Origin of the sequence: Candidatus Marimicrobium litorale (genome assembly GCF_026262645.1) — a bacterium.
Lineage (GTDB): Bacteria > Pseudomonadota > Gammaproteobacteria > Pseudomonadales > Halieaceae > Marimicrobium > Marimicrobium litorale.
In genome coordinates, this window is the sequence record NZ_SHNO01000001.1 from 343,328 (window position 1) to 458,670 (window position 115,343).

General features: G+C 55.1%; 100 protein-coding genes, 1 pseudogene and 1 riboswitch (2 of these 102 running past the window's edge). Of the genes and pseudogenes, 61 read left to right on the top strand and 40 right to left on the bottom strand.

Annotated elements, in window-relative coordinates; all coding sequences use genetic code 11:
* The 8 genes in view from cobU to bluB are tightly spaced (at most 42 nt apart) and all read left to right on the top strand, a layout consistent with a single transcriptional unit that may run on beyond the window.
* On the top strand, nt 1-442 hold the 3' portion of the coding sequence (cobU, locus tag EYC82_RS01585) for a bifunctional adenosylcobinamide kinase/adenosylcobinamide-phosphate guanylyltransferase (protein ID WP_279247800.1). It extends 104 nt beyond the left edge of the window; the window shows 442 of its 546 coding nt (coding positions 105-546); its start codon lies off the left edge, out of view; its stop codon occupies nt 440-442.
* Entirely contained in the window at nt 439-1,482 is a 1,044-nt protein-coding gene (cobT, locus tag EYC82_RS01590; RefSeq protein WP_279247801.1) for a nicotinate-nucleotide--dimethylbenzimidazole phosphoribosyltransferase, read from the top strand. Before cobU ends, cobT begins: the two co-directional genes overlap by 4 nt.
* Nucleotides 1,479-2,102 carry a histidine phosphatase family protein gene (locus EYC82_RS01595; RefSeq protein ID WP_279247802.1) on the top strand — a complete coding sequence of 208 codons (624 nt, stop codon included), beginning with the start codon at nt 1,479-1,481 and terminating at the stop codon, nt 2,100-2,102. Before cobT ends, EYC82_RS01595 begins: the two co-directional genes overlap by 4 nt.
* Nucleotides 2,102-2,866, top strand: coding sequence for an adenosylcobinamide-GDP ribazoletransferase (cobS, locus tag EYC82_RS01600; protein WP_279247803.1), 765 nt, complete (start codon nt 2,102-2,104; stop codon nt 2,864-2,866). The genes EYC82_RS01595 and cobS overlap by 1 nt, the downstream gene beginning before the upstream one ends.
* A gap of 7 nt (nt 2,867-2,873) precedes the next feature.
* Entirely contained in the window at nt 2,874-3,779 is a 906-nt protein-coding gene (gene cbiB / locus EYC82_RS01605; RefSeq protein ID WP_279247804.1) for an adenosylcobinamide-phosphate synthase CbiB, read from the top strand.
* On the top strand, nt 3,776-4,813 hold the full coding sequence (gene cobD / locus EYC82_RS01610; protein ID WP_279247805.1) for a threonine-phosphate decarboxylase CobD: 1,038 nt from the start codon (nt 3,776-3,778) through the stop codon (nt 4,811-4,813). Before cbiB ends, cobD begins: the two co-directional genes overlap by 4 nt.
* On the top strand, nt 4,798-5,688 hold the full coding sequence (locus EYC82_RS01615; protein WP_279247806.1) for a cobalamin-binding protein: 891 nt from the start codon (nt 4,798-4,800) through the stop codon (nt 5,686-5,688). Before cobD ends, EYC82_RS01615 begins: the two co-directional genes overlap by 16 nt.
* A 42-nt stretch (nt 5,689-5,730) precedes the next feature.
* Nucleotides 5,731-6,465 (top strand): 5,6-dimethylbenzimidazole synthase, encoded by a 735-nt coding sequence (gene bluB / locus EYC82_RS01620; protein ID WP_279247807.1) that lies wholly within the window; start codon nt 5,731-5,733, stop codon nt 6,463-6,465.
* Between the two features lie 104 nt (nt 6,466-6,569).
* Here bluB and cobO read toward each other — a convergent pair whose 3' ends face one another.
* Both cobO and EYC82_RS01630 read right to left on the bottom strand, forming a co-directional pair.
* Nucleotides 6,570-7,193: a cob(I)yrinic acid a,c-diamide adenosyltransferase gene (gene cobO, locus EYC82_RS01625; protein ID WP_279247808.1), complete on the bottom strand. Its 624-nt coding sequence runs from the start codon at nt 7,191-7,193 to the stop codon at nt 6,570-6,572.
* A gap of 24 nt (nt 7,194-7,217) precedes the next feature.
* On the bottom strand, nt 7,218-9,107 hold the full coding sequence (locus EYC82_RS01630; protein WP_279247809.1) for a TonB-dependent receptor plug domain-containing protein: 1,890 nt from the start codon (nt 9,105-9,107) through the stop codon (nt 7,218-7,220).
* 106 nt (nt 9,108-9,213) lie between these two features.
* A riboswitch (cobalamin riboswitch) is annotated at nt 9,214-9,372 on the bottom strand.
* Between the two features lie 116 nt (nt 9,373-9,488).
* Between EYC82_RS01630 and EYC82_RS01635 the strand changes: the two genes are divergently transcribed.
* From EYC82_RS01635 to EYC82_RS01645, 3 genes are all read left to right on the top strand, one after another.
* Nucleotides 9,489-9,998, top strand: a complete 510-nt coding sequence (locus EYC82_RS01635; protein WP_279247810.1) for a DUF501 domain-containing protein — start codon at nt 9,489-9,491, stop codon at nt 9,996-9,998.
* 50 nt (nt 9,999-10,048) lie between these two features.
* On the top strand, nt 10,049-11,104 hold the full coding sequence (locus EYC82_RS01640; protein ID WP_279247811.1) for a 3-deoxy-7-phosphoheptulonate synthase: 1,056 nt from the start codon (nt 10,049-10,051) through the stop codon (nt 11,102-11,104).
* A gap of 133 nt (nt 11,105-11,237) precedes the next feature.
* Entirely contained in the window at nt 11,238-12,095 is an 858-nt protein-coding gene (locus tag EYC82_RS01645) for a TIGR03619 family F420-dependent LLM class oxidoreductase (RefSeq protein WP_279247812.1), read from the top strand.
* Nucleotides 12,096-12,119: 24 nt separating this feature from the next.
* On the opposite strand, the gene EYC82_RS01650 is transcribed toward EYC82_RS01645, so the two are convergent.
* The 8 genes from EYC82_RS01650 to EYC82_RS01680 form a co-directional block, all read right to left on the bottom strand.
* The gene (locus EYC82_RS01650; protein ID WP_279247813.1) at nt 12,120-12,440 is read right to left on the bottom strand and encodes a hypothetical protein; all 321 of its coding nucleotides are present in this window, start codon (nt 12,438-12,440) and stop codon (nt 12,120-12,122) included.
* Nucleotides 12,441-12,540: 100 nt separating this feature from the next.
* Entirely contained in the window at nt 12,541-13,800 is a 1,260-nt protein-coding gene (locus EYC82_RS01655; RefSeq protein WP_279247814.1) for a Glu/Leu/Phe/Val family dehydrogenase, read from the bottom strand.
* A gap of 80 nt (nt 13,801-13,880) precedes the next feature.
* A complete protein-coding gene (locus EYC82_RS01660) occupies nt 13,881-14,972 on the bottom strand; it encodes an AI-2E family transporter (RefSeq protein WP_279247815.1) in 1,092 nt (363 codons plus the stop codon).
* Between the two features lie 29 nt (nt 14,973-15,001).
* Nucleotides 15,002-15,658 (bottom strand): potassium channel family protein, encoded by a 657-nt coding sequence (locus EYC82_RS01665; RefSeq protein ID WP_279247816.1) that lies wholly within the window; start codon nt 15,656-15,658, stop codon nt 15,002-15,004.
* 24 nt (nt 15,659-15,682) lie between these two features.
* Nucleotides 15,683-16,567, bottom strand: a complete 885-nt coding sequence (locus EYC82_RS01670; RefSeq protein ID WP_279247817.1) for an HlyD family secretion protein — start codon at nt 16,565-16,567, stop codon at nt 15,683-15,685.
* A gap of 12 nt (nt 16,568-16,579) precedes the next feature.
* Nucleotides 16,580-16,792: a DUF1656 domain-containing protein gene (locus EYC82_RS18125; protein WP_423243893.1), complete on the bottom strand. Its 213-nt coding sequence runs from the start codon at nt 16,790-16,792 to the stop codon at nt 16,580-16,582.
* Nucleotides 16,773-18,215 (bottom strand): TolC family protein, encoded by a 1,443-nt coding sequence (locus tag EYC82_RS01675; protein WP_279247818.1) that lies wholly within the window; start codon nt 18,213-18,215, stop codon nt 16,773-16,775. Before EYC82_RS01675 ends, EYC82_RS18125 begins: the two co-directional genes overlap by 20 nt.
* 173 nt (nt 18,216-18,388) lie before the next feature.
* On the bottom strand, nt 18,389-20,536 hold the full coding sequence (locus EYC82_RS01680) for an FUSC family protein (protein ID WP_279247819.1): 2,148 nt from the start codon (nt 20,534-20,536) through the stop codon (nt 18,389-18,391).
* 124 nt (nt 20,537-20,660) lie between these two features.
* Here EYC82_RS01680 and EYC82_RS01685 point away from each other — a divergent pair, with 124 nt between their 5' ends.
* The 7 genes from EYC82_RS01685 to EYC82_RS01715 all read left to right on the top strand — a co-directional run bounded on the left by EYC82_RS01685 (nt 20,661) and on the right by EYC82_RS01715 (nt 26,219).
* Entirely contained in the window at nt 20,661-21,017 is a 357-nt protein-coding gene (locus tag EYC82_RS01685) for a hypothetical protein (protein ID WP_279247820.1), read from the top strand.
* Nucleotides 21,018-21,127: 110 nt separating this feature from the next.
* Nucleotides 21,128-21,394 (top strand): DUF4212 domain-containing protein, encoded by a 267-nt coding sequence (locus EYC82_RS01690; protein ID WP_279247821.1) that lies wholly within the window; start codon nt 21,128-21,130, stop codon nt 21,392-21,394.
* 9 nt (nt 21,395-21,403) lie between these two features.
* The gene (locus EYC82_RS01695) at nt 21,404-23,140 is read left to right on the top strand and encodes a sodium:solute symporter family protein (RefSeq protein ID WP_279247822.1); all 1,737 of its coding nucleotides are present in this window, start codon (nt 21,404-21,406) and stop codon (nt 23,138-23,140) included.
* Nucleotides 23,141-23,174: 34 nt separating this feature from the next.
* The gene (locus EYC82_RS01700; protein WP_279247823.1) at nt 23,175-23,672 is read left to right on the top strand and encodes a hypothetical protein; all 498 of its coding nucleotides are present in this window, start codon (nt 23,175-23,177) and stop codon (nt 23,670-23,672) included.
* Nucleotides 23,673-23,753: 81 nt separating this feature from the next.
* Nucleotides 23,754-24,305, top strand: a complete 552-nt coding sequence (locus tag EYC82_RS01705) for a PadR family transcriptional regulator (RefSeq protein WP_279247824.1) — start codon at nt 23,754-23,756, stop codon at nt 24,303-24,305.
* Between the two features lie 229 nt (nt 24,306-24,534).
* Nucleotides 24,535-24,840, top strand: a complete 306-nt coding sequence (locus tag EYC82_RS01710; RefSeq protein ID WP_279247825.1) for a DUF4124 domain-containing protein — start codon at nt 24,535-24,537, stop codon at nt 24,838-24,840.
* A 422-nt stretch (nt 24,841-25,262) separates the two neighbouring features.
* Nucleotides 25,263-26,219: an alpha/beta hydrolase gene (locus EYC82_RS01715; RefSeq protein WP_279247826.1), complete on the top strand. Its 957-nt coding sequence runs from the start codon at nt 25,263-25,265 to the stop codon at nt 26,217-26,219.
* Between the two features lie 158 nt (nt 26,220-26,377).
* Here EYC82_RS01715 and EYC82_RS01720 read toward each other — a convergent pair whose 3' ends face one another.
* Complete coding sequence (locus tag EYC82_RS01720) at nt 26,378-27,562, bottom strand: hydroxymethylglutaryl-CoA reductase (protein ID WP_279247827.1); 1,185 nt, start codon at nt 27,560-27,562, stop codon at nt 26,378-26,380.
* A 108-nt stretch (nt 27,563-27,670) separates the two neighbouring features.
* On the opposite strand from EYC82_RS01720, the gene EYC82_RS01725 reads away from it, so the two are divergent.
* The 4 genes from EYC82_RS01725 (at nt 27,671) to EYC82_RS01740 (ending at nt 31,908) form a co-directional block, all read left to right on the top strand.
* The gene (locus EYC82_RS01725) at nt 27,671-28,300 is read left to right on the top strand and encodes a TetR/AcrR family transcriptional regulator (protein ID WP_279247828.1); all 630 of its coding nucleotides are present in this window, start codon (nt 27,671-27,673) and stop codon (nt 28,298-28,300) included.
* An 88-nt stretch (nt 28,301-28,388) separates the two neighbouring features.
* Entirely contained in the window at nt 28,389-29,207 is an 819-nt protein-coding gene (locus EYC82_RS01730; protein ID WP_279247829.1) for a dienelactone hydrolase family protein, read from the top strand.
* A gap of 102 nt (nt 29,208-29,309) precedes the next feature.
* Nucleotides 29,310-31,013, top strand: coding sequence for an ExeA family protein (locus EYC82_RS01735; protein WP_279247830.1), 1,704 nt, complete (start codon nt 29,310-29,312; stop codon nt 31,011-31,013).
* A 31-nt stretch (nt 31,014-31,044) separates the two neighbouring features.
* On the top strand, nt 31,045-31,908 hold the full coding sequence (locus EYC82_RS01740) for a general secretion pathway protein GspB (RefSeq protein ID WP_279247831.1): 864 nt from the start codon (nt 31,045-31,047) through the stop codon (nt 31,906-31,908).
* 17 nt (nt 31,909-31,925) lie between these two features.
* Here EYC82_RS01740 and EYC82_RS01745 read toward each other — a convergent pair whose 3' ends face one another.
* On the bottom strand, nt 31,926-33,317 hold the full coding sequence (locus EYC82_RS01745) for an alkaline phosphatase (RefSeq protein ID WP_279247832.1): 1,392 nt from the start codon (nt 33,315-33,317) through the stop codon (nt 31,926-31,928).
* A gap of 320 nt (nt 33,318-33,637) precedes the next feature.
* Between EYC82_RS01745 and EYC82_RS01750 the strand changes: the two genes are divergently transcribed.
* The 3 genes from EYC82_RS01750 to EYC82_RS01760 all read left to right on the top strand — a co-directional run bounded on the left by EYC82_RS01750 (nt 33,638) and on the right by EYC82_RS01760 (nt 36,367).
* Nucleotides 33,638-33,976, top strand: a complete 339-nt coding sequence (locus EYC82_RS01750) for a P-II family nitrogen regulator (RefSeq protein ID WP_279247833.1) — start codon at nt 33,638-33,640, stop codon at nt 33,974-33,976.
* Between the two features lie 2 nt (nt 33,977-33,978).
* A complete protein-coding gene (locus tag EYC82_RS01755) occupies nt 33,979-35,295 on the top strand; it encodes an ammonium transporter (protein WP_279247834.1) in 1,317 nt (438 codons plus the stop codon).
* A 64-nt stretch (nt 35,296-35,359) separates the two neighbouring features.
* Nucleotides 35,360-36,367: an alpha/beta fold hydrolase gene (locus EYC82_RS01760; protein ID WP_279247835.1), complete on the top strand. Its 1,008-nt coding sequence runs from the start codon at nt 35,360-35,362 to the stop codon at nt 36,365-36,367.
* Here EYC82_RS01760 and EYC82_RS01765 read toward each other — a convergent pair.
* Entirely contained in the window at nt 36,338-38,389 is a 2,052-nt protein-coding gene (locus EYC82_RS01765; RefSeq protein WP_279247836.1) for a DUF3604 domain-containing protein, read from the bottom strand. The two genes, EYC82_RS01760 and EYC82_RS01765, sit on opposite strands and share 30 nt — an antisense overlap.
* Before the next feature lie 394 nt (nt 38,390-38,783).
* Between EYC82_RS01765 and EYC82_RS01770 the strand changes: the two genes are divergently transcribed.
* Nucleotides 38,784-39,332, top strand: coding sequence for a glycine zipper 2TM domain-containing protein (locus tag EYC82_RS01770; RefSeq protein WP_279247837.1), 549 nt, complete (start codon nt 38,784-38,786; stop codon nt 39,330-39,332).
* 45 nt (nt 39,333-39,377) lie between these two features.
* Here the strand turns inward: EYC82_RS01770 and EYC82_RS01775 are convergent, their stop codons facing one another.
* On the bottom strand, nt 39,378-40,895 hold the full coding sequence (locus EYC82_RS01775; RefSeq protein ID WP_279247838.1) for an acetyl-CoA acetyltransferase: 1,518 nt from the start codon (nt 40,893-40,895) through the stop codon (nt 39,378-39,380).
* Between the two features lie 178 nt (nt 40,896-41,073).
* On the opposite strand from EYC82_RS01775, the gene EYC82_RS01780 reads away from it, so the two are divergent.
* Nucleotides 41,074-42,156 carry an AI-2E family transporter gene (locus EYC82_RS01780; RefSeq protein ID WP_279247839.1) on the top strand — a complete coding sequence of 361 codons (1,083 nt, stop codon included), beginning with the start codon at nt 41,074-41,076 and terminating at the stop codon, nt 42,154-42,156.
* 31 nt (nt 42,157-42,187) lie between these two features.
* Here the strand turns inward: EYC82_RS01780 and EYC82_RS01785 are convergent, their stop codons facing one another.
* The 8 genes from EYC82_RS01785 to EYC82_RS01820 form a co-directional block, all read right to left on the bottom strand.
* A complete protein-coding gene (locus tag EYC82_RS01785; protein ID WP_279247840.1) occupies nt 42,188-43,729 on the bottom strand; it encodes an AMP-binding protein in 1,542 nt (513 codons plus the stop codon).
* 141 nt (nt 43,730-43,870) lie between these two features.
* Complete coding sequence (alr, locus tag EYC82_RS01790) at nt 43,871-44,944, bottom strand: alanine racemase (RefSeq protein ID WP_279247841.1); 1,074 nt, start codon at nt 44,942-44,944, stop codon at nt 43,871-43,873.
* Nucleotides 44,944-45,801 carry an aminotransferase class IV gene (locus tag EYC82_RS01795; protein WP_279247842.1) on the bottom strand — a complete coding sequence of 286 codons (858 nt, stop codon included), beginning with the start codon at nt 45,799-45,801 and terminating at the stop codon, nt 44,944-44,946. The genes alr and EYC82_RS01795 overlap by 1 nt, the downstream gene beginning before the upstream one ends.
* Nucleotides 45,802-45,846: 45 nt before the next feature.
* Nucleotides 45,847-46,680, bottom strand: coding sequence for a glutamate cyclase domain-containing protein (locus tag EYC82_RS01800; protein WP_279247843.1), 834 nt, complete (start codon nt 46,678-46,680; stop codon nt 45,847-45,849).
* Entirely contained in the window at nt 46,677-47,615 is a 939-nt protein-coding gene (locus EYC82_RS01805; protein ID WP_279247844.1) for a 5-oxoprolinase subunit C family protein, read from the bottom strand. The genes EYC82_RS01800 and EYC82_RS01805 overlap by 4 nt, the downstream gene beginning before the upstream one ends.
* Complete coding sequence (gene pxpB / locus EYC82_RS01810; protein ID WP_279247845.1) at nt 47,612-48,292, bottom strand: 5-oxoprolinase subunit PxpB; 681 nt, start codon at nt 48,290-48,292, stop codon at nt 47,612-47,614. The genes EYC82_RS01805 and pxpB overlap by 4 nt, the downstream gene beginning before the upstream one ends.
* A 7-nt stretch (nt 48,293-48,299) precedes the next feature.
* Nucleotides 48,300-49,031: a 5-oxoprolinase subunit PxpA gene (locus tag EYC82_RS01815; protein WP_279247846.1), complete on the bottom strand. Its 732-nt coding sequence runs from the start codon at nt 49,029-49,031 to the stop codon at nt 48,300-48,302.
* Nucleotides 49,032-49,044: 13 nt separating this feature from the next.
* Nucleotides 49,045-49,827, bottom strand: a complete 783-nt coding sequence (locus EYC82_RS01820) for a putative hydro-lyase (protein ID WP_279247847.1) — start codon at nt 49,825-49,827, stop codon at nt 49,045-49,047.
* Between the two features lie 156 nt (nt 49,828-49,983).
* Here EYC82_RS01820 and EYC82_RS01825 point away from each other — a divergent pair, with 156 nt between their 5' ends.
* Together EYC82_RS01825 and EYC82_RS01830 are read left to right on the top strand one after the other, a co-directional pair.
* The gene (locus EYC82_RS01825) at nt 49,984-50,823 is read left to right on the top strand and encodes an acyl-CoA thioesterase (RefSeq protein ID WP_279247848.1); all 840 of its coding nucleotides are present in this window, start codon (nt 49,984-49,986) and stop codon (nt 50,821-50,823) included.
* Nucleotides 50,824-50,919: 96 nt separating this feature from the next.
* Complete coding sequence (locus tag EYC82_RS01830; protein ID WP_279247849.1) at nt 50,920-52,470, top strand: acyl-CoA synthetase; 1,551 nt, start codon at nt 50,920-50,922, stop codon at nt 52,468-52,470.
* Nucleotides 52,471-52,482: 12 nt separating this feature from the next.
* Here EYC82_RS01830 and EYC82_RS01835 read toward each other — a convergent pair whose 3' ends face one another.
* The 3 genes from EYC82_RS01835 to EYC82_RS01845 form a co-directional block, all read right to left on the bottom strand.
* Nucleotides 52,483-53,685, bottom strand: a complete 1,203-nt coding sequence (locus EYC82_RS01835; RefSeq protein ID WP_279247850.1) for an iron-containing alcohol dehydrogenase — start codon at nt 53,683-53,685, stop codon at nt 52,483-52,485.
* A 78-nt stretch (nt 53,686-53,763) separates the two neighbouring features.
* The gene (locus tag EYC82_RS01840; protein ID WP_279247851.1) at nt 53,764-56,829 is read right to left on the bottom strand and encodes an efflux RND transporter permease subunit; all 3,066 of its coding nucleotides are present in this window, start codon (nt 56,827-56,829) and stop codon (nt 53,764-53,766) included.
* The gene (locus EYC82_RS01845) at nt 56,829-57,896 is read right to left on the bottom strand and encodes an efflux RND transporter periplasmic adaptor subunit (RefSeq protein ID WP_279247852.1); all 1,068 of its coding nucleotides are present in this window, start codon (nt 57,894-57,896) and stop codon (nt 56,829-56,831) included. Before EYC82_RS01845 ends, EYC82_RS01840 begins: the two co-directional genes overlap by 1 nt.
* 254 nt (nt 57,897-58,150) lie before the next feature.
* Between EYC82_RS01845 and EYC82_RS01850 the strand changes: the two genes are divergently transcribed.
* A complete protein-coding gene (locus EYC82_RS01850; RefSeq protein ID WP_279247853.1) occupies nt 58,151-59,788 on the top strand; it encodes a DUF3336 domain-containing protein in 1,638 nt (545 codons plus the stop codon).
* Between the two features lie 17 nt (nt 59,789-59,805).
* Here the strand turns inward: EYC82_RS01850 and EYC82_RS01855 are convergent, their stop codons facing one another.
* Nucleotides 59,806-60,723, bottom strand: coding sequence for a sterol desaturase family protein (locus tag EYC82_RS01855; protein WP_279247854.1), 918 nt, complete (start codon nt 60,721-60,723; stop codon nt 59,806-59,808).
* A 111-nt stretch (nt 60,724-60,834) separates the two neighbouring features.
* Between EYC82_RS01855 and EYC82_RS01860 the strand changes: the two genes are divergently transcribed.
* On the top strand, nt 60,835-61,872 hold the full coding sequence (locus EYC82_RS01860; protein ID WP_279247855.1) for an SGNH/GDSL hydrolase family protein: 1,038 nt from the start codon (nt 60,835-60,837) through the stop codon (nt 61,870-61,872).
* A gap of 8 nt (nt 61,873-61,880) precedes the next feature.
* Here EYC82_RS01860 and EYC82_RS01865 read toward each other — a convergent pair whose 3' ends face one another.
* From EYC82_RS01865 to EYC82_RS01880, 4 genes are all read right to left on the bottom strand, one after another.
* Entirely contained in the window at nt 61,881-63,104 is a 1,224-nt protein-coding gene (locus tag EYC82_RS01865; RefSeq protein WP_279247856.1) for an acyl-CoA dehydrogenase family protein, read from the bottom strand.
* 199 nt (nt 63,105-63,303) lie between these two features.
* On the bottom strand, nt 63,304-64,539 hold the full coding sequence (locus EYC82_RS01870; RefSeq protein WP_279247857.1) for an acetyl-CoA C-acetyltransferase: 1,236 nt from the start codon (nt 64,537-64,539) through the stop codon (nt 63,304-63,306).
* Between the two features lie 25 nt (nt 64,540-64,564).
* Nucleotides 64,565-65,329, bottom strand: a complete 765-nt coding sequence (locus EYC82_RS01875) for a crotonase/enoyl-CoA hydratase family protein (RefSeq protein ID WP_279247858.1) — start codon at nt 65,327-65,329, stop codon at nt 64,565-64,567.
* A gap of 62 nt (nt 65,330-65,391) precedes the next feature.
* Nucleotides 65,392-66,414 carry a phosphotransferase family protein gene (locus EYC82_RS01880; protein WP_279247859.1) on the bottom strand — a complete coding sequence of 341 codons (1,023 nt, stop codon included), beginning with the start codon at nt 66,412-66,414 and terminating at the stop codon, nt 65,392-65,394.
* A gap of 322 nt (nt 66,415-66,736) precedes the next feature.
* Here EYC82_RS01880 and EYC82_RS01885 point away from each other — a divergent pair, with 322 nt between their 5' ends.
* Both EYC82_RS01885 and EYC82_RS01890 read left to right on the top strand, forming a co-directional pair.
* Complete coding sequence (locus EYC82_RS01885; protein ID WP_279247860.1) at nt 66,737-69,238, top strand: monooxygenase; 2,502 nt, start codon at nt 66,737-66,739, stop codon at nt 69,236-69,238.
* Nucleotides 69,239-69,274: 36 nt separating this feature from the next.
* Nucleotides 69,275-69,790, top strand: a complete 516-nt coding sequence (locus tag EYC82_RS01890) for a SprT family zinc-dependent metalloprotease (protein ID WP_279247861.1) — start codon at nt 69,275-69,277, stop codon at nt 69,788-69,790.
* Nucleotides 69,791-69,850: 60 nt separating this feature from the next.
* On the opposite strand, the pseudogene EYC82_RS01895 reads toward EYC82_RS01890, so the two are convergent.
* The 3 genes and pseudogenes from EYC82_RS01895 to EYC82_RS01905 all read right to left on the bottom strand — a co-directional run.
* Nucleotides 69,851-72,847, bottom strand: a pseudogene (locus EYC82_RS01895) (DUF748 domain-containing protein); the annotation flags it as partial.
* Nucleotides 72,848-73,015: 168 nt separating this feature from the next.
* Nucleotides 73,016-74,017 carry an AraC family transcriptional regulator gene (locus EYC82_RS01900; protein WP_279247863.1) on the bottom strand — a complete coding sequence of 334 codons (1,002 nt, stop codon included), beginning with the start codon at nt 74,015-74,017 and terminating at the stop codon, nt 73,016-73,018.
* A 7-nt stretch (nt 74,018-74,024) separates the two neighbouring features.
* Nucleotides 74,025-75,197 (bottom strand): GGDEF domain-containing protein, encoded by a 1,173-nt coding sequence (locus tag EYC82_RS01905; protein WP_279247864.1) that lies wholly within the window; start codon nt 75,195-75,197, stop codon nt 74,025-74,027.
* A 135-nt stretch (nt 75,198-75,332) separates the two neighbouring features.
* Between EYC82_RS01905 and EYC82_RS01910 the strand changes: the two genes are divergently transcribed.
* The 15 genes from EYC82_RS01910 to EYC82_RS01980 all read left to right on the top strand — a co-directional run bounded on the left by EYC82_RS01910 (nt 75,333) and on the right by EYC82_RS01980 (nt 95,032).
* Nucleotides 75,333-76,508, top strand: coding sequence for an acyl-CoA dehydrogenase family protein (locus EYC82_RS01910; protein ID WP_279247865.1), 1,176 nt, complete (start codon nt 75,333-75,335; stop codon nt 76,506-76,508).
* 46 nt (nt 76,509-76,554) lie between these two features.
* Nucleotides 76,555-77,346 carry an SDR family NAD(P)-dependent oxidoreductase gene (locus EYC82_RS01915; protein WP_279247866.1) on the top strand — a complete coding sequence of 264 codons (792 nt, stop codon included), beginning with the start codon at nt 76,555-76,557 and terminating at the stop codon, nt 77,344-77,346.
* A gap of 263 nt (nt 77,347-77,609) precedes the next feature.
* Nucleotides 77,610-78,743: a CaiB/BaiF CoA transferase family protein gene (locus EYC82_RS01920; RefSeq protein ID WP_279247867.1), complete on the top strand. Its 1,134-nt coding sequence runs from the start codon at nt 77,610-77,612 to the stop codon at nt 78,741-78,743.
* A 25-nt stretch (nt 78,744-78,768) separates the two neighbouring features.
* Nucleotides 78,769-79,557 carry an enoyl-CoA hydratase/isomerase family protein gene (locus tag EYC82_RS01925; RefSeq protein WP_279247868.1) on the top strand — a complete coding sequence of 263 codons (789 nt, stop codon included), beginning with the start codon at nt 78,769-78,771 and terminating at the stop codon, nt 79,555-79,557.
* Between the two features lie 19 nt (nt 79,558-79,576).
* Entirely contained in the window at nt 79,577-80,356 is a 780-nt protein-coding gene (locus EYC82_RS01930; RefSeq protein WP_279247869.1) for an enoyl-CoA hydratase, read from the top strand.
* A gap of 39 nt (nt 80,357-80,395) precedes the next feature.
* On the top strand, nt 80,396-81,928 hold the full coding sequence (locus EYC82_RS01935; protein WP_279247870.1) for an acyl-CoA carboxylase subunit beta: 1,533 nt from the start codon (nt 80,396-80,398) through the stop codon (nt 81,926-81,928).
* A gap of 516 nt (nt 81,929-82,444) precedes the next feature.
* Nucleotides 82,445-83,215: an SDR family oxidoreductase gene (locus tag EYC82_RS01940; RefSeq protein WP_279247871.1), complete on the top strand. Its 771-nt coding sequence runs from the start codon at nt 82,445-82,447 to the stop codon at nt 83,213-83,215.
* 28 nt (nt 83,216-83,243) lie between these two features.
* On the top strand, nt 83,244-85,109 hold the full coding sequence (locus EYC82_RS01945) for a DUF389 domain-containing protein (RefSeq protein WP_279247872.1): 1,866 nt from the start codon (nt 83,244-83,246) through the stop codon (nt 85,107-85,109).
* Nucleotides 85,110-85,156: 47 nt separating this feature from the next.
* The gene (locus tag EYC82_RS01950) at nt 85,157-86,101 is read left to right on the top strand and encodes an MBL fold metallo-hydrolase (RefSeq protein ID WP_279247873.1); all 945 of its coding nucleotides are present in this window, start codon (nt 85,157-85,159) and stop codon (nt 86,099-86,101) included.
* 341 nt (nt 86,102-86,442) lie between these two features.
* Nucleotides 86,443-87,942, top strand: a complete 1,500-nt coding sequence (locus EYC82_RS01955) for a B12-binding domain-containing radical SAM protein (RefSeq protein WP_279247874.1) — start codon at nt 86,443-86,445, stop codon at nt 87,940-87,942.
* Nucleotides 87,943-88,264: 322 nt separating this feature from the next.
* Nucleotides 88,265-89,368, top strand: coding sequence for an OmpA family protein (locus tag EYC82_RS01960; RefSeq protein WP_279247875.1), 1,104 nt, complete (start codon nt 88,265-88,267; stop codon nt 89,366-89,368).
* 271 nt (nt 89,369-89,639) lie between these two features.
* Nucleotides 89,640-91,091 (top strand): flavin-containing monooxygenase, encoded by a 1,452-nt coding sequence (locus tag EYC82_RS01965; RefSeq protein WP_279247876.1) that lies wholly within the window; start codon nt 89,640-89,642, stop codon nt 91,089-91,091.
* Between the two features lie 151 nt (nt 91,092-91,242).
* Nucleotides 91,243-91,881 carry a glutathione S-transferase family protein gene (locus EYC82_RS01970; protein WP_279250637.1) on the top strand — a complete coding sequence of 213 codons (639 nt, stop codon included), beginning with the start codon at nt 91,243-91,245 and terminating at the stop codon, nt 91,879-91,881.
* Between the two features lie 51 nt (nt 91,882-91,932).
* Complete coding sequence (locus EYC82_RS01975) at nt 91,933-94,302, top strand: PEP/pyruvate-binding domain-containing protein (protein WP_279247877.1); 2,370 nt, start codon at nt 91,933-91,935, stop codon at nt 94,300-94,302.
* A 34-nt stretch (nt 94,303-94,336) separates the two neighbouring features.
* Nucleotides 94,337-95,032 (top strand): SDR family NAD(P)-dependent oxidoreductase, encoded by a 696-nt coding sequence (locus EYC82_RS01980; RefSeq protein WP_279247878.1) that lies wholly within the window; start codon nt 94,337-94,339, stop codon nt 95,030-95,032.
* A 62-nt stretch (nt 95,033-95,094) separates the two neighbouring features.
* Here EYC82_RS01980 and EYC82_RS01985 read toward each other — a convergent pair whose 3' ends face one another.
* Nucleotides 95,095-95,667, bottom strand: coding sequence for a YSC84-related protein (locus tag EYC82_RS01985; RefSeq protein ID WP_279247879.1), 573 nt, complete (start codon nt 95,665-95,667; stop codon nt 95,095-95,097).
* 189 nt (nt 95,668-95,856) lie between these two features.
* Here EYC82_RS01985 and EYC82_RS01990 point away from each other — a divergent pair, with 189 nt between their 5' ends.
* Nucleotides 95,857-96,606 carry a transporter substrate-binding domain-containing protein gene (locus tag EYC82_RS01990; RefSeq protein ID WP_279247880.1) on the top strand — a complete coding sequence of 250 codons (750 nt, stop codon included), beginning with the start codon at nt 95,857-95,859 and terminating at the stop codon, nt 96,604-96,606.
* A 29-nt stretch (nt 96,607-96,635) separates the two neighbouring features.
* Nucleotides 96,636-97,685, top strand: a complete 1,050-nt coding sequence (locus EYC82_RS01995; protein WP_279247881.1) for a phosphotransferase — start codon at nt 96,636-96,638, stop codon at nt 97,683-97,685.
* Between the two features lie 70 nt (nt 97,686-97,755).
* On the opposite strand, the gene EYC82_RS02000 is transcribed toward EYC82_RS01995, so the two are convergent.
* The gene (locus tag EYC82_RS02000) at nt 97,756-98,655 is read right to left on the bottom strand and encodes a VOC family protein (RefSeq protein WP_279247882.1); all 900 of its coding nucleotides are present in this window, start codon (nt 98,653-98,655) and stop codon (nt 97,756-97,758) included.
* A 278-nt stretch (nt 98,656-98,933) separates the two neighbouring features.
* On the opposite strand from EYC82_RS02000, the gene EYC82_RS02005 reads away from it, so the two are divergent.
* From EYC82_RS02005 to EYC82_RS02045, 9 genes are all read left to right on the top strand, one after another.
* Entirely contained in the window at nt 98,934-99,374 is a 441-nt protein-coding gene (locus tag EYC82_RS02005; RefSeq protein ID WP_279247883.1) for a Zn-ribbon domain-containing OB-fold protein, read from the top strand.
* Nucleotides 99,375-99,386: 12 nt separating this feature from the next.
* Nucleotides 99,387-99,902, top strand: coding sequence for a Zn-ribbon domain-containing OB-fold protein (locus EYC82_RS02010; protein ID WP_279247884.1), 516 nt, complete (start codon nt 99,387-99,389; stop codon nt 99,900-99,902).
* Nucleotides 99,903-99,905: 3 nt separating this feature from the next.
* Complete coding sequence (locus tag EYC82_RS02015) at nt 99,906-100,973, top strand: lipid-transfer protein (RefSeq protein WP_279247885.1); 1,068 nt, start codon at nt 99,906-99,908, stop codon at nt 100,971-100,973.
* A complete protein-coding gene (locus tag EYC82_RS02020; protein ID WP_279247886.1) occupies nt 100,973-102,136 on the top strand; it encodes a thiolase domain-containing protein in 1,164 nt (387 codons plus the stop codon). The genes EYC82_RS02015 and EYC82_RS02020 overlap by 1 nt, the downstream gene beginning before the upstream one ends.
* Before the next feature lie 163 nt (nt 102,137-102,299).
* The gene (locus tag EYC82_RS02025) at nt 102,300-103,934 is read left to right on the top strand and encodes an acyl-CoA synthetase (RefSeq protein WP_279247887.1); all 1,635 of its coding nucleotides are present in this window, start codon (nt 102,300-102,302) and stop codon (nt 103,932-103,934) included.
* A 58-nt stretch (nt 103,935-103,992) separates the two neighbouring features.
* Nucleotides 103,993-104,811, top strand: a complete 819-nt coding sequence (locus EYC82_RS02030; RefSeq protein WP_279247888.1) for a crotonase/enoyl-CoA hydratase family protein — start codon at nt 103,993-103,995, stop codon at nt 104,809-104,811.
* A gap of 67 nt (nt 104,812-104,878) precedes the next feature.
* Nucleotides 104,879-105,553, top strand: a complete 675-nt coding sequence (locus EYC82_RS02035; protein ID WP_279247889.1) for a nitroreductase — start codon at nt 104,879-104,881, stop codon at nt 105,551-105,553.
* Between the two features lie 21 nt (nt 105,554-105,574).
* Entirely contained in the window at nt 105,575-106,339 is a 765-nt protein-coding gene (locus EYC82_RS02040; protein ID WP_279247890.1) for an enoyl-CoA hydratase-related protein, read from the top strand.
* Nucleotides 106,340-106,466: 127 nt separating this feature from the next.
* Entirely contained in the window at nt 106,467-107,798 is a 1,332-nt protein-coding gene (locus EYC82_RS02045) for an oxygenase MpaB family protein (protein ID WP_279247891.1), read from the top strand.
* Between the two features lie 84 nt (nt 107,799-107,882).
* On the opposite strand, the gene EYC82_RS02050 is transcribed toward EYC82_RS02045, so the two are convergent.
* From EYC82_RS02050 to EYC82_RS02070, 5 genes are all read right to left on the bottom strand, one after another.
* Nucleotides 107,883-109,106: an alkaline phosphatase PhoX gene (locus tag EYC82_RS02050; protein WP_279247892.1), complete on the bottom strand. Its 1,224-nt coding sequence runs from the start codon at nt 109,104-109,106 to the stop codon at nt 107,883-107,885.
* 73 nt (nt 109,107-109,179) lie between these two features.
* Entirely contained in the window at nt 109,180-109,548 is a 369-nt protein-coding gene (locus EYC82_RS02055) for an EthD domain-containing protein (RefSeq protein WP_279247893.1), read from the bottom strand.
* Nucleotides 109,545-110,675, bottom strand: a complete 1,131-nt coding sequence (gene ribB / locus EYC82_RS02060; protein WP_279247894.1) for a 3,4-dihydroxy-2-butanone-4-phosphate synthase — start codon at nt 110,673-110,675, stop codon at nt 109,545-109,547. The genes EYC82_RS02055 and ribB overlap by 4 nt, the downstream gene beginning before the upstream one ends.
* A 45-nt stretch (nt 110,676-110,720) precedes the next feature.
* Complete coding sequence (locus EYC82_RS02065) at nt 110,721-111,902, bottom strand: thiolase family protein (protein WP_279247895.1); 1,182 nt, start codon at nt 111,900-111,902, stop codon at nt 110,721-110,723.
* 84 nt (nt 111,903-111,986) lie between these two features.
* Complete coding sequence (locus EYC82_RS02070) at nt 111,987-112,997, bottom strand: GlxA family transcriptional regulator (RefSeq protein WP_279247896.1); 1,011 nt, start codon at nt 112,995-112,997, stop codon at nt 111,987-111,989.
* A gap of 128 nt (nt 112,998-113,125) precedes the next feature.
* Between EYC82_RS02070 and EYC82_RS02075 the strand changes: the two genes are divergently transcribed.
* Nucleotides 113,126-114,976 (top strand): beta-ketoacyl synthase, encoded by a 1,851-nt coding sequence (locus tag EYC82_RS02075; protein WP_279247897.1) that lies wholly within the window; start codon nt 113,126-113,128, stop codon nt 114,974-114,976.
* A gap of 19 nt (nt 114,977-114,995) precedes the next feature.
* A protein-coding gene (locus EYC82_RS02080; RefSeq protein ID WP_279247898.1) for an FkbM family methyltransferase crosses the window boundary here: on the top strand, nt 114,996-115,343 show its 5' end (the start). 453 nt of this gene lie beyond the right edge of the window; 348 of the gene's 801 nt are visible here — the first part of the coding sequence; its start codon is at nt 114,996-114,998; its stop codon lies off the right edge, out of view.

Below are 115,343 nucleotides of genomic sequence, written 5' to 3' on the forward strand. Positions count from 1 at the left end.
GGACATGGTCTACCTCGCTACTGCAACAGCGGGCGACAAAGAGATGTCATCCCGTATTGCTCATCATCGGCAGCGACGTGGAACCGATTGGCACCTTGTGGAGGAACCTGTTGCCCTGGCCGCTGCGTTGCGCTCACACCAAGGGGAGGAACGTTGCGTTGTGGTTGATTGCCTTACCTTGTGGCTGAGCAATTGTCTGCACGAGGAGTGTTGGGAGTCCGAGAGTGTGGCATTGCTGGATACGCTGCCGGAATTGTCAGGCCATGTGATTCTGGTTAGCAATGAGACCGGCCTCGGCGTGGTTCCAATGGGTGAGCTGACGCGTCGTTTCGTGGATGAATCAGGTTTTCTGCATCAGCGCACGGCACAACTCTGCCAGCAGGTCACGCTCACGGTGGCGGGTCTGCCGGTGAGCTTGAAATCATCGGAGACACCCAGGTGAGCCAGTGGCGGACGACCGTACCTGCCCCGTCGGTGCGTTCCCGAAAAGCTGCGCAAGTGCATCAACAGCGGTTGACCAAGCCTCCGGGTTCGCTTGGTCGGCTTGAGCAGATTGCTGTCGACTTTGCTGGCTGGCAGGACCGCGTGATGCCGCGTGTTGAGAAGGTATCTGTTTGCGTGTTCGCGGGAGATCACGGGGTGGTGGAGGAGGCCGTATCGGCATTTCCCCAGACAGTGACGGGCCAGATGATCCTGAACTTTGCCGCCGGCGGGGCCGCTATTGCGGTTCTTGCGCGCCTTGCGGACGCCGACTTCAGTGTGGTGAATCTGGGGACCGCGACGCCCGTGCCAGAGACCCGTGGCGTGATCAATGCGCAGCTCGCACCGGGATCTGCAAATTTTTGCAAACGCGCAGCGATGAGTCCTGCGCTAATGAACCGGGCGTTACAGTGCGGTGCGGATGCTGCACCCACTGCGGCGGATATTTTTATCGGCGGAGAAATGGGCATTGGCAACAGCACAGCGGCGGCGGCGCTGGTCAGTGCCCTGTTGGATCTGCCGCCCGAGGCCACCGTGGGCCGAGGCACGGGTATTGACGATGCAGCGCTGGCGGTGAAGCGAGCGGTGGTGCAGCGCGGGCTGGATCTGCACCAAGGTGCGGCTTCCGATGCCCTCGATATGTTGCGCCGTCTTGGTGGACTGGAAATCGCCGCGCTCACCGGCGCGTATATCGCCTGCGCCCAGAGGCGCATTCCTTCGTTGGTCGACGGCTATATCTGTAGCGCTGCAGCACTGGTGGCGTGTCGTGTAAATCCCGGGGTTCGTGACTGGTTGCTGTTTGCGCACCGCTCTGAAGAACCGGGCCACCGTCACTTGCTGAAAGCCCTGAGTGCAGACCCCCTGCTCGACCTGGGGATGCGTCTTGGAGAAGGTAGCGGCGCCGCGACCGCATTGCCGTTGCTGCGATCGGCCTGTGCCCTGCACGCGGAAATGGCGACCTTTGCAGAAGCGGGTGTTGCCGATAGAGAGGCCCCGACTTGAGCGATGCCGACGAAAGTGTGACCACTGTCGACTTGCTGCGTCACGGCCGCTGTGAGGGAGGCGATATTTACCGTGGCACAACAGACGTAATGCTCAACGGCGAGGGGTGGCAACAAATGGAGCAGGCGATTACGCCTCCCTCGGACTGGACTCGCATTGTTACTTCGCCGTTGCTTCGGTGTCAGGCTTTCGCTGAGCACCAATCGATGAAACTTGATTTACCTTTATCTGTCGAGCCTGACCTGCGTGAGCTTGATTTTGGTGATTGGGAAGGCCGCCTTGTCAAAGATGTCTGGGATGAGAATCCGCAAGGCGTTTCGCGCTATTACGCAAACCCTGCCGCGTTCACTCCGCCGGGCGGTGAAGCGACGCAGGAGGCGCAGACTCGTGTCGCATCCCGTTGGAGACGCCTGATGAATGAGCACCGCGGAGGCAGTTTATTGCTGGTGTCTCATGGCGGTGTTATCCGTTTATTGCTCAGCCATTTATTGCTCTTTCCCGTGTCTTCGATAGCGCGGCTGCATGTGCCTTACGGTGCGCTGTCCCGGGTGCGGGTTTATCATCGGGAAGAGGGAGATTTTCCTGTACTGCTGTCTCTCAACGCGAGGACCGGATACTGATGAAATCTGTCATTCAGCGACAGGGGCGAGCGCTACTGGTCGCGTTACAGTTCCTCACTGTCCTGCCAGTGCCGCGACATATTCGCGACAGTGAAAACCTGACCGGCGCGTCCCTGCTGTGGTATCCGGCGGTCGGACTGTTGTTGGGCCTCCTCCTGACACTCGCCAGTGATATGTGGACTTTGCCCTTTTACCTGCAGGCAGGTTTGCTGCTCGCCCTGTGGGTCGCGCTGTCGGGCGGGTTGCACCTTGATGGTTTTGCCGATTGTGTCGATGCATGGGCAGGTGGATTTGGTGATCGCCAGCGCACTCTGCAACTGCTATCCGATCCGCTTTGCGGAAGTATGGCCGTGATTGCGTTGATCATCCTGTTGTTACTCAAATTCCTCGCTCTGGCGGCGCTGGTGCAGCAAGGTGGTCTGGTTTGGTTGTGGGCGGTGCCCCTGCTGTCCCGCTCAGCCTTGCTGCTCTTGTTCATGTACACGAACTACGTGCGCCCCCAGGGTTTGGGAGCGCTGATCGTGCAACAGTTCTCGTCGCATGACGCGCGGTGGGTACTTGCCGGAGTTGCGCTGACCACACTCGCTTTGCTGCCTGTGTCTATTTGGATCGTTCTGACGGCCACCACAGTAGCGGTATTCCTTCTGGCGCGCCGCGCTGCTCTGCAGCGACTCGGTGGTTTTACCGGTGACGTTGCCGGGGCGCTGGTCGAACTGGTCGAACTTTGCCTGTTACTTGTCCTTTCGTTTTACGCTGTGGGTTAAGCTGATAATGCTTGTGACATTAATTCTTGCCCTGCTTCTGGATCGTCTCGTCGGTGAGGTGTCTCGTGGTCACCCGTTGGTGGCTTATGGTGATATTGCAACATGGGTTGAAGCCCAGGCGAGAGAGCGTTTTGCTACGCCGGCTCAGGGGGGGGGTGTCGCCTGGGTGATTCTGGTTGCGCTTCCGGCTCTGCTGCTGATGCAGTTCCTGAGCTGGTTCCCCGGTTGGCTCACTGTGTTGGCAGACATTGCCGTACTGTATTTCTGTATAGGCATGCGGAGCCTGGAAGAACACGCCAGAGCTATTCAGCAGCCGCTGCTGACAGGTGAAATGGATGTTGCGCGCGATAAACTTGCGCTCATCGTCAGCCGAGATACGGCCCACCTTGACGCGCAATCGGTGGCTGCAGGGGCGGTGGAGTCGGTATTGGAGAACGGCAGCGATGCGGTTATCGCACCGATTTTCTGGTTTGTAGTAGCAGGTGCGCCGGGTGCGCTGGCCTACCGTTTGGCCAATACCCTGGATGCCATGTGGGGCTATCGCAATCAGTCCTACCTGCATTTCGGCCGCAGCGCGGCGTTGCTGGATGATGTCCTGAACTGGATACCGGCCCGTCTTTGTGCGTTTTTTTATGCGCTGGCGGGGCAGTATCACCGGGCAAGGCATTGTTGGTCGACGCAGGCGCCCCTGTGGGATAGCCCCAATGCGGGTCCGGTGATGGCGGCGGGGGCAGGTGCTCTCGGTATTCGCCTGGGCGGACCGGCTGCCTACGGCGGTATCGTGCGTGAGCGTCCCGTTCTTGGTGAAGGAGCGCCGGCTGAGGCGCGTGATATCGAGGCAGCTTTGCAGTTGCTGCGGCGGGCGGTAGGCGTGGGGCTGCTGTTTGTGTTCGCGGGAGTGATTCTGCTGTGAACCTCGAACACGGTGGCAGGCTGGAGCTCGCCGTTTGTGAATATGCGATACCCCGGGAGGCATGGATAGACCTGTCGACGGGGATCAGCCCCTCGAGCTGGCCAGTGCCCACTGTGCCGGGGAGAGTGTGGCAACGGCTGCCCGAGGAGGATGGTGCGTTGGAGTCGGCAGCAGCGGCTTACTATGCTTGTGAGGTGACAGCCTTGCTGCCCGTGCCGGGTTCTCAGTATGCGCTGCAGTATGCTCCCGGCCTGTTGCCGGCCGGCCGGGTGGCGATGCCGCAGCGTGGTTACACCGAGCACCGGCGCGCGTGGGCGGCTGCTGGCCACAGAGTGGTCGAGTACACGGATTGGACAGCATTACAGGCACTGGTCAGGGAGGAAGCGGTCGACCACGTGCTGTTGATCAACCCCAATAACCCCAGCGCCGAGCAGGTTTCGCGCGCGCACCTGGAATTATTGCATCGGCGACTGCAAGCTGCTGGTGGTTTCCTCGTTGTCGATGAGGCCTTCGCGGATGTGAGGCCTGAAGTGAGCCTGGCACCTCTGTGTCCGGCACCGGGCCTGATAGTGTATCGTTCCCTGGGGAAGTTTTTTGGGCTTGCCGGTATCCGTCTGGGGTTTTTGCTGGCGGAAGCCCCGTTGTGTCAAAAGCTACAGGCTCAAATGCCTCCGTGGTCGTTGTCGCACCCAGCCCGCTGGATCGGTGAGGCCGCTCTGGCAGACCGACGCTGGCAACTGGATCAGCGTAGTCATCTGGTGCGAACAAGTCAGGCGTGGGTCGCTTTGTTGCGGGGTGCCATCCCCGATCTGGAGTTCAAAGCGACTGCATTATTTGCTACCGGCGCTGGCGACTGGGAGTACTGTGATCGCCTGTATCGTGCGCTTGCGCGGCGAGCGGTTCTGGCGCGGGTATTCGAGGATATCGCGGGGCAGGGCATGTTGCGTCTCGGATTGCCGCCGCGGGCGCGATGGCAAGAAACTGCTTGTTCTATTCATGAGGCGGTGAGGGAGTGCGGATGCGCTATTGTTTGATTGCCTTATTGTGGGTGCTACTCACGCCCGCTGGATCAGCTCAAATTACTGTGCGGGACGCCATGGACCGGACGCTGGTGCTGGAAAAACCGGCAACCCGGGTGATCAGTCTTGCGCCCCACATCACTGAAGTCGTTTATGCGGCGGGCGCGGGTGAGCAGTTGGTGGGTGCCGTGTCCTACAGTGATTACCCGGAGGCGGCGAGGGCGATACCCCGGGTTGGCAGTTACGATAGCGTTAGCTATGAGACCTTGCTGACCCTGAAACCAGATCTTGTACTGGCCTGGCACGAGGGTAATGGCGAGGACGTGGTAACGCGACTGCAGTCCTTGGGTCTAAACGTTTACGTCGGTGAACCTCGCGCATTGGAAGATGTGGCGGAATCCTTGCGGGTGATCGGAGTCTTGACGGGCAATGAGCAGGTGGCCGACGCGGCGGCCAGTCGTTTCATGCAGCAACTGCACGCCCTGCGGGAGACGTATAGCTCGCGAGAGCCTGTCACCGTGTATTACCAGATCTGGAACGAGCCTCTTCTCACGCTGAATGGGGATCATCTCATTTCCGATGTGGTGCGCCTGTGTGGTGGTCGGAACGTATTTGCCGATGCGATGCCGCTGGTTTCGCGCATTAGTGTGGAGTCGGTGTTGCGGGCGAATCCTCAGGTCATCATAGCCAGCGGTATGGACAAGGCGCGACCCGAGTGGCTGGACGATTGGAGAGAATGGAGCGCCATGACTGCAGTAAGAAATGACCAGCTCTATTTTATCCCCCCGGATATATTGCAGCGACATACTCCAAGAATTATCGAGGGTGCCACTCTGATGTGTGAGAAACTGCAGCAAGCGAGGGAGCATTATGCAATGTATGCGCCTTAATGGCTTCCGCCATAATCTGTCTGTCTATAGTGAAGAGTACTGATGCAAAATTCTCGCTCCGGCGATCAAGGCTTCTATGAGACACTGTTTGGGCGGCGCGATGTGCGCAGCGAGTTCATCGGGACACCCGTACCTGAGGATGTGCTGGCGCGTATCATTATTTCTGCACATCATGCGCCATCAGTAGGGCTTTCTCAGCCCTGGAATTTCATTGTGATCGAGGGGCGAGATACCCGGGAACGGATATACCGGGCGTTCTGCGAGGCAAACGAAGAAGCGGCGGAGCAGTTCGAGGGAAAGCGTCGAGACCACTACAGGCAGTTAAAATTGCAGGGCATTCTTGATGCACCGGTAAACCTGTGCGTCACCTGTGATCGGGGGCGTGGTGGTGATGCAGTGCTCGGGCGAACCCATCAGTCCGAGATGGACATTTATAGTACGGTGTGCGCTGTGCAGAACCTTTGGCTGGCCGCACGTGCAGAGGGAGTCGGTGTGGGGTGGGTCTCTATTATTTCTTCTCAAAATCTGAGGCATATCCTCAATTTGCCTGAACAAGTTGTTCCCATTGCCTATCTTTGCCTCGGTTACGTAGAGTATTTTCGCGATAAGCCGGAGCTGGAAGACAGGGGCTGGGGACATCGCCTGTCAGCAGAGGAACTGGTATTTCACGAGCGGTGGGGGGAGCGGGCGGAAGCACATCCGCTTAACAGCGCTATGGCTATGCAGCGGGATTGGCCGGCGCGGGTGATGGGCAAAAACCCAAAAGAAAAAGAGTAGGCGTTGCCCTCCGTCTGCATCGGCATCGGAGCATCAGGCATGCGCGCCGTTTCAGTGTATCGGTCGCGCACGAGGGTGGGCGGTCTATTGCGCCCAGTGCCTGCCTAGTAATCTACACCCTTGCGTGCCTTGATGCCTGCCTTGTAGGCGTGTTTTACGTCTTTAACTTCGGAAACGGTGTCCATTATCTCCTGTAGCTCGGAGCCACCACCGCGACCCGTTACAACGACGCTCTGGCTCTCTGGCCGATTGGCGAGAACCTGCAATACCTCCGCATCGTTCAGGTACTTATAACCTATCATGTACGTCAGCTCATCCAGTACGACGAGATCATAGCTAGCGTCCGCCAGCATGGGTTTGGCGACGTCCCATGTGTCTTGCGCTGCTTTAATATCCGAACTCATGTCCTGGGTATTCCAGGTGAACCCGGTACCCATCTGGTAAAAATGCACCTGCGGACAGTGATCCCGTAGATAAAGTTCTTCACCGGAAAGCTGCTCGCCCTTGATAAACTGCACGACGCCGACTTTCTGGCCGTAGCCCAGTGCGCGCATGACCATACCAAAAGCGGAGCTGGACTTTCCCTTGCCATTGCCCGTCAGGAGAACCGCAACGCCGCGTTCGGTGTCAGCCGCTTCAATTGAAGCGTCCACCTTGGCTTTTTTTTTCTCCATGGCCGCTTTGTGTTTTGCTTCTTTGCGATCCTTGTCCTGTCCATCAGTGGTCATGGGATTTCTCCTGTTGCTGCAAGTCTAGAAACTATAGCGAATGCCGGCGTATCCTGCAGCTCCCGGCGTGTTGTACCCGGAAACTTCCTCATAGTCTTCGTCCAGCGCGTTTTCCACCCGGCCCTGAATACTCAGGGCATCGGTCAGGTTGTATGTGACGCTGATATCGAGGATTTCGTAGTCTTTCATGTCTTCGCCAAATCGGTTAATGCGGTCCCGCACCATGCGGTAATTAATGTTGGCGATGAGTCGTCCTTCCCAGGGAGTCACTCGCAGCCCCAGATTTGCCAGGCCTTCGGGTGCTTTTGCGCGCTGCGCACCATCGAAATCCTTGGTATTGGTGTAGGTATAGTTACCGGTGACTGTAATCATCTCACCCACGGGCACTTCGGTGATGAACTCAACGCCGTCTGAGGACGTGTCCCCGTTCCCTTGCAGGTAACCATAGGAGCCGCCGTCTGCCGGGGGAGGGATATCAAAAGAGGAGAAATCGAAGTAAATTTCATCATTGATCTCCTGATCAAAATACACCAGATCGACGTACCACCCCGCCGTCGCGTAATAAGCCACGCCCAGGTCGTAGCCGGTGCTCTCTTCCGCTTCCAGCGTCTGGTTGGCCGGTACGATTGCCTGCGAGCCAGCGTTAAAGGCAATCTCATCCAGCGTGGGCGCACGAAATCCGGTGCCATATGTGCCTTTCAACTTGAGTTCCCCTTCGCCTGCTTCTACGAGGTAGGTGATTCCTGTGCGGTAGGTGGTCTTGGAGCCAAAGTCATCGTTGTCAGTATAGCGGGCGCCGGCCGATACATAGAGGCTGTCTGCAAATCCGCCCTGATATTCAACAAAGTAACCTTGCTGATCGCGATCGCTGTCAGATTGCTCGTTACCGAAGCTGAACACATCGATAGAGTCCTTTTGTAGTTCCGCGCCATACACCAGCGTTAAGGGGTCTGAGTGGCTCCAGTTGCCAAGATAGCCCAGCACTTCCACAGTGCCTTCGGCCCGAAAAGAAAGAATGCCATCGTCTTTGAATTTGCGGTCGGTCTTGTTGCTGTTGTAGGAGAGTGTGTTGCCGAAAGCCTCCCCTTGATGAGTGAGTGCGACGCGCCAGGCATCCTGGCTATAGTCAGTGTTGCAATTATCAGAAGGATCGAAGTTTGGAGGAACGAAGCAGTCGTCGTAGTCGTTTTCTCCTTCAACAGTGCGTCCGACGACGTCTGCTCTTAGCTTGTCCGTGACATTCCACCCGGCACGGCCGTGGAAGGTGGTATTTTCGTAGCCGTCGTCGTCTCTGTCATTGGTATCCAATGCATTAAATCCATCGGTTTTAAACCGTTCTGCGGAAATGACGCCGTCGACCGTTTCGTTGCCGCCTGCGACATGCCCTAGATATTGTTGGGTACCATAGCGGCCACCCTCCGCTTCAAGGCTTCCGGTGAAACCGGATTGAGGCGCTGCTGTCGACATATTGATGACGCCGCCCGCATCCGCGCCATAGGCAAGGCCCTCAGGGCCCCGTAAAATTTCGACGCGGTCTATTGCGCCCGAGAGCAGGTTGGAGAAATTTGGCCCGCCGCCAATCGCCGACGGATCTGCTATATCGATACCGTCGATGTAGGCCTTGGTGCGGAAGCCCTGTTCTCCTCGAATCCTGACGTTAGTGGCTTTGCCTACGCCACCGGAGCTGTCAACCGCAATCGATGGCTCATAGCGCAGGGTTTCTGCGACTGTGCTGAACCCGCGGATCTGGATATCTTCTCTTGTGACAACAGAAATTGAGGTTGCGACTTCGCGCAGCGGCATTTCTATGCGTGACGATGTAACGACCATTTCTTCTAGTTTGTTGCTTGCATGTGCAGAAAGAAGACTGCCGCTGGCGACCGTCAGTAGCACGGCATGTGTAAGGTTTTTCATCAAGTATTCCCAATAGCCTTGTATAAATCATTATGTGGCGATTGAGAGAGGGAATCGGGGAACGCAATGCAAGCATTGAGCAACCGTGCATGAAGCCCTCCGCTCCATCGTTGCAATGTTCCAGGCAGGTGTCGGACTAACAGTCAGTGACTGTATACCGTTGCGGGGGCAGCGGTGAACAGAATACGCCATTCACACTTCCCATTTAACCCACCCAGCGTTGTCTAGCGACAATGCGGTAGGCACCTAGTAACGAGCGCAAGACTAGAGTTTCGGGAGCATCCTGTCAACCTTGAGGCTCGAGCGGGGACAGATCGGTGTGTGAATCGATTGTCGCTCACGTAGAATAGGACGCTTACACTTGCGGCAGGATGTAATCATTTGGGTGTTGAAGCGGAAAAGATCCAGCGTGTCGCCAGCCTGCTCGGCAGGCAGCCTAGAGGCCTGGAGGAAATCCCCGTTGCGGCGGGCAATGGCGACCCTGTGGTGATTCGTGTCGCCTCTCTTGTAGATGACAAGCCCTTCCCCACGCTCTACTGGCTGGTGGATCCCGTCTTGTGCTATCGCATCGACCAACTGGAGGCGGCCGGCATGATCAAGACATTCCAGCAACGGTTTGATGCTGATGCAACGCTACAGGCGCGCATGCGTGAGGATCATCAGATCTACATCGCCTTGCGGCGCGGATTTATGTCCCCGACGGTGAAGGCGCGACTGTGCGAATTGGGATTTGAAGAGACCCTTGAGAAGAGGGGCATTGGCGGGATCGCCGATTTCAGTCGTATACGGTGTTTCCACACCTGGTATGGCGCCCACCTGGTGCAATCCAATGTTGTGGGTGAGATGCTCGATGACTGGTGGCGCGGAAGCCCGCAGTCCGTCGTTGGGTAGTGCATTGTGCTATATTATTTGGTCCTTCAAACACGCGTATGGAGCGGTGCATGACCGCAAAAATAGACGACGTACGAATCCGTCAGATCGATGAACTGATCTCCCCGGAAAGTCTTATTGGCGACATCGGGCTTACGGACGCAGCCAGTCAAACGGTTGCCAACGCCAGGAGTGCGATACACAACATACTTAACCGGGAGGATGATCGCCTGCTTGTCATTGTGGGGCCGTGTTCAATACACGATCCTGCGGGCGCACTGGATTATGCCGGTCGTTTGCAGAAGACGGCGGCGGAGTTGAGCGAAGATCTGTTCGTTGTCATGCGCGTGTACTTTGAGAAGCCTCGCACTACGGTAGGCTGGAAGGGCTTGATTAACGATCCGGATCTCGATAACAGTTTCAATATCAACAAGGGCCTGCATCTGGCGAGGCAGCTTTTGCTGGACCTCGCAGAGATGGGCTTGCCTGCTGGAACAGAATACCTGGATTTGATTAGTCCCCAGTACTATGCGGATCTCGTGTCGTGGGGTGCAATCGGCGCCCGTACCACTGAGAGCCAGACCCATCGTGAACTGACGTCCGGTCTGTCATGCCCGGTTGGCTTTAAAAATGCCACAGACGGTGATATGCAGGTGGCTGTTGATGCGATCAATTCCGCCTCGCAACCGCACCATTTTTTGTCTGTAACAAAGCAGGGGCGCTCAGCAATCTTTCAGACGGCGGGCAATGAGGATTGTCATATCATTTTGAGGGGCGGCAAGCAGCCCAATTACGATATGTTTTCTGTCGAAGATGCAGAGCGCATGCTCAGCTCCGCTGGCCTGCCCGCGCGAATCATGATTGATGCAAGTCATGCCAATAGTCGTAAACTGCCCGCGCGGCAGGTCGATGTCACGCGTGATATTGCAACTCAAATAAGCCGTGGTAACCACAGCATTGTCGGCCTTATGCTGGAAAGTAATTTGGAAGAAGGGCGCCAAAACGTGGTGGCGGGACAGCCTTTAAATTACGGGCAAAGCATTACCGACGCCTGCATGGGCTGGGAGGACACCGCCCACCTGTTGCAGGAATTGGCTGTGGCGGCGCGAATGCGTCGCTCTGGCTGAGGTTCTCGGCCAGATGTATATCAATCTGAACCGCAGAGGCGCTTGTAGTTACAGCGCTGGAGCGCGACGGATTTCAACGCTACTGTAAGCACTACAATGACTCTGTTTGATACGACCGCGTGAGGTAATGAGTATGCATCTTGGATTCAGCTCCATGAATACGGCGGATGATCCCGCCCCCCATCATCTGGCTCAGACGCTGGAAGAAGCGGGGTTTGAATCACTGTGGTATGGGGAGCATAGCCATATACCTGTTTCGCGCCTGACTCCCTATCCGCCAGGTGGAGAATTGCCAGAACCTTACAAAAAGATGATGGACCCTTATGTCTCGCTCATGGCGGCAGCGCAAGCCACCAGTCGGTTGAAACTCGGTACCGGTATCGCCCTGCTGATGGAGCGGGAGTTGATGTCCCAGACCAAGACCATTGCGACTCTTGATCGCTTGTCCAACGGTCGTCTGCTAATCGGCTGTGGAGTGGGTTGGAATCGTGAAGAATTTGAAAATGCCACCGAGCTACCTTTCGATAGGCGTTACCTTGGAATGAAAGAAACCGTGCTTGCTCAGCGCAAGCTGCTCACTGATCCGGAGCCTGAGTTTCACGGAGAGTTGATCGATTTCGATCCCGTTTGGTTTGAGCCCAAGGCAATCCGCCCAGGTGGGCCAGCCGTGATATTCGGCGCCATGGGGCCGCTGGGTCTCAAGCATGCTGCCCAATGGGCGGATGGCTGGATGCCCGTGGACGTGGCGTTGCCTGATATTGAGAATGACGTGAAGAATTTTCGGCAGCTGGTAGCTGACAATGGGCGCGACCCCGCATCCGTGGAGATCACTCTGGTCGTGATGGCGCCGGTGACGGCTGACCTGCTCAAGTCCTATCGGGATATCGGAATAGACCGCTGTAACATTGGAGTTGGAATGGAGAACTGGGACAGGCCAGAAATCGTTATTCCGATGATCGAGAAATTTTCAAAGCTTATTCCTGAGCTTTGATCTGGCCTGCCTGACGCGGTTGCGCTAGCGCTTTATCTCGTCGTATCGATTAGTCGGCGGCGGCGGTGCTGGCGTGTAGTCAGGTTGTGCTTTCGAATCTTCTAACACCTGGCGAATGACTTGTCGCCTGCGTTCTGTGCGGCTCATCTCGCCAGCGTCGTCCCCAGAGTTGTCACTCACTTGAGTATAGGTTGACTCTGAGGCTGCAGGAGGTTCTGACAGCGGAGCTGAGGACGTCTCAGGAGCATCTTCGGGGTTGCCGGGAAGTGCAGAGTCAGCAATTTGGGCAAACACAGGGAAGGATATGAGGACTAGGCTTCCCAGAACAGCGCGGCGGAATTTCATTGGTGTGCTCCCTTCGATAAGATTCTCGTCCTCGAGAGAACGACTGTTTCACTAGTATAGCCGAAACGAATGATCTTTTCGTTTTGCCAGGTATTTTTGTCTATTCCAGCAAGCTTGCGGGCAATAGGTGACTCACCGCGCGCCTCAGGGTCGTGGTGCGTGCGACCCGCTTTATCGCCAGCACAAAGGCGGCGGTGCGCAGGTCTATATCGTCGCGCAGCGCCAAATCGGCTACGTTGCGATAGGCTCGCCGCATGACTTTCTCAAGTTCTTCTACGACGCGTGATTCATCCCAGCGGAATTGCTGGATGTTCTGTGACCACTCGAAATAGCTAGCGGTAACGCCGCCGGCATTGGCCAAGATGTCGGGCACAACCGTTACCCCTTGTTGAACGAGCATATCGTGCGCCTTGCAGGTAACCGGGCCGTTGGCTGCTTCGATCACGATTGTTGCCTGCACCCGGCCAGCGTTTTCCGTGGTGATAGCTTCCTCCAGTGCGGCCGGGATGAGTACATCCGCCTTGTAGACAATTATCTCGTTGCCGTCGATTGCATGTGCTCCAGGGAAGTTCTGTACGCTGCCGTTGCTGTTCACCCAGTCAATCAGTGCGGGAACATCAAGACCGTCGTTATTGGCTATGCCACCTTGAATATCTGAAATGGCAACGATCTTGCCGCCGCGCTGCGCGATAAGGCGAGCAGCATTACTGCCCACGTTGCCGAACCCCTGTATTGCTACGCTGACGTCCTCCAGCTTTCTATTCTGGTCTTTCAGGCATTCTTCCAAGGCATACATTACCCCACGGCCGGTAGCTTCCTCACGGCCCAGGGAGCCGAAAAGGTCCACCGGCTTTCCGGTGACGACGCCGGGACTGAAGCCGTAGAATTTGCTGTACTCGTCCATTATCCAGCCCATAACGGTAGCGTTGGTGTTCACGTCCGGTGCAGGGATATCAATAGTGGGGCCGATGACTTCCTTAATGAGTTCAACAAAGGTGGTAGTGATTCGGTAGAGCTCAGTTTCACTCAGTTTACTTGGATCGCAGTTGATTCCGCCTTTGGCTCCACCGTAAGGAATGTCTACCACTGCGGTCTTCCAGGTCATAAGGCTAGCGAGACTGGCAGCATGTTCTTCATCCATGCTCGGATGATAGCGAAGCCCCCCCTTCATGGGCCCCCTGGCTGAACTGTGCTGCACACGAAAGCCGAGATGGTGCATCAGATCGCCACTGTCACTTTCGGTGACAATTTCAACCCGTACTACGCGATTCGGCGTTAGAAGTATTGTGCGAAGTTTTTCGTCAAGCCCGAGGTGGTCTGCCGCCCGGTTGAAGAAAAAACTTACATTGTCCAACATCATGATGGAATAACTCCCGCGTTGCGTGCCTGCCGTTTGAAACGTTTTATTGGTTTAATAAATGAATTCATGGCAGAGTCCAGTCAGTCAATATCCTCTCCGGCCCGTTGCTCCAGCCACAAGATCAGAAGTTTGTAGAAAATAGAAAGGATAACAGCGCCGGAAAACAAGCCTACGATACCAGACATAATCATCCCTCCGATTGCGCCGACCAGTATGACAGGCATAGGAATGTCCAGGCCTCGCCCCATCAGCATTGGCTTGAGGGCGCTGTCACTGGCACCCGCGACAAGTTGATAAACAGTAAAGATTATGGCGCTTGTTGTATCCGCAGTAGAAAAGACATAAATCATAATCGGCGCGAGTACGATTAATGGAGGCAATTGCGCTATCGCCAGCACGAGGATCAATGCTGTCCATAGAGATGCCCCCGGCACACCCATCACGAACAGGCCGATCGCGATCAGGATGGTTTGGATGATGGCGACGCCGATGACGCCCTGTAAAACACTGCGAACTGTCGCCACGGTCAGGGACGCCCATTCGCCCCCCGGTCGCAAGCCGCCCACCCTGACAAAAAAGCGGTGTGCCGCCGCGCCACAGGGTTCCGCATAGGTCATAAATCCACCGGCGATCACCAGAGAAACGAGAAACATCAGCACACCTATCAGGCTCCCACCGATGCGCGTCAACAATTTGCCGGCCAGTTCTCGCAGTTGCTCCGCGTTGGCTTGTGCAAACGCTTCCAGGTCGTTACTCGCTGCACTCCAGGCATGGTGTAGTCGCTCACCGACCAGAGGCCAATCCTGTACCTTTTCAGCGGGAGGAGGCACTTTGATTTCTCCAGCATCTAGCGCCGTACTCGCTCTCTTTAGTCCGCCAACGGTAGCTTCCATTACGCTCCAGGAGGGAATGGCAAGTGCCAGGATGAAAAAAAGCGTGACCAGTGTTGCGGCAAGGCCCCGGCGACCGCCGATTTTAGCTTCAAGCCATTTTACAAGTGGAAACGCAGCTATTGCGATTATCGCGCCCCAGATCAGGGGTGTCGTGAAGGGTTTGATAATGTCATAGGCTACTATTAACAGTGCAAATAACAAAGACAGCCGCAGGGCTGACTCGATCATGTTACGCACGAACTGTGGGTCGAAGCTGGTATTATTATTGTTGTCGTCCATTGTGGGCGTCCTTGTAATTGGGGTGGTGTCTATTTTGATTTGCTGATGAAAGAACCTACTAGGCTGGCAACCACGACCGCCATGTAGAAAGATCCGGCGACGGCTTGTAAGTAGGCCAGGGTCCTGAAAATCGGAACTGTCGGCGTAATATCACCGTAGCCAAGGGTCGTCATTGTGACGAAGCTGAAATACAGCATCGACGATAAATTGTCATGCCAGTCCCGGTATTCGATACCGTCCAAACCGTTTGGCCAAATTTCCATCACCGCGAGGTACAACAGGCTCCAGATGATTCCCAGCATGAGATAAATGGCGATCGTCCCGACTATTGTGTTGAGTTCGGTTTTTCCAGAAGAGAACACTTGTCTGCAGCCTATATACGCCATGCCAATGTAGAAGGTCATACTCGCAGCAAGGCTTACACGTGAGCTAAACTGAAATACGGCATTTTCTCGGAATAGGGCGGTGGTTAAATTGAATATCACCATGACCATAACGAACTTGCGCCACCGACTCGACAGACTGAGGCTCAGATAAGCGACGAGTTCGGTAGCCAGGATCACTGCCTGCAGCAAGAGATGGTCTTCACCATCCGGGGTACTGCCGACGAATCCTGAAACCAATAGAAGGAAAACAAGACTTGCGGTGAAAAACAGGAAATTATTATGTGAATCGATTTTTTGCATGATCTAGCCTCCTTCTAGTGTGGCTCAAGTTCCGTCCGACATGATCATCACCGAGGCTGTAAGTCCATAACGTAAATGCACTGCCTCCGGCACGGGGTCTAACTTTATACGAACGGGTATGCGTTGGGCCAGACGTATCCACTGAAAAACCGGTTTGATGCTGGGTAAAAGTTTTACACCGGCGTTTCCATCGGAGGGTGCGATTCCCCAGCCCAATGATTCGACGTGGCCTTGTAAAGGCGAATCAGGATAAGCCATTAGCGTGACGCGTGCGAGGTCACCGATCTTGAATTTATCGATCTGGCTTTCGCGGAAATAGCCAAACACCCAAAAGCTGTTAACGTCTACCAGAGCCAAAATGGGAGTATTAGCAATGGTCTGTGTGCCGATCTGAAAATCGACATTGGAGACATATCCATCTAATGATGCGCGGATTTCGGTATAGCTCAGGTTAAGTTTCGCTCCACGCAGATCCTCTTTGGCGACATCAATCTTACTCAATGATTCAAGATAATTCGCTTCTCGGCGATTTAGGTCTTTCTGTGATACGGCGCCGGGGTCCTTGTTAAAAATGTCTTGTAATCGGTCGTATTCGATTTTTGAAGCGCGAGAACTGATGCGTGACCTCTTGAGGTTGGCATTGGCTTGAGCAACCGCGATCTCAAAGGGTTCCTTATCCAGTTCAAACAGCAGCTCGCCCTGATTTACAAACTGGTTATCAATAATCGGGATATGGGTGACCATGCCCGAAACACGGGGTGCGACCTGTATGACTTGTCCGCGTACCTGCCCGTCTCTGGTCCACGGGTTGTTCACGTATTCCTCAAACGTCTGCCAGGCAAACCAGGCAATTACAGCGATAACCGCAAGATTTAATACTCCTAGACCAAGCTTTTTAGCTAGTCCCATTTCTCGTCGCTCCTAAATCTGAATCCAGAAGATATCTATCAGCACTATATACAAAACCATCAACGCAATGAATGTTGTAGAGGGGAATACGATGTAGCGACTAAGTCTAAGCCTGTTAAGTAGTGCGGTTGTGCCCCAAGCTCCTAGCAGCGCGATACTAAATACGGGAACCAGAGGCGAAAGGTAAACATCTCCTACAGCAAGTTCATGGGGCAGTTGATTCATGCCTGTCCTCCCCGATGACGGTGTTCTCCTGGAGATAGCTTCCCCAATCCGTTCGCTGTTTCATCTGCTCTGCGATACCTGGCTTTACAACAGGTTGGTCTTTGAAAGGTTGCCAGCCTCCGCCGAGAGCCTTGTACAAAGCAATTACCTGATTTGCAATGTTGCCGCGAGTTTGTGCGTAGACATCTTCGCGCAACGTCATGGTTTCAACCGTGCTGAGTAAGCGCTGGTAGCTTACCAGGCCGTTATTGTATTGATTGAATGAGATACTAAAGGCCCGTATTGAGGATTCTACTGCGCTCAAATCATACAAGCTTTTCTCTACATAATTATCATAGCTATCCAGCGCGTTACTCACCTCGCGAACAGCCTCCAGCACAGTCTGATTGTAGTTAGCCAGGCTTTCTTGAAACAGTGCATCTTCAATACGCACAGCATTTTTTATTCGGCCGTACTGGAATATATTCCAGCTGAGACCGGGGCCAATATTTGCTGTGATAGCATCGCTGAGGTCAAAACTGCGACCAGAATTTACGGTTTGGCTTACTCCGACCGAGCCAAACAGAAAAAACTGTGGATACAAGTCGGCTTCTGTTAGTCCGATACGTGCACTTTGGGCTTGAGATAACATTTGCGCCACCTGCAGGTCGGGGCGGCGAAGCACCAGTTTCGCATCAATGTCTCGGGAGAGGGCCGGAGCGCGAGGAATAACCGAATACTCTCCATAGCTTCGTGCTGACACCTGCATTTCTTTGGATTCACTAGTGCGTTCTTCAAGCGGATTAACGCTATACCTCTGCGGCGCAGAGAGAGTGCTTTCTATTTTTTGCGGTATTGTTCCGAGAAGAACCGCGATCGCGTTACGAGCCTGTAAGCGCTGGATATTTAGTCCTGGAAGTGAGGACTGGGTAGCGAATAATTGCGCTTTCGCTTGCTGTACATCGAGCTCCGAAACATTACCCGCGTCAAACTGGACTTGAGTCATATCTACGACACGCTGCTGGATAGCGATATTCTGCCGGGAAAGATAAATTCTTTCTTGCGCCGTCCTGTAGTTGATGTAATTGCGAGCTATTTCTGCGGTGATACTTACCAGTACATCGTGATAGGAGGCGATGGATGCATAGAGCTTGGCTTCACTAGACTCTATGCCGCGGGCGTACTTGCCCCAAATATCCATCTCCCAGCCCACATCCAGCCCAGCATTGGCTGAATTGAACCAGTCTTCATTACGGTATAAAGCGCTGAAGTTGGCCTCTACCTGCTGTTGCTGTGGAAAAATCAAGGCATCGCTTATACCGAGAGCAGCCCGCGCCTGCACAATGCGAAGCCCCGCTGATTCAATAGTCAAATTTTGTCGTGCGCCGCGATCGATCAGCTTGTTCAGCGCAGGGTCACTGAATAGCTCCCACCACTTGCCCACGGCGTGAGTTTCCTGTGCGGATTTTGTGTTATTCCAACTGGTTGGGAGTTCTACAGGCTTCGGCTTGCTATAGTCCGGCCCGATAGTTGTGCAGGCCGCGAGCACGCAAGCCAGAGCTATCGCGCCGCCGCAATTAAAAACCATGAGCCGCTGCCCGATTTTTTCCTGAATACTTAGAATCGGTTCTCTCCCAGTCTGTTCCAGTCTACCGACTGCTGCGCCTGCCTGCAGGCTTCGATACTGCTCGCGATAGAGACCTGCAGGTTGAGATAAATATAAAATAGGGCGATCTCTTCCGGCCTGTAACGCTCGAGATAATCATCTTCCAGTCTGTGATCCAGCTCTGATTCGATATTTGCTACGCGATTGCGCAGCGGCTTTAATTCCTCTTTTTTGTCAAAGTGTGCGAGACAGTGACACATTTTGGCCAGAATGTTTTCTTCAGTCTCTCGCTTGACCGCTTTGATCAATCGGTTTTGCATAAATTCGTTGCGGCGATGCGCGACTATTTGCAACTGGCCTAGCAAAATCTCGCAAGCATTGTTAAGACTGAGAAGTGATTGGCGGTCTTCATGCTCGAGGGAGGTAGAATTTATACGGGCTGCCCATATCTGCATCTTCTCCAAAAGAGGCGCGCCGTTACCCAAACACGCTATGACCACGCTATCACTGAATTTGGCAGTGCCGTCGACGAGCCTGAGACTCTTTGCGCAGTACTGAAAGAAGCGATAGCGTAAGCTGCGGTAAAGCGTTTCAGGTTTGCTGCTAAATGGCACATTGACAGACAGGATCAGCACCGCACACACAAGATAGAACATGAAAACTTTAAGGAGGAGTACATCAAAGTTGTAATACATGGTGTTTTGTATTCCCAGTGTGAACAATCCAAGCAGAAAAAAAATGGAAACCGGACCCTGAAATACGAAAAATCCTAAAAAAGCGTATGCGAACACAAATATTCCAAGCGCCAGCCAGTGTGTCATGAGGGGCAGGAGGAATACGTAGGAAGGAACTGCAAACAGAAAACCCAGAGAGAAAAGTATGAATAATAGCTTCGGTGTAACGGGGGTGAAGGATGCTAATGGGATTAGCACCGTACAGAGTGTGACGAACATAAAGCCACCGGGTGGATTAACGGTTATCCAGATTGCGCTTGCTATCCAAAAAGTAAAAAATGCTCTCAGTGCCGTTTTAAGATTTTCTTGGTCCAACCAGACGACGGCCGGCACTCGATTCTGGTCTGTCTTTCGATCGAAGCGTGGGCCATCGTAAAATAGACTATCCAATGCACGAAGAATATCCGACAGCATGTGTGATAATTGTTGCAGTAGTTCTATCTGGCTGATGACCGCAGCGGCATCAAGATGTCCAGCCTCGCGCAGTGCATGAGTATTTAGGGAAATGGAGAGTGTCTCACCGTCAGAAGGCCGTTGTTCACCGCGCCACGCCATCTCCATCATCTCGAACTGGGCTTCAAGCCGGGTGAGCATCGCCTCGTAGTCATGTATAAAATTAGCGTACTCAACTTTCCGGTTGGAGATCTGTTTCAGGGCAGGTAGCAGTAGGCATTCTATTTCCCGATATCCGGCTGCCACGCAGCGCCACTCTGGAAGGTAGTTGACGACACCGTCCGCGTGGTTCTTAACAGATGAGAAATGCGTGTCGAACGCGTTGCCCTCAGTTAGCAGCTCGGCCAGGAAATCGTCCCGCGATTGTTCCTGATGCTCCTCGTTGTGTACGAGTCTTTCAAAACCCTCGCGATACCGCGTTCCGAGACTGCCTGCCATGCTGCGTGTATTGTCTGCTAGTCGAATGGGCCATAGCATGCTGGCTACCACGGTGTAGACAATAACTCCAAAAGCGGTCATGAAGGCGCGATCAATACCGTAAATAAAGGCACCCTCTGCGTCGCCACCGTTAAACACCATCAACGTGACTACGGCGGTTAGCATGAAGGCAGTGCTGTCTCCCTGAAATGCGTTATACAGATAAATGATGAGCGCGACGATGCAGGATACGGCGAGTAGGTAGAGCATTCTGTCCTGTGGAAGTAATGCGATTAGAGAAAGCCCGATAATGGCTCCGGCCACTGTGCCGACTACCCGAAGGACGCCTTTCTGCAAAGATTCGGAGATCATCCCTGTCGCGGCAATCAGCATCACAGTTGTGGCTGCAGTCTGGGGTTGCGGCCAGCCCAGCGCCATGGGTATCAGATAGGCGAGGGCCAGGCTAAGCGCCGTTTTAGTCGCGTGTTGTAATCGCACATTGGATACTACGGCGGTTGTTGTATGGGTATTCGTCTCAGCTTGCGATGCTGCCATGCGTCTTTTTTTCCGTAAAATGTCCGGATTATTTTTCCGGTTCTTCGGCCAGTCTAGCTGATAGGGAGTTGTCGAGCGAATTGTGCTAGATTATTTCATCATTTTGCGGTCTGCGGAAAAAGTTATGTTGCTTTCAGATAAAGGTTATGACCGTCGTTTCCCCCTTCAACTGCTGTTTGCCTTGCTTATAGTAGCGCCGACAGTTAAGGCGCTGGGCGACAAGGAAGTCGCAGAACTGGGTGAAAAGTGTGAAGCGGCCAGAGAGATTGCCCTTACGCCTATACGGGACCAGCGCACTCAAGCTTGTATCGAACAAAAGCTGCGCCAGCCAGACCATTGCAGGCGGTATTACAAGACCTACGGCAATGTGACTGTGCGCGGCGGTGTTACGCCGGTTATGGGCTATTTCTATGATCTACCTGAATGTGTTGAATGGATTGATGCGCGGGAGGCGCTGCGGGTCAGTCGCTCCAGGAACTAGTGGTATCTGTTCTGATTCGGGCTGTTCATGAATCAGTGCAGGGTCGCCCCAGTGATTGTTATCATTCATGAGAAAAATAAAAAAACACTAGCAATACAGGGAGTAATCAATTGCCCCAATTAACGAAGGAACAGGCAAGCGCATATTGGCGTCGCAATATCACGCTGGTCATTAAACTGCTGATTGTTTGGTTCATAGTGAGCTATGGCTGCGGAATCTTGCTGGTTGATACTTTGAATCAGTTCCAGGTTGGCGGCTTTAAGCTTGGCTTCTGGTTTGCGCAACAGGGCTCTATATACGTGTTCATCGCACTGGTTTTTTATTACGCCAGAAAAATGGCTGCGCTGGACCGAGAGTTTGACCCGGATCAGAACTAGGCGCTGCAGATGGATCTACAACAGCTCAGTTACTTGGTGGTTGGACTCACGTTTGCACTTTATCTGGGCATAGCTGTCTGGGCGCGTGCGGGCTCAACCCGAGAATTCTATGTCGCTGGTGCCCATGTGCATCCGATTGCCAATGGTATGGCGACAGCTGCAGATTGGATGTCCGCAGCCTCGTTCATCTCCATGGCCGGAATGATCGCTTTTATGGGCTACGGTGGCAGTGTCTTTCTGATGGGTTGGACAGGCGGTTACGTTATCCTCGCCATGCTGGTGGCGCCGTATTTGCGCAAGTACGGTAAGTTCACGGTGCCTGAGTTTATTGGCGACCGCTACTACTCTCAGGCTGCCCGTGCGGTAGCGGTAGTCTGTTTAATAATCTGTTCTGTAACTTATGTGATTGGACAGATGAAGGGCGTGGGCGTTGCGTTTTCGCGCTTTCTTGAGGTGGACTACGACACGGGTTTGCAAGTCGGTATGTTGATCGTGCTTTTTTATGCGGTGCTCGGGGGCATGAAGGGAATCACTTACACGCAGATCGCTCAGTACTGTGTGTTAATACTGGCGTATACCATTCCTGCAATTTTTATCAGTCTGCAACTGACGAGCAATCCTATACCGCAGTTAGGATTGGGTAGTACTCTTGTAGGCTCAGACGTATTTCTGCTCGATAAACTGGATCAGGTCGTGACGGAGCTGGGCTTTCGGGAGTACACCACGGATGTCAGGCTCAGCGGTCTGAATATGTTCGCTTTTACACTGTCGCTGATGATTGGTACAGCCGGTCTACCTCATGTGATCATTCGTTTCTTTACTGTGCCTTCCGTGCAGGCGGCGCGTTATTCTGCGGGTTGGGCACTGGTTTTTATAGCGATTCTTTACACTACCGCGCCAGCGGTTGCAGGCATGGCTCGTCTTAACTTTGCGCAGACTCTGGAAGCAGCGCCCGGTAAGTACTTGTCGATTGATGAACGACCGCAATGGTTCCGAAATTGGGAAACGACCGGTCTGTTGGCGTTTGAAGATAGCAACGGGGATGGGTATATACGCTACCACGCAGATCCAGCACTAAACGAGATGACTGTTGTAGACAGGGATATCATGGTGCTGGCGAACCCCGAAATCGCGCGTTTGCCTAATTGGGTGATCGCATTGGTGGCCGCTGGCGGCCTGGCCGCGGCCCTTTCGACGGCCGCGGGCCTGCTGCTAGCGATCTCGTCGGCTATTTCTCATGATCTTCTAAAGGGCATTTTTCTGCCTCGTATTACTGAAAGACAGGAATTGCTGGCCAGTAGACTTGCAATGGCTGCAGCGGTGCTGGGCGCGGGCTACCTTGGCCTGCATCCGCCCGGTTTTGCCGCTGGCACTGTTGCGCTTGCGTTTGGTTTGGCGGCCTCGTCAATTTTTCCCGCCCTGATGATGGGTATTTTCTCTCGTAGGGTAACCAGGGAAGGAGCGATTGCAGGCATGATAAGTGGGATCGGAGTCACGCTTTTTTACGTATTTCAGCACAAGGGTATTATGTTTATTCCAGGCACTGACTTCTTGGGCAATAGCCCTGCCAATTGGTTTTTCGGCATTGAGCCTAATGCCTTTGGTGTTGTGGGAGCATTGGTAAATTTTTCGGTGAGTTTCCTCGTATCGCGATTTTCTGCGGCACCGCCGCGTGAGGTGCAGGAGATGATAGAAAATATTCGTCTGCCTGCCGGCTCCAGCATCGCGTCTATGCGAGATAGCTGATTGAACATGTGGTTCCGAATTCAAAGAACTTGTTTTGGAGCGGACAGCGTCCATTAGCCTGATGGGTAGCCGACACCTTGTAATCGCACTAATGGTTGCGCCTCTTTTGGCCGTGGCGGGCTGGTGGGCCAGTGGTCTGCTTTACAGTCAAGAACCGGGTCCGGCGCAAAAGGGGGGTGTTTACCCACTGCTGGAAAAAAGTAATTGTCGCTATGCAAGTGGTCAGTGTTTGCTGGAAAACGTCGATTTTACGATAGCGCTGACATATGTCTCGGGGTTAGACGGGCACTTTCTGCTCGCTAGAGCCTCGCACCCGCTGAGTGACATTTTGCTGGCTGTGGGTGAGAACGAGCAGTCGGCGCCGCGGTCGATGGATCGGCGAGGTACAAGCAGTCGGGAGTGGAGGCTGGCACTGGATGGCAGGCCGGGCGCGGCGGCGCGTATTCGGCTGGTGGCGCGCAGCGCTGATGTCATCTGGTATGGCGATGCCGCCACGCACTTTATTAAAGCCCCGGTACCGGGTGTGCAGTGAACGTGTTACTGTTTAAAAAAATCAAAAAAATAGACTACCGACGGCTGCCATGTCTGACCGTCGTAGTGAGGAAGGAAGAGTATGGCGCTCGCGCATGCAATCATGACCGCCCTGATTGATGACGATCTTTCCGGCTACGAGTTGTCGCGCGATTTCGAGGCTTCCATGGGTTTCTTCTGGCACGCATCTCACCAGCAAATATATCAGGAACTGCACAAACTAGCGGAAAAATCGTTTCTGAATAACCGGGAGGTGAGCCAGAGTGGCAAACCTAACAAGATTGTATACGGTCTAACCAAGGCCGGCAGAGACGCACTGGCGGAGTGGGTTTATGACACCACTAAAAACCAGAACGCGAAGGACGAATTGGTGATCAAGCTATACAACTTGAGTGAAGAGAATGCATCTCACCTGGCAGCCGAGATTGATGCGCGACGGCAGGATATGATGCAGCGTCTCTACACCTTCGAAAAGTTACGCGTAAAGCATTACAACGAGCCACAACTGCTGCCCACGCGCAGCAAAGGGGTGTATCTGGCGTTGATTCGGGGCCTGGGCCAGGGCCAGCAGTTCCTTGCCTGGTGCGATGAAGCATTGGAACTGATCGCCACTGTCAGTGGCAAATCGAAATAATTAAGTGGCTATAAACGGCGTCGCGACGACCGCCTGAACACCAAACAAGCCCTGCTGGTGCGATCTGCACACCTCAACCGACTGACCCGGTCAGGGCCGCGCCTTATGGCGTTAACACACTGAAAAACATCGAAAATATTTTTTCTAGAAATGCGACGTGCTTCCTCGTACGCACGGCGGGAGGAGGAGTATAGTTCCAGATATAGCTATATAGAATGGAATTCGTAAAATGAAACAATTAATGGTTATTTTGGTGCTGGCGACGCTGCCTCTGGCGGTCCGTGCTGACATGTATATGTGCGTGGACCCACAGACTGGCGCTACCAGTTTCACCGATAAGGCCTGCAAGGGGGCGGCATCTCAGCAAGAGATCAAGGTTAACGCGATTAATCCCGGCGGGGTGCGGCAGGCGAGTCAGCCTCGCACGCGAGACAAGGCGTGGCGAAGTCAGGTGGATGCGCGCAAGACGGGTACAGATTTCAACTCAGAACGCCGAGCTATTTACCGGGGCAAATCATTGACTGCGGCTAACTGATTTGCTCGTTGGCTGTTTTGCCGTTTTTATCGACGGCGTCGCACACCGTGTAGGATGGCATCGGTTCAGCCATCATTCCGCCGACCGTATTTTTCCACGATAATAATTTATAAGCTGATGCTGCAACAGCCCGTTCAGCGGCCGGACGATTAGTGCGGTTGCGCGCTGCCCGTCGGCGCAATAATGATGGAGTGGCGGCGGGTATTTTGAGAGAACCAGGTCTTCGCGTGTATCGCGGATCTGCCAAGCGGCATAACAAGTACCGTAAGCGCCATGGTTTGGTGGGCCTCTGTGCATGCGGGCTATAAAGGTACTATCACCACCTATCACCGCAGTACTCGTTATAATAGGACAGGTATTCGGCGCAGTGTCCGCAGCGGTGGCGCCCCGGACCATCCATGTATCCCGCTGTCTGGAGAAAAATGATGAAGTGGTTTTTGCTGTTTCTCGGTCTGTTCGCTGGCCTCATTGTCTTTCGTAAGTGGTTGGCGGGTAAGACATGGGTGCCGCAGCCTGCTGAAACGTTCGAGGGGAGACTGTTGCAGTTGGGCGAGAACCTTGTCGCGTTGCCGGATCGCTCACACCTGCCTACAGAAGTGGTCAGTAATACCACACTCATTTGTTTCCCCGGCTTTCTCGAGGACATGCGATATTTTTTAGAGGTGCACTACAACACGCCAGCGCGCTTGGTGCTTATCGGCAATGCAAACTATCAGAATCCCTTCGCTGCTGTGCCGGAGGAAACACCGGTCTGGTACGGCGATAACCCTCACTTGGTAGGCACGATCGCCCACGATGCATGGAGCCTTAATCGCGTGCTGGAGTGTATGACAGGCCCCGAGCGCGTGGTATTACACGGCCATTCGAGGGGTGGGGCCGTAATTCTGGAGGCCGGCCGTCAAAACCCCGCGATGGCTGCACGGTTGGAGGCGATCCTTGAAGCGGCCGTGGTGCCTAAGGGGCGATTGGCGGGCCGTGATGAGAAACGGTTGAATCCTTTAGGTTTTTATCTTTACCCATTTGTTTTTTCGCTGCTGCGGCTTTTTCCGCAGAGAGTACTGAAATCGCCGATGATGTGGGTGACGAATGCGACCAAGGACCGTCTCGTCGCCTCAATACCATATGCACCGCGGCAGTACGCTACCGCTGTGGTCAATATCCGAGACATCATCGATTGGCAGGCGCGCACGGATCACAGCTACTACAATAGTTTTAAGCGGGCGACTCTGTATGTCGGTGAGCGCGATGGCGTTTTGTGGCGCAAGGCGATGCTCGAAAGTGCTGCCCAGTCGGAGGCGGTTGAGGTAATAAGGACTGAAGGTACAGATCATTTCATCAGCCTGGAGAGTCCTGATACGATCAGGGCATATTTTCAGTAGCGCGCAAATCCCAAAAGCAGTTTCGGCTGAGTGCTTGCGGCAGTGGGTGCACAGTACCTGCAGCTTAGCCATGTGTGAAACAGGTCTTCTCTTTAACCCGTGACTCGTGACGCAGTGCAACGATGCGATTGGCAATAATATTATTGCCGGGGCTTTTCTCAGCGATTGCGTCCAAGTTTTTCGTGTGCGTCTACCCACTCGTTAGCGCCAGTCTCCTTGTCCCGCTGCGCTGCCGCAACCAGGGATAACTCTCCGGCAACTGTCAGGCCCGCGGCAATTTCCAGCAGCTTGTAGGCCTTGTCCTGGCCGTAGCAACCCATAAGTTCCAGGCATTCCCGCTGCGTTGACAGGCTGGTGCCGCCACCGTAGGTGGCCATGATAAGGGCAGGGAGGGTGATGGAGTAGTAGAGATCGCCGTCGCTGGTTACGTAGTTATAAACAGAGCACTGGTTGGCTTCGCCGATATTCGCCATGTCCTGGCCGGTTGCCATAAATAAAGCGGCGAGCCCGTTGGCAGGATGAGCGGCGTTGTTGGAGGCGCCCGTGAGAAAAGCCGCCAGCGTACTCACGTTGTAGCTTATATGCATGTGTTCCGGACTGACCCGCAGCACATCCTGTAATACCTGCCGAGGGATAGTGATTTCTGCAGTGACTTTGCGGCCACGGCCTTTGAGGGAGTTAACAAATGAGGTTCTCTTTTCCGTGTCCATTCCACCTGAAAGGCCATAACTGCGCAGAGCGGGACATTGCGTGCGGATCCATTCGCAGGCGGCATAGGTCGCCTTACCCGTCATGTTTTGCCCCGCGGCATCACCCGTGCTGTAATCGAAACGAGTGTAGACCATGTTATGCACGCAGTATTGTTCGATCTCCAGCAGCTTTCCTACAGACGTTGTTGCCTCTGCCTGAGCTTTGATAGCAGCAAAATTGGCGGTGAGCCAGTGGCCGAAATCCCGGGCGTCCCTTGCATTGCGGAAAAGGAATACCGGCGCTCGCTGCATGGCCTCACCGACTACAGTGGTGGTTACACCGCCACTTTCGCGAATCACTCGCATACCTCGATTATAGCTTGCAACCAATGTGCCTTCGATGGTCGCCATGGGGACGTAAAATTCTCCCTGCGCGTGCTCGCCGTTTACCAATAAAGGACCTGCTACGCCGATAGGAAGCTGGGCGACACCGAACAGGTGTTCGCAGTTGCCCTCCATGGACTCAGGATCAAAAGAAAACGATTTGGTGTGGGACAATGTTGCGCCGGTTTTTTCTTCAAGGAATCCCTGTCGCTGCGAAATGATCGCACTGCTGTAATCGTTTTTGTTATCACGCGGAATTTTGTTTGTCATGAGCTGCCCTTAAACTAGACGATGTCAAGATAAGCGTGCTAAATTAACGACCGTCTCCTACAGTGTCAAGATAAATTGGATAGGCGTGACGGCAAGGTGACAACACTCATGGCAAATACACGTGCCTCATACGGCAGCTCTTACCATCATGGCGACCTCAAGGCGGTATTGTTGGATGAAACCGCTCGAATCGTTAGGGAAGAGGGTGAGGAGGCTTTGTCCCTCAGGCGCCTAGCGGCCACCGTAGGGGTTTCCCGGACGGCGCCATACCATCACTTTAAAAATAAGCAGAGCCTTCTTTGCGCTGTTGCAGAGGAGGGATTCGTGCGCTTCAATCAGGCTATGAAACTCGCGATGCGCAAGTCTCGTGCACAAGGCGATCGAGAAATCATGCGCGACTATGCTCGCGCCTATGTCAAATTCGCGGTCAACAACCGGGAGTATTACGATCTTATGTACGGAGCCAAGACCTGGCGCTCCGACGTGCTTGCGAAATCGTTGGCTAAGTCTGCCCGGGCTACCCTGCGAGGCAATATTGAGCGCCTACAGTCCTGGCAGGCCAGAGGTGGGATTGACGCCTCAATAGATGTTCCAGCGTTTGCGCAGGTGGCCTGGGGAACACTGCACGGTATCAGTCGCCTTTTGATCGATGGTATTTACACTGATTCCGCCTCTGTTCGTCGTATTTGTGATAACGCGGCTGATATGCTTTGGCATCGTTTGGCGCAGGACAGGTAGAGATGTTTCCGAGCACTGTATGCTTGTGCAACGGATTAATACAGATGCGCTGCGGTAATTTGAGACTCAATGAAAGTGCGAGGCGTCTATGAGGTTTGCCAAGCCGTTTCTGACGGTGTTTGTTGCAGTGGTGCTTGTGATTGTGGGGGTTGGCTACACCCGCTTTTATGAGGCGTTGCATATTACGCCGCTAAACTTTGCTGCTGCACGGGATCAGGTTGTGCCCCATATACAGGTTGTGTGGCCAAGGGGTGAGGGACCGCACCCTGCGGTGCTGATGTTCCACGGCTGCGGAGGCGTCAAACCGGCTCTTTTAACACGCGCTAACGAATTCGCGAACCGGGGGTATGCCGCCGTTGTAATTGATAGCTTCAAGGGACGCAATATCGACTGGCAGAGGGTCTGCGATGGAGAAATCCTGTTCGGTGATCAGCGCGCAGTCGACGTGCTGGTGGGCCTGGACTTTGTTCGTCGCGACGCGCGTTTTGACCCCGGTCACCTGTTTCTGGCGGGATATTCCCACGGCGGTTGGACCGTGCTCGAAAGCGTGTTCTATAACGGAGAGCTGCCCAGAGGTTTGTTGGATGCGCCAAATACTTCTTTGGACGGCGTACGCGGCGTAGTGGCCTGGTATCCTTACTGCGGTCTGGTGGCGCGCTTCCGGGGCGGTTGGCAGGCGGAATTACCAATATTAATGTTATTGGCGGAAGAGGATCAAATAACACCTGCGCAGCCCTGTGTCGATGTTGCCCGGAGTATGGCGAGGGCGGGGCGACCGGTCGATTGGCGTGTTTTCGAGGATGCCGCACACGGTTTTGATACAACCCACGACTGGGTCCGAGGTTATGACGCGGAGATTCATGCTAAGGCTCGCGCAATACAGGAAGAATTTCTTGATGCTCATTGAGTCGGGCGTGGGTTTGTTGAAAGCTCGACAGGTAGCTTTGATGACGGCCCTTGGGCATAATGCGGGTAGTCTGAGACGCACAGGCTAGGGGCTGGCGACTGTATGTATTATCAATATTTCGGGTTGAACGAGCCCCCGTTTTCTATCGCGGTTAACCCGCGCTATCTCTTTATGAGCCCCCGTCACCGGGACGCACTGGCCCATCTGCTGTATGGCGTAGGAGCTGGAGGAGGATTTATCCTCCTGACTGGAGAAGTGGGTACTGGCAAGACAACGATTAACCGTTGTTTGCTGGAACAGATTCCCCAGGACACGGATACGGCGATCATTCTAAACCCAGCTTTAAATGCAATGGAATTGCTCGCCAGCGTGTGTGATGAGCTCAATATCGACTACGATCAAAACAACCATACGCTGAAAACGCTGACGGACCACTTACATAAATTCTTGCTCGACAACCACGCGCGAAATCGCAAAACCGTTTTGCTGATAGACGAGGCCCAGCATCTGGAGTTTGATGTACTCGAACAGATCAGACTACTTACCAATCTGGAAACCAATAGCGAAAAACTGTTACAGATAATTTTGATTGGCCAGCCCGAACTGGCACAGATTCTGGCTCGGCCGGAGTTACGCCAACTCAATCAACGCATTACCGCCCGTTACAATCTTGAACCTCTGAATCTTGAGGAGACTGGCGCTTATATCAATCACAGGCTGCAAGTGGCAGGCATGAGTCCAGAGCGCGTTATCTTCGGCAGCTCCGTGGTGCGCGGAATTTACAAGGTGACCCGCGGCATTCCGCGGGTAATCAACGTGCTTTGTGACCGTATGCTGTTGGGTGCCTATGGGCGTAACAAACCTCGCGCTGATCATGCGATGTTACAGCTGGCCGCGCGAGAAGTTCTTGGCGAAGCCTACACATTTAATCCTACCTGGCGTTGGGTGGGCGCGATCGTGCTGTTGGGTTTGTTAATCTGGGCAGGGGGCTGGTTTTTAGGGAGCTACACTGCGAATACGCCAACGCAGCCGCCCGTTGCCAGTGTGCAAACTACAGGGCCAGATGTTACTGCAGTGATAGCTGGGGCCGAGCCGTCAGCCGTTGATGTAGGGAGCGCCGCGCTGGCGGAAAGCGTGTCAGTCGACCCGGCGCAGATTTCTCTCGTTGAGCCTGTTGAGATGGCGGAGATCATGTGGCCCCCCGGGGACGCATTCGATAAGCTCTGGTCTATTTACTCGACTGAGCCGGCGTTACAACCGCCTTGTACAGAGCGAGTTCATGCTGGCTTGGCGTGTTATGAGGGCGAGGCATGGACCTGGAACGAGATGCAGGCACTGGACAAACCCTTGTTACTGGATGTAATTACCCAGGACAGGTTTTCCGCCGGCGTTCTGATATTGGGTATTACAGATACGACTGCCTGGGCTTTGTCGCGCAATGGCGTGATTGAGGTGCAACTGGCAGATCTAGCGACCTACTGGACGGGGCGTTACCGATTTTTGTGGCGTGTGCCAAAGGGCTTTCAATCGTCACTTTCGCTGGGGCAGGAGGGCGATGTTGTAACGCGCGTCGCAGCGCTTTTTGCACGTCTGGATGGACAGCTCGAACCGCTAGCGGTCGATCGGTTTAACTTCGCTTTGCAGCAACGTGTGCGCCTGTTCCAGCGAGAGCAGGAACTGGCTGATGATGGCGTAGTGGGTCTTCAGACGTTGTTGCGCTTGAATGCGGAACTGGGAGTGGATGTCTCCGCTGCCGAGGCGAGGGAATTGCTGCAAGTGAAGCCAATAGAGGGCGTCTACCGGTGAAGCCCGGCGCCGCTCTCAGGAGACTATCAGCATGTCGCTAATACTCGATGCCCTGAATCGTTCACGGGACGAGGTGGATCCGGTACCCAATCTTGGCACGCATCATCCTGTCGAGCCCTTATCTGAAAGGCTGCCACAGTACCTGCCTTGGTTGGGTCTTGGTGTAGCACTCGTGGTAATACTTGTGCTTGTGGTGCGCCTGACGAGAGATTCCGTTGTGGACGAGCGTGAGGCGGTTGGCGCGCCTGTGGCAGCGCTGACTCAGAACATCGGCAGTGCGGCGAACTCGGTGACGAATGAGTTAAAGGCGAGGGCTGAGTCCAGGCAAGCGGCCACTGCCACATCTGCGGTGAATCCCGAAACCAGTTCTGTATCGCCCTTGCAATCGACGGCAGCAACACCGGCGGAACCGAAAACTGCTGTAAAAAGCGAAATCGTGCCTGTGGATACGCCAGATCCCGTCATTGCGCAACTCTACCGAGACAAAGATAAGCTGCAGGCGCCTGCCGAGCAAACGCCCGTTTCAGTTACACCAGCATCTAATGATTCGCGCAACATGGAGGCCTCGGAGGAAGAGGTTATCGATATCGAGAGTGTGCTTGAAAGGGCGCAGCGTGAGATAAATAACGCCAACTTGATTGAGCATCCGGCGCCTTTTCTCACCACTTTGTCACAACGTGCGAAAGATGAGATTCCCACTATTTACTATCAGAAGCACGATTACTCCAGTGATGTGGGAGTGTCTTCGGTAACCCTGAACGGGAAAGCAGTGAAGTTGGGTGGCAGCCCTCTGGCAGGTTTAAAAGTGGATGAGATACTTCCCGATTCTGTCATCCTGACTTATCGCGGGACGCAGTTTCGACTGCGTGCCCTGAACAGCTGGGTGAACCTGTGAGCTCACCGGTGCGTCGATTACAAGTTAAGATATCCGCGGATAATCCGAAAAATATCTGGTTGCTGCAGGAAAGGTGAGATGCGTCCGAGCCCCTCGGTATTGCTGAAAAGCGGTACCGCCGCTCCGGTGTGTTCTCCCATTATAAAGTCGTTAGTGGCGTAGTTTACTGCCATGAGTGAACCTTCTGGTGTCTTGATCCTCGCTATCTTTCCCGGTGTAAAAACGGGCACAGGATAGTCGGCGAACAGGCTTTGGTCGGGTACCAGTTGGGCCACCTGGGAGTGATCCGAAGTGACTATGATCAGCGTGTTGGGATTCCTCGACGCAAAGCGCAATGCCAGGGCTAGTGCCTCTTCCAGTTGTGCCATCTCACCGATGGAACCGCAGGGCTTTCGTTCATGTGCCTGTTTATCGATGGATGCAGATTCCACCATGAGGAAAAAGCCTTTGTCGTTATCGTGACTGAGATGAGTGAGAGCAGCCTCAGTCATCTGGGCAAGGGTCGGTGTACCATCGAAATCCGGATTGGGTTCGCAGTTCATAGGGTCGGGTAACCGGGCGCTCCCGAGATAATCGTTCAGGTAGTTCAACCAACTGCGCACCGGAGCCTCTGCCTCCCGTCCATTCTCTCCCCTTAGTCGGACCGGCAGATTGCCTTGTGCGAACAGGCCGAGCAGCTTTTCGCCCGGTTTTTCCTGTAGCAGCTCTTGTGGCCGCGTGACGACTACAAATCCGTTGTCCACCGCAAGCGCTTCCACCGTGATCTCTTCGCCTTCGGCGGTCGCTTCAAAACGTTGGCGACCGCCGCCCAGAAGCAGGTCCAGGGGAGATTCGATCAATTGTTCAGAGATGGAGCCGCTGCCGCCGTTGGCTTTAAGTTCCGCCGAACAATCGGCGATTTCGAAGCCGTAAATAGAAACATCGACCATGGTATCCGGGTCCTCGCAGCGACGTGAGCTCATGTGTACAGCGAAGGCGGCAGGCGTTGCGTCGGTCACTCTCGCTGTGGTGACTAACCCAGAGCGCAAGCCCGCTTCATCAGCGAGCTCAACAAGGGTCATCAAGGGCGTGTTGGTGCCAGCGGCGGTTGCGATGCGACCCCGACTGGTGACCACGCCAGTCGCCATAGCGGTAGCGGTATTGGCAGAATCTGAAACATAGACAGGTTTGCCATCAACCTGGTCTTCGATGGCGAGCACCTGGACCTGCGCGCGCAGTGGCATTGTATCCAATAGTAGCTGGCCGCTTGATCCTGCGAGATAGTTACGGGCAATGGTGATTTGTTGCTCATCCATGCCGTCTCCGATGATGAGAATCACGTTGCGTGTCGGTTTGTTATCGGCGACTGAAAGAACAGCGAAGAGCAGTAGGGCGCTGGCCAGCAGGGCATGAAAAAGCGAGCGGATCATGCGCACATTCCATTGTTGGTTTCGACAGAGGCGTATTCATAGCATGCCGGTCGGGTCATTGCACCCTCTCTATTTCTGGTCGAGCATCACTGCGAAGAAACGCATTTTCGAATCCCGCTGCGTGGGGCGTATTATGCGTGGCCACCACAGGGCCACGATAACGCGGTTTTTCTGATTAAGAACGTGTGACTGTTAACCTTTGCGCTGGATTATGTCAGGATGCGCGTTCCCTATCGTCATGGCGGATAAAACCAATCCTGAGCGCCCTGAACATACCCCTATGTGCACCAAAATTGGGCAAAATGAAGAGAGGAAACCACATGAAAATGATGACTGCGATCATTAAGCCGTTCAAGCTTGATGATGTCCGTGATGCGTTGCATCAGATTGGTATAACCGGAATGACGGTAGAAGAAGTCAAGGGTTACGGCAGGCAGAAAGGCCATACCGAACTCTACCGTGGCGCTGAATATGTCGTTGAATTTCAACCTAAAATCAAGATCAGTCTGGGTCTTGGAGACGAGCAGGTTGATGCGGCGATAGAGGCGATTTGTTCCTCTGCCAATACCGGAAAGATCGGCGACGGCAAGATTTTTGTAACGCCGCTGGAGCAGAGTATTCGCATACGCACCGGCGAGACCGGTGAGGAGGCGCTGTAATCATGGCCAGATTAATTAGACACTCTTATGCCTTTGGATTGTTATTGACGACCTTGCTGGCGTCTGGCGGTGCTAATGCTGATGAGCTCAATGGCGCTGACACCGCGTGGATTTTGACCTCCACCGCTCTGGTTCTATTCATGACCATTCCGGGCCTTTCCCTGTTTTATGCAGGTCTGGTGCGTGTCAAGAACGTACTTTCGCTACTCATGCAATGTTTTGCGTTGACCTGCCTGATGTCTCTGCTGTGGTTTGCCATTGGTTACACTATCGCGTTTGGTAGTGACGGCGTGGAGCAAGGACCGTTTATCGGAGACTTTGGCAATGTATTTTTTGCAGCCATGAGCATGGATTCGATGAATGGGGCGATACCCTCTACCCTATTTGCGACGTTTCAAATGACGTTTGCTGTAATCACGCCAGCGCTGATCGTAGGTGCCTTCGCCGAGCGTATGCGTTTCTCCGCGATGCTGCTGTTTTCCTCCCTTTGGTTGATTCTGGTTTATGCGCCGGTTTGCCACTGGGTGTGGGGTGGTGGCTGGCTGGGCGATATGGGCTTACAGGATTTTGCCGGTGGTACCGTGGTCCACATCACTGCGGGCGTGGCGGCGCTGGTCACAGCGTTGGTTATAGGTCCTCGAAAGGGTTTCGGGACTACGCCTTTGCCTCCCCATAACCTGACCATAACGGTTGTTGGCGCAGGAATGCTCTGGGTGGGTTGGTTTGGCTTTAACGCGGGTTCAGCGTTGGCGGCGGATAACACGGCCGCTATGGCCATGCTGGTGACGCACTTGTCAGCGGCTTGTGGCTCGCTCGCGTGGATGGCCATGGAATGGATTCGCCATGGTAAGCCTTCGGTGCTGGGTATCGTTACCGGTATGGTTGCTGGTCTCGGTACCATCACCCCGGCGTCGGGTTCGGTAGGACCCGCTGGAGCGGTAGTGATCGGACTAACCGCCGGTGTGGTCTGTTACTTCGCCACCCAGCTGATCAAGAATACCTTCAAGATCGACGACAGCCTCGATGTCTTCCCCGTTCACGGCGTCGGCGGAATTCTCGGTACCCTTCTGGCTGGGGTGTTTTGTGCCACCAATCTGGGCGTATTCAGCGGCAATGGTTTTACCGGTGATGCCACCAGCATAGGGGGGCAGCTTTACATCCAGGCTACAGGGGTTGTTGCTACGTTCGTTTACACTGGCATTGCGAGCTACATCCTGCTCAAACTGGTTGATATGGTCGTTTCTCTCCGGGTGGATTCCGAAGAAGAGAATCAGGGCCTCGATCTCGTGCTGCATGATGAGCGCGGGTACAATCTGTAGTAACTCCGGTTGTGATGCGTCTAAGGCCACCACGCGTGGCCTTTTTTATGGGTGGGAGAAACACGTGAATTGGTATCATCGGCACGCCAGAATTAATGGCATAGACATGCATTACGTAGAGCAGGGGGAGGGAATACCGGTGGTGCTATGCCATGGGTTTCCGCATCTGTGGTTCAGCTGGCATCGTCAGATCAGCGCGCTGGCAGACGCGGGCTACCGGGTTATTGCGCCCGACATGCGGGGCATGGGGCAGACCGAAGCGCCTGCGGAACCGCAAGCCTACGATATCGAGCACATCACGGGTGACTTACTGGGCCTGCTGGATCATGCGGGCATTGAGCGTGCGGTCTTTGCGGGTCTCGATTTCGGCGCGTTCGCCATTTACGACCTGGCACTGCGGCACCCGGAGCGGGTGATCGCCGTGATAGGTCTCGAAAATCCGGCTGCCCCCCACAATCCTGATGAGTCGCCGCTGACGGAATATCGGAGAATGGGTGAGGCCCATTTTATACACATAGAGTATTTCCGCGTTCCCCCGCGTGCGGACAACGAATTGGCGAATCAGCCCCGACGCTTTTTACATAAGGTATTTCATACGCTCAGCGGCGCAGGCAACTACTTCGATTGTTTCAAGCATCCACCCGGTACTAGCTATATAGACGCCATGGCGGAGCCTCCGGCACTGCCCTGGAGTTGGCTGTCAGACTCGGAGTTTGAATATTTTGTGTCTGAGTACAGTCGCACTGGTTTTACCGGTGGACTTAACTGGTATCGATCTTTTGATCTTAAATGGGCGCAGCGGAAACCGTTCGAAGGCACACAGAGTGGCGTTCCCGCTTACTTCCTTGGCAGTGAGCACGATGTCGATCTGGAGGGTTTTCACGGTGATGATCCCATTGGTTTGATGCGCGCAATCTTCCCAAGCTTGCGCGATGTGCGCATGATTCCGGGTGCCGGACATATGGTGCAACTGGAAGCATCATCGCAGGTAAATACAATTCTATTGGACTTCCTTAACGATATTGCCGCGCGCGATCACGTGTTACGGGGTGGGGTGATACCAGACCGGTGATGTCCAGGCACGCTCCTGTATTTGCCAGGGCAGTTCCGGGTCAGAGCAACTGGCTGGCCTTTCTGCCTCTGGCAGGCTGAGGCAGGCGACATGGCTCCAGCGGCAGGTTGGATTTTCAAGAACCCGTGTATAGTACACGGCAGGCAGTTTCGGATCGAATTCCGGATCCTGCCAAACGCCACACAATTCCGAAAACCCGCGACCTGAAACCTTACAGGTATTGCGGTCCACCTGCGCCGCCCCTGGCTCCGCGCCGGCAATATCAAACACCGCCTGGTGTGTGTTACCCAGTTGGTCTACCCAGCCTTTTATTATTTGTATGCGTTGCAATGGGTTGCTGTCTTCCGCGGGGTCGCGGGAGGCGCTGGCCACAAACACGGGGCCACCCCGAGCGTCAGCGGGAGCAACGGGCAAGTCTGATCCCATGGGCACACCTTGCCGATAGCCCAGTTCGACAACGTTTTTGTTGGTGCAGAGATCGGCATCCATGTTCCATCCGGCGAAAAATCTTGGGGCGATTCGCGGTCCGCTGGTGCCGAAAGTCTCGCGGCGACGCATGGCCTTAAACAAGTCACGGCGGGTGTTTTGCGTAGCATAAATGCCAGCAAGGCCGCCGGGATTGAAACGGACTGGCGAGCCGGTAGCAATGTCTCCGGGCACTTCAACTTTACTCAGCAGGCGGTCCTGTATGTTGCGATCGTTGCCATGTGAGCCGCGGTAATCGGTTTCCGCCTCGGCGGTGCTTGCGCCAATATGAGTGTCCGTGGATGCGATAATTCCCAATTTGAACGGGTTGACCCCGAGCCTTTGCTCCTCGCGCAGACCAGCACTCAGGGCATAGCGAACGAAGCTGTAGCGGGAGGTGCATCCCTTTAGCATCATGCCGCCGCTGCCAAACGTTTCTCCGCAGTCAGGGATTGTCTCGTTCGCGGGTCTGAGTTTTTCGAAATTACACAGATCGTCAGTTGGACCGATCACACTGCCGATATTGTTACGACACTCGGAATCGCCTTTGATCTGCATAATTTCTGCCAGTGGCTCAGTTCTAGCACGTAGATGAGCCAGGGCTCGTTGTTCCTCGATTGGTATATCGCGGTTGCTGTAGGGGAACCACATCCGTCCGCTGCTCCAGTTGCTGTTGTGAGGAATAGCGATAACGTCACAGTTTTCATTGCCGGAAAGGCAAACAGTGTCCAGCCATTTGAGCAGCTCCTCCGGCTCGGGCGCATCCTTGGCGCTCAAAGGTGACTGCGGCACGGTACTTGTGCCAAATATGACATTGCGATGCAGATTGGCGGCAGATTCTGCCAGCGTATATTCATAGGCATGAAAAGTTGTGAACTGACAGTCCACGCTGCTGTCGTGCCAAGCCTCCGTACTGCGTTGATTATCTCGCCAAAGGGACTCAGCGGTGCGTCGGCATATCTCGCCATCGTATCCGCAGACACGGGCGGAGCGGTCCTGCCCGAAAATGGCAAAGCTGGCTAATCGAAAAAGAGATTGGAGCCGTGCTTCGGCAGGTATCCTGATGTCACCTCGATAGAGACGACAAACCAGCGTGTCGTAGGCGACAGCCTCATCGGTATAACAAAGACGAGTCTCTCCCAGTGATTCTGCATGATCTGTGACGGCCATAAAATCCAGCGGCGCTCTTATTTGCAGCGCCGGCGGTTGGTCTTCTGGTGAATCTTGCATGAGTTTGATGCGCAGCGGTGTGCCACGGGCAAAAGCATATGCCTCATCGACACTGGTAGTGACGCCAAAAGAGGTGGCATCGTAGGAAGCAGCCGTGTGAACGTGAAGATCGCCAAACCAGGCTTTTTTGTTGGGGTATAACTGATCGCAGGCATTCGTCTCCTCATTAACCCGCGCAAGGGATTCGACAGATACTTTGTCCCATGTGGTCTCGTCCAGCGGTGTGTGTTGTACCCGTTGGAATTCGTAACGTAGCCACAGTGCGGTGGATCCCAGAACAAGAACCAGAGCAAAAATAATGCCAAGCAACCATTTAAGTAATTTCATTTTTCAGTGCCCGGTGACTCCGATAGACAGTTTATTGACGCCGTATGATGTTACTCCACCCGTATAATAATTGCGCGGATTGATCGTAGCGTGCACCGCAATTTTGCCGGAATTGCTGTCTTTATAGTGCGAGGCTCTCAGTAAGACTTGATGGCCCTCGCCCGAGGGGCAGTCTTTATTGTGGACAAGAAATCCGCAGGTGCGTATTGTCTTCCCGTTTCTTTGATGACGGGCATGTTACGCGTGGCGTGTCGACTCTGCCGGAAGCGATGTCCATTTTAAACTGCGGGCAGAGGTGTCACTGCGCTAAGAAAATGTTTATTGTATTGGCAGAACATTTTCGCCTTTATCGTTGTCTACAAGCTGAACAGAACTTCGCAATAGGAGGAGATATATGAACAACTCGATGTCGACAGTGATGATTTTTGGCGTGGGTATTGCCGTTGCTCTGGCGGGTGTCGCGGGTTATCGCTCCATGAGTGGGCCCGATTACGCCCGTGTCGTATCTGTGATCCCGGTGATCGAAACGGTCAAAAATCCCCGGGAAGAATGCCGCGATGAAGTTGTTACTCGACAAAAGCCGGTGAAGGATAAGCATCAGATTACGGGCACCGTTATCGGTGCAGTAGCGGGCGGTGTTCTGGGCAATGCACTGGGTGGTGGAGGTAAAAATACCGGGGCGAAAATTGCTGGTGCTGCGGTTGGTGGTTATGCGGGTAACAAGACGCACGAGAAGATTCAAACGAATAATACATATGAAAGCACAGAGCGTGTATGTAATACGGTGATCGACAGTGCTGAGCGCACGGTAGGCTACGACGTCAAATATCTTATCGGCGAGACGCTCGGCGCAGTGAGAATGGATCATGACCCCGGCGATACCATTCCCCTGAAGGACGGGAAGATAAATCTTTCCCGTGGGCCGGCTCTGTCCGGATCGTAACGCGTCTAGAGCCCCTTTCTGTCTGATCGAATCCCGTTCGGGTTGTCAAAAGGCGAAGAGATTGATGCCGTCTTGCTGGCTTATACTGCCCTTTTGTCCGATGGGGTCACACTGCATTAATTGCTCGAGCGTATTATCTGCAAGATCCGTGTTGGCAACGATCCGCTCCCCGGCGTTATTTCTTGCCAGAATAAGCCCTCGCTTTGGGCCCTCCCTGTCAAAGCACACCGTATAACTTTCCAGGGTCGCTTCGCCGCAATACGCTGCGGCGACTGGCACGAGTGGTAGACTGTCGAGAGCGTGTTGCAAGGGTGCGCTGTCCAGTATCTGCCAGTCTTCCGTGGGTGCTTCTGCAGAGTAAAGGCCCAGTGAATGTTTGGTGAGATAATAGCCGTTTGCGGTGACCAGTCCGTGCCCGCGAGAGTGCCGTAATTTTGACATCATCTCGCAGATGGCGTGTAGCGAGTAGTTATTGCCTGGGCCGCCAAAAAACGGCAAGCCGCCGGTGACCGTAACCTCTCTGGGGTCGAGTGGTGACAGACCCAGTGCCCGACAGGACACCTGGACCGCACTGGGAAAGCAGCTATAGATGTCGAAATGCCCGATTTCGTCAAGGCTGATGCTGGACTGCTCCCGCACGGAGTGCCAGGCGGCAGCTATGGCGGGAGAATCGTGGAGGGAAGCACGCTCGCTGACATACCAGCTGTCATTTGCATCGGCACCGCCACGCAGGTAAACCCACTGCTGGGGGTCAACCCCCATTTTTTTTGCTTTGCCGACGGTTGTCATAACGACGGCGGCTGCCATATCGACCTCCAGTACAGGGTTCATGGCGCGCGTGTAGGGGAAGCCGATGTAGCGATTCTTTTTTTCTACCGTTTGTATCTGCTCTGCGGTGCGTGCCTCTTGGCGCCAGGCGATTGGATTGTCAGCGGCCACCTGGCTCATGCGGCTACTAAGGTCAGCGATTAGCCCGGTGTGCGCCGCTTGATTCAGGTTCAGATGATGACGCAAGCTATTTTCAAAGAGGGGATAGGTATTGATGGGTTCGAACATGCCGTGGGCGATTTCCAAGGCGGTGCAGCCCTCTCTCTCTTGGCCGATGACAGTGGGCTCACTCCGTGTATCTCCCGCCCATCCTGAGATGTCACCCCCTGTGCGCAGCGCAGAGAAAAAAGTGGCTAACAGTTCCGCACCTGCCAGCAGCACGACCTCATGTTGTCCATCTGCTAGCTGATTAGCGAAATAATTGACGAGGTATTGGGGTGAGTTGCCTCCAAGGAAGCCCAGAAACAGCGCTGGATCAGTAATGCCCAATCGGGTCGCCAGCTCGATTCCAGGATTGCGTGGAAATACAGCGCCGCCGCCGGGGGAGGCGTCTGCAATAAAGCGCACGGTGCCTATGGTATCGACTGCGTTAGTGACTGTGTCACCGCCGGCGTCGGCTAGTGCTGCTGCGCAGGCCGCCTGCAGGGCATCGACGGGCGTGCGTTTGGTATCCGTCTCTCGCCACGTCTGTTGCCCAGCACCGATGAGTATTGGTGTGTTGTCGTTCACTTGCATGCCGCTCTCGCTTATCCACTATCGCCGCACAACATAAAACAGTATGCCCGTTCAAATCCAGTAGGTTTTTATCCTTTATGTGATCGCAGTGGGTGTGAGGGCGCTTGTGCGGCGTTGATTTTTGCTGAGAAAGCTCTATGTTGGCTCTACGATTACCAGCCTGAAGGGTGTTGGCCCCATGAGCAAACGCGATGATATTGGTTCCCAGCGGGTGATTCTCCTGGTTTTTCTGGCGATAGCGCTATACGCCTGTTATGGGATGCTCAAGCCCTACCTGGAGCCGATTATCCTTGCCATCCTGATCGGTCTGCTGGCCCACCCGCTGCACCAGCGACTGGTTAAGATGCTGCGCGGCCGACAGTCCACGGCGGCCGTGATCAGTTGTGTGCTGCTGATGCTTGTCATTCTCATACCGACGCTGGTTTTGCTTGGAGCCATTCTGAAGCAGGGCATCAATTATTCTGTCATTGTCAGAGAGTGGGCGACGCAGGACAACATACAACAGTTTTTGTCTCATCCCTGGCTGGTCGAGAGCCACGACCGCCTCACTCGCGTGTTGCCGGATGGTTCACTCGACCCGAATAACATCCGCAGTAAGGCCCTTGCGGTGGCGGCGGTAATGGGCAAGCAGTTCGCAGGCGTATCTACGTCGATTCTGGGCAGTATGACGCGTCTTGTGTTCAACTTTATGCTGCTGCTGTTTGTGTTGTTCTTTGTATTGCGCGATCAGGCTAAGCTGGTGTCATTTATGCACCGCGCACTGCCTCTCGCACGCACGCAGGAAGAAACGTTGTTCAAGGAGGTGAAGGTAGTAAGCAAATCGGCGTTACTCGGCACTTTCCTCACGGCAATTACCCAAGGGGTGGTGGGCGGTCTCGGCTTGTGGATAGCGGGATTTCCCGGTGTATTTTGGGGCGCAGTCATGGCCCTGACCTCACTCATACCACTGGTCGGTACAGCACTGGTGTGGTTGCCTGCCGTCATTTTCCTCATGTTTACCGGCGAATGGAAGATGGCAATTTTCATGTTGGTTTGGGGCGTTGTTGTGGTCGGTTCGATTGATAACTTTTTGCGGCCGTTGCTTATGCAGGGAGCCGATATGAGTACCGTGGTGATTTTCTTTTCTCTGATTGGCGGACTGCAGGTGTTCGGTATTGTCGGTTTGATCTACGGACCGCTGATTTTCGCCGTTGCACTGGTTTTATTCCGCCTTTACGAAATTGAATTTTCCCAATTTCTCGACTCTCAGGACAGCAGCTAGGTCGTGACGAGCAAGCGTCTGTTGTAGTGCATTAACTGAGATAACTGAGTGTGCCGGTGTCCATGGGCCTTTCTAATTGCTGCCGCAGTAGCGGCTTATCGACCTTTCCTGCTGCGTTCAAGGGTAAGCAGTCAGTCCGAAACCATTGTTTAGGTACCTTGAATTTGGCGAGTGATGCTCTGCAGTGGGCAATCAGTTCGTCCTCGCTGGTCTCTGTCGCCAGGCACAGCACCGCGCAGGCGCACTCTCCCCATTTGGGTTCGGGTAGACCGATGACGGCGCAGTCTGCTATCGCCGGGTGACGGCGCAGAACATTTTCGATTTCTCGGCTGGCAATATTTTCTCCACCGCTGAGAATCATGTCTTTCTTGCGGTCTACTATGTATAGGTAGCCAGCGTCATCGATGCGGCCGATGTCGCCAGTGCGCAGCCAGCCATCTTCGATTGCCAGAGCAGAGGCTTTTGGGTCATTCCAATAACCGCTCATGCACTGTTGCGCTTTTACCACTATCTCGCCTTCAGCGCTTTCCTCGCCATCGTTATCGATCAGTAGGATCTTGGCAGTGGGCAGTGGACGACCGACGGACTGCAGCAGTGCAGGGGTGTCAAGCGCGGCCCGTTGATGATCCGCTTCTGTGAGAAAGGCGACGCTGCCGGACAGCTCTGTCATCCCGTAGCTTTGGCAAAGTCCTACCTGGGTTTCTGACAGAAGGCGTTGCAAAAGGTCAGTCGGCATGGCCGATGCACCGTAGCCAATTGTGCGCACTCCCTTGAGGTCATTTGCGTTGAATGTCGGGTGGTTCAGTAAAAGCCCGATCATGGTAGGCGCCAGTGACATCGAGGTAACTTGCAGGTCGCGGCACGCCTTGATTGTGTCGGCCGCATCAAAACTGCGACTCAGTACCACAGATGCTCCGTACAGGTGCTGTAAAACCACGTTGTGAGCAGAGACATGAAACAAGGGAAAAGGGTAGTAATAGCGATCGTCCGATTGAACAGGGCGGGCCAGAGAGGCGGAGGCCAGACCTGCCATGAGTGATCGATGGCTCAATACTGCACCCTTGGGCCTGCCTGTGGAGCCGGATGTGTACAGGATCCACGCGGGCTGATCCGCCAGTGGCTTGGGCAGGGTGGCTGTTTTTGCCGAATGCAGCCACGCTTCCAACTCACTATCCAGACAGATCGTCTGTAGGTTAGTGGGAAAATCAGGATGCGCCTGCAAGGTTTGCAAAAGCGACTGGTCGGAAAAAAGAAGGCGCGCGCCTGAGGCTTCCAGTTGATGAGCAAGTTCTGCCGGGGCGAGTCTGGCGTTCAGGGGCACCAGTATTTTTCCGGCGGCAGACGCACTGTATATCAGATGTAAAAATGTGGGGCTATTCCAGCCCAACACGGCAATTCGATCACCTATGGATCCGTTTGCCGCCAGTCGTTCTGCGATGCGCGTCACAACGCCTTGTAATTCGGCAAAGCTGCTGGCTTGACCTTCCCACCAGAGCGCGGGCTTTGTCGGCCGATGTACCGATTGGTATTCGATGATGTGGTGGAGCAAATCTGCCGGCGCTGCCTGACTCACTGTCGTCTCCCGCTTGCAAGCATCATGGTGCACGCTACGCTGATTTTCATTGGTTAGGACAGTATCATGATACACCGAGTGACAAGGCAGGTTCCGTCGCAATGCCCTTGTTCATGCGTCTAGGGTATTTGCTGAGTGCGGTCAGGCGATGATTCGCGGTGTGCGCGCGGGCATGCGTGTGGTGAGCTCGTAGCCAATGGTGTCAGCTCGCTTCGCGATTTCCGCCAGAGGCAGAGTCTGCCCCCACAGAATGACCGTATCACCCGCTTGAACTGCTTCCAGGTCAGTCACATCCACGGTAATCATATCCATTGACACTCGCCCCGCTAATGGCGCGCGCTGGCCATTGATGAGCACCGGCGTGCCGTTAGGCGCATTCCGCGGATAGCCATCACCATAGCCGATCGTCACCGTGGCGATCCTGGAAGGGCGTGCCGCGACCCAGGTGCAGCCGTAGCCGACGGATTCGCCCGCTGCCAGATCACGAACGGCGACAACGGCGGAGCTGAGTGTCATTACAGGGCGCAGCGCCTGCGCAGCGGGGTGCGTCTCCAGCATAGGCGAGTGGCCATAAAGCATATAACCGGGCCGGATCCAGTCATAGTGTGAGTTGGGCCACGCCAGTACGCCTGCGGAATTTGCGGCACTGCGTGGCCCGCTAACAGTCAGTTGATCGAATCGCTGTAACTGTCGTTGGGTGAGAGGCGCGTCGAGGTCATCTGCGGTGGCAAAATGCGTGAAGCTCACCGGATCTGCGCGAACCTGGCCGCATTCGAGCAGTCTTCGGTGGCAAGCCATGGCTCGGTCGGTCGGCACGCCCTTACGATTCATGCCTGTATCGATTTTCAACCAGCAACTGACGGGTTGCGTGAGCGTTGACTGCTCGAGCCACTCCAGTTGCCGTTCGTTGGCAATGGTAAGCCACAGTTGCAGGCGCGCCGCGAGAGCCAGTTCAGCTGGCTCGAATACGCCCTCCAGTAACAGGATGGGTACCGTGATGCCGGCGTCCCTGAGTTCCACCGCTTCTTCAATGCAGGCGACTGCCAGCGCGTCCACCTGTGGCTGCAAGGCCTTGCCGATGACGGTCATACCGTGGCCATAGGCATTGGCCTTAATCACGGCCATTAGGCGTGAATCTGGGGCCAGCTGCCTGGTGAGCACTACGTTGTGACGCAGCGCATCAAGATCCAGCGTTGCCTGGTTAGGTCTGGCCATCAATACTCGAACTTATGAGCGCTGAACAGGGTCTGGGCCGCCAGCCAGACGTCGCCGATATGGCCCATCGCCACCGGCCGATCGTCAATACGTGTAACGGGAACAATATCCTTGCTTGAGCTGGATAACCACACTTCATCTGCAGTGCGCAACTCATCCATTGTAATGACACGCTCTTCGACGGGAATGCCGCCGTCTCGGGCTAAGATTGCCAGCAATATCTGGCGCGTCACTCCTGGCAGTTTTTGCTCGTCCAGCTCAGGCGTCGCGACAACGCCATTTTTGATGACGTATACATTGCATGCCGCCGCTTCGGTTATTTCACCCCGGGGGTTATACAGAATGGTCTCGTTGTATCCGGCAGCATGCCCGCTTTGATAGTGGAGGACATTACCCAATAATGATGTCGATTTGATATTGCAGCGCTGCCAGCGCAGATCCTCTGCGGTGATCACAGAGTAGGGGGCTACCTTGTCTTTGTCGGCTGGTGTTTGCGGCGCAATCGGAGAGGCGAAGGCGAAAATGGTGGGTTGAATGTTGTCAGGATAAGCGTGATGACGAGAGCTGTCTGCACCCCGGCTGACATGAAGATAGAGTGCCAGATTGCCGCCGCCGTTTAATGTAATCAGGCGCGCGGCGATAGCACGCCATGCCTCGGGTTCGAGCCGCAGGTCGATTTCAATGGCATCCAGCCCGTTCTGCATGCGCTGCAGGTGGGGAATAAAGCCGACCAATCGACCCGCGTATGAGGGGATGACCTCGTAGATGCCATCGCCGAACAGGAAGCCGCGATCGAGCGGCGAGATGCTCGCTTCGTCGAGGGGCAGGTAGTCGCCGTTGAGGTAAACCGTCTCCATATAACGCGCTATTCTCCCACAGAAATGCCGTAAGCTTTAGTGATCTTATACATTTGTCAGCGCCCGCAGTTGATCGACCAGCTGCTGGCCCTCACTTGAGTCGAGGCCATCCTCTGTCGCTGTGTTTTCCCCCGTAATGCCATCAGCCCCGCCGTGACGGCACAGAAAGCGTAAAAGTGACCCCGTGTCTGTGCTGCTCAGCAGATCGCGCTGAGCCCAATGACCCAGCAAGGCAACAAGCGCGTACGCGCCCCAATTGGAGACATCGGCTACTACTAGCTCGGTGCAAGGCGTAACCGACCTACGGATATCCAGTTGTTCCAGTACGGGGCCGACATTGCCCATGCCGATTTCGTTGCCGCCGTCTCCGATAGCGATCGTGGGGCAGGCGGCCTGCGCGATGAAGGGGTCGAAATGGGCGCATCGGGCCGTAATATCCTGGCCATACATATTGTAATAGCGGCCGTCAGCCGCAGCTCCGGGACACTCGATGGCGACCAGGGCCTCGGGCTGCAGTGAATTCAGGTTCCGGGCGGCTTCTGCGCGCGCGGACGCGGTGTTCCCGATGGTCAGTTCGAGTACCTCGTAGTCTTTGCCGAGTGCGTTTGACAGAGGCGCGCTACAGGCAATCACTGGCTTGGCACCGAGCTGTTTAAGCGCCGTATAAAGCGTCATTGCGCCGGCTGGACCGTCGGTTTCAAAGGTGGTTTTTATGGGGAATCCGGTGCCGATGATTACGGTGCCGGTGATGCCACGTAAAAAAGCAGCGGCGCGCTGACAATAACCTGGCTTCAGTGCCGTTTGCACCAGCGCCATATTGCGGGGGTTGCGTTCGACCAATGCGTGCTCGACCGCTTTACTGAGGGTCAGTGAATTCAATCCCGCCGTTCCTCGAGAGGTAGCTTCAATAGTCTCAGCGCTGATAATCTCAGTGCACGCCGGGCGGTGTGAGTTGTGATAGGGGCGAAATGCACCTTGGCTCCCGCGGTCAGCTGCGTCAAGCGAGCAACATCTGTGGAGAGTGCAGCGCCGAGCTTGGGGTAGCCGCCGATCGTCTGGCGATCGTTTAGCAGGATGATAGGCTGTCCATCGGGCGGCACCTGGATGGCGCCCGGACAAATGCCCTCCGACAGGATACCGTCGATGGCGCAGTTGATGGCGGGTCCCTGCATTCGGTAGCCCATGCGATCACAGCGCTCCGATACTGTGTAGGGCGCACCAAAAAAGCGCCGTTTTGCAATGCGGTTGAAAGTCCGCTGCTGATAGCCCGGAATGACTCGTACTGTCAGGCTATTTAAATAGCGGGGACGCTCTCTCACGGGCAAAAACAGTGATTTGCACGCTTTCAGAAAGGGGTAGGGAAGACTATCGCCCGCACTTAACGCTTTACCGCACAATCCGCCAATGCCTTCCCTTACCACCGTAGCGGTGCTGCCGAAACTGGGTGCGATAGAAAAGCCACCGGCCACACCGAGATAGGCGCGTACCCCGGCACGGGAGAATCCCACGGTTATGGCATCACCTTCTCGGACGCGGTGTACAGTCCAGTTATCGTGCTCAGTGTCGTTGACCGAAAGGGGCATTGGTGCTCCGGTCAGGCAGATCCATGTGTCAGCGGTGCACAGTAACTGCAGACCTCCCGCACTGATTTCGATGGCGGTGCTGCCAGTCGGATTTTGCAGTAAACGGTTACAAAGGTGGAAAGCCTCGCTGTCCAGTGGGCCGCCATTGCTCAAGCCCAGGCGATGCTGGCCGAGACGACCGCTATCCTGCAGCAGGCTCAATATACCAGGACGCGTTACTCGCATACTCATCCGAGGTCCCCGCCCAGAGACAGGAACTGCGCCCGACTGATGGGTTCAAAGTAGACTTCGTCACCGACCGCAATGGGCATGGCGGGATCCTGTGCGGGGTTGAACAGGGAGACAGGACATCGACCCACCAGGTTCCAGCCACCGGGCGACTCCGAGGGGTATACGGCGGTCTGCCGGTCGGCGATGGCTACGGATCCTCTCGGCACGCGTTGCCGCGGCGTGCGCAGCCGCGGGGCCGCGATGCGCGGGTCGACTTGCCCGAGATACGCAAATCCCGGTGCGAAACCAATGGCGAAGACCCGGTAGCCTGTGTTGGCGTGCAGTTCTATCACTTGCTCTACAGAAAGGCTTGCGCGCGCTGCCAGTGGTTCGAGGTCGATGCCTGTCTCCCTGCTGTAGTAGACCGGTAAGGTAATGGTGCGCCCCTTTCCTGCAGCGCGGGTAGTGGGCTCAGCGAGGGCCTTGTGCAGCGTTTTCATGACCGTCATATGATCGACACTTTGCAGGTCGAACAGGATGAGAATGGAGGCGTAAGATGGCACCAGATCCAATAAGCGGTCGCCCAGCGTCATTTCGATAGTGGCAACCGCCGCTTGCACTCTGGCGGAGGTCGCCTCATCGGCGTCCTTCCCAAGATAGAGTATTAGACTGTTTTCCCCTGCGACCTGCAGTTTCACGGTGCGATCACCTGCTGTGAATCAATGCGTGCAGGGCGGCGATAGCGTTCACAGCCTCCGGGTTGTCGCCGTGGAGACACAGGGTATCTGCGGAGATTGTCAGCGCGGCGCCACTGGCCGTGGTGACGGTCCCCTCTCGACATAATTGCGTGGCCTGGTCCAGTGTTGCCTGCTGGTCCAGCACTGCGCCAGATTTATCCCGGGGCAGCAGGCTGCCATCATCCGCATAGCGGCGATCTGCGAAGGCTTCAAACCACAGGTTGATACCGACTGACTGGGCTTCATTACGGTGTGCATTTGCCCTCGCGGTGGCCTGCATGATCAGGGGTAGTGCGCGGTGGTAGCTGGCTACCGCTTCGAAAACAGCTTCACGCACACGGGGTGATGCCATCATGTCGTGGTAGAGAGCGCCGTGCGGTTTTATATATGACAGCATTAGCCCCTGGCAGAGCGCCATACCCTCCAGTGCGCCGATCTGATAGTGCAGCATGGCGATGATTTCAGTGGTCTGGAGTGACATGCTGCGCCGTCCGAATCCGGCTCGATCAGCGTACGAGGGGTGTGCGCCGACGGCTACATTGTGCTCGCCAGCAAGAGCCAGTGTGCGTTGCAAGGTCTCCGGGTCACCGGCATGGTAGCCACAGGCGATATTGGCCAGATCGATATAAGGCATGACCTGCGACTCCGGCCCATCCTGCCAGTTACCGTCGCTCTCGCCGAGGTCGCAATTGAGTTGCATGCGCGGTTCGCTCCTAGAGTACGGCCAGTGCGCTGTTGCGCACGTCAGTCACCAGCATGCAGCCAGGGCTGTGGGTAATGGCGAAGGGCGGCTGCGCCGTTTCCAGCGCCAGCTGGGGCGTGACACCGCAGGCCCAGAAAAGGGGGATCTCTGTTGGGTGTACCGACACCGCGTCACCGTAATCAGGTGTTTGCAGATCGGCAATACCGATTAATTGAGGGTCTCCGAGGTGAATTGGTGCCCCGTGGACACTGGGAAAGCGGGTACAGATCTGTATGGCCCGAATGGCGTCCGCCGCGCTGAAGGGCCGCATGCTGACGACCATCTGGCTGCGGAAAGGCCCAGCTGCGGCGCAGGTAACGGAGCTTCGGTACATCGGTACGTTGCACTTCTGGGACATATTGCGAACCTCCAGCCCGCCCGCCAGTAGAGCCTCCTCAAAAGAAAAGGAGCAGCCCAGTGCGAAAGTGACCAGATCGTCTCGCCAGAGAGCCTCTACGGAGTGCACCTCGTCGACTGGTCGCCCGTCCTCGAACACCCGGTAGGCTGGCACATCGGTACGTATGTCCAGGTCACCCAGCGCCGGCAGATGCGGATCGCCGGGTTCACTCATGCCGATCAGTGGGCAGGGTCTGGGATTGAGTTGGCAAAAGCGCAGGAAGTCATATGCCCAATCGCAGGGCAAAATTACGATATTGCACTGTACGTATCCTGGTGCGAGGCCGGACGTATTGCCTGTGTGCGCTTGAGACCGCACTGCGGCTCGCAGGGCGGCGGGCGATGGGTTGCCACTCATGCCGGTTCCTTGTGAAGTGAGGGTCTTGCAACCTCCACAATAGCAAAGATAGCGGGGGTGAGTCAGTGCCGGTCTACGGGCAGTCGAACAATGGCGATTGGCATGACTCCACAAATCTGCATAATAGCGGCTCGCCGTCAGCAAAAGTGCCGATTTATGCTTGAGCAGCTACTCCGCGTGTTATCCCCCGAAGGGGGGAACAATGACCTATTTACCGCAGGTAATATGCACCCCGATGCTGTCAGGGTGTATGGCGGGCAAGTGCTGGCTCAGTGTATTGCGTCTGCGGTGGCCACGGTGCCTGAGGACCGCGTATTGCATTCTCAGCACGCTTATTTCCTGCGCCCGGGGGATCCAGCCAGGCCTATCACGTTGGAGGTAGAGCGCGCCAGGGATGGGCTCAGTTTCAGCTCCCGTCGCGTGGTGGCACTGCAGGGCGATAAGCCCATACTGGTGAGCTCCCTGTCATTTCAGGTACCTTCACGGGGTGATGATTTTCAGATTGCGATGCCCGACGTGCCCCCGCCGCAGTCACTGCCCAGTGAGCGTCAGTTAAGCCTCGAGGCGGGTAAGCTGGATGAGAGTTTTATGATCACCACCGGAGAAGACTTGGACATACGTGTGGTGGAACCGGTGGACTGGGACAATCCCGTGCCGCGCGATCCGAAGTTGCAGGCCTGGATGAAAACCACTGGTCGCCTGCCCGATGACCGTGGTGTGCATCAATCGCTGCTGGCATATATGTCGGACGCCTTCCTGATCGATGTGTGTCTTATTGTACATGGCCGCCATTTCGCCGATGCTGGTTTTCAGGTGGCAAGCCTCGATCACGCACTGTGGTTTCATGAGGATTTCCGTGCAGATGAATGGTTATTGCATACGGTGGAAGCCGACCGTATCGGCGGCGGCAGGGGTCTCGCGCGGGGTCATTTTTATACGCAGGAGGGTAAGCTCGTAGCGACGACCATGCAGCAGGCTGTCATGCGTTTCCGTTAGCTGCGCTTGTTGAATGTGAGCTATTACCTGGGTCTTTCACTTTTCAGGTAAGCAGTTATAGTATTTAGCAGTCAAGACCATAACAGGACATCATCTATGCCACACCCGAGTATCACCGCTGAGACTTATCCTCACAAACCGGCTTTCATCATGGGCGCCTCGGGCGAGATGGTTACCTATCGGCAGTTGGATGATCGCTCTAATCAGGCGGCACAGTTATTTCGCTCACTCGGTCTGAAGCCCGGGGATCATGTGGGCATGATGCTTGAAAACAACCGCCAGTTTCTTGAAATCATCTGGGCGGCGCAGCGTGCGGGTATTATTTACACCCCTATCAGCACCCATCTGAAAAAAGACGAGACTGCCTACATACTTGAGAACTGTGGCGCCACCATGTTTATTGGTTCTCATGCCCTGGCGGAGGTGGCGGAGGAGTTGATTGTCGAGCCCGGGAGCGTCGAGCACTTCTACATGGTTGGGGGTATTCGACCAGGGTTTGAGTCCTGGGAGGAGGCGACAGACCGGCAGCCGGTGGAGCGTATTGCAGACGAGTGCAATGGTGCGGCGATGTTGTATTCCTCTGGCACGACGGGCAAGCCCAAGGGTATTTTCGTGGCGGAATATGATCAGGATGTCAATACACCGCCGATGTTAGTGCCCAGCATTGGCGTTTTGTTTGGCTTCGGCGAGGAAACGGTCTACCTTTCTCCGGCGCCTCTCTACCATGCGGCACCCCTGCATTACAACATGATGGCGCTCTATAACGGCGGCACATCCATCATCATGGAAAAGTATGACGCACAGCTTGCATTAAAGTTGATCGAGGAGCACAGGGTAACCCACAGCCAGTGGGTGCCTATTATGTTCACCCGGATGCTGAAGCTGCCCAAAGAAGTGCGCGAAGCTTACGATATGAGCTCCATGCAGGTTGCGATTCACGCGGCCGCCCCATGCCCAGTCGATGTTAAGGAGAAAATGATTGATTGGTGGGGCGAGATTATCTTTGAATACTATGCCTCCAGTGAGGGTATCGGTTTCACCCTGATTGATTCAGCTACCTGGTTGCAACACAAAGGTTCTGTTGGCGTGGCGATAGTCGGGGATCTTCACATTGTCGATGATGACGGCAGGGAAATGCCGCCGGGAGAAAATGGCACCGTCTATTTCGGTGGCGATCAGGCGCGCTTTCACTACCATAATGAACCCAATAAAACGGCTGAGGCTTACAACGAGGCCGGCTGGGCAACCACCGGTGATGTGGGCTACGTGGATGAAGAGGGGTATCTTTATCTGACCGACCGCAAGAACTTCACCATTATCAGCGGCGGCGTCAATATTTATCCACAGGAGATAGAAAACGTATTGGCCGCGCACGACAAGGTGGCTGATGTCGCCGTATTTGGCGTGCCCAATGAGGAGTATGGAGAAGAGGTGAAGGCAGTAGTTGAGCCCCTTAACTGGGCAGACGCTACGGATGAAACCGCCATTGAGATTCTCGAGTGGTTGCGCGAGCGCATATCCCACATCAAGATGCCACGCTCACTCGATTTTAATGAAAAGTTGCCGCGCATGGATAACGGTAAGCTGTACAAGCGTCATTTAGTGGAACACTATCGCGGTGCGGCGCGCAGCGATGACAAGCCCTAGCGGCCACCTGCCTCAGGCGCTGATTGCCATTAAAATATTACGACACTCCTGCTCACTGATGAAGCGCGGCGATGCGTAATTGCCTCCCTCTGAAATTGCGGCCTGAACCAATCCGTCGATGTCGCCGGCCTGGATAACGTCGGTCGTCCGGGGGATGCTGATTTCTTCGTTCAGTGCCCATACCCTGTCCACCAGTGTCTGCGCCAGTGTCGCTGATGAGTCGCCGGGTGAGCCCATGCCACAGTGCCGCGCAATGTCCGCGAACTTCTCCTGTGCCTGTGGTTGGATCAATTCCATAACGTGGGGCAAGACCATTGCGTTACCCAGGCCATGCGGCACGCCGTATTTCGCGCCAAGGTTATGCGAAATGGCGTGTACGTAGCCCACTAAAGCATGGGAAATTGCCAGACCGCCGTAATAGGACGCCAACGCCATAGCCTCTCGCGCCTCGAGATTTTCACCGTTATGGCAGGCTTCGGCAAGGTTATCGAATACCAGCCGACAGGACGCGAGTCCATAATAATCCGTGTCATCGTTCCCCCAGCGCGCCACGTAGGATTCGATGGCGTGGGTGAGGGCGTCCATGCCAGTGGCCGCAGTAATGTGAGGCGGTAAGCCGCACATCAGCTCGGGGTCCAGGGCGGCGGCCCGAGGAATTAGGCTTGGATCGATCACGCCATCTTTGGCATGAGTTTCATTATTGGATATTACGGCAATGAAGGTGCCCTCTGACCCGGTGCCAGCGGTCGTCGGGATAGCAAACAGTGGAGCGGCGGGGAGCTTGCATTTTTTTGCACCGATACAATCTGCTGCTACGCACCCGTTGGCTACGGCCAGTGCAATGACCTTTGCCGCGTCGATGGAGGAGCCCCCTCCGAAAGCCAGTACCGCGTCGCAACCACTTTGCCGGTATTGAGCGATACCCTCGTCTACAATCTTTTGCGTCGGGTCGGGGACAACCCCGTCGTAGACGGTTGTGCTAACGCCGGCCGACGCCAACGCGGCGAGGGTCGTATCAAGGACGCCGAGCTCCCGCAGCGGCTTGTCGGTCACGACCAACGTATTGCGCAGGCCAAAACGCCCTATGGCCTGTGCCAGTTGTGTGGATGAGCCCGGGCCGAGGAAGATCATTGCCTTGGGCTGTGGCTTTGCCATGAAAGTACCCATGAGGGCCTGGCGAGTGCGGAAAATCATTTTGCGATGTAAAGCGGTCACGGTGGCGTATCTCTTTTTAGTGCGGCTATGAAAGATAGCGCAGATTTCAGGTCAGGCACAGTTCTCTTGGAGAAAGCGTCACAAGGTCTGGGGCTTCGGCAGGGGTATTTCATTCTCCTTCGTCGCTGAGGCGGCCTTGCCCTTGCGAGTGAGTGGCAGGTAAAAAACCGGTATGACAAAAAGCGTAAACAAGGTTCCCACCATCATGCCGGCGGTAATCATCAGGCCAATACTGAAGCGGCTGTTGGCGCCGGGACCGGAGGCGATGACCAGCGGCCATACCCCCATCACCGTGGCAAATGTGGTCATCAGAATAGGCCGTAATCGCAATGACGCCGCTTCGAGAATGGCGTTGCGCCGAGATAATCCCTTCGAGGTAAGTTGATTGGCAAACTCCACGATCAAAATACCGTGCTTGCTGATCAAGCCGATCAAAGTCAGCAGGCCGATCTGGGTGTAGATATTGAGTGTTGCGAAGCCCAATGCGATCGGGACTGCGGCGCCAAAGATAGATAGGGGTACACTCAGCAGCACGACGAAGGGGTCGCGGAAGCTGTTGAACTGGGCAGCCAGCACGAGGAATATCAGCACCAGTGAAAGGGCAAACAGAATCGGGAAGGAGGCCGTCTCCTGCATGAAGCGGTGGGACGCGCCGGTGTAGCCTACGCGAAACCCCCGGGGCGCAATTTCCGCCATTTTGTCCTCCAGGAATGCCAGCCCTGTACCCAGGCTGTTGGGGGGCATCATCATGCCCTGAATAGTCGTGCTGTTCAGCTGCTGGTACTGGGTTAGCTGGTTTGGCTCGACTATCGATTCCAGCGTGATGAAGGCGGAAAGCGGAACGAGGTCATCGCTGGCGGTGCGCACGTAGTACTTTTCCAGCTCCCGCTTGGTCAGCCTGAACCCGCGGCCTGCTTGTGGGATTACCTTGTAGGAGCGGCCGTTAAGATTGAATCTATTGATCTCTGCTTCGCCGAGCATGACCGACAGGGTAGTGCCAATATCCTGCATGGAGATACCCAGCCGTGCCGCCAACTCACGGTCGATATTGACCTTCACCTCCGGTCGGTCGAAATCCAGTGTCTGATTAACAAAGATGAACAGGCCTGACTCCGTCGCTGCGCGAACCAGTTCCTCTCCCACCCGTCTGACCTGGCGATAGTCTCCAGTCGATGCGACCACGAAACTGACAGGCAGGCCCGCGTCGAAACCGGGTAGAGGAGGCGTGCCGAAGGAAAACATATTCATGCCGGCGATTTTGCTGATTTTCTTCTGGAATTCGGCTTGCACTTCCTGCTGGCTGCGCTCCCGTTCTGACCATGGGTGCAGCGTGATACCGCCAAAATTGTTGCTGGGAAACATAACCTGCCAAGAATGACTGAACTCGGGAATACCCTTCCAGATTTCGACGACCTCGGCGAGGAAGTAGTCGATATACTCTATATTGGCGTAGCGCGGAGCTGAGCCCGTCACATAGATGCCTCCAGTATCCTCTTCAGGTGCCAGTTCTTGCTGTGACAGCGTAAACAGCAGGGGCAGGCTGGCGAGGATGACCGCCGCGAACAGTATTACCGCGCCACGGTTGTTCAGAGAGTGATGCAGCAGTGTTCGGTAGCGCCCGTTGAGCCACTCGAAACGGGCATCGAGCCAGTCCGCCAGTCGCCCCTGATGATCACGATCCTTGAGCACCCGGGAGCACATCATTGGGCTCAGTGTAAGAGCGACCACACCGGAAACCAGTACCGCACCAGCCAGAGATAAGGCGAATTCGCTGAACAGCGCGCCGGTGAGTCCGCCGATGAAAGCGATGGGAGCGTATACCGCCGCCAGCGTCAATGTCATGGCCATCACGGGCAAAGCCACCTCTCGGGCACCAATCAGCGCGGCATCGCGGGGTTTCTCGCCGGATTCGATGTGTCGATGGACGTTTTCGACCACCACGATGGCATCATCCACTACCAGGCCGATAGCAATGACCATGGCCAGCAGTGTCAGCAAGTTGAGTGAAAAGCCCATCGCAAGGATTAGAAAAACGACGCCAATCAGGGACAGCGGGATAGCGACGAGAGGGATCAGTACCACTCGGAAAGAGCCGAGGAAAAGGTAGATGACCAGTATGACGATGATGCTGGCTTCCAGCAGGGTTTGAAGCACTTCCTTGAGTGCTTCGTCGATTACCAGGCTGCCGTCCCAGTCGAGAAATAACGCCATGTCCGCAGGGAGGTTTTCACGGATTCGTGGCAGTGCGTCGTGAACTTCCCTGGACACATCCAGCGGGTTGGCATCGGGTGTTGGAGATATTGACATGAACACGGCGTCGCGGCCGCTGGACTCGGTGCGCAGTTGGGTGGTCTCGGCGGAAAGTTCGACGTCTGCCACGTCCCCCAGGCGGACGCGGTCCTCGCCCACCTGACGTACTACCATATCCTCGAACTCGGCCGCGGTCTTCATGTCCGTGCGTGCATCAACAGTGGCCCGCACAAGGTTGCCTTCCGTTGCGCCAGAGGTGGAAACATAATTGTCTCTGCGAATGGCGTTGCTCACATCGTTCGCAGTGACGCCAAAGGCGGCCATCCGGATCGGGTCAAGCCAGATACGCATGGCGAGGAATCGTCCGAAAATTCTCGCCTTGCCTACGCCTTCCAGAGTGGCTAATTCGGGCTGGACATTACGTACCAGGTAGTCGGTGATCTGGTAGGGGGTCATTTGTCCGCTGTAAAACGCGAGGTACATCATGGCATCACCGCCGGAGGCTGTGGTCACGACAGGTTCCTCGATATCCCTGGGCAGGTTGCCCCGAGCCTCGTTGACCTTGGCAATCACCTCCGATAGGACATGACTGCTGTTTTCTCCCAAGCGCACATGCACCTGTATCTCCGAATAGCCCGGGTTACTCTCAGATGACATATATTCGACGCCCCTGGCGCCGGCTACGCTGATTTGCAGCGGAGTCGTGACAAAGCCCTGCACAGTGCGGGCGCTGGCGCCGGGGTAGACGGTCTCGATAGAGATAACACTGCGTTCCAGCTCGGGGAACTCTCGCAGATTCACCCTGGAAAGCGAGGTGCCGCCAAGCAACAACAACAGACTGCTGACGACAATGGCGAGGACCGGGCGCTGGATAAAATGATCAGTGAATCGCATTACAGTTTCACATCGTCATCGATGGTGACGCGCGCTCCCCTGTAGAGTTTATTCTGCCCTGCCGTAACGATCCATTCGCTGCTGAGTAATCCGTCGAGAATGGCTATCTGGCCGTCTCGCGTGGCGCCTGTTTGTACTACCCGCGGGTTGGCGGTTGTCTGGCCTTTGCTCTGTGTCAGTACATAAACAGTATTGCCGTGCAAAGAATAGCTCACAGCAGTTTCAGGCACTGTCACCACTCTGGTTGGTTGATCCAGATCTATCACGAGATGGGCGAACATGCCCGGCAGCAGGCCGTCGCTCTCGTCGATGATGGCGCGCAGTAGCAGGTTGCGAGTACTGCTATCGACGCTGGCGTCTAACGCACTCAATGTAGCGTTAAACGTTTTTTCAGGAAAAGCCGACACGGTGAGTTGGATTTTCAGTCCCGCCCGCAGGCTAGGAACATACCGGTCTGGTACTGAAAAATCGACTTCCAGTTCGCTGAGGTCCTGAAGATTGGTGATAGGCGTACCTGACTCAATATAGTCACCAACCTTAATCTTGATAATGCCCGTGGTGCCGTCAAAGGGCGCAATAATCCGCTTGTGGTCGAGTTGTGCATCGGTTTCAGCTAGCTGTGCTATCGCGCTATTGAGCTGCGCGACGGAGCGGTCGTACTGAGTTTGTGGAATAGACTTTTTCTTGATCAGGCTGGAGTCACGCTCGTAAAGTTGGCGCGCAAGTTTCAGGTTGGCTTCCTGCCGCTTGCGGTGGGCCCGCTCCCGGTTGTCATTGAGTGAGAGGATGTGCTGCCCGTCCTTGACCTGCTCTCCAGATTTCACGCTGATACTCATTACCTCGCCGCTGGACTCGGCGCTCAGTTGCGCACCCCGGGTGGCGCGCAGAGTCCCTACCGCCTCGAGCTCTGACGGCCAAATGGCCGCTCTCGCGGTAGCTGCGGCAATCGTAATCGGGGGCGGCGTGAAATCTGTGGCGGCCAGCGTGGAATACTTGTCATACAGGTAGCCCGAAATGCCGCCGAAAATCAGGAGTAACAGCAGGATGACAAACACGTACGCACGCAAAGCCTGGCTCCTCTCATTTATCTGGATCAAAATAGGTGAAGGATTAGCGGGCATTCTAAGTGCTTTGCAAGGCTGGCGCACTACCATCGTTCAAATTGTGCCGGAACTGGGCGGTATCTCCCAAGTTTGCGGCAAGCGGCCCAGCCGATAATTGCCGTTGCTCGGCGCTCTCCGTGATGCTGGTCGGGCTGCGGTAATTGGCTTATGCTAGGGGCGATAGCAGGGGCTATCCGGCCAGATAGGAGCGCAGTCTTTTGAGAAACGCACGCAAACTCAAACGTACCGAAGAGCAGATGGACAGGGCATCCACCTACGAGCAGTGGAGTAGCGCTGCCCGCGAGCACGATGAGCTTTCCGGGCAGGCGCGCTGGCGCCAGGTGGACCAGACAAGTCAGTACGATTATGCACAGATCCGCTTGCGGCTGGACAAGCTCCGCAGTCTTCGCTCGCGACATGATTATCAAGGGCTCATGTTTACCCTCAACGAGGGGATTCACGGCAATATGGGAGGGATGGGGCGCCATTCGTTGTATACGCGAGCGAAATTCGGCACCAAATACCTCATCGAACAATATATTGCCGAGGTAGAGGATTCGCTGCGCTTTATCGCGGAGCTGGACAGCGAGGAAATCAGTGAACAGGAAAAGCTTGATTTCTTCTATCGCGCCAATATTTGTTTCGGACGTTCTGCGCTGATGCTGAGCGGCGGCGGAGTGCTGGGTTTTTACCACCTTGGGGTCGTCAAGACCCTACTGGACGAGGGCCTTTTGCCAAGGGTTATATCCGGCTCCAGTGCCGGTTCTATTGTCGCTGGCGCACTGGGTACTCACACGGACCCTGAGTTGGAGAAGTTTTATGATCCGGCCAATATACTGACCGAAGCCCGCAGCGAAGCCGGCACGTTTTTGCGCATGTTTTTCGGGGCTAATCCGCAAATTGATGTGAGGGACCTGGAGGAGCTCATCGCTAGAATGATCCCCGACCTCACCTTCCAGGAGGCTTACGAAAAGACAGGGCGGCAGATCAGTATCTCAATCGCGCCGGCGGAGGTGCACCAGCGTTCTCGTTTGCTCAACGCCATTACCTCGCCCAACGTATTTATTCGCTCTGCTGTGATGGCATCTTGTGCTGTGCCCGGAGTCTTTCCACCTGTAACTCTCATGGCGAAAAATCAGCATGACGAGGCGCAACCCTACCTGCCCACCAGGCGTTGGGTGGATGGCTCCATTGCCGATGACCTGCCTGCCAAGCGTTTGCAGCGCCTTTACAGCACCAATCATTTTATAGTCAGCATGGTAAACCCTATCGCCATACCGTTCCTGAAGAACGACGGGGACCGCAATGCCATGGTTTCTGCTCTGGGTGGCCTTGGCGTCGGTGTAGGTCGTGAAATACTCAATTTTTACCGTGGTATGGTGCAGAAGCGGGGGGAGAGCTGGCCACGATTCAACCTGCTGATGAACAGTGTGCATGCCCTGGTTGATCAAGAGTACAGTGGCGACATTAATATTGTGCCCAGCTTTAACTGGTACAACCCTGCCAAGTTGTTGTCGCACCTCTCCGAGAAGGACCTGCTCGACCTGATGGAAGGGGGTCAGCGTTCAGCGTATCCGGTGGTTGAAGCCATTCGCAGCTGTACGCTGATCAGTCGCACAATGGAAGAGATTCTGCATCGCTTCGAGCATGGTGATCTGCGTCCCGACTCCGCAGAGTATCATCGTCCGCGCACATCCCGGCGACGTCCGCCGCCAATACGTGCCGATGGAATGGGTAAGTCAGATAAGGGCAAGCCCCGTGCTCGCAAGAAAACTGCAACGGTCAAAAAAGGCTCTGCCACGCGTAAGGCGGCCAAGAGAAAACCTGGTAGCGGTGGGTCGAAAAAAGCGGCCTGACAGACGATGTGTATCGCCTAGCGTCTCGCTAACTCGACGTCTGCGGTTGTCTCAGCGCGCCCTGCAGCAGCGGTCGTAGAGATTGAATAGTGATCATCCAACCCTGGCTTCCAGCCGGGGGGGTTGGTCCATAGCTGTTTTACTCTTATCAGCGACCGCGTCCTGACGGTATCTTTTAGCAGACTGAGCCACTCCGTGAACGCGATTCGAATCGGGTTATAGGTGCCGATATTGTTAATGAGGCCGTAGCGCACCGGGGCAACCTCCGGCTCAAAGGTCCCAAACAGGCGATCCCAGATGATCAGGAGATTGGCATAGTTTTTATCGATATACTCCGGGTTGGAGCCATGATGAGCGCGGTGATGAGAAGGGGTAGTGAAAAACCACTCCAGCGGCGCGGGCAGTTTACGTATGGTTTCTGTATGCGTCCAGAAACCATAGATGGTTGCGACAGCCCCGGCGCTTGCGATCACAAGTGGATGAAAGCCCAGCAGAGGCAGTGGCCAGTAAAACAGAACAATGGTCAACGGCCCGGTCGGTGATTGACGCAGAGCGGTGCCATAGTTCATCTGTTCGCTGGAATGATGAACCACGTGTGCGCACCATAGGAACCGCACCCGGTGTGAGCAGCGGTGATACCAGTAAAAGCAAAAGTCCAGAACGATGAGCGTAAAAATCCACTGCAGCGGCCCGTTGTCCAGTTCGAATAGCCTGAACTGATAGAGGAAAAAATACAGCCCGACAATCGCCCCCTGGGCGCCCAACTTGACCACAATGTTCATAGATAGCTGCGACATCGACGCGGCGAAGTCCCTCCCCACATAAACCTGTTGGCCACGCCACGCGCTGAAGATCGCCTCGGTCAGTATGAGAAGGGCAAATATCGGCAGAGCGTAGGTGATCAAGTCCATGCGCAGATGATAACCAAGGCGCATCAATCGCGCAAAAAAAGTTGTTTTCCTGGGGGTTCACTCATCGCTGGGACCGAAATTCTGGCTCCCCATTAATTTTTGTTACTATAGAGAATCAAGCCGCATGGATCTGCTATGAAAAATTTCCTGCTAGGGGTGCTGTCAATCATCATTGCGCTATTTTTCCTGTTTATTTTGGGAGAGCTTGTTGCGCGCGCATACTTTGCCTACGACGAGCAGAGCCAAAGCGAAAAGCTTTTTAGCAGCCTCACTCTGGACGACGAACTGGGTTGGCGGCCCTCATCAAATTACAGGTTCTCTGGTAAATTACGGGACGCCAGCGGAGAGCTATACCCTGTGGAGTTGTCTACTGACTCTCAGGGGTTCAGGAGTTACGGCAACCCGGAGGCAGACGAGCGTAAAAAAGTTCTGTTTCTTGGCGATTCCTTCACGCAGGCTATGCAGGTTTCTGACGACAAGACCTACTACGCGCTTCTGGGTGAAGCGATGGATATCGAGGTTTTTGCTTATGGCGTGGACGGTTATGGCAGTTTGCAAGAGTACATGGTGCTCGACAAGTATGTAGATGAGATAAAGCCTGATGCCGTCATCATTCAGTTTTGTCCTAATGACATAATCAACAACCATCCTGATCTGGAGAGGCGCAGCAATTTCAATCGCATGGGCTTGCGTCGTCCTTATTTGGTCGATGGTGAAGTGGTTTATACTACGGCCGCCAGTGTTCCGCGCTTGCGTCAGTTCGCTGCCAGCTACTCAAAACTGCTTTATACCGTTATCCGAAAAATCGATCGCCTTACTGCAAATCGACACACATCGATAGAGCGGGTCGTGCGGGAGGAGGGTATGAATAATCCTCTGTTTCGTGAATCGCTGGAGGTGATCGATCAGGTGTTGGCAAAGGTGATGGCGCGCGTGCCTGAAGGAACAGACGTGTTTGCTTTTTCATCTCACTGGGGCAGACCCTACCATCCAGCATTCATTGAGGTAGCAGAGAAAAACGGTATCCGCTTCATCAATGGCAATGGGCGGGGTCTGGACATGGCAGAGAAGAAGGGTGTGACTATCAAGGCTGCAGACACCGCACACTGGAACAATGAGGGGCACCGTATTGTTGCCAATACGCTACAGCGCTATCTTGAAAAAATTTGGTAGGAGGCGGGCTATTGACCCGCGTAACGTTTGATAACGGCCTTGCCTAGCGCCATCTGGTGCACCTGATCCGGCCCATCGGCCTGACGACACCAGCGCGCATAGTTGAACGCCTCGGCCATCGGGTAGTCCTCGGTCAATCCGCCGGCGCCGTGCATTTGCATACAGCGATCGATAACCGTTTGTGCCATCAGCGGAACGCTGACCTTGCTGGCGGCAATCAGGTCCATGGCTTCCTTTGCTCCGACTTCGTCCATTTTCTGGCAGGTCTTAAGCACCAGCAGGCGCATCATCTCGATCTCCGAGAAGCTCTTGGCAATATCCTCTCGTACGGATTGATGCTGGCTCAACGTGCGGCCAAAGGTGGTGCGCTCCTCAACTCTTTTGCAGGTCATCTCAAGGGAGCGTTGTGCCGATCCGATAAGGCGCATGCAGTGGTGAATGCGACCCGGACCGAGTCGCCCTTGTGCGATCTCGAAGCCACGCCCCTCGCCCAGTAGGACATTTTCGAGTGGAACGCGCACGTTTTCGAATACAAGCTCCGCATGTCCAAGCGGGGCGTCATCGTAGCCCAGTGTGGTGAGTGGACGAATGATGCTGAGACCGGGTGTCTCCTTCGGCACCAGTACCTGGGTTTGTTGCTTGTGTCGGCTCGGATTTTCTGGATCAGACTTGCCCATGACAATAAATATTTTACAGCGTTCATAGAGAGCGCCTGTAATAAACCACTTGCGCCCGTTGAGTACCCACTCATCTTCTTCTTGCGTGATACTCAGTTCGATGTTGGTCGCGTCGGAAGAGGCAACCTGCGGCTCTGTCATGGCATATGAGGAACGGATATCGCCATTCAGTAACGGCCTTAACCACCTGTCCTGTTGCGCTTCGGTTGCGTACTTCATAAACACTTCCATGTTGCCCGTGTCCGGCGCATTGCAGTTGAAGACTTCAGGGGACCACAGCACGCGGCCCATGATCTCGGCTAGAGGTGCATAATCAAGGTTGCTCAGGCCGCCGTGATCGCTGAATTGTGCTAATGATGGGGGAATATACAGGTTCCATAAGCCGGCAGTCTTCGCCTTTTCTTTTAGCTCATCCATAATGGGCAAGGGCGAAAAGCGGTTTTCCGCACTGTGTAATTGCTGCGCGTATTCTCTCTCGCGGGGATAAATATGCTCGTCCATAAACACGCTGAGTTGAGCTTGATATTGTCGGGATTTCTCGCTGAATTCAGACATGGGTAGGTCTCTATCTGGTGCTGCGCGGGTGATACGCAGGTTATGTATGAGTCGCTTGCTGCGGTCGATGTGATGAGAGCAACAAGCGCACTGTACGTGTGGAAAGTGCGCTGTAGCCGCGGCAGGGTGAGTGCTCGCTCGTGTGTCCAGTGAAGTCTGGCAGCGGCGATTGATCAGCGACCAATCGCCGGGCTGATTGCTAGATACGCTCAATAATGATGGCGGGCGCCATTCCTCCGGCGGCACACATCGTCACAAGACCAAACTGTTGGTCACGCCGCTCCAGTTCATCCAACAGGGTGCCGATGAGCAGTGAGCCCGTCGCGCCGATCGGATGGCCGAGGGCCATGGCGCCGCCGTTGACGTTGACCCTGTCACGGGGTAGGTCAAGGTCGCGGATAAACTTTTCTGCGACTACGGCGAATGCTTCGTTGATTTCAAAAAGATCGATGTCGCTTAGCGACATGCCGGCCTTTTTTAGTACTTTGTGCGCGGCGGGCACCGGTGCATTGAGCATTAAAGTAGGGCAGTCGCCCATGTTGCACATCGCTTTGATACGCGCTCGCGGCTTCATGCCGTGTGCTTTTGCGTAGTCTGGCGAGGCGAGCAGAACAGCGCCCGCGCCATCAACCACGCCGGATGAGTTGCCTGCATGATGTACGTGAGTGATCTCAAGATCAGGGTATTTTTGATGCACCATGGCGCGATAGGTAACGCCTGAATCATCCAGTGGATAGTCAGCTATGGCGGCAAAAGAGGGCTGTAGCCCCGCCAGTCCCTCGGCAGTGGTCTGCGGCCTTGGGAATTCTTCCTTATCAAGCGCAAGCGTGCCATCTGTGGAATAGACCGGTACAAGGCTCTTGTCAAAATGCCCGTTGTCTATGGCATTCTTGGCATTGTTCTGAGATACCAATGCCAGCGCATCCAGAGCGACACGATCGATTCCCTCAAGTGTGGCGATAGCATCGGCGCATACGCCCTGGTGAGGCTGTGGATGCATGTCACGTAGAGCGAGATTGCCGTTGTCCATGAAGGGGCTCATAGCCGCGCCTTCCTCGCCGTAAATAGACATCATCTCTGCGCCGCCGCCGATCACGAGATCTTCTGTGCCGGACATGATGCTCATTGCGGCGAGGTTGACTGAAGTGATACCCGAGCCGCAGAAGCGATCCAGTGTCATGCCGCTGGAGCGAATGTCATAGCCTGCTTCCAGGGCGGACATGCGAGCCAGGTCGCCGCTCTGGCGGCCGCGTTGCGAACTGGTTCCGAAGATGACGTCGTCGACAGCGGCGGTATCCAGCTTATTGCGCTCGGCAATCGCTTTTAAGACTGTTGCGCCCAGGTGCTGCGGGTGCTGGTCGGCTAACGAGCCTTTACCTTTTTTGCCGATGCCTCGCGGGGTGCGGCAGTGATCAATAATCCAGGCTTCTGACATGGTGCTACTCCTCTTTAGTATATGCTTACTTGCCTTTCCAGTTCGGCGCGCGTTTTTCTGCGAAGGCAACTGAGCCCTCGATAGCATCCTCGCTGCCGAAAACCGGCATAACCAGCTCCTGCTGCTTGGCCCACATTTCCGCTGATGACCAGTCTCCGGATTCCAGTATGACCTGTTTACTGACGGCGACGGCCAAGGGGCCATTTGAGACGATGCGGCCAGCCAGCGCCTTTGCAGCTTCGAGCGCGGTACCTGCGGGTACGACTTCATTCACCAGTCCCATCTCGGCCGCCCTTTGGGCAGAAATGAAATCGCCAGTGAGAGCCATTTCCATAGCGAGGCGGGGCGGAATCTGCCGGGGCAGTTTCATCAGGCCACCGGCTGCCGCCGCCAGTCCGCGTTTCACTTCGGGTATCCCGAACTTGGCATTGTCCGCAGTAACGATAAGGTCACAAGAGATAGCAAGCTCCAGTCCACCTGCGAGGGCATAGCCTTCCACGGCTGCAATCAGAGGCTTGCGCGGTGTGGCCTCGGTTAAACCGGCGAAACCGCGCCCCTCCACCGTGGGCATCTCGCCACTGACGAAAGCTTTCAGGTCCATGCCGGCGCAAAAGGTGCCGCCAGCGCCGGTGATAATGGCTACACTGATAGCGTCGTTGCTATCCAGTTCATCCATTGCAGCAGCGACGCCCTCGGCCAGCGCCCGATTGGCTGCGTTCTTGGCTTTGGGGCGGTTGAGAGTGACGGTCATGATGCCGTCGGCTATGTCTACCAGTACTTCATCACTCATGGCGGTGTATCCTTTAACGGTTTATTGAATGGATTGCCCATCGGTAGACGGGCCTCGTGAATCTAGTCGATTAATGTTACGGCGATACCGGCCAGGCCTTTGACGCCGTCTGAATTTGAATGGGCGTCCGCGCTGGAGGCAGTGCCTATCTGTGCTCTCTTGACGATGCCCTGCATAATAGCCGCGAGTCGGAATAGAGAAAAGACGAGGTAGAAATTCCAGTTCTCGATTCCGTCCCTGCCGGTGCGCTCGCAATATCGCGCGATGTATTCCTCATCGGTGGGAATCCCCAGTGATGTGCGGTCCACGCCGGCAAGGCCCTTGATGCGCCCCTCGCTCGGCAGCATCCAGGCCATGCATTGATTGGCAAGATCGGCCAGCGGGTGGCCGAGAGTGGACAGCTCCCAGTCAAGCAGCGCAATAACCTCAGGTTGGCTAGGGTGGAACATCATGTTGTCCAGTCGGTAGTCGCCGTGAACCAGACTGAGGGTACCATCATCTTCGGGCATCTCTTGCTCGAGCCATGTCATCAGCGTCTCCATGGAAGCGATGTGCTCGGTTTCTGATGCACGATATTGCTTGCCCCATCGACTCAGTTGGCGCTCAAAATAGTTGCCGGGACGTCCATAGTCTGACAGGCCCACCGCATCGATATCGACATTGTGCAGTGCTGCCATAGTTTTGTTCATTGCATCGTAGATCGCGGCGCGTTCCGCGTTGTCGGAAGCCTCTGGCAGTTGTGGGTCCCAGAGAATACGCCCCTCCTTATACTCCATGACATAGAACATCGAACCGATGACTGAATCGTCCTCGCACAGCACATGTGTGTTGGGCACCGGCACATCAGTATCGCGCAGGGCGCTGATGACGCGGAATTCCCTGTCTACCGCGTGGGCGGATTTCAGCAGTTCACCGGGCGGTTTGCGGCGCAGTACGTAGGGTTGCCCGTTGGCGTCGAACAATTTGAAGGTAGGGTTGGATTGCCCCCCATCAAATTTTTCCGCTGTTAGAGGACCGGTGAAGCTGGGTATTGTGCGCTGCAGATAATCACTGAGACTCTTTATATCCATATTTTGCGTATTCATACGTTGGTATATTTCCTGGTTCTGTAGGGCTCTCAGAGGTGCTGCCAGAGTCTGTGCCGAGGCTGGTTGGGGAACAATGACAGTCGCAAACAAATAAATAGACCCTAACTGACAAGCGAGGCGGGGAGTATGGGGTAGTTGGGGGGACAATGCACCTGCCCCCGGGCTATCCAGCCCATTTCGTTTGCTTGTATATCGTCATTTGTCATGGTTTCATGATGGCTGCGCGTTTCCTCACGAAAAGGGGGTGGTGCGGGCACCCTCTCGGTTTTCACGGGGGTGCAGAAGAATACGATACAAACACTGCGTTTCGGAGTGGGCAATGCCAGTCGCATCAGTAATCAAATGCAAGTTTTTCGCACTGGCGGCGGTTGTCCTCGTTAGTGCCTGTGGCGGTTCGGGGTCCGGGTCAGACGTTAGTGTCTCTGCGGCGGCTCTGAATGCCGGGGGGGCGAGTGACAGTCTTGGCTATCACTCCGATGCGAGGCCTATTATTGACTCCCGCTGTGTCACCTGCCACAGCAAAGATAGCGTCGCACCATTTTCTCTCGATGGATACGCTGCAGTTTCGTCAAAACGCTCAGCTCTGGCATATTCACTCGAGTCGGGCTCAATGCCGCCGCCGGGATTTGCGGCGCTCACGGATGCGGAGCGCGATTTGTTACTGCGCTGGCTTGGCGATGGTGCGCCCGAGGGCGACATTACGGCTCCGCGAACTAGCACACCTTACACCTACCATGGGCATGTCCGGAAAATCATAGACGAGCGCTGTGCCAATTGCCACACGCCAGGCGAGATAGCGCCTTTCAGCCTTAATGATTATCAGAGTGTCTATGCCGTTCGCGCTGCGATAGCGCACCAGGTTAAAGTACGCGCCATGCCGCCATGGCCGCCAACACCCCATTATATGCCGTTAAAAAATAGCCGCGCTCTGGATGAGCAGGAGCGCGCTGTGTTGATGTCATGGCTGGAGGGAGGGGCACCCGAGGGTAGCCCAAACGACTATGTGACCGAGCGAAATGAACCTCCCACTATTGATTACAACTTGACGGTAACATTGAACGAACCCTACACACCGACAGAAATACCGGATGAATATCGCTGCCTTGTTATGGATTGGCCGCTCGAGGAAACGGTCTATGTTGACGCCGTTGCCATGGTGCCGGACGCTCGTGAGGAAGTGCATCATGTTATCGCCGTCGTGGTAGACCCTGAGAAACTAGGGCCAATACTTGAAGCGGATGGTGCAGATGGTAAGCCCGGTTTTCCCTGCTGGGGCGCACCGTCACCAGAGGGTAACCTGGTGCCACCACGGACATTAACGGTCTGGGCGCCGGGCATGACGGCGGGTTATTTGCCCGAAGGCACAGGAGTGCGCATTGATCCCGGCTCGAAAATCGTTATGCAAATGCACTACAACACCTCCAACACCGACCCCGTACCGGATCAGTCCAGCATAAACATCCACTATGTAGAGTCTGTTGAGAGGGAGGCAGTGACACTGTTTTTTCTGAACGTGGACTGGTACGGCTCAGGCGGTATGCCGATCCCGGCTGATGACCCCCATGTGACACACCAGCATACGGGTCATTTTGGCTTCCTGATGGGTTTCTCCGATGCAGGCAGTGTGGGTGTATCCGAGGATGAACCCTTCGCGATACACAGTGCGTTCATGCATCAACATGTCCTCGGTAAATCCACTTCTATCGAACTGCTGCGCGAGGATGGTACAGAGTTGATGCTGGTGGATATCCGCGACTGGGATTTTGACTGGCAGGATGAGTACGTGTTCGAGGAAGAGGTCATTATGTACCCCGAGGACAGGCTGCGGCTTACCTGCACCTGGGATAATTCTGCCCCGAAACAGCAGTTCGTGGACGGCAAGCAGTTGGAGCCCCGTTATGTAGAGTTCGGGGAGGGCACCTACGATGAAATGTGCGTGAACTACTTTTACGTGACCCGGGCGAAGCCGTCAGACCTTGAGAGTTATCAGGATTTTCCGCCAACGGTGGCGTTTAGCCAGCCCACTGCGGGTCAGGTATTCGCTCCCGGGGATTACGTGCCCATTGAGCTCTTGATTAACGCACTTCAATTGCAGGAGCCATCTGCCGGGCATGTGTTGCATGGCCATAGCGACACCGACGAGCACGCGAAGCGACATCGCACTGGCCACTACCACCTCTATATGGATTCAGAAGACGACAGCGCCGATCACCTTACGCGATGGGAAAGCTCTACTTTTTATCAGCTGCCCGGCGACATTACTCCCGGGGAGCATACCTTTCGGGTCAGTTTGCGGGATGATAACCACGAACCACTGGGGGTCGAGAGTCGGGTGACAATCAACGTGACAGATTTAGCCGCTAATCAGGGTCAGCGGCGCGAGTCACTCGTGGACGTAAACGCTTGGCAGCCTCGGTCTGCAACAGATGACTCGCTGGCGAGCCATCGGCCGGACCAGGTCAATTGTCCCCCTAATGCGTGGTATGAAGAGGATGGTGCCCTGGAGGTGGAGACGGGCTACTGTAATTATCTATCGCTGGTACAAACTTCCCAAGTGGCGGTCAGTTCGGGCGACATGCTGCACCTGGTACTTTGGCACGGCCAGTTGAATAATGCAGAGCCCGCAGAAGCCCATGTGGCAGTTTCAATCGCCGGGCAGCGGGTGTTCGAGTGGCAAGTGGATATCCCCAGTAAGGGAGGTATTTATGATGTAGAGGTGCCCTCTCCGGTAACCGTGGCAGAGGGCGACGAGGTGGAGTTCCATCTCCACAATCATGGATACAATACCTGGACTCTGTTATCCCTCGAAGCCAAACTATAAATCGGGTGCTGATCGGAGGCTGGAGAAAAAAGCGGCGTGTTACAACCAATCGGGGCATTAGAGAAAAAGCAAGTTACAGAAGCGACAGAGCGCTATATTGATCAGGCCGAAGCGATTTTTGACCGGCGTTATAAGCGAGTGCCCGTCCTCTTCGATCTGAAGGGCCGCAGTGCGGGCATGTTCAAAATCCATGGCGAAAGTCGCGTGATACGTTACAACCCATGGATATTTGCCAAGTACTACGAGGAAAATCTGCGTGATACGGTACCTCACGAGGTCGCGCATTTCATAGTGCACGAAACGTATCCCCGGCGTGGAACCAGGCCCCATGGGCCCGAGTGGCAGGATCTGATGCTGCGCTTTGGCGCCGACCCGGCAGTAACATTCGATCTCGATCTGGAGGGTGTACCCCAGCGCAAGCAATCTACCCATCGCTACCACTGCGGCTGTCAGTTACATGATGTCTCTGCCACGCGGCACAATCGAATGAAGCGAGGCCGGGTCAATTACCATTGTGTTATATGCGATGGTCGACTGGTCTACCTTGACTAGCGGAGAGCCACTGTTTGGCGTCACGCTGCATATCCAGCAGTGTCATTTAGGGTGACGGGATTAGTTCTGTATCGCCAACTCTACTCCACTGAAATTATTCTGCTCGACGTTCAATACAGGCCTGCCTACTACCGCGCGATCGGGAGCCAACCCCACAGTGTTCAATAAATAGGCTTTCACGTTCATTGCGCGCTCCTCGGCCAGTGCAAGCAGCTGCTCGTCCGTAATGGGTATGGCGCCATAGACTGCCGCGTACTGTTCCCGAACAGATGTGTCTTTGCCGCGTGGGGTACCCCGCATATCCTCATATCGCTTGATGATTGCCGCCTCCCATCGTGCATTTTTTTGCTCGACCTCTTCGACAGGCAAGCCATTCGTAACGAGTTGTGCCTTTAAAATATTCTTTTGCAGGCGTTCTGTGTCTGCGGACTGGTTGATCTGTCCGTTGATCACCAGCGAGAGGATTGGCCGCTGCTCCAGTGCGGTTCCCAGTGTATCCAGCTTGCCTGTATTCTGCTCAGTCAAGTCAGCGTAACCGGGGGTAAAACTCAAGCGTTGAAGATCTTCTTCGCTGTCCGCAAGCTCGGCGAGCAGTGTAAAAGGCGAGGTGACAACCTTGATGATCGTGTTGAAAATAGCCTGCGATATCACTCCGCCCAGCTCGAAGTTGGGGCTGGCGACGTCGCCCGATACTGGAATTTTCATGTCGATAACGCCATCTGAATCGGTCATGATTGCCAGAGCCATTTCGAGTGGGAGATCAGCTGCCTTGTCACTTTTCACCTTGTCGCCCAGTTTCAGCTTGTCGATTCGAATAGAGTTCCTGCCGTCCAGTTGGTTGTCAGCCATCTTGTATTGCAAATCAAGATCGAGCAAGCCCCGATCAATTGCGTAGCCCGCGTAGGTGCCCGTATAGGGTGAGAGGGCAGCCATATCTACGCTGTCAAACGTGAGGTGCAGATCAATCGCCAGTGCATCGGCAAAGGGAGAGAGATCGCCCTTGAGCGAGACCGGGGCGTAGCCGTCCACGGTGCCCTTGATGTCGACGGCAGCACTTTCGCCAGTCTGGGAATCTATGTTGCGTACCTCACCCTCGATCCCGACAATCACGGTTCGAAATTGGATGGGCAGCGATTCATCCCAGAAATCAATCTCGCCATCTGTGATAGTAATTTCCGGAAGACTGAAGGTCCACGGTTGAGCGTCTGTGGGCAGATCAGAGATTGTCTCTGGCTCACCATCGTCCTCTTTCCAGATATTTGAGGTGTTAAGGGTACCGTCTTGCTTGATGTGCGTTCGGCCGACATTGCCATCGATATCCAGCTTATCGAGTACGATATGACGTTTTTCAACATCGACGCGCAGTCCTGTGATACGCAACAGGTCCCAACCGGCGATACGCCCGCCATCGTCATCCATGCGCAAGCCAAAGCCCCTGATGGTACCGTCCAGTTCGGCGCTCTGCGGGGCGAACCCGCTAACTGTTGCGCTCCCCTCAACGTCCAGTTCGCCGCGAGCAACCGTCGCCCGGAACTGTGGCGGCAGGCTGGGGTCGATCCAGGGCAGCCGTACTTTTTCCGAATCGTAGGTGAAGCTGCCGTTGCCTTCCTCAAGGTCAAGCGCTCCTTCTATAGTCAACGTGGCTTCACTATTCACAATCAATTGCAGAGATACCCCGGTATCGCCCTGCGGTGGCCAATGGAGATTGTTAACAGAAGCGCTTGCTGATGTAACGACCATCAGTTCGGGTGCTGTGAACGGAGAGCGCCAGCGCAGGCCACCTTGCTTGAGAGTGGCCTTTGCCAGGCTAACGCTCCAATCATTTTCGTCGTCGGGTGGCTGCCGAGACGGCTCCGTAGGCAGGTCTGGTGCGGTAGCAGCGGCGCTCCGCTGTGGAGTTTCTGCCTTGGCCTTGTCGCTGAGCTGCTCAGCCGAATGATCGCTTACTTGTCGCGTGGCAGTGTTGGTTGCATCTTGTGTGGCTGCAACGTCAGGCACTTGCGAGCTATCATCTTGAGCCGTGTTGCTATTAGTCTGCTCGTTGGACGCGCTCAAAGGGGCAAGCATATCGACCAGGCTGATCTGGGCGTCGTTCATCCATCCCTCGGGTGCTAATGAAGCTGCGACCAGTGATTCGATGGTAATCTTTTGCGCGATGCTGTCGACCGCAATGTCATCGATAGTGAGGGCTTTGAGCATGAGGCGGGTGTTCGGCAGCGCTTTAATGTCTTTCGGCAGTATGTCTATGTTCGCTAGCTCGACGCGGCCGTAGTCGATTTTGTAGACGAATGTGTCAGCCCAGTCCAGCGTGTAGTCGCCAGCCAATGCGAGGCGACCATCCGTCAGCTCGAAGCCCAGCCAGGGTTCGCCCAATCGCCAAAGCTTCCTCAAGCTGAGATTCTCGATCTGCAGGCGGCCGTTGCTGTTACCCGAAGCGAGTGAAACCTTGCCTTCCCAGTGCAGGGTGCCACCACCATCGCCTCGCAAGTCGATGGAGTAGGGCTTGCCCTCGGTCGTTAAAGTGGAAATATCTTCAGCGCGAATGTGCAGGCCGTCCCAGTTGCTGTCGTAGGCCTCATCCCGGGCCCTGTCGCTCAGCACAATAATGTCTGACTGTAAGTCGAGTTCGTGGATAGTGATGGGAGGCATGGCACCCGGCTTTTCCTCCAATTCTGCGTCTTTTGTCGGTTCGGGTAAAAGGTCGGAGAAGTTATAGGTATCCGCGGATATTCGCGCTACTGCCAGGTCGATGTTGCTGAACTTGACCGTATCCATTACCCACCCGGCATTCCATAGGCTTGCAACGGAGAGGTTGACGGAGCCTTCGCTAAAACCCAGTACCTGCTCGCCCCTTGTGTCGCGGAGCGCAGCATCGACGACATCCAGGCTCAGCTTGAATGGGTTCAGCACCACCCACCCAGTGTCGAGTGTCCAACCATACGTATCGCGGACATAGTTATGCGGCAAAATATTGAGGGCGGGGGTCGCGATTACGAGTGCGAAAAAAAGGTAAATGGCGTAGACGATGGCCAAGCCACGTAATGATTTATGCACTGAGGCGTTCCTGTGGTTCCTTTACGTTGCGTGGAATATAGGCCATTTCATAAAAACTGACCACCTCAGTGATCGACATGCGTGGACCACGGGAAAATCGACCGTAACGTATTTATTGCCGATCAAGCAGCCGATAGCCGAGATAGGCGGAGATCAAACAAGCGGCCGAGTTCAGAGTCCTTTGCGGTAGGTGTAAGGGGTGATTCCGGTCCAGCCCTTGAAGGCTCTGATAAAAGCACTGGATTCAGAGAAGCCTGCGCGGTGCGCAATTTCCTCGATGCTGAGCCCCTGCTTGCCGAGAAAGTGCAGAGCCGTATCCCGGCGAACCTGATTCTTGATGTCCTTGAAAGTAGTGCCCTCGGAAGCCAGGCGGCGTCGCAATGTTTGCGGGTGGATGTCCAGCGTGTCCGCGACATCATTGAGTTCGGGAATTTCTTTCAAACGTCGGCGGATAATATCTCGCACCCGGGCCGTCCAGCTGTTGGCGGCGTAGTCCTGAGTGAGCATTATCAGCACGGGATGGCGCAGGAAGTGTCGCAGCGAAGACTCGTTCTGGGTCACGCGCTTTTCCAGTTGTGTTCGCGAGAATACCAGCTGTGTTTGCGGCTGCTCGAATTGCACGGGGTTTGCCAGAAACATGTGCCGATAATCCTGGTTTTGTGCTTGTGGAGGAAAATTGAAGTCTACCGCCTGGATCGGAATATGTTCCTGTACCAGCCAGCTGGCGAAACGGTGCGTGTTGAACAGCATGAGTTCTTGCAGATAAGGGATAGGCTGTTGGTCGGTCCCTTTGGCATAAAGCCTGACGCGGGCAGATTCATCGTCTTCCTCCAGCACCGGTTGCCAGCACAGTTCGAATAGTTGGTAGAAGCGGCAGTAGCGGGCCAATGCCTGGCCCAATGTCTCTGCGCTGATCACTGCCTGGCACATCATTGACCAGCAACCCATGGGTAGGCGGCGGACGCCATAGCCGAGGGATTCGTCATCCATAGCCCGCATGGTGCTTACATTTAGATCGGCAAAACGTTCAATAGAAATTCGGGCATTGTCTTCGGCCATCAAGCGCGGGGAAATGCGGTTCTCCCGCAAGAGACTGACCGGGTCCAGACCTCGGGCAACTGCATTTTTCAGGACCGCTCGAGCAAAATAGACAGAGATAGATAGATCGCGCATGTGCCCCTCAGCCGCGTTGCTCCCGGCTACTCAGGTAGACCGGTTTATTCTCTACGGAGGCCACTCGGTTGCGGCCTCCCATTTTCGCGAGGGTCATTGCACGACCAGCTTCCCCGGACAGCGTGTCCAGTTTTATTTCCCCGACTGCTCCTGCTACCCCCAGGCTCACCGTTATGGGAATGCGCTGCTGGTTTGCCACCATGGGAATTGCACTGACATCCTCTCTGATGCGTTCCGCAAGGATGCGTGCCCCGTCAAGGTCGGTTTCCGGCAGCACCAACAGGAATTCACCGCCACCGGTGCGTGCCAATACATCCGAGGTGCGACATTTGTGCTGTATTACTTCTCCGACCTGGAGAATAACCTGGTCCCCTGCGTCGTGCCCGAAGTTGGAGTTGACTCCCTCAAAGTGGTCAATATCAATGAGGACCGCTGCAGTGTGGGATTGCTGTCGTGATGCGTGGGCAATGGTAACCTGCACCGCGTGCTCAAGCCCACGGCGGTTCAGAAGCTGGGTCAGAGGATCTTCCGTTGCCATCTGAGTCAGTTTCTGCTGGTACTCGATCACAACGCCGGCGAGGAAGCCCACCGCTACAAGTACGTACGCAGCACTGTAGATGCTAAAAGTAAGCTGTTGGGCTGACTTCAAATCCCCCTGCTGCAACCACTCGAAAAGGGCAAACGGCACGCCGATCAGCATTATCAGGCCCGCAATGGCAAGTAGGGCGTCACCGAGGTTACGCGTCTGCCAGCTGTAGAGCGCGCTTACCACACCAGCGCTGGCATAAAAAACCGTGGCGGCCAAAGCCTGAATAACGAACATTTGCTGCGGCACCACGAAAAACACACTGAGACAGGCAATCAGGCAAAACGCGCCGAGGAGGTATCGCCCCTGATAGATTTTTGCGCGTTGACCCGCTGCAAGAAAAAAGATGTAGCTTGTCATTACCGACGCCACCGAGGGCACGTCCACCATCATAGGCACGTTGGATCCCTGTTGCAGGGCGAAGGCGACCCATCCGAGCAGCGCCGACATGAAAAACACAGCGAAAAGACCAAGCCCGGGGATCGTATTGTTGGCGTCGCTCAGTGCGTAAACCACCAACAGCAGTACACCTGTAATAAGGAATATCAGCCCAAAATGAAGCTGGAACCAGTTTTCGGCGTGGAGATGCTCCATAAGTGTCCTAGTGGCGACATGACCTGCCGCTGTCATGTCCAGTCAATTTATTTGTCGGGAGCGGTCATTGTTGGCCTCTCGGGCGCTAACCATACTGTGAACCGCTTAATTACCTGTCTCCAAAGGGCTTTCCCCATGTTGCAAAGACAATTTACCGAAGAACAGCACATGTTTCGCGATGCGTATCGCAAATTTCTCGCAGCGGAGATTGTGCCACATATGGAGACCTGGCGTGAATCCGGAATTGTGGACCGCGAGGCGTTCCGGCGCGCCGGTGAACAGGGCTTTTTGATGATATGGCCCGACGAGAAATATGGTGGAATGGGTGACACGGACTTCCGGTTTGAGCAGATTATTATCGAGGAGACAAGTTACGCGCGGGTTGCAGACTGGTACAACACACTTCATAGCCGATTGGTCGGGCCGTATTTCACCCGTTTTGGTAGTGAAGAGCAGTGTCAGCGCCTGCTGCCCAAATGTGTCAGTGGCGAGCACGTGCTTGCTATCGCCATGACAGAGCCTGACGCGGGCAGCGACCTTGCCGGCATGCGCTCCAACGCCGTGGAAAAAGACGATCACTGGGTGCTTAACGGGTCCAAAGTTTTTATATCGAATGGGATCAACGCGGACCTCGTCATTGCGGCTGCCAAGACCGATCCTGAGAATAATCCTCATGCCATGACATTGTTTGTTGTCGAGCGCGGCATGGAGGGCTTTGAGCGTGGCCGCAACCTGAAAAAAATGGGCCTGAAGGCTCAGGACACAGCCGAACTGTTTTTTAATGACGTCAAGGTGCCCAAGGCCAATGTGCTGGGCGAGCCCGGCAAGGGCTTTTACTATTTGATGGAAGGACTCGCCGAGGAGCGTCTTATTGGCGCGGCAGGGTACCTGTCCGCTGCGCAGCTGTCCTGGGACTTGACCCTCAATTATGTGAAGGAGCGTAAGGCCTTTGGCAAGACAGTTGCTGCCTTTCAAAATACACAGTTCAAGCTCGCTGAACTGCGCACGGAACTCGATTTTGCTCAGGCTTACGTCGATTACTGCGTTACAGCGTTCAATGCCGGAGATTTGACTGCGGTAGATGCTGCAAAAGCCAAGCTGGCCACGAGTGAGTTGCAGGTAAAAGTGGCCGACGTTGGTGTGCAATTGCATGGCGGTAATGGCTACATGGATGAATACCCTATTAGCCGGCAGTACACCGATGCGAAGATTTCCACAATCTATGCGGGCAGTTCTGAGGTGATGAAAATCATAATTAGCCGGGATTTTCTGGCTGAAGACTACACCCCGTTCAACACGCGTAACTTTTGACCACTAACGCCGATACCGGCATACCAATTCGTTCAGGAGAATCGATATGGATTTGAAAGATAAAGTCGCAGTAATCACTGGTGGATCGTCTGGCCTGGGCCGCGCTACCGTCAAACGTTTTGTCGCCAATGGTGCCAAGGCTGTTATTTTCGATATGAATGAAGAGAAAGGACAGCAACTGGTTGATGAGTTCGGCGGCAGCGTCATTTTCTGCAACGTCAACGTGACCAGTGAGGAGTCCGTTCAGGCTGGTATCGCCGCCGCGATGGACGCGTTTGGTGCTATCCATATTTGCTGTAACTTTGCTGGAACCGGGAACGCCATACGTACAATGGGCAAGAAGGGCCCATTCCCTCTGGATGAGTTCAATAAAATTATTCAGATCAACCTGGTAGGCACCTTCAATGTACTGCGCCTTTGTGCTGAGAAGATGTCGGACAACGAGGTGATCAACGACGACGGTGGCCGCGGCGTTATTATTAATACGGCATCGGTGGCTGCGTATGAAGGGCAGGTTGGTCAGGCTGCGTACTCCGCCTCCAAAGGCGGTGTTGTCGGGATGACGCTGCCTATTGCCCGTGACCTTTCTGTTCTGGGTATTCGGGTGAATACTATTGTGCCTGGCTTGATTGCGACCCCACTGATGATGGGCGGTGCAGAAGAAATGACCCCGGAAATTGCAGAATTCCTGCAGCCACTTGCCAGCCAGGTACTGTACCCCAAGCGACTGGGTAAAGCGGACGAGATCGCTCAGTTGGCGCAGCAGATCGCCGAGAACGACTATATTAACGGCGAGTGTATCCGTATGGATGGCGGTATACGGATGCAGCCCAAGTAGGGGTAGTGCCAAGAGGTATGCAGGGGGCTCCCGGGTCACGTGATCGTACGATTTTTCTATGTGCGTTTTGCGTGTTGGGAGCTTTTCCTTCCCGCCTCTAGTTTTTTGACCGGGATGTCAGGCAAGGATTGTCGATGCAGCAGCGCTGAGGCGATAGACCAGTATGCACGCCCTCATCCCAGCCTTTGATGTTTAATACACTTAACACGCCTGCGTTTCCCCCTGATCGTCATTAGGGGCCGCAGCTGCAGCAGGAGGGGCGGATGGGTCCACTAAACGGTTACACGGTTCTTGAGCTGGCGGGCATCGGGCCCGCGCCAATGGGGGCTATGATCCTTGCGGATATGGGTGCGGAGGTTATCCGTATCGACAGGGCCGCGGGCATGGGCGGCATGCAGATGAAAGATGTTAGCTCTCGAGGCAAGAAATCAGTTGCGCTGAATCTCAAGGATCCAGCCGGTGTGGAAACGCTATTGCGCATGGTTGAAAATGCCGACGTGCTTATTGACCCTATGCGACCGGGTGTTTGCGAGAAGCTGGGAATTGGCCCGGACGTCTGTCTAGAACGTAATCCCAAGCTGGTTTATTCCCGTATGACGGGCTGGGGTCAGGATGGCCCGCTGGCGCAGGCTGCTGGGCACGATATCAACTATATTTCCATTACGGGTGCGCTCTTTGCGATGGGTCGTAAGGGTGAGAAGCCCGTGCCGCCGCTGAATTTGGTGGGTGATTTTGGTGGTGGTGGTATGTTGTTGGTCACAGGCGTGCTGGCAGCGCTGCTGGAGACTGGAAGTTCCGGCAAGGGGCAGGTTATCGATGCGGCGATGGTTGACGGCGCTGCGCAGCTCATGTGGATGTTCTATGGCTTCCAGGCGATGGGACTGTGGAATGAGAAAGAGCGCGGTTCCAATATGCTTGATGGTGGCGCACACTTTTATGATACCTACGAATGCGCCGATGGTGAGTACATCTCTTTGGGCTCTATCGAGCCTCAGTTTTACGCACTGCTGAAGGAATTGGCCGGCTTGTCAGAAGAGGACTTCGGTGATCAGGGCAACAGGGAGAAATGGCCCGAAATGAAGGAAAAGCTGACAACGATAATGAAAACTAAAACACAGTCGGAATGGTGTAGTCTCATGGAGGGAACGGATGTTTGCTTTGCGCCGGTTCTTAATTTCATGGATGCTCCCAATCATCCTGCCAACGTGGCCCGTAACGCTTACATAGAGCTGGATGGAATGACGCAGCCCGCTCCGGCGCCGCGTTTCAGTCGCACGCCTTCGCAAGTGCGTCACGGTGGTCATGACGTCGGCGAGGATACCAGCGCTGTGCTGACCGACATGGGCTTTGGTGAGCAGGAGCTGAATACGCTTCGCGATAGCGGCGCAATCACATAGAAAATTTGCACGAGAGGACACAAGCATGAGTCACTACGAAGCAGTACAAATAAAGTTGCAGGGTGCGGTAGGTGTTGTAACGCTCAATCGACCGGACAGGCTTAATAGCTTTGATGGCAGTCTGCGTCGCGAACTGCTGCTGGCAGTGCGCGAGATGAACGCGAATGACAGCGTACGCGTAGTTGTGCTTACAGGAGCAGGCCGTGCCTTTAGCGCCGGAGCTGATCTCGCTGATATGCCCGAAGATCGAACCAATTTCCGAGTGGAAGACCAACTCAACGGAGAGTACAAGCCAGCGCTGCTCGAGATTCACGAAGGCCCCAAGCCGTGGATTAGTGCGATTAATGGCGCTTGCGCGGGGATTGGCAGTGCGCTGGGCATGGTGTGCGACCTCACCGTGATGGCAGAGGACGCATATATCTACCAGGCGTTTGCAGCAATCAGCCTTGTGCCTGATGGAGGGGCTACCTGGCACCTCGTGCGTACTCTGGGTCGCAAGCGTGCCTATGAAATGATTGTGACAGGTGAAAAGGTTAGTGCGCAGAAGTGTCTCGAGTGGGGGCTGTGTAACCGGGTTGTGCCCGCTGAGACCCTGTTGGAGGACACGCTTAACTGGGCGAATGAGATCGCAGCAAAGGCGCCGTTATCGCTTCGTTATGCCAAGGAAGCAATTAACGATGCGATCGAGCAGCCCTTGGCTGAAACCATCTCGGCGGAGGCCAAGTTGCAACATATTTGTATTAGCAGTGAAGACGCAAAAGAAGGTGTTGTCGCGTTTATGCAAAAACGCGACGCGAACTGGAAGGGCCGCTAGGGCGATTGAGGCGAGTATTATGTCAGATACAGAACTACTTATTGAGCGTGAGGAAGGTTATGCGGTTCTCACCTTGAATCGGCCGGAGGCACGTAATGCGCTGTCGCCGCAATTACTGACACAACTCTGTGAGGCGTTTCGACTACTTCAGGACGATCGTGATGTACATGCGGTTGTGCTGACAGGCGCCGGGAAGGCCTTCTGTGCTGGACTTGACCTCAAGGCGATGGCAGAGGGTGGCGGTCTTGGTGCCTATGCCATTCATGGTGAGCACGACATTATGGCGGCCATGGACGCATTTGATCGTCCTATCATCATTGGTGTTAACGGAGTTGCCGCCACGGGTGGCTTCGAGTTGGCTTTGATGGGCGATATCCTGCTGGCCTCCGAGGAGGCGCGTTTTGCTGATACGCATTGTCGCGTTGGTCTCGCGCCCGGATGGGGGCTATCACAGAAACTCGCACGGATTATTGGGCCGAGCAGGGCCCGAGAAGCGCACTTCACCGGCAACTTCATCTCCGCCGCTCAGGCGGAAGCCTGGGGTCTTGTCAGCCGCGCTGTGCCGAGTGATACGTTGCGTGATGAATGCTGCCGCATTGCCAGAGATATAGTGGATTGTGTGCCCGAGACGGTGAAGGTTTACAAGACGATGGTCAATAAAGGGCTGTCGATGGACCTCGCCGCAGGTCTTGCTATGGAACGCAATGTCATGACCTATGTGAACCGCAGTGTATCTGGTGAATCGATCGGAGCGCGTCGCTCTGGCGTGCAGGAACGCGGCAAGTCGCAGCAATCCTGATGATGTTCGCGTCTCCGGCGGCTTAACAGGGAGTAGTCAATGGATTCCGATGTCAGGCCCGAATTGCAGGCACTCCGTGAGCGATTGACAAGCACACTGGATGAAGCGCGCAATGAAGCGCGGGAACGTCGGCATGCGAGAGGCAACCGCACCGCGCGTGAAAACGTCAATGACCTTGTTGATGAGGGCTCTTTTCAGGAATACGGACAGCTGGCGGTTGCAGCACAACGCAGTCGGCGGGAGTATGTCGACCTGCAGACCGATACCGCAGCCGACGGCATTATCACCGGTACCTGCACGATCAACGCTAAACTTGTCGGTCACAGGCAAGCCCGCGCGGTGGCAGTGGTAAACGATTACGCTGTATTGGCTGGCTCCCAGGGGTATTTTCACCACCGCAAACTCGACCGCATCTGTGAGCTCGCCAGGGAGCAGTCCCTGCCCGTGATTATGTACTCAGAGGGCGGTGGTGGGCGTCCTGGCGATACCGATGTTATGACCCAGATCGCGGGACTCAACCTGACGTCGTTTAGTACTTGGGCTGCCCTCAGTGGCAGAGTCCCGAGGATTGCCGTCAGCAATGGGTACTGTTTCGCCGGCAATGCCGCGTTGTTTGGAAGCGCCGACTTCTGCATCGCCACGCGTAACTCCTGGATCGGTATGGCGGGTCCGGCCATGATCGAGGGTGGCGGCCTTGGTACCTATAAGCCGACTGAAATAGGCCCGGTTGCGGAGCAGGAAAAAATCGGTGTGGTCGATATCGTAGCGGAAGACGAGGCCCACGCTACACGACTTGCGCAACAGTTATTGTCGTATTTTCAGGGTCCCATAGCTGACTGGGATGTGTCGCCGCAGAACGTATTAAGGGATGTGATACCCCAAGAACGGCGCTGGGGCTACCCGGTGCGCAAGATTATCGAAACGGTGGCCGACACAGGATCTTTTCTTGAGCTGCAGCGTATTTATGGCCGCGGAATTATAACGGGCTTTATTCGTCTTGAGGGTCAGCCTGTCGCCCTTATCGCTAGCGACTGCCAGCAGTTGGGAGGAGCGGTCGATTCCGAAGCGGCGGAAAAGACCGCGCGTTTTCTGCAGATCTGCAATGCGTTTTCGCTACCGTTATTGTCTCTGGTCGATACGCCTGGTTTTATGGTCGGGCCGGCCAGTGAACAGCAGGGTGCGGTGCGCCGCATGTCCAGTTTATTTTTGGCCGGTTCGAAGCTGGACTCGCCTCTTGTCGCGATTTTCTTGCGTAAGGGCTATGGACTGGGAGCGATGGCGATGACGGGCGGCAGTTTTGTTGCTCCCGTTTATGCGGCCTCGTGGCCCACAGGTGAATTTGGAGGTATGGGCCTCGAAGGAGCGGTTCGGCTTGGTTTTCGTAAAGAGCTGGAGGCCGAAGAGGACCCGGATGCCCGCGATGCGTTGTTTGATCAATTGGTGGCAAAAATGTACGAGGTCGGCAAGGCGGCCGAGGCTGCCTCTTTTCTTGAGCTGGATGCAGTCATTGATCCCGCTGACACACGGGCGGCAGTGCTGCGGGCACTCGCGGCGGCGGATGCAATCCGCTGAGTCCAGTTTTGCACGATATTCGACCCGTTGGCCAGCTCAAGGCGGCGCTCGGTGAACCGTGCTAGACTATTTTTTGTTGCTTCCACGCAAGTAAAGGCACGAGTGCCGGTGGGCTTGCGCTGGATGTGCGCCATGCAAGGAATGTATGCGATTGGTGCCTGTCGCACCAGCCGGTGTCAGTGTGGATGAGGGTCGCGGCAGCCCGTACGGCGGAAAAATCAGCGGCCCTCTTGGTAACCCTGTGCAGGCAGGGATCGAAGCCCATAAGCCAGCGGCAAGCATTCGGCCAGAGTCCATCCCGTGTTGTGTCGCTATTTTCAAATGGGTGGCTCGACCAGAGCGGAGTTTGACCTGTTCAGGCCCCGGTCTGTCGTCGTCTGTCTTTTTCGCTGCAAGCGATACCGTGTGGCTTGCTGCCGCCGCCGATAGCAATGTTTGTTTATTTGCACATAATGATGCAGCGAAAAGTATTTAATTATCGGCCGAACCGATTGAAGATAAAAAGGAAGACGCATTGTGAAAAACTTGTTTGATATAAGTGGCAAAGTCGCGGTCGTGACCGGTGGTTCCCGCGGTATCGGTGCGATGATAGCGCGTGGCTTCGTAGAAAATGGCGTGAAAACGTATATCACTGCTCGTAAGGAAGCTGAGCTGCGTGAGACCGAAGCTGCATTGTCAGTGTTGGGCGACTGCACGGCGTTGCCCTCGGATTTGTCCAGCATTGCGGGCGTTGCTGGCTTCGCGGATGCAATTCGCGCGCAGGAAGAAAAAGTTCACATTCTAGTGAACAATGCAGGCGCGACCTGGGGTGCAAGTATTGATGAATTTCCTGAGAGTGGTTGGGATAAAACAATGGATTTGAATGTGAAGTCATTGTTCTTTCTTACACAGCATTTGTTGCCGGCCTTAAGAGCGGCTGGAACGGATGAAGACCCTGCCCGTGTTATCAATATTGGATCGATCAATGGCATTACTCACCCCCGCATGAACAACTACGCCTATTCGGCAAGCAAGGCGGCCGTTCACCAGTTGACCCGCCACCTCGGAGCTGATTTGGCGCCACAGCACATCAATGTTAACGCGATAGCGCCCGGCTTTTTTCCCAGTAAAATGACAGCGCACCTGCTGGATCATGAAGCCGAGCTGGGCGCGGCATTTCCGCGTGGCCGTCTGGGTGATGCGGAGGATGCGGCTGGCACGGCCATCTATCTCTGTTCCCGTGCCTCTGCCTGGTTGACTGGGCAGACCATTGCGTTGGATGGTGGCGCGGTGGCGTTTGCGGGCTAGTGGAGTCTGACGAGAAAGGGGTAACCGGGTGTACCTGATTCACGATACAGGCCTTTTGGCGGAGCAGATTACGGAATTGTCTGCACTCGGTCGTGTTGCATTTTTGCCCTGGGCTGAGCGCGATACGCCGCCGCCCGGAGCCAGAGTGCTGATGTGCCTGGGCGACGAAATGTTGCGGGAGCTGTCTGTATTGTCGATAGAGAGGCAGTGGCAAGTCGGCGTGCTGCCTCATCCGGAGGCAACTCAGGCCATGGCGGCAATGGGCGTAAAAGGCAGTTTGCAGCAGGTATTCACACACTATCTCGACGCCCCGGTGATCAGTGCAGAAGCATTAACGTGCAACGATGAACTGGTATTTTCCTCTGTTGTCATCGGCCGGGTTCGTGCGTTGCGCCCCTACGATATTAATCGGCCGCCAACATTCTGGTCGGTGCTACGCGGAGCACTGAAGGGGTTGGGTGCCCTGCAGTTGGCACCCTATACCTTGACGACAGGCAAAAATCGAGAGATTCATATGGCCGCTCTGGGCATGGTGGTGGTGGGACAAAGTCGCAGCACTTTGCTCGGTCGCGCCTTTACCGAAGAGCTTGCGGCGTCCGACAGCCGACTTGCGCTGCTAGCGCTGGCACCCCGCAGTATCCTCGGTTACCTGCTGCTCATATTACGCGTAGTGCTGCCTGGCAAAATTCGTTTGACGCAATTGCCTGCTTCCTTGAGCCTCATACAGACTGGCAGTTTGCGCATCGATGCGCCGCGGGGCACCGAGTACCTGCTTGATGGGAAGCCAGTCCATACCTCAGAGTTACACTTCAGCGTACTGCCCGAGCGATTACAGTTGCTCCCCGGCCCTGCTATGGCGCTCGACCGGGACACATCGTCGGCTCCTGTAGAGAAGGAAACTGTGCGGCTTAACCATATTCCGGTCGACGCCGCTGCAGGCCCGCTCCTCGACCGCAGTCTGCCGCTTTTCAATCACGCTTCAGAAGAGGAGTATCGCGAGCTTTTTGTTTCCTTGCGCGATAATGCGAAGGCGACACCGTCTTATCAGGTGCTCATTGTATTGAGCGTGATGTTGGCATTGGCTGGCCTGTATGCCAATTCTGCCCCGGTGATTATCGGCGCCATGATTCTGGCCCCCCTGATGTCGCCGATAGTGTCTCTGGCCATGGGATTGGCGCGCTCAGATCTTGGGCTGATACGGTCGGCAGGGCGCACGCTGCTGGTAGGAATCGCTCTTGGTCTGGCCTGTGGTGTACTGATGGCATGGGTCACACCGTTGGAGATTCCCACGAGCGAGATGAAAGCGCGCATGTCACCGACCTTGCTCGACCTGATGATTGCCGTAGTGTCTGGAGTAGCCTGCGCCTATGCCAATGCGAAAGAGGAGATTGCTAAAAGCCTCGCTGGCGTAGCCATCGCGGTCGCGCTGGTCCCACCATTAAGTGTGGCAGGGATCGGCGTCGGCTGGGCGGATTGGCATATGGCAGGTGGCGCAGGGCTTTTGTTGGTCACCAACCTTGTGGGTATCGCTCTTGCTGCCAGCGTCACGTTTCTCGTTTTGGGTTTCGCACCCTTTAAGCGCGCCCGGGCAGGCATGGGTATTTCACTGCTTTTATTACTGCTTATCAGTGTGCCTCTCACGCTATCGTTCAATCACCTGGTGGCGCGTGAAGATATTCTCGAGCACGTGCCCCTCGGTGAGATACAGCTGGAGGGTATGGTTGTAGAGGTGAAGCACGTGGACGTTGCGCTCGGCCAGCCAGCCAGGGTTAGCCTAGTGCTGAGTGCGCTGCAGCCCATTGATATTGATGACGTCGATGAACTCAAAGCCATCATCAGCCGACAATTGGGGCGACCGATTCAGCTGGAAGTGCAATCCAATCTACGCCGCTGATTGAGGCATTGTTCCTCGCTCTGACGACGCCTCTGTGAGAACGTGCGATGAATAATCTCGACTATGAAAACCTCGGCTTCGGTATTACCTGTATTGATGCGCATTACGTCAAACCGGGACAAGCCTGTTTCTATCTGCTGGAAGAGGGTGAGGAGTACGCTGTCATTGAGACAGGTACCAGTCACAGTGTAGCCAGGCTAACCACCCTGCTCGATGCGCGCGGCATTCGTCCCGAGCAGGTGCGCTATATCATTCCGACCCATGTGCATTTGGACCACGCCGGGGGGGCGGGACTAATGATGTCACTGTTTCCCTGCGCGACTTTGTTGGTTCATCCGCGGGGTGTTCGTCATATGGCAGACCCCGCGCGTCTAATAGACGCGTCGAGGTCCGTATATGGCGATGAATTGTTCGAGCAGCTTTACGGTGAAATTCGAGCAGTTGATGAAGCGCGTATACGTGCGGTGGCGGATGGAGAAACTGTTCATCTGGGTGAGCGCCTCCTCCTTTTCCGGCATACGCGAGGGCACGCGGAACACCACGCCTGTATCTGGGATGCCACCAGCTGTGGTTGGTTCAGTGGCGATATGTTCGGGGTCTCTTACCCCTGGTGTCGTTTCGGCGAGCGAAATTTTTTGCTGCCGTCGACCACTCCCAGCCAGTTTGATCCAGTTGCTTTCGCCACTTCCCTGGATGTGCTCGACAGTTATAACCCCCGTTTTATATTTCTCACTCATTTCGGTAGGCTGGACTACGCCCCGGAGACGGCGGCCCTGCTGCGCCGGCAGGTGAAGGATTACTGCGAAATGGCCCGGGATTGCGGCGACAACGGAGAGCGGTTGCAGTCGAAACTGGGCGAATATTCACTGGCCCTCTTGCGGGATATCGGTGACGGAGAGAGCGCAGTTTGTTGGGCGGAGGCGTTGGCTTTTGATCTGCAACTGAACGCTCAGGGCTTGCTGGCCTGGTTACGATCGGACCGGATGGCCTAACGGGAGTATAGCCGCACAAATACTATGTCTTTAAGGTTTTCCCAGTCGCCCCCGATGTTATGACGCCCACGGGAGTGCGGATTCTGTGCCGAATTGGCGGTTTTTGGTTGAGTGAGGCGGACCTGCCTCCCAACTCTGGGGCCCAGGGTATATCTCCCGCCTGAAACGACCTATACTTGACAAAACTCGGTGGTTTTTAGGTAACGCTGACAGAAACGGTTGCCAGTGCATTTCGGTACAGGTCGCCGCATAAAAAAGTACGCCACAGAGGGTCATGAGAAAGACCCTGGATGGACACAATCATGCAGGCCGGTTTGGTGGGGCCTGCTCGGAGTAGACAGATGGCACGTGTTGCAATAATTAAGCTATTTACTGGTCTCAATCTCGCGCCGGCTCAATTGTCGGGAGAGTTGATCCGAGCGGGACATGAGTCCAGGGTCTACTATTTCAGGGACTATGAAGACCATACTCTTGAGGATTCGGTTAATTACGAAGTGGCAGATTTTTCCGGCCTGTTGTTTTCTGTAGATGGTAGGGAAGTCATCTGGAATTGCTATACCCCCTTCACCGATTTCGAGTTCGATTTACTGTTTAAGGCGCTTGAAGATTTCAGGCCCGATGCCATAGGTTTCAGTCTGTATTCAGGCATCATTGATGAAAGCGCCCTTGTAACCGAGAAAATACGAGAGCGTTTCAATGTACCAATTATCTGGGGTGGTCCTGCGCCGACACTTGAGCCAGAGAGCTGCATTCCGCATGCGGATCTGATCTGTATCAACGAGGGTGAGGAGGTGATTGTCGAGCTGGCTAACCGCATCGATTCGGGAGATAGCTGGCTAGACATCGAGGGCACCTGGGCGCGGGATAACAACGGAGAGATACACAAGAACCCTAATCGATCCAACCTGCCTCTGAACGACATCGCGATACCCGACTGGAGGACGGAAAACTATGTGCATATAGGCAAGGAGCGTGCTGTTCGCGGTCGGTTCCCGCGCAATCTGGGAAAGGAATATCCCATCATGACACAGCGCGGATGTCCATTTTCGTGCTCTTTTTGTATTGAAAGTCGTTACCAGGAAATGTTTGGCAAAAAGGATTCTCTGCGCCGTCGCGATATCGATGTAGTAATCGAAGAATTGCGCTGGGCCAAAGAAAATCTCGATATCGAGACCATCCTGTTTTACGACGATGTTTTCACAGTTAACCCTCGATGGCTGGATGATTTCCTGCCTCGCTATAAGGAAGAGATCGGGATGCCATTTTGGTGCTATACCTACCCGACGACACATAACTTGAGGATGATGAAGCAGCTCAAGGACGCGGGTTGTGTCTCCATCACCATGGGCGTGCAGTCGGGTAGTGAGCGGATTCTCAAAGAGTACTATAACCGACCGACCAAGATGGCTCGTGTAATCGAGGCGGGCAAAGAGATTGTCGAGGCGGGTCTGACAGGCTTTTTTGACCTCATCACGATCAACGAGTTTGACCGTGAGGAAGACTTGCGGCAAACCTTCGATTTTCTTATCGAATTTCCGAAGGAACTCAAGTGCGTGGCGTTTGGCGAGATGATTACGTTTCCGACTTACAGCTTTACGATGATGAGCGACGAGAACAAAGCGTCCAAGAAAGAGCCCAACGCGATCGCGAGTTCTGATGAACAACCCTCCCGTGAGACCTATGATTATTATCACAAGCTGTACCGTTTGACACGAACGCCGATGCCATTGGATCAGTTGCGACAAATTGGCAACGATATTCGCTTTCGTAATGACCACAGCTTACTCGACCCTTATCTCAATCCGGAAAAGATTGCGCGTTTCACCGGTCTGTCTGCCTGACCGCTCTGCCCGGCAGACTGAGCGATATGCAGCGGATTTGATCCTTGTGCTGGTTGTTGTGCGCAGCTCGTAGCACGTTGTCCTGATTATTAATCCGCACCATATTAGTGCAACGCCGCCTGTGGCTGTCGGCTGAGTGTGTCCATCTCGCATTACCGTGCTTGTCGCGTTGGCGCGATTGGTTCGCCTGCTACTTTGCAGTTGCCCGGCCCTGTGCTTTACTCTCTTCTCTGCGATAAACCGCTACTCGTGTTTGGACATGTGTCCTTTCGAGAGGAGTCGAGTTGGGGTTTGAAATGATATGACGAGACAGGAGAGTTTTATGTTGAGGAATGTGTTGGTGCGGCCAATCGCGGGAGTTGCGCTCGGCGCGCTCGCAGCGTGCAGTAGTGTGTCCTATACACCCGTTGCATCCCAGTCGAATGCGATCGACCTCTCGGGTTATGTGCAGAGGGCCGACACCTTTGTTGTTTTGCTGGATGCATCGGGGTCGATGAACAATGACGATTCTGGTCGTCCGCGGATCTACGACGCGCAAGACTGGACAGCGAGTTTCAACAATACGGTTCCGCCATTGAAATTTGAATCCGCTATTATCACCTTTGGTAAGGGCGCGACGGGCACCTGTATTGGTTATGGCGTAGCTTCCCAGTTGTACGGGCCTGCGGCTTACGACAAAGCCGACTTCGCCAGCGCGCTGGGTTCCATCGAGTGCGCTGCCAGCACAACACCCATCGTCGATGCATTGTCATTGAATACCGATTTGCTGGCGCCCGGAGAGGCGGCAGGTGCAGTCAATGATCCTGGCCAGGTGGCGGTTATTATTGTCAGCGACTTTAACTGGGATGACCCTGATGCAGTGGCTGATAGTTTGACTCTTTTACGTAAAGAGCACCCCGGTAAGCTCTGTTTGCATACAGTGAAGATCGGTAGTGATACAGAACATGACGCTATGATAAGTGCTCTCACCGATGCCGACAGTTGTGACAGTGCGATAGCGGCGGACGACGCGGCCTCGGGCGATGCGCTAACCAACTACGTGGCAAATACATTGTTGTCGAAAGTCGAGTATGAGACACATTCAGTGTCTGCTTCTACCCTGTTTGATTTCGATAAAGCCATTCTTAAAGAGTCAGGTAGGCAGGAGCTCGCGAAGTTGGATCAGCTTATAAAGAGCAAGGGCCTGTCTGTTAAGGATATTGATCTTGTAGGCTATACGGACAGTATGGGCTCCGAGGCGTATAACCAGAAGCTGTCTGAGAGACGTGCCCAAGCCGTTTATCAATACCTCGTCAGCCGGGGCATTAATGGCAGCATTATCGATGTGATGGGCAGGGGAGAGCTTGACCCCGTTGCATCCAATGAGACAGAAGAAGGCCGTGCGCTTAACCGGCGGGTTGACATTCATGTGGGCACTCTACGCTAGGCTGGCTCCAACCCTCGACAATCCTGCGCCGGGCGCGGATTGTCGATTTCTTTTTTTATAGATGTAAGCCGGGTCGCTTTACACGTGTCATTATTCTTCATGTGCCCCTCGTCATGCGTTAAAACTCTAGAGCAGTGTTCGCGCGTCCTGCGCTAAACGCGGGCGTCCCGGTAAAACTCCGCCGTGTGCAAATCGGTTGAATGGTGGCGTCATATAGTCCAGAGTACCCCGGTGATTTTTCCGGAACAGCGCGCTTTTAGAGCATTAGGATATGACTGACACAGAGTATGTGGATGTATTGATAGTCGGCGCCGGTCTGTCCGGCATTGGCAGCGCCAGGCATCTCCAGAAAGAGTGCCCAGATCGCAGTTTTTTGCTGCTCGAGAGCCGCGAGCGTCTTGGCGGTACCTGGGATTTGTTTCGCTATCCGGGAATCCGTTCCGACAGTGATATGTACACGCTGGGATACACGTTTAAACCCTGGCCGGAGCGCAAGGCCCTGGCCGACGGTCCTTCGATACTGCGCTATCTAAAAGAGACGGCGTCGGAGACTGCGGTTGATCAACATATACGCTATCGCCACCGGGTAATCGGTGCGAGTTGGTCATCTGCTACAAGCAGCTGGACGGTTTCTGTGCAGCGGGAGGGGGAAGAGGACATCGAGTTTCGCTGCGGATTCCTGATGATGTGCAGCGGATACTACGATTACGAGCAGGGCTACACTCCCGAGTTCACGGGTCGTGACGACTTCAGAGGCACTATTGTCCACGCTCAACATTGGCCGGAAAACTTGGACTATAAAGGCAAGAGGGTAGTGGTTATCGGCAGCGGCGCGACGGCGGTAACGCTGGTGCCGGAACTGGCTCGGGACACGATGCTCACTACGATGTTACAGCGCTCCCCCACCTATATTGCGTCGATCCCGGAAGAGGACTCCTGGTCAAGCAAATTGCACGGTAAGCTTCCGTCATCCTGGGTGTACCGCCTTGTGCGATGGAAGCGTGTTGTGTTACAGATATTTATCTTCAATCTGTCTCGGCGCAAGCCCCATTTTGTGAAAAAGCTGCTTCTGGGAGAGGTGCGCAAACAGCTGGGTGAGGAATACGATATCGCCAAGCACTTCACGCCCACTTATAACCCCTGGGACCAGCGTCTGTGTGCTGTACCTGATGGGGATATGTTTGACGCTATTCGCAGCAAGCGTGCTGAAGTGGTAACTGACCATATTTCACATTTTACCGAAACGGGAATTCACCTGAAGTCGGGACAGGACCTCAAGGCGGATATCATCGTGCTGGCTACGGGCCTGAATATGCAGTTCATTGGCGGCGCTTCTTTGACCGTCGATGGTAAGGACATGCAGCCGCATGATCTATTTGTCTACAAGGGCATGATGCTGGCTAACGTGCCTAACCTAGTGCAGGTGTTCGGTTATACAAACGCATCCTGGACATTGAAGTCAGATCTTACTGCTATGTTTGTATGCCGAATTCTCAATCGTATGCGGCGCACCGGCACCACGGTGGCTGTGCCCACTATGGCAAGCGGTGAAGTCGAGGAGGACCCTATGATCGACTTCACATCGAGCTACGTTTTGCGTGCTATGGACAATTTTCCTCGCCAGGGGAGGCGCCTCCCCTGGCGCGTATACCAGAATTTTATTATCGATTTCCTGAATCTGCGGTTGCGTCCTTTAAAAGACAAGGTACTGCGTTTTCGTTAGCATCAGTAGTTGGGCGAGATGAACCATTGATCAGTATTGAAATATAACATTGGGAGCGATAACAGGTCGTGGTTTGAGTGGCCGCGGGCCAGCCATCGCATAAAGCTGAGTTGGCTTTACACAAACGGGTCAATTGAGGAGGTTAAAAATGATGGTATTGCACGGTGCTTCAGCATCTCCTTTTGTAAGAAAGGTTCTTGTGGCTTTAAAAATTAAGGGTCTTTCCTATGAGCAGCTGCAGCAAATGCCTTTCACAAAAGATGAAGAATACCGCAGGTTAAATCCGTTGGGTAAGATACCGACACTGCAGGTCGGAGCGCTAACAATTTGTGATTCAACGGTTATCTGTGAGTACCTTGAGGATAGTCAGCCAGAGCCGCCATTGTATCCGCGGGACAGCGGCGACCGGGCGATGGCCCGTTGGTACGAGGAATTGGGAGGCACCCGTATAGCGGAACTTGCCGCGGGTATTTTCTTTCAGCGCTTTATGCGCCCGATGGTATTAAAGCAGGAGCCCGATGAGGAGCTTGTTGAGAAAATTATTAACAAGCAGTTGCCGCCTTTGTTGGATTATCTGGAAACACGGGTGCCGGAGTCGGACTATCTGTTCGGCGATTTCATGATCGCAGACATGAGTCTTATGAGCCCTTTTGTTAACGCTGCCTACGCAGGCTATGAGTTGGATGCTGCTCGTTGGCCCTGTTTTTCTGGATTCGTCGAGAGAGTCAAGGCGCATCCTGTGGTGCATGACGTACTACAGGATGAGGCAGCCATTATGGGTCGTGGATGACTTCGTCTACGCCGGTCGAAATTGTGAATTATTTTTGCGAGGTGTATTGCAGTGAGTGTTGACGTTTTATCGCTAGACGAAATACGCGATGCAAGCGTGGGTGGCAAGGCCTACGGTCTGGCGCGTCTCGTGAGCATGGGCCTACCCGTTCCTCCTGCGTTTGTGCTGCGTAACGCGAGCGTCGGAGAGCAGCCTGAGGCGCTGTCCAAATTTTATGCTGATATCGGGGCCGGGCCGGTGGCGGTGCGGTCATCTGCGCTGGGGGAGGACGGCGAGGATGCTTCCTTTGCCGGGCAATACGAGACAGTGCTCAACGTGCAGGGCATGGACGCTCTGCTGCAAGCAATAGACCGTTGCGTCGATTCTCTCTCCAGTGAGCGGGCCCACAGTTATCAGCGTGAGCAGGCCGACGTTGAGTCTGTCGGTATGAATATCGTGGTGCAAGTGATGGTCGATGCGCGGGCAGCGGGTGTGGTATTCACGGCCGATCCAGTGAGCGCGCGCCGTGATCTGCTCGTGGTCGACGCTGTCGCAGGGTTAGGAGAAAAACTCGTGAGTGGTGAGGCGACACCTGATCATTATCGCGTTGATAGCGGTGGTCACATACTGGGGCGGCAGCTGGCAGGTTCAGAACCACTGCTCAGTGATGCAGAAATCGAGGCGATCGCAGTCGGTGCACGCAGCGCTGCGCGCCACGAGGGCCAGCCTCTGGATTTGGAATGGGCGATCGATCAGGACGGAACCCTTTTCTGGTTACAGGCACGGCCAGTGACGACGCTACCCGCGGACCTTAATGCATTCGATACCCCACTACCGCGTCCCGACGATGTGCTCACTATTAGCAATGTGAGCGAAATGATGCCTGGCGCTGTATGTCCCCTGACGGGATCTTTTACTGGCTGGGGTATCGATTACGGGTTGCAGCATATGCAGGTTGCTGTGGGGGCCAGGCCCCGAATTCAGCCAGATTGGCAAATTACCGCCTGGGCTTTTGGTCATTTGTTCTTAAACCTGACGGGTAACGTGGTGATGTCCTCGGCAGTGCTGGGTTCTACCGTAGAACAAACGGGTCAAGCATTGTGTGGTCGTGTGATTCCTGAACTGAAGGCGTTGCCACCACAATCGCTACCTCGACGGATATTCAATACGGCCAGGCTTCTGCGCTATTGCCTGAAAGCGCCCTCTGTCGTCGAGCGTTTTGGCGATGATCTTGCCACGTTCCGAGTAGAGCATAAGGACAGTAGCCGAGCGATGTGGTCTGAAATCGAAGGCAAGGCAGATTTCTTCAATCGTGCCATGGCGGTTCATATCCAATCTTCGGCCTTGTCCGGTTTCTTGTCATCAATTGTCGAGAACATGGTGTCTGGACGATCTAATAACAGTACGAGTGAGGAGCAAAGCGAGGCGGTTCGATTGCTGTCGGGTGCTACCGGGGTGGAAAGTGCGGTGATGTTGGAGAAGCTGGATGCCGTGGTGGATCGCGTTGCAGCGCACGCTGACGCGCCTGATCGCTTCAGGGAAGCGACACCGGAGGACGCACTGGCCTGGCTGCAGAATGAGCCTGAGTTAAGTCCCGCTTTCGCCACGTTCCTGCAGGAGAACGGGCACCGAGGATATCGTGAACTGTGTATGCGTGATCCTGCATGGGGCGAGAGTGCTGAGCCTTTGATCCAGAGTATGCAGGCCGCAGTGAATGCGCGATTGCTTGCCGGGGAGCTCCGCCAGCCACAGGCAGGATCGATAGAGTGGTCGCAGTTGTCCCGTGGCTTACGCTGGGTCCTGCCGAAGGCGCATGATGCGATTCGCCGTCGCGAGCATACCAAGTCACAACTCGTTGCTGTGGCCCATCAATTTAAGCTAGCCTTCCAGCATCTTGGTCAGCGGCTGCAGGCTGAGGGCGCATTGCCCGAGGCCGATCTTGTCAACTTCTTTAGTTTTGACGAACTTCCCGGATTGGTTGCGGGATCTGGTTCTACTGCGGTCGAACAGGCGCTAGCCCGGCGCGAGGCGCTGCATTACCAGCAGTCTTTCGAGTTCCCTGAAATATCCGTTGGCGCGCCGCAGCCGCTAGAAGAACGCTCGTTGATTTCGGCCGACGGTGTCCTGCACGGTCGGCCTGCCTCTCGCGGTGTGATCGAAGGAGTGGCGAGGGTCGCCCACACTCTGGCAGAGGCCGCCGCTCTGCAGCCGGGAGAAATTCTTGTTACACCGATCACTGATATTGGCTGGACACCTTACTTCAGTTTAATCGGAGGGTTGGTGACTGATCTCGGCAGTGCGGTGTCCCATGGTGCGGTTATCGCCAGGGAATACGGCTTGCCCTGTGTGGTAAATACCCGGGAGGGCACAGTTTATCTCCAAACGGGTGACCGTATACGGCTGGATGGTGACAAGGGAGTGGTGGAGAAACTGCCGGCGTAACGATTGGCTACCTATTAACATTGAGTGACTGTATATGCGCGAAACGGTATGTGTGATCACTGGTGTGGGTCCGGGAACCGGCGCTGCATTGGTGAGGAAATTCTCGGAGCGTTATCGGATAGCGATGATCGCGCGCGATGAAGAGCGACTTGAGGCGCTGGCGACAGCCGTACCCGGGGCCATGCCTTTTTCCTGTGATGTATCTGATCGAGAAGCACTGGCTGCCACGATTGGCGAAATCAACTCTCTGGGTGATACGCAGGTGGTTGTTCATAACGCGGTCGGGGGAGGAGCGGGCGATGTGCTGAGTCTGGATCCTGATCTACTGGAGCACAACTTCAGGGTGAATACGACGGCGTTGTTGCAGCTTGTGCAGAGTTTTGGTCCTGCCATGGTCGAGGCGGGCAGGGGCGCTATTCTCGCGACGGGAAACACTGCGGCATACCGCGGCCGCGCTAATTTCGCCAGCTTCGCGCCAACCAAGGCCGCCCAACGCATTTTGCTGGAGTCCGCGGCGCGCCTGCTGGGTCCCAAGGGGGTGCATGTCGCGTACGTAGCGATCGATGCTGCTATCGATGTGCCGTGGACACGAAAAATGTTGCCGGATCATGCCGATGATTTTTTCGCCAACCCGGATGATATTGCCGCCGAATGTTTTCATATTGCGCATCAGCCGCAGTCTAGCTGGACCTTCGATGTCGTTATTCGGCCCTTCGGTGAGTCATGGTAGGCACAGACACTGGGGTAAAAAAGGCCGCGTAAAACGCGGCCTTTCTCTTTTCTGATATCTACCTAGAGAGCTTCGTAGCTATACTTCTGGCCACCGAGCGCCGCTTCGTACATCAGGCCGCCCTTGGCTACTGTGAATGTAGCCATACCCTTGCGGTAGCCCGCAGAAGTGGTAGTGGCATCGTTTTTGCCGCCACTGGCGCCAGCGGATGCGCCACCGCCGGTGCTAGCCGTAGCGGAAGCGCCTGCGGTGATCGCAACGGCACTGGCTTCGGCGCTGAATTCAAAGTTTCCCGCTGTGAAGTCGGTGAGTGCGGCGTCATTTTCGAAGAAAATGATCTGGCTGTACGCCTGCCCGCCCAGTTGTAAACCGATAGTGGCCTGAGCCATGCTCGATTTTCCTATGAGCTCGCCGCCTTTGTACACTTGTCCCTTGCCGTACGCGCCGCCGATGCCAATGCCGCCTTTACCGATGGTTGGAAAGACTGCATAACCGACGGAGGTGTCAAAATATTGACCGCTCTCGCCGGCGTTACGAAATGTTTCTATGGTGCTGGCGTACTCATCTGCCTGGGCGAAGGTGGCTGCCAGACCGAGTAGTAGCAGGATGGAGGTTGCTTTGAATGCTCTAATCATTGCGGATAATCCTGTAGTTGTGAAGTATGTTGCCCATTACCATGGGCGTCAGAAGCATGGCAAACGATGACCAAATCGTCAAGGCAGCGCGCTAATCACCCAGAGCGTGTTGGTGGCTTTCTTCCCTTTACGGTGGATGTTACATTGTGGCTGCCATTTTTTATCTGGCCAACAAACTGAGGATAGCGCATGTTTCGTACGCTGGTGTTCGCATTGATTATGGCCCTGTGCGCGGCGGGCACAGCCGCCGCTGCGCTGAAGGTGGGTGTCTCCGCTGATTATCCACCGTTAATCTTCAAGGAGGGTGGTCGTTTTTTGGGTATTGAGGCAGATAATGCCAAAGCCGTGGGCGATATACTGGCCAAGCCGATAACACTGGTCGAAATGCCGTTTGAGCAGTTGATTCCGGCGCTTAACAGGGGTGATATCGACATCATCATGACGGGTATGAGTATCACGGCCGCCCGCACTGAAGAGGTCACCTTCACCGAGCCGTATATGGAAATAGGCCAGATGGCTATCATGAGTGTCGAAAAGGTGGGAACCTATTCGAAGCCATGGTCTGTCTATAAATCAGGTGTTCGCATCGGTGTCGAGCCAGGCACAACTGGAGCTGCCTTTGCCAAGGAAAAACTCACCGGAGCGCAGGTAGTTTTTTATGATAATCCCGATACGGCTTTCGCTGGCTTGCGCACGGGTGAGATTGATCTCTACATACACGACGCGCCGACCAGCTGGCAGCTGGCGACCAATTCCGATAACAGTGATTTGATCAGTACGTATAAGCCGCTGACAAATGAGCAGCTGGCTTGGGCTGTGCGTAAGGACGACACCGCATTGGCAGGTGCGCTGAACCAGGCGTTGACTACGCTGAAAGGTAACGGTGCCCTGCGCTATATTCTCAACCGTTGGATTCCTGTCACCGTCGAGGTGCGCTGAGTGCTGTCTCTTCACGCGAGGGCTGAGTTGTGAGTCAGGCACCCCCTGCTAAGCACTCTCTTGCCGAGGCGCTGCAGAGCGATCGCCTCTCTAAATTGCTGGGCGCGTCTGTGCTGGCAACAAGGGTCGTCGATGCACATGACGGCACCACTGGGCGCGCGGTACTCGAGCTGGACACCCTGAACGATACGCTACCGCCCCGCCTGTTTGCCAAATTTCCGCCAGAGGATGAAATGCAGCGTGCATTTGTCACGTCTGCGGGCATGGGCAAACGTGAGGCGCTGTTCTACGAGGTATTGTCCAGTGAGGTGCCGGTGCGAGTGCCCCGCAGCTATGCAGCTCACAGTGACGAAGAGGGTGAAGACTACCTTATGTTGCTTGAGCATCTGGTCGATAGCGACTGTACATTCGACAATGCCAGTAGCCGTTACTCCCTGGAGTACGTGAAGCAAGTCCTGAATGCATTCGCTAGTCTTCACGCAGCCTACTGGGACTCGCCTCGTTTCTCGACCGATTTGTCATGGGTAGAGCCGCCCTTGCAGCACGAAATCGCAATTGAACTGGTAGGCCTGTCTCTGGATCAACACGCTGACGCCATGCCGGCGGTCTTCCGAGAAATGGCTGATCTATACCTGTCGAAGGCTGATGCGATTCATCAGTTATGGCGGCGGGGAACGCCCACATTGATTCACGGCGATGTGCATGACGGCAATCTTTTTTATGACGGCGACCAACCGGGGTTCCTCGACTGGGCGCTGGTTGCGCAGGCTCCCGCCATGCGGGATATAGGCTATTTCCTCGCGGGCACACTGTCGAGTGATGATCAGCGTAACGCCGCCGGGGATTTGCTGGCGCACTATCGGAATCAGTTGCAGATGCGTGGGATTGAACCGCCTTCACTGGAAGAATTGTGGCAGCAGTATCAATGGCACGCGGCGTATGTCTGGGTCGGCGCGACCGTGACGCTCGCTATGGGCGACGCCTGGCAACCGGTTAGTTACGTCATGGCCTCACTTGAGCGCCTGCATGACGCTATGGAAACCATTGGTTCTGTTGAGGCTATCCGCAGCGCGCTGTAACGCGTTGACCGGCGCAAGCAGTGGCGCCGCAGAGTTCGCGTAGCGCCGCGAGCGAGGGCTCGCCTCGCGCTTATACGCCTGGGAAGTTGTACTCGTGGCCCCACAGGTCGCCCTCTGAACTGACCGTGGCCACGTAGGTCTCGGGGTCGATCAGGAGACCATCGTAGCCATATTCGACGGCGATACCGCCGGGGGCGAGAATATAGACGGAGCACATGTTGTCGTTCACATGCCTTCCCAGCGTGGCCAAGAAGTGCGCACCCGCGGCCTTGGCCCGGTCCATGGCTTGGCCCAGTTCGTCAAGGCTGGGTACCTCGATCATCATATGTACGATGCCCAGCGGATGTTCTCCACCGAACAGAGCGATCGAGTGCTGGCGCGCGTTATTGGTGTGCATGAAGTTGATCTTCAGGCCACCCATGCCGGGTGGGTATAAAATGTCGGTAATGCCAGTGCCGATGAGTTCCGTATAGAACGCAGTCGCCGTCTCGATATCCGGGGCCGGTAACACCATATGCCCGAAGCCCAGGTCTCCGCTTTGTTGATCGCTGGTGACAAAAAATGGGATCCCGGCGGGCGACACCAGCGGCGTGTAGTCCAGTTCACGGCCCCAGTACAACTCCAGTGTATTGCCTGCGGGGTCCTCCAGTGAGGCAAACTCGGTGACACAGCGGCGTTTTGCTTCGTCAGACGATCCGACCATGACCGAGTGGCCTGCATCTTCCAGTCTGTTGAGCGTGTTCTGCCATGCATGGCGATCTGGGCATTCGAGTCCTGCAGCCAGTAATTTGTCCGTGTCTCCCGGCTCAATCATGAATCGGAACGGGTGGTCGTCCATGCGTAGAAAACGTGCGCCATCGGCATCCTCCCTTACCGCATCCATTAGTCCCAGCACTCCCGTGCCGAAATCCATCCAGGCGCCGACATCCGCTGATGAAATTCTCAAGTAACCTGCTGCCGAGACTGACATAAATTTACTCCTGCTTGAATTGGAATGGTCTTTCGACCAGCGCTCGTATTATGGGCTTTTTCCAGGCGCCGGGGACGCCGTTACCGCATTCTGGCGCGGCTGGTACAAGAATGGCAACCCCTGACCTACTTTGGCTCCAGACAGCACGGTTGTAGCGGTCAGGCAGCGTGAATGATCTGAAATGTCAGTTGTACATGATCCATTGTGTCATTGAGTGAGGTCAACGCCTCACCGATACTGGCATCCCTTTAACGCATTTACTAGGGAGGTATGGGACTGTGTCGCAACCGGAAACCCTCAACCAGGCATTCGAGCTTGGCTTCACTTACACACGCTCTACCGGGCCGGTCGTCGGGCGTTTTCTGACCGAGCTCAAGAAACGCAAGATCGTTGGCATCAAGGCCAGTGACGGCCGGGTGATTGTGCCGCCCATGGAATATGATCCGGACACCGCCGAGGAGCTCTCTGATTTTGTCGACGTAGGGCAGGAAGGCGATATCGTGAGCTTTGCCTGGGTCAAGCACCCTCGCGAGGCGCACCCGATGGACAGGCCCTTTGCCTGGGCGATGATCAAGCTGGATGGCGCAGATGTGCCCATGGTGCACTGTGTTGCAGCAGACAGCGAAGATACCGTAGCAACCGGTAGTCGCGTAAGGGCGGTCTGGGCTGATGAAACGAAAGGTTTTATCACCGATATCCGCTGCTTTGAGCTGATCTAGGAGCGTTATGTCATGAGCGAAGAAAACGAAGTAGTTACCGGCATCGAAGTGCCCATTTATCTCAAGTACAATTTTACCGCTGGGGCCGCGCCGACGCGGTTTCTGGCCAAAGTGAAAGAAGGCGTACTGACCGGGCAGCGTTGCCCGAGGTGTAAGCAGGTCTATGTGCCCCCGCGTGGTGCCTGTGCCGGCTGCGGTGTGCCTACCGAGGAAGAAGTGGAACTGGCCGATAAAGGCACCGTGCAGTCTTTCACAATTGTATCTATCCCTATCCCGGGTAATCCCATTGAACCGCCCTTTGTCGTGGCAAACCTCGTGCCTGACGGTGCCAACATTTCCTTTATTCACCTGATGAGTGAGTGCGACAATGCGGACGTTCATATAGGTCAGCGTGTGCAGGCGGTGTGGAAGCCGGAGGCAGAGTGGGACTATGCCATGGACAACATCAAGTACTTCAAGCCGATCGATGAGCCGGATGTGCCCATCGAAAAAATTGGTAAGTTACCGGTTACAGGCCTGGAGGGCTAAAGAATGAAAGACATTGCAATAGTGGGCTATCAGCAGTCCGATTGTGTATCCGATGCGGGGTCGCTGAACGAAGTCGAGTTGATTATTCCTGTGCTCGGACGGATTTTTGAGCAGGTGGGTATTACCAATGCACAAGATGTGGACTTTGTCTGTTCTGGCAGTTGCGATTACTTGCAGGGAGCGGCCTTCGCATTTGTTCTGGGCGTAGATGCCCTGGGCGCGGTGCCCCCGATCAAGGAATCCCATGTCGAAATGGACGCTGCCTGGGCGCTGTACGAATCGATTCTGAAGATTCGTATGGGGCATGCCGATTCCGCGCTCATCTATGGTTTTGGAAAATCGTCGCCTGGCGAGCTGCCGATCGTATTGTCACAGCAACTCGATCCTTACTATCTTGCGCCGCAGTGGGTGGACACAATCTCGCTGGCAGCAATGCAGGCTCGTATGATGCTGGACCAGGGCCTGATTACTGAGCGTGATATGGCGGAAGTCGTGGCGCGGTCGCGGCGCAATGCGCTCAATAATCCGCACGCCCAGCTGAAGGGCGATGTCACGGCTGATGATATTTTGGCGGAAGAGACCTATCTTTCGCCACTGCGGCGTTCCGATTGCTGTCCGGTTTCCGACGGTGCCAGTGCGGTGGTGATCTGTACAGTTGAAAAAGCGAAGGCGTGGGGTAAGCCGTACGCGGTTATTAGTGGGATTGACCATATTATTGAAAGCCATAACCCGGGCATGCGTGATCTCACTGACTCGGTTTCTACCCGTAAAGCAGCTGAAAACGCCGGTATGGGCAAAGGCAAAGTGGATGTGGCGGAGCTGTATGCACCTTTCAGTCACCAGGAATTGATTCTTTCTCGCGCGCTTGGCCTGAGTGAGGATACCGATATAAATCCCTCCGGAGGAGTGTTGGCGGGCAACCTGATGATGGCCTCCGGGCTGTCCCGAATAGGAGAGGTGTTTAATCGCATCGTCGCCGGTGATGCCGAACGCGGTGTCGCTCACACAACATCGGGCCCCTGCCTGCAGCACAACCTGGTAGCAGTACTCGATAAAGGGGAGGTAGCGTAATGGCTAATTTGGCAGCAGTGGTCGGCATTGGCCAGACCAGTTACACCACCAAGCGCAACGATGTCTCTATTGCGGGCCTGGTGCGTGAAGCGGCGGTCAACGCATTGAATGATGCAGACCTGACATGGGGCGACATCGACGCTGTGATTCTTGGCAAGGCACCCGATATGTTCGAGGGCATTATCATGCCCGAGATCTATTTGACTGATGCGTTGGGCTGCAATGGTAAGCCGATGTTGCGAGTGCACACGGCGGGTTCTGTGGGTGGTTCGACGGCTCTTGTCGCGGCCTCTCACGTGCAGAGCGGTACCTTTAAACGTGTCCTGACGGTGTCATTTGAGAAACAATCAGAGTCCAACGCCATGTGGGCCCTGTCCAACCCCCAACCGTTTTCAACGCACCTTAACGCGGGTGCTGGCGGCTACTTTGCGCCTATTATCCGCGAGTACATCCGCCGCAGCGGTGCACCCCATGATGTAGGTATCAAGGTCGCGGTAAAAGATCGTCTGCACGGTGCGCGCAACCCGCTGGCACACCTTCAGTTGCCGGACATTTCCATGGAAGAGGTGGCAGAGTCCTTTATGTTGTGGGATCCCATTCGCTATCTCGAGTCGTGCCCTTCATCAGACGGCGCCTGCGCCATGGTGATCGCCAACGAGGAGCTCGCTGAGAAAGCGCCCAAGCCTCCCGCCTGGATCCGCGGTGTTGCGATGCGCTCCGAGCCAACCATGTACGCGGGTCGTGAAGAGGTAAATCCGCAGGCGGGACGCGACTGTGCCGCTGATGTCTATAAACAAGCGGGCATTTCTGATCCGCGTAAAGACCTGGATGTTGCGGAGGTCTATGTCCCTTTTAGCTGGTATGAGCCCATGTGGCTTGAAAATCTTGGATTCGCGCCTGAAGGTGAGGGTTGGAAGCTTACTATGGAGGGCGCTACCTCATTGCTCGATGGCGGAGATATCCCCTGGAACCCATCAGGGGGTGTGTTGTCTTCAAACCCTATTGGTGCCTCAGGCATGATTCGGTTTGCTGAGGCCGCACGTCAAGTGCGCAATGACGCGGGCGAACATCAGGTGCCGGACGCAAAACTGGCTCTGGGACACGCATATGGTGGCGGAGCGCAGTTCTTTGCAATGTGGGTTGTCGGTGCAGAAAAGGCCTGACACAGGCCCATACCCGGAGACCTACGCGGCATGCGGCGGCAATCGGGCAGGCCTGTGCCTGGCACTCGGGAACGTAAATTCGAGGCGGATCATCACCCGCCTTTTTTCAAGTAGCAGTGAAGGGGCAGGTTTCAACGCTTGCACCGTGCAGGGAGAATAGGACATGGCTAAGCATTGCAATATTGCGGACCTTTTTGAAATGGTCGCGGACAAGGTGCCGGGCCGCGCCGCCCTGGTGTGTGGTGATCAGCGAGCGACATTCGCCGAGTTGGAGCAGCGCGCTAACAAACTCGCCCACTACCTGACATCGCGCGGCGTCGGCCCTGGCGATCATGTAGGGCTCTACTTGTATAACTGCAATGAATATCTTGAGGGCATGATGGCATGTTTCAAAATACGTGCGGTGCCGATCAACGTAAATTATCGTTACGTTCAAGAAGAGCTGCTCTATATTTTTGACAATGCCGACATGGTCGCCTGCATACACCACGAGGAGTTCTCGCCGCATATTGCGGAGGTGAAGGGCTCAGCCCCAGACCTCAAGACGCTGATCTATGTGAGTGACGAGTCTGGCGAAGATCCCTCGGCGATCAATTCCATCGAGTATGAGTCATCAATGTCTGATCAGTCCGATGCGCGTGATTTCGAAGAGCGTGCAGATGACGACCTATTCCTCCTGTATACCGGCGGCACCACAGGTATGCCCAAAGGCGTGATGTGGCCGCACAAGAACCTGTTTTATGCGGCACTGGGCGGCGGTGGCTGGTTTCACCCTGACGGCCCTATTACGGAGCCAGAGCAGATTGCCGGTCGTATCGGCGACTTTGCGATCGTGGGCATGGCACTGGCGCCTCTCATGCATGGCGCCTGCTGGTGGTACGCTATCATCCAGATGTTAGGTGGGAACTGTGTTGTCCTTAATCCGCAACGTTCACTGGATGGCGCCGAGGTTTGGGGTATTGTAGAAAAAGAAAAAGTGAACTCTCTATCGATCGTCGGCGATGCTATGGCGATTCCTCTTTTGGATGCGCTAAGAGATAACGCGGACCGCTGGGACCTCTCCAGCGTATTCAGTATAGGTTCCGGCGGCGCGGTGTTCTCTGCCTCGTCTCAGGGCGAGTTTAAAGAACGCTTTCCGAACGTCATTATCATGAATTCTTTTGGCTCCTCAGAATCCGGCAACATGGGTTTTGACAGTGGCGAAAAGAAATCCGAGGTCAAAGGATTAGGCAACGTCGCGCAATCTGATTTTATGGATGTGATTACTGATGAAGAGGGCATACCCCACGCCCATGTAAAGCCCGGTGAGACAGGTATTTTTGCCCGATCCGGTTACATACCTGTCGGTTATTACAACGATCCCGCAAAAACTGCCAAGACCTTTGTCGACGTCGACGGCAAGACATGGCTGCTGACGGGTGATGAGGCGCGTCTCGAAGAAGATGGTTCAATTACCGTGTACGGACGGGGATCCAACTGCATTAACTCGGGCGGCGAGAAAATCTTTCCGGAGGAGGTCGAAGAAGCGGTCAAAGCGCATCCGGACGTATTTGATTGTCTTGTGGTCGATACCCCGGATGATCGTTTCGGCAGCAAGGTCACAGCGGTGGTGGCTGCGCGGAAGGGGAGTGTGCTCAGCCTGGATTCAATACAGGAAGAGGCACGAAAACACGTAGCAGGTTACAAGGTGCCTCGTGAGCTTCACATTGTGCCGGAAATTCCTCGCGCGCCCAGTGGCAAACCGGCTTACCCCAAAGCGAAGGAAATTGCCGTATCCGGCGAGTACAAGATCGCCTGATGCTGCCTGGTGCAGGTCGGCAGCGTTTCAACAAGACCATTTAAGCAGGAGCCACACTATGGCAGAACTCGATATCAGTACAAAAAACTGTATCGTAGAGCAGGAGGGCAAGACCTTAATTGTCACGCTCAATCGGCCTGAAGCCAAAAATGCCTTCAGCCCGGAGATGCTCTTGGGTATGTATAAGGCTTGGCGGCGTCTGGATGAGGACGACTCGCTGATGTGTGCGATTTTGACCGCGAATGGCGATACTTTTTGCGCTGGCATGGATTTAAAGGCGGGGGCAGACGGTGATCACGGCTCTACAGAAGAGTTTATGAACCTGATGGGAGAAGTGCCCAATGTGCACTGGCAGGCCCTGTTGCGGGATAATCGCCCCAGTAAGCCGCTGATTCTTGCTGTGGAAGGCTATGCCCTGGCCGGTGGCACTGAGATACTAGCGGGTACCGATATTCGTGTCGCCGCAGAGAATGCCACTTTTGGCGTGACCGAAGTAGCGCGGGGCCTATACCCTATGGCGGGCTCCAGTATTCGCCTGCCGCGCCAAATCCCTTACTGCTTGGCAGCGGAAATCGTACTGCTTGGGCGCCATGTAACTGCTCGGGAGGCGCTTGACTGGGGCCTTGTTAACCGGCTGGTGCCTGCGGGCGAAACCCTTGCAGAGGCGAAGAAAATCGCTGATCAAATAGCGGAGACCGGGCCGTTGGCACTGAAGGCGATTACGCGCTCTTTGCGCGAGATTCAGACCGACGTCGAGGAGTCACAGGCGATGCTGCAGTCCGACGAGCTGGCTAACCCGGTCTTTGCTTCGGCAGATGCAAAAGAGGGAATGAGAGCATTCAAGGAGAAGCGCAAGGCGAACTTCACGGGTAATTGATGTGAGTCTCAAGTCCTGTCTGTAACCTCCCGTATGTGTTGTTACCCACCAGTAGAGAAACGAAGCCATGACCGAGCAATCCGAAATTTTTGACAGGATCGTCGCCGGGCGTCGCTCCCTGCGAGCCTTCCTGCCGCAGCAGGCCGACAGCGCGACTCTCGAAAAGGTGTTTTCCGTTGCACAGCAGGCGCCCAGTAACTGCAATACGCAGCCGTGGGTGACTCATGTTGCCTCTGGCGAGAAGCTCGAAAGCCTGCGCGCTGAAATGCCTGACCGCTTTATGAGCGGCAAATTTACCATGGATTTTCCGTACGACGGTGCCTACGAGGGGGTTTATAAGGAACGCCAGTATGGCGCTGCGCAGGCACTTTACGATTCGGTTGGCATTGCTCGTGAGGACAAGGCCGGGCGCCACGATCAGTTCATGCGTAACTTTACCTTTTTTGATGCGCCCCACGTGGCTTTTCTTTTTCTGCCTGAACCGTTCGGCCTGCGCGAGGCAGCAGACTTGGGTATGTATGCCCAGAGCGTTATGCTGACGTTGACGGCGCACGGCATGGGGAGTTGCCCCCAGACGGCACTGAGTTTTCAAGCAGATTACGTTCGAGAGCAGCTTGATATTCCATCGGGTAACAAATTAATTTTCGGTATTTCCTTCGGGTACCCCGATCTGGACGCTCCTGCAAATGCCTGTAATACCGACAGGGCGGGCGTCGCAGATGCTGTAACCTTCCATTCCTGATTTCCCCAAAATGGTGTTCCCATGAGTGAATTAATTCTGACTGAAAATCGCGATGGCGTGTTGGTGGTTACCTTCAACCGCCCGGAAAAGAAAAATGCCATCAATAACGAGATGTGGGCCGGTCTTCGTGACACTTTTCGGGCTGCTTCGGAGGATGACAGCGTAGCCTGTCTGTTATGGTGCGCGGCAGGGGACAATTTTTCTGCCGGCGTAGACCTGGCAAGCTTTGGTGAAATGGGTGAGGGCGAAGAGCACCCATTTGAATCAGCGGCGCGGGCAGTGGCGGAATTTGATAAGCCCCTGGTAGCGGCGGCGCAGGGTGCGGCGGTCGGCGGTGGTGCCACGGGCCTCTTCCATGCAGATATCGTATATGCCGGCGACAGTCTTCGACTGCGTCTGCCGTTTGCAAGCCTTGGCCTCGTGCCGGAGTGGGGCAGTAGTTATATGCTGCAGGCTAATATAGGCGCCCAGCGGGCTGCAGAGATGTTCTACACCGCCGCTTGGGTCGATGCGCAGAAGGCTCTGGCTCAGGGCGTTGTCGCCGCCGTTGTCCCCGATGCTGAACTGTTTGACCATGCATTTGCCAAGGCTCAGGAAATAGCCCAGTGGCCGGTGAATGCCCTGAAGGAAATAAAGCGCTCTCTTCGTTTGCATCATTTGCCGGCGATTGACGCAGCCATCAGTGAAGAGCAGGCGGGAATGATGCGGCAGGCGGGTTCACCTGAGAATATCGAGGCCATCACGGCCTTTATGGAGAAGCGTAAGCCCAATTTCAGAAATATTTGACGCGAGTTATTGCCGCTCGGCGTAAAAAACGACGGCACACGGCGGCAATGCAGGGAATGAATTGACATTTCCATCAGTAGATATACATTGATTCGGGCAGGGTCGGCAGTCTGGAGAGAAAATAATAATGTCCAACCAGGGTTCATTCACCTATTCCGAGCACGTTCTTGACCAGCGGCGTTTAGTGCCCGGTATCTATGGCGATATCGATTTTTCTGTAGTGCCGGAGCGCTACCTTGCCGATGACAGCGGTATCGGGCATCTCCCTCCGCGACTTAAAGAGTATGCCGAACGCGCACTAAAAAACCCTGGCTATGTTGAAAGCGTGCGTAATTACACCATGACCGGTGACGCTGTTGCAGATGCATATGCCGCGCTTATTCCGCGTTATGGCTTTCGCCGCTTGGTGTCTATGCTCGATAGTGCCTGTGATGACGGCGTAGAGGCCGTGCCCGATGCCCCCGAAGAGTTATTCGCTTTTATTCAGGCAATGGAAGTCGTGCCTGACTGGATTGATATGGACTTGGTCGAAAAAGGTGCTTTGCAGGAGCGTATTCCTCTTGCGAATGTTTCTCCTTTCGCCATTCGTGGCGCTTTCGTGGCGACGTTCATGAATAAATATACCGCTCTTCCTATGACGATGACGGGCACCCTATCTGACTCCAAGTCAGCACGACGTGTGCTGGAAACAGCGAGTTTTTTCACTTCCACCGCGATGCCTGGCGCATTAAGCCGTTATGGCAAGGGCTTCAAGGCGGCAGCTAAAGTGCGTTTAATGCACTCGATGGTGCGCTTTAACATCATGCAGTCTGGTCGCTGGGATGTGGGTGTTTATGGTATTCCTATACCGCAGGTCGACCAGATGCCGGCGGGACTGATCGGTATATTCCTGTTGTCCTTTGCATTGCTTGCCAAGGGTCATAAGGAGTTTACGCCGGAGCAGCAGGCGCGAGTTGAAATGGCTCGCTACCGTTGCCATCTACTGGGCCTGCCGCAAGCGCTTCTGGGCGAGACCCCGGAGGAAGTTGTTGACCTTATGATGGCTCGTACAGTGTCATTAAAGGAAGAATATGACGACGATATCTGTGGGGATCTTGTGCTGGGCACTATGAATGCTGAACTGCTGGATGACCCATCCCTGCGGGGTCGGGTGCACCGCTGGATGGAGCGCGGATTTTCGAAGTACTTTTTCATCCGAAATTTTTGCGAGGGCAAGGCGGCTCGTGCGGAGCGAATAGGCGTGACTTATCGCTTTCCCGATAAGATTGCGACTGCGGCGGCGATTGTGGTTATTGTAACGACCACCACTTTTTATAAATACGGCATGATGGTGCCATTTCTCCGTCAGCCGCTGGATAATCTGCTAGTCAATCGCCTTGCCCGTCTTTTGGAGAGTTATGGTCACGCGGATTTTGTAACGGACGCCAGTCAGTACAAACTTCAAGCCAGCGGGCAGTAACACCCCTTCAGGTTCATAACGAGCAAGCCATCGTATTATCGGATTGCTCTATAGGCTGTTGCGCCGCGCAGCGTGGTCTCCATCTTAGCCAAAATCACCGGTAATCTCGTAAGTGATTCCACCGATTCCTGAAAAGGGACCTGTGCCTCGCTGTGAGCTGAAATACAAGCGGTTACCCATTATGGCTGGGCCAGTAATCTCCGAGCCGTCCTGGCCGAACACTTGGGCCATGGGATAGGGTGTGCCGCCTTTGGTGAGCGCGACCAATTGCATACTACCCCCGTCTTCGGCGACATAGATTTCGCCAGAGGGAGCGATGGTGATATTGTCAACACCGCGCAGCACGGGCTCCTCATAGAGGTCGTCGTCGTACAAAATCTCAAGTTGGTTCGCCACAGTGTCGTAGCACCATATGCGATTATCACCTTTGGTTGCGAAAAAAATCAGACCGTCTTTGAAGACAATACCCTCGCCGCCGTTGAAGGGCGTGCTCTCGGGTACTTGCAGGCGAGTGTCCCCCGATAAGCCCGATGGATCGGGTAGCGTGAGCCAGTTAACGGACGCGCCTGTCATAGGATCGCCGATGACTTCTGCAACTTCGAGCTGGCCGCTGTCAAGATCCGGGTAGTTATCCGGTGTAAAACGGTAAAGCTTGCCGTCTGGCCAATCCTCTGTCAGATAAAGTGCTTGCATGACATCGTCGACCGCAACCGCTTCGTGGGGAAAGGCGCCCAACGCCGGCCGCGCGATCGGTGGCTCGAGTCCGAAGGGATCGCACTCATACACTAATCCAAGACGGTCGCCTATAAATTTTTCTTCACAGCTAAGCCATGTCTGCCATGGTGTCGCCCCACCGGCACAATTAGCGGTGGAACCGGACAATATGTTGTAGGCGTCTATGATAGAGCCGTTGCTATCAAACCGAATGGCGCTGACGCCCCCGGCCCCTTCGACAAATTGCTCGCTATTTGAAACATAGATCCAGCCACCGTCACCAGCATCGAAGCAGGCCCCTCCGTCCGGTGCGTTATGCCAAACATAATCTGTTCCCTCCACTGCCTCGGTAGAGCGCGCGACAATGCGCGAAGTGAAACCCGCAGGCAGTGCAATGCCATTCTCATCTGGTGCTTGTAACGTAAATGAGCGTGGACGGCTCGAGTTGTTGGAATCATTTGAGTCGCTGCAGCCAGTCAATAGTGGAGAGCTAACCGCTAAGCCGAGAGTCGCCAGCGTATAGCGCAGTGTCTGTCGACGATCGAGGGCTAAATCAGACAGCTTATTCGAGTAGGCAGGAATCCGTTTTTTCATTTTTTTTTCCTCTTTATCCAGATTAGAGTATAGCTGGGTAATAAACTATTTCACCCCCCAAAGGGACATCAACTCAAGTGCAGACTTCTTGCATCTCAGACTCTACTTCTTCCACCATGTAGGTGCGCTTGCGAGCACGGTCAAATAGTCGCTCCTCGTCCTGTATGATTTCCGCCGATGCAGAGGGAGAGGAGAGTATTTCGCCGCACGCCCGCCACGCGTCCATAGTGGGAAACCAGATTTCCAGAACGACATCAAACTCCGGTTCCTCAGACTCGCCATTGCTGTCCAGTACAGGGTCCAGGTAGCGCCGCATGTACCGGGTAGCATAACCGCTCAGATACTTTTCGCCGATGAGGCGGTGGTTCGCTTCGTAGTAGGCCCGGAAGTCTGCAGTAGATATGCCCGCTTTCCGTTTTAGGGTGGTAACGGTTTTTATCATTCGACGTGACCTTCAGGTTTTGCGAAAGCCGTGACTTCGAGATTAAAGCCGGACAAAGCATTAAAGTGAATCGGCACCGACATGAGACGCATTTTTCCGACACCAATGCGCTTTAGAATCTGTGATCCGGTGCCGATGAGTCGATAGTTCTGAACGCCCTCGGCGGGGGCGGAGCCGCCGACGCCTGTGGGCTGGGGAAAGAGTCGAACCTCCGCGAGCTGTTGCTCTGTGCTCACATCCTGTCCGATGAGGACTACCGCGCCTTTGCCTGCCGCCGCGATATGCTCCATGGCTCTGCGATAAGACCACCCTGTGTCGGCGCCCTCGATGCGCGTGCCAAGAATATCTCGTAACGTGTTGATAGTCTGTACCCGGACGAGGGTTTCTTCACTCTCCAGGATATCCCCCAGAGTGAGTGCGTAGTGGATTGTGTCGTCAACAAGATCCTGGAACGTATGTAATTCAAAGGGGCCGAAGTCTGTCAGCACGGTTTTACGATCTTTTAGCTCGATGGATTGCTCATGCAGCGCTCTATACTGAATCAGGTCAGCAATGGTGCCAATGTGCAGTGCGTGTTTTTTAGCGAAGGCTTCAAGCTGCGGGCGGCGAGCCATAGTGCCGTCCTCGTTCATGATTTCCACGATAAGTGCGGCTGGTTCGAATCCCGCCATTCGCGCGAGATCGACGCCGGCTTCCGTATGGCCCGCGCGGCGCAGCACTCCGCCCGGTTTGGCCACCAGTGGGAAAATATGGCCGGGTTGTGCAATGTCTGTAGGTTCCGCAGTAGCTCCGGCTGCGGTGAGAACCGTGTGCGCGCGTTGTGCCGAACTGATCCCCGGGCCTTTGCGCTCAGCCGCATCGATAGACACGGTAAAGTTGGTCTCATGCTGTGATCGATTGTCGCGCACCATCAGCGGGAGTTGTAACTGCTGAGCGCGTTCTTTGGTTATCGGCATGCAGATAAGGCCGCAGGCCTCGCTGGAAAAAAAGGTAATGACTTCAGGGGTTACCGCCTCGGCGGCAATGATCAGGTCGCCTTCGTTTTCCCTGTCTTCATCATCCATGAGGATAACCATCTTTCCTGCGCGGATATCGTCTAGGATGTCGGGAACGCTGCTCAGTGCCATTTCACTGTCTCCATGATACAACGCGTTGCCGGGTTGTACGTTTGACTAGATAAGTTCTATTGCGACGGCCGTGGCCTCGCCGCCACCGATGCACAGAGCAGCGATACCTCGCTTCAGCCTGCGCTTAGCCAGTGCATGCATCAGTGTAACCATGATTCGCGACCCGGTCGAACCTATAGGATGTCCCTGAGCGCAAGCGCCGCCATTAACGTTGACTTTGGCATGATCCAGACCAAGTTCCTCCATGGTTATCATGGTCACCATGGCAAAGGCCTCGTTGATTTCGAACAGATCTACATCAGCTAGATCCCAGCCTGTGGAATCGAGGAGTCTGCGGATAGCCCCGATAGGCGCCGTAGTAAAGTCGCCCGGTGCCTGGCTGTGGCGGGCATGCGCTTGCATGCGGGCCATAGGAGCCAGCCCCAGTTTGTCCGCACGGGCCTCACTCGTGAGTAGCAGGGCGCTTGCACCGTCCGAGATAGAGCTGGAATTAGCTGCAGTAATCGTGCCCCCCTCAGCGAATGCGGGCCGCAGGGTGGGAATTTTTTCCAGCACAGCCTTGTGCGGTTGTTCATCATCGGTGACTACGCTTTCGCCGTCGCGTGTCCTGACCCTGACTGCAGCAGTTTCATCGCGCAGCGCTCCGGATTCAACGGCTTTTTTTGCACGATTTAATGACTCGATCGCGAAGGCATCCATCTGCTGCCGCGTTATACCGCGCGAGTCAGCCGTTTCTTGCGCAAAGCTGCCCATGGCGCGGCCTGTATAGGCATCTTCAAGTCCGTCAGTGAACATATGATCTGTTATTTGTCGGTGTCCAGTGCCAATGCCGCCCCTGGCGCTGGACAGCATATGGGGAGCGCGACTCATGCTTTCCATCCCACCAGCGATCACCACTGAATTGGTGCCAGCTGCGATACTGTCGTAGCCGAAAATTGCGGCCTGCATGCCGCTGCCACAGGCTTTGTTGACGGTGACCGCGCCGGTGGAGTTGGGTATGCCGGCCCCAAGGGCCGCCTGTCGCGCGGGGCACTGTTTCAGCCCTGCAGCCAGTACGCAGCCCATGAAGACCTCGTCGATGTGCTCGCGTGCAACTCCGCAGCGCTCTGCGGTGCTGCTTATCGCTGTTGCACCAAGATCGGGTGCCGCCACGGAAGAGAGGGCGCCCAGCAGGCCACCCATGGGGGTGCGGGCACCATTGATGATGACGACCGGCGAGTTCTTCATTAGGCTCTCCATTGGCGTGCGCCGTAGTGCGGAACGTCAGCACCGAGTGTAAGCGACAACGCATCAGTTTATCTGGGGAACAGGCTATGACTCAAGCAGGGATCGCGGTGTTTCCGGGCTAAACAGTTTTCCTCTAACCGTCTCGCGATACTGGAGGGGAGTTACGCCGCAGTGGCGGCGAAACAGTTGCGAGAAGTAACTGACATCCTGAATACCCTGCCGCCACGCAACTTCACCGATGGCGAGATTGCTGTGTCGCAAGAGCTCACGAGCGCCAGTGATACGTAAATGTTGCAGATATGCGAGTGGAGTAATACCAGTGGCTTTCTTGAAGCGACGATTGAGTGTGCGTGGACTCATCTGCATTTTTTCAGCCAGCTGAGCGATGGAAACAGGGTCCGTCAGGTTCGCCTGCAGCCACCCTTGCGCTTGAGCAACGGCCTCGTCGTGATGTGAGCTGTCAGCCTCACTCTGGTATGAGGCGGCATGGAAACTGCGGCGTATCTCAGGGGAAAACTGCGTCTCTACTGCTCTGGCGACAACACTACCGAACCATTCTTCGACAATGTGTACCATGAGGTCGGCGATAGAATTTACGCTGCCCGCGCAATAGATGTTGTCACTTTGCGTGATCAGATGCCGTGTCTTGAGCTCCACGTCAGGGTAGCGTTCGCTAAAGTGGTCAAAATAATTCCAGTGCGTGGTGGCGGATTTACCAGACAAAAGGCCCGACTCGGCCAGCAGGTAACTGCCCGTGCCAACACTGCAGATGCGTGTGCCCTTTGCAGCCTGCTCTCTAAGTATGCCTTGCCAGTCAGCGGCGGCGGCTACGGCTGGCAGCGGGTTGCGCCAGATGGCCGGCAGCAGCAGCAGATCCAGTGGTGGCAACTCGGCAAGCGTGCGGTCGGGTTTCAGTACTACGCCGCTGGCCAGTCGCAGTTGTTTGCGATCACGGCCGGCCAGAATAACCCTTACCTGCGCCTTGCCCCGTTTTTTGACGCTGGCTAACTGGCTGGCGGCCTGCAAAATCTCCATCGGGAGGGTGATGCTGGTGGCCAGTGCCTGAGGGTAGAGTACAGCGGCGGCAGTGTGCATGGCAGCGTTGAAATCCGGTGTGAGGAATGTGTCTAAAATACCATAAAATATGTCTGATAAGACATGTTTATATCCAGCGGTGAACTTTACACTGCGCACGAGACAGCGTGATACCAAGGGGGAATAGCATGACGACGCAGCGATTACCGGTAATTGTAGGTTTTGGCGGCGTAAATTCGGCAGGACGCGCCTCTGGACACCGCGCCTATGACCGTATCGTCTACTCCGCGCTGGGGCAGCAGCAACAAGCAGCCACCCTGGACGCCTTGGGCAGAATGATGGGGCTCAAGGGGTCAGCGGATAACGAGCAGCATATACTTGATCACACCCTGGTACGTCGCATTGAAAAAAATCACTTCGACGTAGATGCGGTGCGCTGGAACCAGCGACTGCCGACGCAAAGTGCGGGCCTTCCATTCAACTTTGATGTAGAGCGCAGGCATCTGCCTGAGCATATTCCACCCCACTGGCAGATCGAGAGCAATTCGGTCACGCACGTGAACGTAAGTATCAGGGGCGAGCAGGAGTTCTTTCTATCTACCCATCGGGAATTTGATGTGAAGTCTGCGGGCATGCTGCCGACCGGGTTCGAACCGGGCAAACTTTATCCTGCGCGCAACCACCCCCGCGGACTTGAGATGACAGTGTATGCGGCTTCGGACGCGCTGGGCAGTATCGGAATTGAGTGGGAACAGGTGAGCCGGCATGTGGCGGCCGACGAGGTGAGTGTTTATGCTGGCAGTGCGATGGGCCAGCTCGACCAGTCTGGCGCAGGCGGCATGTTGAAATCTCGTTATAACGGGCAGCGCGTCTCCTCCAAGTTCTGCCCATTCAGTTTCGCTGAGATGCCGGCAGATTTCATCAACGCCTATGTACTCGGAAGCCTGGGTTCTACCGGTGCGAGCCTGGGTGCCTGCGCGTCCTTTTTGTACAACCTGCGACATGGTATCGATGATATCCGCAGTGGGCGGGCGCGGGTTGCCTTCATCGGCGCGGCGGAGGCACCTGTTACGCCAGAGATCATGGAAGGTTATTCTGCGATGGGTGCTTTGGCGACGGAGAAGGGCCTGCGCAAGATCGAAGGCATTGGCTTGGATACATCGCCCGATCCGCGGCGGGCCTGTCGGCCTTTTGCTGATAATTGTGGCTTTACCATAGCAGAATCAGCGCAGATGGTGGTGCTCTTCGACGACGCGCTGGCGATGGAATTGGGTGCCAGTGTTTATGGCTCTGCCACCGATGTCTTTGTCAATGCCGACGGCCACAAGAAGTCCATTTCCGGCCCCGGTGTCGGCAATTACATTACGATGGCAAAGGCCGCTGCAGCCGTGCGTGCCATTATCGGTGAAAAGGGCCTGCGGCGTGGCGGCTTTGTGCAGGCGCATGGTACAGGCACACCGCAGAATCGCGTGACTGAATCGGAAATTCTCAGTCGGACCGCGGAGATGTTCGGCATCGAGGATTGGCCTGTTGTCGCCACAAAGTGCTTTCTGGGTCATTCTATCGGTGCAGCCGCGGGCGACCAGTTGAGCACTGCTCTGGGCATTTGGGCGCGCGGCATTTTGCCGGGTATAACAACGATCGACGAGATCGCAGACGATGTGCAGCAGGCGCACCTTGGCTTTAGCAATACTCATCGCGAGCTTGTTTCGGGTGCAGACCAATACGCGATCATCAATTCCAAAGGCTTTGGCGGTAACAATGCGTCTGCGGCTATTCTGAGCCCGGAGACCAGTAAACGCATGTTGCAGTCCCGCTACTCCAAACAGGCGTGGCGACAGTGGAGAAACGCTAACGAGGCGGTGCAGGAGCGTCAGCAGGCGTACGATTCGACGGGGCTGACGGAGGCGGTTTACAAGTTTGATCACGGTGTTCTGCAGGACGGCGATGTCGAGCTCGGAAACGGCGAGTTGTCTATCGGTGGCCGGCGTGTCAGCTTGCAGATGGAGTCTCCCTACGATGACATAACCCTCAAATGAGCGAAACGCGATCACGACCTTGAAACGAGATACCCCTGTAAAATTGCACATTCCGCAACTGGCACAGCCTTTGCGGATGTATACACACGGTGAGCAAGACCGTTTTGTCTCTCGCCGCATTCGCGAGCAGGGTATCTGGGAGCCTCATGAGACGTCCTTGATACTCGACCTGCTGCAGCCTGGAGACACCTTTCTCGATGTCGGTGCCAATATTGGCTATTTTTCAATCCTGGCTGCCGCCGCGGTGGGCGAAGCGGGGCACGTTATGGCCTATGAACCCGACCCGGAAAACTATCGGCTGTTGCAGGCTAATGTCGAGCTCAATGCGCTGCGGTCGCGCGTCATCACTACGGCCGCTGCGCTGTCA

Coding starts and splice junctions, on each gene's coding strand:
- cobS (WP_279247803.1), top strand. CDS start 2,102: ATGAAATCTGTCATTCAGCGACAGGGGCGAGCGCTACTGGTCGCGTTA.
- cbiB (WP_279247804.1), top strand. CDS start 2,874: ATGCTTGTGACATTAATTCTTGCCCTGCTTCTGGATCGTCTCGTCGGT.
- EYC82_RS01615 (WP_279247806.1), top strand. CDS start 4,798: ATGCGCTATTGTTTGATTGCCTTATTGTGGGTGCTACTCACGCCCGCT.
- bluB (WP_279247807.1), top strand. CDS start 5,731: ATGCAAAATTCTCGCTCCGGCGATCAAGGCTTCTATGAGACACTGTTT.
- cobO (WP_279247808.1), bottom strand. CDS start 7,193: ATGACCACTGATGGACAGGACAAGGATCGCAAAGAAGCAAAACACAAA.
- EYC82_RS01630 (WP_279247809.1), bottom strand. CDS start 9,107: ATGAAAAACCTTACACATGCCGTGCTACTGACGGTCGCCAGCGGCAGT.
- EYC82_RS01640 (WP_279247811.1), top strand. CDS start 10,049: ATGACCGCAAAAATAGACGACGTACGAATCCGTCAGATCGATGAACTG.
- EYC82_RS01645 (WP_279247812.1), top strand. CDS start 11,238: ATGCATCTTGGATTCAGCTCCATGAATACGGCGGATGATCCCGCCCCC.
- EYC82_RS01650 (WP_279247813.1), bottom strand. CDS start 12,440: ATGAAATTCCGCCGCGCTGTTCTGGGAAGCCTAGTCCTCATATCCTTC.
- EYC82_RS01655 (WP_279247814.1), bottom strand. CDS start 13,800: ATGATGTTGGACAATGTAAGTTTTTTCTTCAACCGGGCGGCAGACCAC.
- EYC82_RS01660 (WP_279247815.1), bottom strand. CDS start 14,972: ATGGACGACAACAATAATAATACCAGCTTCGACCCACAGTTCGTGCGT.
- EYC82_RS01665 (WP_279247816.1), bottom strand. CDS start 15,658: ATGCAAAAAATCGATTCACATAATAATTTCCTGTTTTTCACCGCAAGT.
- EYC82_RS01670 (WP_279247817.1), bottom strand. CDS start 16,567: ATGGGACTAGCTAAAAAGCTTGGTCTAGGAGTATTAAATCTTGCGGTT.
- EYC82_RS18125 (WP_423243893.1), bottom strand. CDS start 16,792: ATGAATCAACTGCCCCATGAACTTGCTGTAGGAGATGTTTACCTTTCG.
- EYC82_RS01680 (WP_279247819.1), bottom strand. CDS start 20,536: ATGGCAGCATCGCAAGCTGAGACGAATACCCATACAACAACCGCCGTA.
- EYC82_RS01685 (WP_279247820.1), top strand. CDS start 20,661: ATGTTGCTTTCAGATAAAGGTTATGACCGTCGTTTCCCCCTTCAACTG.
- EYC82_RS01695 (WP_279247822.1), top strand. CDS start 21,404: ATGGATCTACAACAGCTCAGTTACTTGGTGGTTGGACTCACGTTTGCA.
- EYC82_RS01705 (WP_279247824.1), top strand. CDS start 23,754: ATGGCGCTCGCGCATGCAATCATGACCGCCCTGATTGATGACGATCTT.
- EYC82_RS01710 (WP_279247825.1), top strand. CDS start 24,535: ATGAAACAATTAATGGTTATTTTGGTGCTGGCGACGCTGCCTCTGGCG.
- EYC82_RS01715 (WP_279247826.1), top strand. CDS start 25,263: ATGATGAAGTGGTTTTTGCTGTTTCTCGGTCTGTTCGCTGGCCTCATT.
- EYC82_RS01720 (WP_279247827.1), bottom strand. CDS start 27,562: ATGACAAACAAAATTCCGCGTGATAACAAAAACGATTACAGCAGTGCG.
- EYC82_RS01725 (WP_279247828.1), top strand. CDS start 27,671: ATGGCAAATACACGTGCCTCATACGGCAGCTCTTACCATCATGGCGAC.
- EYC82_RS01730 (WP_279247829.1), top strand. CDS start 28,389: ATGAGGTTTGCCAAGCCGTTTCTGACGGTGTTTGTTGCAGTGGTGCTT.
- EYC82_RS01735 (WP_279247830.1), top strand. CDS start 29,310: ATGTATTATCAATATTTCGGGTTGAACGAGCCCCCGTTTTCTATCGCG.
- EYC82_RS01740 (WP_279247831.1), top strand. CDS start 31,045: ATGTCGCTAATACTCGATGCCCTGAATCGTTCACGGGACGAGGTGGAT.
- EYC82_RS01745 (WP_279247832.1), bottom strand. CDS start 33,317: ATGATCCGCTCGCTTTTTCATGCCCTGCTGGCCAGCGCCCTACTGCTC.
- EYC82_RS01750 (WP_279247833.1), top strand. CDS start 33,638: ATGAAAATGATGACTGCGATCATTAAGCCGTTCAAGCTTGATGATGTC.
- EYC82_RS01755 (WP_279247834.1), top strand. CDS start 33,979: ATGGCCAGATTAATTAGACACTCTTATGCCTTTGGATTGTTATTGACG.
- EYC82_RS01765 (WP_279247836.1), bottom strand. CDS start 38,389: ATGAAATTACTTAAATGGTTGCTTGGCATTATTTTTGCTCTGGTTCTT.
- EYC82_RS01770 (WP_279247837.1), top strand. CDS start 38,784: ATGAACAACTCGATGTCGACAGTGATGATTTTTGGCGTGGGTATTGCC.
- EYC82_RS01775 (WP_279247838.1), bottom strand. CDS start 40,895: ATGCAAGTGAACGACAACACACCAATACTCATCGGTGCTGGGCAACAG.
- EYC82_RS01780 (WP_279247839.1), top strand. CDS start 41,074: ATGAGCAAACGCGATGATATTGGTTCCCAGCGGGTGATTCTCCTGGTT.
- alr (WP_279247841.1), bottom strand. CDS start 44,944: ATGGCCAGACCTAACCAGGCAACGCTGGATCTTGATGCGCTGCGTCAC.
- EYC82_RS01795 (WP_279247842.1), bottom strand. CDS start 45,801: ATGGAGACGGTTTACCTCAACGGCGACTACCTGCCCCTCGACGAAGCG.
- EYC82_RS01805 (WP_279247844.1), bottom strand. CDS start 47,615: ATGAGTATGCGAGTAACGCGTCCTGGTATATTGAGCCTGCTGCAGGAT.
- EYC82_RS01815 (WP_279247846.1), bottom strand. CDS start 49,031: ATGCAACTCAATTGCGACCTCGGCGAGAGCGACGGTAACTGGCAGGAT.
- EYC82_RS01820 (WP_279247847.1), bottom strand. CDS start 49,827: ATGAGTGGCAACCCATCGCCCGCCGCCCTGCGAGCCGCAGTGCGGTCT.
- EYC82_RS01825 (WP_279247848.1), top strand. CDS start 49,984: ATGCTTGAGCAGCTACTCCGCGTGTTATCCCCCGAAGGGGGGAACAAT.
- EYC82_RS01830 (WP_279247849.1), top strand. CDS start 50,920: ATGCCACACCCGAGTATCACCGCTGAGACTTATCCTCACAAACCGGCT.
- EYC82_RS01840 (WP_279247851.1), bottom strand. CDS start 56,829: ATGCGATTCACTGATCATTTTATCCAGCGCCCGGTCCTCGCCATTGTC.
- EYC82_RS01855 (WP_279247854.1), bottom strand. CDS start 60,723: ATGCGCCTTGGTTATCATCTGCGCATGGACTTGATCACCTACGCTCTG.
- EYC82_RS01860 (WP_279247855.1), top strand. CDS start 60,835: ATGAAAAATTTCCTGCTAGGGGTGCTGTCAATCATCATTGCGCTATTT.
- EYC82_RS01865 (WP_279247856.1), bottom strand. CDS start 63,104: ATGTCTGAATTCAGCGAGAAATCCCGACAATATCAAGCTCAACTCAGC.
- EYC82_RS01870 (WP_279247857.1), bottom strand. CDS start 64,539: ATGTCAGAAGCCTGGATTATTGATCACTGCCGCACCCCGCGAGGCATC.
- EYC82_RS01875 (WP_279247858.1), bottom strand. CDS start 65,329: ATGAGTGATGAAGTACTGGTAGACATAGCCGACGGCATCATGACCGTC.
- EYC82_RS01880 (WP_279247859.1), bottom strand. CDS start 66,414: ATGAATACGCAAAATATGGATATAAAGAGTCTCAGTGATTATCTGCAG.
- EYC82_RS01885 (WP_279247860.1), top strand. CDS start 66,737: ATGCCAGTCGCATCAGTAATCAAATGCAAGTTTTTCGCACTGGCGGCG.
- EYC82_RS01900 (WP_279247863.1), bottom strand. CDS start 74,017: ATGCGCGATCTATCTATCTCTGTCTATTTTGCTCGAGCGGTCCTGAAA.
- EYC82_RS01905 (WP_279247864.1), bottom strand. CDS start 75,197: ATGGAGCATCTCCACGCCGAAAACTGGTTCCAGCTTCATTTTGGGCTG.
- EYC82_RS01910 (WP_279247865.1), top strand. CDS start 75,333: ATGTTGCAAAGACAATTTACCGAAGAACAGCACATGTTTCGCGATGCG.
- EYC82_RS01915 (WP_279247866.1), top strand. CDS start 76,555: ATGGATTTGAAAGATAAAGTCGCAGTAATCACTGGTGGATCGTCTGGC.
- EYC82_RS01920 (WP_279247867.1), top strand. CDS start 77,610: ATGGGTCCACTAAACGGTTACACGGTTCTTGAGCTGGCGGGCATCGGG.
- EYC82_RS01925 (WP_279247868.1), top strand. CDS start 78,769: ATGAGTCACTACGAAGCAGTACAAATAAAGTTGCAGGGTGCGGTAGGT.
- EYC82_RS01930 (WP_279247869.1), top strand. CDS start 79,577: ATGTCAGATACAGAACTACTTATTGAGCGTGAGGAAGGTTATGCGGTT.
- EYC82_RS01935 (WP_279247870.1), top strand. CDS start 80,396: ATGGATTCCGATGTCAGGCCCGAATTGCAGGCACTCCGTGAGCGATTG.
- EYC82_RS01950 (WP_279247873.1), top strand. CDS start 85,157: ATGAATAATCTCGACTATGAAAACCTCGGCTTCGGTATTACCTGTATT.
- EYC82_RS01955 (WP_279247874.1), top strand. CDS start 86,443: ATGGCACGTGTTGCAATAATTAAGCTATTTACTGGTCTCAATCTCGCG.
- EYC82_RS01960 (WP_279247875.1), top strand. CDS start 88,265: ATGTTGAGGAATGTGTTGGTGCGGCCAATCGCGGGAGTTGCGCTCGGC.
- EYC82_RS01965 (WP_279247876.1), top strand. CDS start 89,640: ATGACTGACACAGAGTATGTGGATGTATTGATAGTCGGCGCCGGTCTG.
- EYC82_RS01970 (WP_279250637.1), top strand. CDS start 91,243: ATGGTATTGCACGGTGCTTCAGCATCTCCTTTTGTAAGAAAGGTTCTT.
- EYC82_RS01980 (WP_279247878.1), top strand. CDS start 94,337: ATGCGCGAAACGGTATGTGTGATCACTGGTGTGGGTCCGGGAACCGGC.
- EYC82_RS01985 (WP_279247879.1), bottom strand. CDS start 95,667: ATGATTAGAGCATTCAAAGCAACCTCCATCCTGCTACTACTCGGTCTG.
- EYC82_RS01990 (WP_279247880.1), top strand. CDS start 95,857: ATGTTTCGTACGCTGGTGTTCGCATTGATTATGGCCCTGTGCGCGGCG.
- EYC82_RS02000 (WP_279247882.1), bottom strand. CDS start 98,655: ATGTCAGTCTCGGCAGCAGGTTACTTGAGAATTTCATCAGCGGATGTC.
- EYC82_RS02010 (WP_279247884.1), top strand. CDS start 99,387: ATGAGCGAAGAAAACGAAGTAGTTACCGGCATCGAAGTGCCCATTTAT.
- EYC82_RS02015 (WP_279247885.1), top strand. CDS start 99,906: ATGAAAGACATTGCAATAGTGGGCTATCAGCAGTCCGATTGTGTATCC.
- EYC82_RS02020 (WP_279247886.1), top strand. CDS start 100,973: ATGGCTAATTTGGCAGCAGTGGTCGGCATTGGCCAGACCAGTTACACC.
- EYC82_RS02025 (WP_279247887.1), top strand. CDS start 102,300: ATGGCTAAGCATTGCAATATTGCGGACCTTTTTGAAATGGTCGCGGAC.
- EYC82_RS02030 (WP_279247888.1), top strand. CDS start 103,993: ATGGCAGAACTCGATATCAGTACAAAAAACTGTATCGTAGAGCAGGAG.
- EYC82_RS02035 (WP_279247889.1), top strand. CDS start 104,879: ATGACCGAGCAATCCGAAATTTTTGACAGGATCGTCGCCGGGCGTCGC.
- EYC82_RS02040 (WP_279247890.1), top strand. CDS start 105,575: ATGAGTGAATTAATTCTGACTGAAAATCGCGATGGCGTGTTGGTGGTT.
- EYC82_RS02045 (WP_279247891.1), top strand. CDS start 106,467: ATGTCCAACCAGGGTTCATTCACCTATTCCGAGCACGTTCTTGACCAG.
- EYC82_RS02050 (WP_279247892.1), bottom strand. CDS start 109,106: ATGAAAAAACGGATTCCTGCCTACTCGAATAAGCTGTCTGATTTAGCC.
- EYC82_RS02055 (WP_279247893.1), bottom strand. CDS start 109,548: ATGATAAAAACCGTTACCACCCTAAAACGGAAAGCGGGCATATCTACT.
- ribB (WP_279247894.1), bottom strand. CDS start 110,675: ATGGCACTGAGCAGCGTTCCCGACATCCTAGACGATATCCGCGCAGGA.
- EYC82_RS02065 (WP_279247895.1), bottom strand. CDS start 111,902: ATGAAGAACTCGCCGGTCGTCATCATCAATGGTGCCCGCACCCCCATG.
- EYC82_RS02070 (WP_279247896.1), bottom strand. CDS start 112,997: ATGCACACTGCCGCCGCTGTACTCTACCCTCAGGCACTGGCCACCAGC.
- EYC82_RS02075 (WP_279247897.1), top strand. CDS start 113,126: ATGACGACGCAGCGATTACCGGTAATTGTAGGTTTTGGCGGCGTAAAT.